We start from the raw sequence: 110,045 nt of genomic DNA, 5'->3' as shown, positions 1-110,045 counted from the left end.
CGGTGGTGAACAGTGATCCTCTGATCGCCGACCTGACCGCCATCGGCGACGAGTTCTCGAACCTCTCAGACGCACCGGTGCCGCGATGAAAAGACTGCTGGGCGTCGCCCTCGGCGTACTCACCGCCATCGGCGGGTTTCTCGACATCGGGGATATCGTCACCAATGCAGTCGTGGGCTCGCGGTTCGGGATGGCGCTGGTCTGGGTGATCCCGGTCGGCGTACTGGGCATCTGTCTTTTCGCCAATATGGCGGGCCGAGTCGCGGCGGTCAGCGGCCGGGCGACGTTCGAGATCATCCGCGAACGACTCGGGGCCCGCTGGGCGGTGGTCAATCTGGGCGCTTCGTTCTTCATCAATCTGATGACCCTCACCGCTGAGATCGGTGGTATCGCGCTCGCCTTGCAGCTCGCCAGCGGTATCGGCCCGCTCATGTGGGTACCGGTGGCGGCTTTTGCAGTGTGGCTGGTCATCTGGCGGGTCCGGTTCTCGATCATGGAGAACGTTGCCGGGGTCGTCGGCCTCTCCCTGATCGTCTTCGCGGTGGCGGTCTTCCTCCTCGAACCGGACTGGGGTGAACTCGCTCACGCCGCAGTTCTCCCGGAACTCCCGGATACCGAATCACTGCCCGTGTACTGGTATTACGCCATCGCGATCTTCGGCGCCGCCATGACGCCGTACGAGGTGTTCTTCTTCTCGTCGGGAGCAGTCGAGGAAGGGTGGACGGTCAAAGACCTCGCTCGCTCGCGAATGAACGTGCTCGTCGGGTTCCCGCTCGGCGGGATCCTGTCCGTCGCGATCGCGGCTCTGGCCACCATCACGCTGTTGCCGCAGCAGATCCAGGTCGAGAGTCTGTCTCAGGTGGCATTGCCGGTGGCCGAGGCGGGTGGAAAGCTGGCAGTCGCATTCCTCATCGTCGGACTGGTCGCCGCGACGTTCGGTGCGGCGCTGGAGACCACACTGTCCAGCGGCTACACGCTTGCGCAGTTCTTCGGCTGGTCCTGGGGCAAGTTCCGTCGCCCCGAGGCCGCCGCCCGATTCCATCTCGTCATGATCATCTCCTTGCTGGTCGGCATCATCATCCTCGCGACCGGAGTCGACCCCATTCTGGTGACCGAGTACTCGGTGGTGTTCTCGGCCATCGCGCTACCGCTGACCTACCTGCCCATCCTGATCGTGTCGAACGATCCCGAGTACATGGGAGACCGGGTGAACACCAAAAAAGTCAATGCCGTCGCCCAGATCTATCTGGTCATCATTCTCGCGGCGTCATTGTCAGCGATCCCGCTGATGATCGTCACAGGAGCAGGCCAATGACAACGCACCGTACGCAGAAGCCACTGTCAGACGCGCCCTACCCGGACACAGACTGCCTGATAGATGCGCGTCTCCACGCTCTCGATCGACAGATCGTGGACGTCGAGGGTCGACCGGTGGGCGTTGTCGACGACCTCGAACTCGACGACGTACTCGACGACCACGGCGTCCCTCCGGCGCAACCACCCCGCGTCGTCGCACTGCTGACCGGCAATACGTTGCCGGCCCGTATCTTCGGCGGGCGACCTCCCACCACTCGACTCACGCGAATCGATATGAGCGTCGTCCGCGATTTCGGGATCACCGTACGACTGACCCGCCGGCACGATGAACTGGACCGCACCTGGGCCGAACGATGGGTGCGCGATCAGATCATCCGACGCATCCCAGGGGGCTCCCGTGATCCTCGGTGATCTTCTGCGGTGTTCGGCATATGACTCGGACGCGACGTTCGTGGGGCACGTCATCGACGCTCGATTGCGCGCCACCGCCCTAGAGGCGGGCGGATGTCTGCCCACCGAGATCTACGGATTGATCATCGGTCCACACAGCAGTACCTCGTTCCTCGGCTACGAACGCGAGACAACGCGCGCGCCATGGATCGTCGACCGCCTCATGCGGTGGCACCACCGGGGAACCTTCCTGGTGGTGTGGGCGGACGTCGAAATGATCGTCGACCAGCGGGTGCACCTGCGCCCCGGCTACCGGCGTTACCGCGCGGTGCTGCCACCGGACCAACGGCGACGGGCCGGTGAGATGCGCACCGCAGACTCCTGATCAGGGCCCACGGGCCGTTTCTCGGGCCGCCGGATCGGGTAGCTCCACCTCATGCCGAGCCACCACACCAGCGTCACGGAGACCGCCCCGCAACTGACCGGACTCGCCGCCATCCGGGTCGCCACCCTTCTCGGCTTTCCCGCCGTGGCGGCCGGTGTCATAGCCCGACGACGAGCGATGATGGGCGTACTCGAAAGGATCAAAGCCGATCGGGCCCCACTCGACACCATCCGTGAATTACGACGGCAGTACGGCAGCGGCCCTCTGCGCCTGGTGCTCCCCGGTCGCACCTTGGTCGTGGTCCTCGACGCGAACGATGTAGCTCGAGTTCTCGATGAATCCCCCGACCCGTTCACCCCGGCGAACCGCGAGAAGGTAGGTGCGCTCTCGCCGTTTCAGCCGCACGGTGTGCTCATCTCCAAGGGTCCGATCAGAAACGCCCGCCGCAGGGTGAACGAAGAAGCACTCGACACCGATCGACCACTCCACCACCTCGCGTCACCGTTCGTCGACGTCATCACCGACGAGGTGACCACAGCGCTGCAGCAGGCGCGGCCCGGCGGCACACTGTCGGCTGCCGACTTCACGGTGATGTGGTGGCGGATTGCGCGCCGGGTCACCCTCGGAGATGCCGCCCGCGACGACGACAGCATCACGGACGCGCTGTGGACGTTGCGGTCGAACGGGAACTGGACGTACTTACACCCCAAGAGACGCAAGGTACGGGACCGGTTCTATGACAAGCTCTACGCCTACGTCGACAGCGCGCCCCCGAACACCCTGATCAGTGCGCTCGCGGCGACGCCGGCCGGGGGCGCCGTTGATCCTGTCGGCCAGATTCCGCACTGGCTCTTTGCCTTTGACGCCGCCGGAATCGCAGCCTCGCGCGCCATGGCCCTCTTGGCCACCCATCCGGATCAGCGGACAATGGCACTCGGAGAGATCGATGCCTCCACTGTCGCCGAGCCGCAGCAGTACTCGTATCTTCGAGCCTGCGTACTCGAATCAGTGAGGTTGTGGCCCACAACCCCGGCCGTGTTGCGAGATTCCACGGCAACGACCACCTGGTCGTCCGAAAGAGGCACCTACGAAATACCCGCCGGCGCCGCCTTTCTCATTCTCGCGAGTGCGTTTCATCGAGACGGCGAGGCATTTGACTTTGCCGACCGGTTCGCTCCGGAGATCTGGCTGGACGGCCGGGCCCAGCAAGCACCGGCGTTGATACCGTTCAGCGCCGGGCCGGTGGTGTGCCCGGGACAGAATCTGGTACTCCACCTGACGAGCACCACCCTGGCCGTCCTGCTCACGCTCACCGAATGCGAACTCGTCTCGTCGCCCACGCTGTCCCCCGCCGAGCCACTACCCATCACGTTGAACAATTTCGGCCTCGAGTTCGGCTTGCTACCCCGCCGGACCGGATCAGTACCGTCGCCTGAATCTTGATACCGTCACCACCATGAACAGGGAAGGTCGCAGGAGGCCGCGCTTCCCGACGCTCAAGGTGTCGCTGTGGCGACGACATCCGCGGGTCAGGGAGCAGCCGCGGCCGGTCTCATCGGTCGAGGTACTGGACAGCAAGCTCAGCGATCCGGCGGCTCCGGTCGAAGACGTCCTCACCACCTTCGTCCTCGCTGCGATCGATGATTTCGCGGCGGCCGAGGCCCGGTTGGTCGACTTCGAAATCGACTGACCGGTACCTCGGCCCGGTCACCGGCGAAAACGCGTGCGCTGTTTCGTGTTTCCGGGCCCTATGCCACGGGTAACCGCTGGCATGAACGAAGCCCAGGCCGGGAAGACGGAAGCGAACACCCCTGACCCCGACGACCCACGAAAGCCCGATTCACCGACGGATCTGACCAAGCCGTCGTTTTTTTATGTGCTACGCAAGGTCATTCGCGAATTCTCGCGCGATCAATGCACCGATCTGGCCGCCGCGCTGACCTACTACGCCGTGCTGTCACTCTTTCCTGCGCTACTCGCCCTCGTTTCATTACTGGGCATCTTCGGGCAGGGCGAGAAGACGGTCGACTCGGTTCTGCAAATGGTCGACGACCTCGGCCCGTCGTCTGCGGTGGACACCCTGCGAGGGCCTGTCGAGCAATTGGTGGACGCACCGTCGGCCGGCCTGACGCTGGTCATCGGTCTGCTCGGCGCGATCTGGTCGGCATCGGGGTACGTCGGCGCCTTCGGCCGCGCGATGAATCGAATGTACGAGGTCGACGAAGGCCGTCCGATCTGGAAGCTACGGCCGGTGGTGTTACTGGTGACGGTCATCGCGCTGGTGATGGCGGCAGCGGTGGCGCTGATGCTCGCCATCAGCGGACCCGTCGCACGGTCTATCGGTGACGTCATCGGCCTCGGTGACGGTGCGCTGCTCGTCTGGAACATCGCCCGCTGGCCGATCGTGCTCATCTTTGTGGTCCTGACGGTGGCGATCCTCTACTACGCCACGCCCAATGTGCAGCAGCCCAAGTTCAAGTGGATCAGCGTCGGTGCGGCGGTGGCGATCGTGACCTGGATCGTCGCCTCGGTCCTCTTCGCTCTGTACGTCTCCAACTTCGGTAGCTACAACAAGACCTACGGAGCCTTGGCCGGCGTCATCGTCTTCTTGCTGTGGCTGTGGATCACCAATTTGGCCCTTCTGTTCGGCGCCGAGGTCGACGCCGAACTGGAGCGCGGCCGGCAATTGCAGGCGGGGATTCCGGCCGAGAAATCGCTGCAGCTACCACCCCGCGACACCAAGGTGTCCGACAAGAACGCCGAGAAGGACGCCGACTTCGTCGAGCGTGGAAGGCAGCTACGCCGCACCCAGGGTGATCCGGCGCCAGAAGCATCCTCGGTCGCGCCACCGGACGGTACGACTCGACGGTAATCAGGTGTCGGCCGGGTGGTCCTGGCGCACGAGTTTGGCCGCGATGTCGGCGAGGCGTTCATTGGAGTCCTGAGAAAGCCTGCGCAACAGCTCGAACGCCTGTACGGCGCCGATGTCGAAACGCTCCATCAGCATGCCCTTCGCCTGGCCGATGATGTCGCGGCTCGCCAGCGCGCTGCGAAACTGTTCTCCCCGCCGCGCGGTGCCCCAGACGACGGCAGCATGCGATGCATAGACGTACCCGAGGTCACGTGCCTCCTCGTCGAAGGCGTGGGGTTTGTCGGCGTACAGGTTCAGGGTGCCCAGGCCGCCCCGTGCGATGTACAGCTGGAAGATCGCCATCGACCGCACCGGCGTTCGGGCGCACACGTCGGCGGCGAACTCAGGCCAACGCCCTTCCGACTCCAGATCAGCGATGTGGACGAACGCGGACTCCGACGCGGCCTCCATAAACGGGCCTGCGCCGTGTTCGACCTGAAGGGCATCGACGGTCCGGGCGTGCTCGTGCGTCGTCACCGCGGTTGCGGCTTCTTCGCGACCCACCATCGTGGTGATACTCGCGTGAGCGCATCCCGGGATATGTGCGACCGCGCTCTCGAGAAGTTCCTGCAGCACGTCGGCCGGATCGTCCGGCACCCTGGCACTCATGTCCCGCACAAGCTCGGCCATCTTGGTGTACACGTCGTCATCGCCGCGGGTACTCACGTCGCTTCCCTTCGCTTTCGTACCAGGTCAAAGAACGATTCTACTGAATTGTTCGACTTTCTCCACCCGCCGACCGGGCCTCCACCCGGCGCCTCGGACACCACTGCTGAAACCATCAGCTGCGCGGGCATGAAACAATGACATCCATCGGTGAAGACGACGCCGTCACACTCGCAGAGGTGACTCTGGCCGAGTGTTGATGAGACAGCTTGCCGAAAGGGAATCCAGCCGTGCACTCCGAAGATGCCGATGCAGTTGTTGCCGATGGTCAGACCTCTGTTGCAGGAAGCGCAGCATTGACGATCCTGACGGTCCAGCACAAGGAGCTGGTAATCCTCACCGTGCAGGGGAGCATCGACGTACTGACCGCCCCCCAGTTGTCCGACGCCGTCACCAGTGCGTTGAGCGGCGAGCCCCGCGGACTGATCATCGACCTCACAAGCACGGAGTTCCTGGCCTCCGCCGGTATGAGCGCGCTCGTCACCGCCTACGAGGCCATTGCACCCGGCGGCCTGTTCGGCGTCGTCGCCGACGGCCCGTCGACGTCGCGGCCGATCCAGCTGGTCGGTCTCGACCAAACTCTCACCCTCTATGCGACCCTCGAGCAGGCCATCGCCGCGATGGCGTGAGCGCTCACCGATCACGACGCATCCTCGTCGGCGAGCGTGCCGTGGCGGTGAACGATGTCGTGCGCCATCGATGAGATCGACCGCGACTCCGCGTATGCACGGGCACGCAACCGCAGGCCCGCATCGGCGATGGACGTCCCCCAACGAATGGACAGCATGCCAACCGCAGCGTGGACGTCCGCACGCGCGAACCGGTAACTTCCCTCCCACCGCGGATACTGCGACTCGTCGAGCGACCATCGGTAGCTCTCGAGTTCATCCAGCACCACCGCACCCAGACGCACCGTGAGTACGTGCGCGGCAGTGTTCTGCGCAGACGTCAGTGCGGAAGTCTGCCGACGGTACAGCTCGAGGACACCGAGCTGTGCGCCCCCGGCGAAAATCGGGTAGGCGAAGACTCCCCGGACGCCGACCTCGTCGAGGACTTCTGAGCTGAACGCCGGCCATTTCGCCGCGGCGGTCTCCTCACCGAGGTCAGCCGTCATGATCGACTCGCCACCGACGAATGCATCCATACATGGACCCTCACCGAGGGTGAACTGCAACTCATCGATGCGCGCTGCCACGGAGTCCGTCGCGCACAACAGGTCCCGGGACCGGGCGGCATCGGTCATGATCGCCACGGCCGCGCCGTCGACACCGACGTCATCAACACTCGTCGCCGCAAGTCTGTTTGTGTTGGGCATACACGCACTTCTCCCGTACGCGTCCTCCCGCCCCGAATCGTCCGACACGTTCACTACCCTTCGCTCTCCGAACTCCAGGGGTACTACCCGGATTCGGCGAATCTCATGCCTATGTTTTCGCCGGCGGCCAGCGGGGTAGTCGGTGAGAGACCGGCACCGTGCTCGCGTGGCGGGATGAGAGTCGCCCACCAGCTCGAGAAGAAGTCGGACATCTACGTCCGCGCGATCTTCCGGCCGTACCCGCCAGCAGGAAGATCACACCATGCGTGCTTTTGTCACCGGTTCGACCGGCTATATCGGATCACGACTGATCCCGGCGTTGCTCGAATCGGGCCACGATGTAGTTGCAGGAATGCGCGATCCGGACCGCGCCTCCGAGTTCGGGTGGGCCGACGCGGTGCAGGTCCGGCATTTCGATCTCGAAGAGCCCGACAGCATTTCCGCTGCGATCGCCAGCACAGACGTGGCGTACTTCCTGGTCCACTCCATGGATGACAAGGGGTTCGAGGAGAGAGACGCCGCCGGTGCGCACGCCTTCGCCGATGCGTGCGGGCGCTCGGATGTACGTCAGATCGTCTACCTCTCAGGACTCATCCCAGAAGGTGTCGAACTCTCTGACCACCTCGCCTCGCGTCAAGAGGTCGAGCGAATCTTCCTGGACGCCGACACCCCGGCGAACGTGCAGCGCGCGGCGCTGATCATCGGCGCCGGATCGACCTCGTTCGAACTCGTCCGGCGCCTCATCGAGCGTCTGCCCGTCCTGCCGATTCCGAAGTGGATGAACACCCGGGTACAGCCGATCGCGACCGACGATGTCATCACGGCCCTTGTCGATGCCGGGACCGGGGAGCCGACCAACGGTCATCACGATCTCGGCGGTCCCGACCGACTGAGCTATCCCCAACTCATCGGGCTCATCGCGGAGGAACTCGACGTGCGCAGGCCCCGACTCTCGATTCCCGGGATTCCGACCGGCCTCGTCGGCCGGGTCGCCGCGGCAGTCACCGGAATACCGAGGAACACGGTCGTCGAACTGGTCGACAGCCTGCGCCACGACATGGTCTGCGACCCAGACCCCCGCAGCGAGCAACGGCTGTCGACCCGAGAAGCGGTCAGGCGGTCGCTGAACCCGAACCGATCCGGGACCGACATCGGCGGCGATCACCAGACCGCCGATCAGGCCGACCCGGCCTGAGGCGACAGCAGCCGAGCGACGTGGCGCGCCTGAACCGCATAGCATTCGCCGAGCCTGCGTCGAACGCGGTGGCGCGGGGGCCCCGCGTAGGCCCCCGCGCCACCGGCCAGGTGTCACTCGGGCACTGTTCAGCGAATCGGGCCGAGCACTGCCACCGAGTTGTGCCCTCCCATTCCGAGCGATGACTTGACGGTGATCCCCGGTTTCATCCGGACGAGGCCATCGACCAGGCGAGCATCGCCTTCGGCGACCGACGGCGTGCCCGGCACCACCCCATCGGTGTAACTCATTGCAGCAGCAGCGATCTCAACGGACGCTGCCGCTGCCTGGCAATGCCCGGCCAGTGGTTTGACCGAGTAGATACCGATACCGCTCGGCAGCAGTGCGGTTGCCGCCGCCGCTTCTGCGGCATCACATTGCGCGGTTCCCGGACCATGGGCGTTGAGATACGACACCTGGTCGGCCTCGATACCCGAGTCGGTCAGAGCACCGGCAAAGCAACCCTTCACGTGCTCGAGCGATGGATCGACCGATGTGACATGGAAGCCGTCGTGACTCATGGCTCCACCCAGCAGGTCGAGATAACCGTCGGTGTCCTGCTTGGACAGGACCACACCGACAGCGGCCTCCCCGAATACGAAACCCCGGCTGCCGGTCTGGAACGGTCGGCAGGCGTCGAGTGGCTCGGCATCGGTGATGGCCACCCCGAGTCGCACGAACTGCGAGACCACCTCTGGGGTCGCGGACAGGTCCGTCGACAGCACGATCACGTCGTCGACGGTGTCGGTGTCGAGCCACATCTTCGCTGTCAGCATCGCGACGGTGCCGGACGTGCACATCGCGGACACGTTGACCGCAGGCCCGTGGAACCCGTAGTCGCGCATCAGGAGCGAGGCCGGGGTCGACGGCGCCATCCCCAGATATTGGCGGACAGAGAGCCCCTCACCCTGGCCGGGCTGGAACGCGCGGCCCAACTCGAGGTCGCCGAGGACCGTCGCATGAACGAGACCGACCCTTTTGCCGGGAGTCCATCCGTGCTCGAGGGCATCCTCGATGGCCTCCCTTGCGGCCCACCGCATGGCCCGCGCGAACCGCGTCGATCCGTCTTCGGGGTTGCCGCCCGAAGGGATCCGCGACACCCAACCGGACTCGCTCGGGCTACCGCCGAACCCCGCTGTGAGTTCGGCCGCGGGCTTGCCGGAGGCCAGGCCTGTCCACAATGCCTGCCGTCCCCAGCCGTAGCCTGTGACTGCGCCCAGCCCCGCGATCCGGGCGTTAGCAATAGAATTCATTCTCGTCTCTTTCCGTGGAAATGGTATGCGCACGAATGCGCGCTCCTATACCGTCCCTGACCTGCATGATCTGCGCGAACGACTATGGTTAATTTCATTCGTTAATTATCTGGAAATGATGCTGACCAGCAGAGCCCATCAGATGCAACACCGGCTGTGAACAGCGAAGGAGGTGTACGTGACCGAAAGCGACAACGCGTCGCTGCCCCCCTCCGACGGTGAAGAAAAACTCGTCGTACCCGTCGAGCCGGATTCCGCCGAAGCGCTGGCAAAGCGATACCGCCTGCTCGTAGAACTCAGCCCGGACGCAATCTGCGTCCACGAGGGTGGGCTCGTCGTATACGTGAACCCTGCCGGGCTCCGGTTGGCGCGGGCACAGTCCATCGACCAGATGGTCGGCCATTGGATCACCGAGTTCGTTCATCCCGATTCGATTCCGGGCATGCTCGAGAGGCTGGCGAGCCTGGGTGAGGAAGACACCGCCACCGAGCCCGCCGAGGCTCTCATGCTGTTGACCGACGGCACCACGAAACCCGCGGAAATCGTCTCGGTGCGCACCGAGTGGCAGGGCCGACCCGCGTTCCAGGTCATCATGCGCGACATCTCGACCAAGAAGGCAGCGGAAGACGCCTTGAAATACCAGGCCGCTCTGGTCGATCACGTGAGCGATGCCGTGATCGCGATCTCCGCGGAGGGAGTGATCCAGGCGTGGAATCCGGCCGCCGAGAAGGTGTACGGCACGCCTGCAACGCAGGCGCTCGGCCGCGACCTGGCCGACGTGATCGGTGCCGCCTTCGTTCCTCGTGAAGCCCTCGCGCTCGGCGGCACGATCGAGAGCGTTCACCGCCACCGTGACGGCGCCATCCGGAACGTCCGGGTATCGGTCACCTCGATGGGCGCAGGCTACGTGCTGCTGTGCGCCGACCTGACCGCTGCGCGCCGTGCCATCGAATTGTTCGGCACCGTGGTCTCGGAACTGACCGAGGCCGTCCTGGTTCTCAACCCGAGCGGGTTCATCGAGATGGCCAACCCGGCGTCGGCCGCCCTCCTCGGGCTCGATCCATCGACGGTCCCCGGCGCCCACCTCGGCAGCCTGCCTGTCATGTTCCCTAATGACGACATCCGCGCACTCGTCGAACACATGCGCCAGACCGGAGACGGATTCACCGGCAAACTGGCCACTCGTACCGATGGCGTCCATCGATGGTTCTCCGTGACCTGCAAGGCATTCGACGTCGATCTCGACGAGCCGAGGGCGATCGCCTCGTACACCGACATCACCCAGCAGGTCGTGGACGCCGAACAACAACGGCATCGCGCCAGCCACGACAGCCTCACCGGATTGCTCAATCACGACGGTTTACTGCAGCGACTCGACGCGCACTTGGCGTCGGACGTCGAACCGCACAGTCAGATCAATGTGCACTTTCTCGACCTCGACCGCTTCAAGATCATCAACGATTCGCTGGGCCACAGCTACGGGGACCAGGTACTGCGGGTGGTGGCCGGCCGCCTTGCTGATGCCGCGGGACCCCACTCGTCCGTAGGCCGGATCGGGGGCGACGAGTTCAGCATCGTCAGCCCCGGCGACGCCACCGGACCGGCCTCGGCCCGAATGCAGGCCGAACAGCTGCTGGCAGCGATCACCGAGTCCCCGATCGATACCGGCATCTCCAGCGTCCGGATGACGGCGAGCGTCGGCTCGGTGTCCACGACCGAGGGTGAGAAGCGCTCGGGGAGCGACCTTTTGCGCGACGCCGACATCGCGCTCTACTACGCAAAACAGTCTGGCCGCGCACGCGCGGCAGTCTTCGATGTGCGGTTGCGGCGCGAGTTCCAGTTCCGCCAGCAACTCGAACAGGACCTGCGCGCGGCCATCGCTGCTCCGGCCGACGGCCGGCTCGGCAATCGGTATGAGCTGATCCACGACACCGCGACCGGCAGGATCGTGGGTATGGAAGCCACACTCTGCTGGCACCACCCACTCCACGGCGAAATCGAGCCGAACACGTTCAATACGTTGGCCGATCACATCGGACTCGGAGCCGACCTCGGGCGCCTGAACCTCATCAGAGCACTACACGATCTGAACGACGTCTTCGGCTACCGTGCAGGCGAACTCACGCTCGCCATGACATTGTCGCCCCACCAGTTCTGCGACGACCGGCTCCCGCACAGTGTGGCCACAGCGCTCGCGGATTGCGGCGTCGACCCCGGCGACCTACGGCTCGACGTCACCGAAACAACGTTCGCTGCGGACGAGTTCTCCGAGGGCATCCGGCCGCTCGATCAGCTGCGGCGATTGCGTGACCTCGGGGTGAAGGTTGCCATCGACAACTTCGGGGCGGGCTATTCGTCACTGGTTCAGCTGCAGCAGGTCGACGCGATCAAGATTGCCCCGACGTTCATCCGAGATGTCACGACCTCCCACTTCGCGGACACGGTCATCCAGAGCATCGTCGCAATTGCCCGGTCCGCCGACATGACCGTGATCGCCACCGGTGTGGAGACGGCACCACAACTCGAGGCGGTCGCCGTGGCCGGTTGCCAACAAGCGCAGGGGCCGTACCTGCACTCCCCCGAATCCGCGGCCGCGGCAGCCGCGCGACTTCACTAGCAAAGTCAGATTGCCCTCCGCCCCGTAAAACCATGCGTTGCAGGCAAACCCAGGTGTCGCGCAACACCTGGGTTTGCCTGGAACGACTGGGTTTGTGTCGGGATGGTCAGTCGCGGGGCGGCGGCTCCACGTTGACGCCACCGGACTCGTGCTCGGGACCGGCGTCAGGATGGCTCGCCGGAACCCGCGACCGGAAGCGGGCGGCCTCGCTCACCCGTTCCGGGTCGGCCGCGCTGTGCGGGGGCCGATGGAAGGGGTCGGGCTTGGGCCGTGGCTTGCCACCCGGCAATGCCAGCCGGAATATCGTGCGATGAACCTGGCCCCACTGTTGAGCGAAAGGGCCTGTGTTGTACGGGAGTTCGTAGCGCTCGCAGATGTCCTTCACCTTCGGCGCCACCTGTGAGTACCGGGTGCTCGGCATGTCCGGATAGAGGTGGTGCTCCACCTGGTAGCCCAGATTACCGCTGATCACGTGGAACAGCGGGCTGCCCTCGATGTTGGCCGCGCCCAGCAACTGCCGGACGTACCAGCCGCCTCGCGTCTCGTTCTCCGTCTCGGCTTTGCTGAAGGTGTAGGTCTGGTCGGGGAAGTGGCCGCAGAAGATGATCGCGTGCGCCCATACATTCCGGATGATGTTGGCGGTGAAATCTGCCGCGAACGTCGCCAAGAACGTCTGTTCCACACCGGGAAGAGCGCGATCCATGACGGCGGCAACAGACTTCGTCCGCTTTCCCGCCTTGGGGGCGCGCCGCAGACGGCCGGCCAACCGGGAGGTCTTGGGCTGCCTGATGTTGCCGCCCGACGCCAGCTGCGTCAACGCGAAGGCGCCGGCGCTGATCACCGGCCAGCCGATGTAGTCCTTGATCACCTGCCGCCGCATCTTGACCCCGATCCCCTTGAGGTCGTGCCACAGCTCGGACGTCGACTTCTCACCCTTGCGGATGGCGTCGAGGTCGAGGTCGTGCAGCGCGACGCCCCATTCGAAGAATGCGGTGAGCAAGAAGTTGTAGAACGGCTGCGCCAGGTAGACGGGGTTCCACGGCTGATGCGGATCGATCCGCATGATCTCGTAGCCGAGGTCCTTGTCCTTGCCGCGGATGTTGGTGAACGTGTGGTGGATGTAGTTGTGCGAGTGCTTCCACGCTTCCGCGGTGGACGCGGTGTCCCAGTCCCACACCGAGGAGTGGATGTCCGGATCGTTCATCCAGTCCCACTGTCCGTGCATGACGTTGTGACCGATCTCCATGTTCTCGAGAATCTTGGCCATTCCCAGGCACGACGTGCCGGCCACCCAGGCCACCTTGGATCGTGACCCGAGGAGCAGGACCCGTCCTGCGACCGCGAGGTTGCGCTGGGTGGCGATCACCGTCTTGATGTATCGCCGGTCGGCGTCTCCGAGATCGCCGTACACCTCGTCGTGGATGGCGTCGAACTCCTTGCCCAGCTGCTCGATCGTCTCCTCGGACAAGTGGGCGAGCGGACTCCGCGGGTCCGGCTTGCTGGTCGTTCTTGTTTCTCGCTTCGCTTCGTGGATCGTCATGTTTCTCCTTCGATCTACAGGTCGATTTCGACGTCGCCTTCGGCGCTGTTCACGCATATCCGCACCGAGGCTCCGGCCGGCTCGCTGACTTCACCGGTGCGCAGGTCTCTGAGTTGTCCGGATTTGAGGGTTCCGACACAGGTGTGGCAGATCCCGATCCGGCAGCCGTACTTGAGTTCGAGTCCGGCATCTTCGCCCGCGGCGAGGATGGTCTGTCCGGGTTCGCATTTGGCGTCGGTCTTGCTCTTGACGAATCGGACCCCGCCGCCCTCACCATCGCCCGCTTTCCCGCCGATGACCGGCTGGAATCGTTCGAAGTGGATGTGCTCGGAGAGGTCGTTGCTCTCCCAGTGCTCGACGAGGGAGTCCAACAGTTCTTCAGGCCCTGAGCACAGGGCTTCGCGCTCCCGCCAGTCCGGGCACAGGTCATCGAGATCCTCGGGCTTGATGCGCCCGTCGTCACCGGTCAGCCGGAGGGTCAGCTGCATCCCGTCCTGCCGACTGTCCATCTCTTTCAGGTCCCTGTGGAACATGACCTGGTCCTCGGTGCGTGCAGAGTGGATCACCACCACATCATTCATGGCGTCGTTGTGGTCCAGACTTCGCAGCATGCTCATGATCGGCGTGATGCCACTGCCGGCGCTGATGAACAGCAACTTCTCCGGACGCGGATCCGGCAACGTGAAGACGCCCTCGATCTCACCGAGCCGGATGATCTCGCCGGGCCGGATCTTGCGGACCAGGTACGGCGACACCACACCGTTCTCGACGAGTTTCGGCGTGACCGCGATCAGCCCGTCGCGCGGCTCGGGATCTGACGTCAGTGAATATGCCCGCCAGTGGAAGACGCCATCGATCACCAGGCCGAGCCGGACATACTGCCCTGGCTTGTGACCTGGCCACTGATAGCCGGGCCGGATCCAGACCGTTGCGGCGTCGGCCCCTTCGGGCCGAACTTCCTCGATCCGGCCGCGGAGCTCCTTGGTCGTCCACAGCGGATTGATCATCTCGAGGTAGTCGTCGGGCTCCAGCGGGCTGAACAGGTGACTGATCGCCTTCAGAGCCTGACGTCGCAATGTCGGGACGTTGGGTTTCGCGCCGCGTTCAGCCATGACGGCACCAGACTGCGTTGTCACACCAGACGGGGCGGGACAGGGTCGTGCTCGGTGGAACGTTCACGTGGACAACTCCCGGGCCAAGTTCGCGCATCCAGGGGATACGAGTCATGTCGGTCACCTGCATCGGGGCTTGACAGGTGGCTGCAACTAACAATGTGCCCGCTTGTGGCAGGCTAGGTGTGACCTTACGTCGCACTAACATCAGCGTCAGTCGATTCGCCGAAACGCAGCGACATCGTCTGCACCGGGTTCGCAGACCGTCAACCCTGACTGCCAATCGCTTCGGTTATCAGCGCACCGACGCGCACGCCGGACACAGCGTGCGCTGGTCGGTGATGTCCCAACCATTCGCTGCGGCAACCAGTTCCGCATCGGCGCGGTGCCCGACTGCCACCACTCTGAATCGGTGTTCGCATCGCTCACACCGCACCGTCCAGGCTTCGTTACCGGTGTCGCTGTGCCTACTCGTCATTCCGGCGACAGTCATCGGCGACCCGCCCCGGGGTTCGTGGACGTACCGGACACCGTAGGTGCCACTCGACTCATATCCGGGCTTCGCCGTGCGGTATAGACCGTTTGGTCAGCAGACATCTCCACGCCTCTCCAGGGACTCGAATTCGACATTGCCGGCCCGCTTGTCTGGGGGCGTGGACAGCAGTGCGTGGCCCCGAACATTCACCCCCCACCACGCGTCGAAACCGCCAGGGGCGTCGACTGCTGGTTCAGTGTTCCCAGCCACGGGTGATGTCAAACACGCCTCGAAGTCTTCGAGTGGGTCGGCGGTTTGGGATCGGCGGCCCGGGGCACCCTGACACGGTGATGGACAGGCCGGCTGCGGCATCGGCGCCGACCGCCGCGCGCGTTCGAATCCTTGCCGAACTGCGCACCATCGCCGGTGATGCCTCACGCCGACTCTCCCGAGGAGACCTGGCCGGCACCGCCGCCACCCTGACGTATTACTCGGCGATCGCCATCGTGCCGTGGTTGCTGTTCGCCGTCTGGAGCATCAGCTGGTTCGACGACACCGACGAGGTCTACCAGCGATTGCTCTCCTTACGGGTGCTGATCCCGCCGGACATGGGTGCGCGATCGGCCTACGACGGTCTCGTCGATGCGGGTGTGCACGCCGGCCTGCTGACCGCGTTGGTGCTGATGTTCCCCGCGTCCTTTTACGGCGAGGGTCTTCGCCGGTCGGCTCTCCTGCTGTTGCCCGAGTCGAAGCCGCGCATTGCAGGAGACGAAGCGGAGCGGAGCTCGACCCTGGATGCCTGGCGGGCGCGCGGCACGGTTCTTGCCCTGTTCGTCGTGGTGCCGCCGCTGACGTGGATCTACTCGACGATCGGTGAGCAGCTGGTCGGCCTCACCCCAGAAGGTGGTGGTGGCGGTCTCGGCGACCTCGTGCTCCGCTACTACTTGGGCTTCCTGACGACCTGGCTCATGCTGTCGCTCGTGCTCACCTGGGTTTTCCGGTACGTCATGCCGGGGGGCCCGCGGTGGCGGGTTGCGCTCGTCGGGGCGCTCATCACGGCATCGATGCTGGCCGGCTTCCTCCAGGGTTTCGCCCTGTTCTTGTCGATCCCCATCGATGTCGGTCTCCCGTTCGCGGGGCTGACCGTGGTCGGCGGGGTCGTAGCGGTGGGCCTGTGGTTGTGGATACTGCATATGGTGCTGCTCGCGGGATGGTCGCTGACGCGCACGATCGACACCACGGTGGACAGTTGGGTCAGAACGCAGACCGGGAAAGGGAGCTCGTGAGCCAGATTGTCGTGATCGGTGCCGGCGTCGGAGGTTTGGCGGCAGCAGCCCGGCTGGCGGCACAGGGTCACTCCGTCACCCTGATCGAGCAGGCAACCGTGGTGGGTGGGAAGCTCGGCGTCGAGCACGTCGGCGGATTCGTCTTCGACACCGGTCCCTCGCTGTTGACCCTCCCTCAGGTGCTCGATGACCTGTTCGCAGGTATCGGCGGGCCCCCCACCGCCGACGAACTGCCACTGCGGCGGCTCGAGATCGCCTGCCGGTACACCTTCCCGGACGGCGTCGTCCTCGACCTCCCCGGTGAGGCCACCGCGATCCCGGGCGCGCTCGATGCCGCGCTCGGGCCGGGCCGCGGCGCGCAGTGGAGTGCTTTCTCCGAACGGGCCGAACGAATCTGGGACGCCACCTTGGAACCGTTCCTGGAATCGCCGATCGACGTCCGGACGATGCTCCGACTCTCGCGCCGGCTTCGCGACCTGACGACCATCGCACCATGGAAGTCCTTGCGCGGGCTCGGCACGTCCTACCTGTCGGACCCTCGGCTACGCATGCTGCTGGACCGCTACGCCACCTACACCGGGTCCGATCCGCGGCAGGCACCCGCCGCCTTGGCCAGCGTTCCGTACGCCGAACAGGCCTTTGGCTCCTGGTATATCGACGGCGGGCTCGGCCGCATAGCCACCGTGTTGCTGAGCCGGGCCCGAGAACTGGGTGTTCAGGTGCGCCTCGGCACCCAGGTCACAGAGATCCTCACCGATGCACGCGGGGTACGCGGAGTGCAGCTGTCCGACGGCTCTGTGGTCGACGCCGAGTTCGTGGTGGCCAACGCGGACGCCCAGCAGGTCTTCAACGACTTGCTCACCCCCGATCAACCCGGCGCGCGCAGAGCAGCTCGGCGACTTCGCCGCACCACACGTTCGCTGTCGGGGTTCGTTCTCTTGCTGGCGGTGGAGGATCCGCCGAGCGATCAACCACACCACCACGTGCTGTTCGCCGAAGACTACGACGAGGAGTTCGACGCGGTGTTCGGCCGCAAGGGCGCACCCCGTCCGGTCCCCCGCCCCACCATCTACGTGAGTGCACCGGCAGACCGCGCCCTGACGCCCGACGCTCGGACCGGAGCCTGGTTCGTCCTCGTCAACGCACCGCCGCATGACCCCGTGGGGGGCACTGACTGGGACGCGCCCGGCCTGCGTGAGGAATATGCCGATCAGATCCTGGACCTGATGGCCGCTCGCGGCCTGGACGTCTCCGACCGGATCCGGCACCGGGTGATGATCAGTCCGGCCGATCTCGAGCGGCGGACGCTGACCCCCGGCGGGTCGATCTACGGGACTTCGTCGAACGGCGCTCTGGCAGCGTTCTTGCGGCCTTCGAACAGGAGTCCGGTGCCGGGCCTGTACCTCGTGGGCGGATCGTCCCATCCCGGTGGTGGGCTGCCCCTGGTGATGATGTCCGCGGCGATCGTCGCGGACATGATCGGCGTGGCCGACTGACCCCCCGTCATCGGCGGAGCTGCAGGTGCACGGCAACCAGCAAATGCACCAGCCCGACGAGTGCCAGCAGCGCGGCGGCAATCGTGTACAACGTCGCCAGGCTCGCCCCATCGATCCAGGGCAAGACGCTGACCCCGAGTTGCCTTGCACACCACACGATTCCGCTACTCGCCGCGGCGAGCGAGGTGACGATCACCCGGGAGGGCCGTTCCCACCACGTCAATGCACCGGGGCCTTCCATCCCGGCAGCCTGAGCATTGGCGCGCACCGACTCGAGCATCAGCGTCGTCACGGCGAGGCCGACGCCCAGCCACACCGGGGCGCCGAGGATCACGAGGGTGAGGATCAGTAGCAGATCCGAGCAGCGGTCCGCGAACGGGTCGAGTACCCGACCCCATCGGGATGCTGTGCCGGTCCGCAAGGCGATTGCCCCGTCCACGCCATCGAGTACGGCTCCGACCAGCACGAAAACGAGAGCGAGCAACGGCCAGGCCGCACCGGCCAGCGCGATGAGGGGGACAGACACCGTCACCAGGACCCCGAGAACCGTCGCGGCACTCGGGCTGACACCTGCGCGGATGAGCGGGCTCGCGCACACGTGCGCCAGGCGCACCCAGCCCCTGATCCAGACCGAACTCGCCGGATCGATACCGCCGTGCAGACGCGACCATCCCGCAAGAGCATCCTCCCTGGAATACGTCGACGTCATGAACGATGAGTACCTTGTCTGTCCGAACCCCAAACCAGACAACATGATCCCTCATAGGGGCGTTGTCGCGGCCGCGATGTGACCACATCGCCGACACCCGACACCCGGGTCGTGGCAAGATGGGCGGTTGGTTGAGACGAAGCCACATCTTGACGTGCCATCGCTAGCACCGTTCTTTTGGAGTCCTATGCCTGACGACGAGCAGACCATCACCGATATCCATATCGCGATTGCCGATCTGGCACGTGGCCTGCACGGGAGCGATCAGCAAGCGCTGGACGAAGTACTCGGAGGCGTCGTCGCGGCTGCGGTCGAGAACGTGGCCGGTGCCGAACACGCCGGGATCACCGTCACCACCAACCGGGACTCGTTGAGCACTCAGGTCTCGACTGATCCTTTGGTCGACACCCACAACAAGATCCAGGTGACCCACCAGCAGGGACCGTGCCTGCAGGCCGCGTGGGAAGAACCCGTGGTGCGGGTGAATGATCTGACCACCGAGACCCGGTGGCCCAAGTACGCTGACGACGCCGTCGCGATGACTCCATTCCGCTCGATCCTCTCGTTTCGTCTCTACACCCATAGCGAGACTCTGGGATCGATGACGTTGTACTCGCTCACACCCAACTCGTTTCCGGAAGACGCCGAAGAGATCGGCCTGCTGTATGCGGCACACGCCGCTGTCGCGTGGGCGGCCACCGAGCGGGGCGCGCAGTTCCGCAGTGCGCTGGCCAGTCGCGACATCATCGGCCAAGCCAAGGGCATGATCATGGAACGTTTCGACATCAACGCGGTACAGGCTTTCAATCTGCTGCGAAAGCTGTCCCAGGACAGCAACATTCCGCTTGCGAAACTCGCCCAAGACCTCGTACACAAGGATCACCCGCCGGAGTGAAGCTCGTTGGGCCCCGTATGGGGCCCGATAATGTTGTCGCGCAACGACATGCACCGCGGTGAAGAAAGTTGTTGCGAAACGACATTTGTTTTGCAAGGATGAATTGAGGTTGAAAACCAGCCGCGCCCAGCGCTGGCCACCACTTCTGCGTAACCAGCGCCTCCCCGGTTCACAGTGAGGGGCGTTTGCAATGACGACGTCACAATTCGTTCTCGACCACTCGACAACCGATCATCCACGTTTCGCGATCACCTCGGCCGACAAAGATGGTGTCTGCGTCGTGAGCGTGCACGGGGACCTCGACCACGCGGCCGTGCGATGTGCGGTGGCAGCCGACGGGCCGGCGACTGCCCGACCGCTGCGTGCCGTCGGGTTGTCCACCGAGATCGCGATCTACCCGACCGTCGCGTGCGCGATGCGGGCCATGCGGGAAGCGACGTCAGAGAACCCGCCGACACCGGTGCTGACCGAGGCCGGGAGCGCACGATGAGCCTGGAGGTACCCCGAAAGCCCGCTGCCGAAGATCGAACGCACGAGTCATCCGATCACACGCGCTCGCGCGGCTCCCGGGTGGCACCCGACGTGCGCTGGCCGAGCCCGAGCCCTCTCGATTCGTGGTGGAAGCAGGTGATGACGGGCGGCGAGCCGAAGGACCCAGGGCGCTGACACGCCTGCCGCCTCGATCGATCTGCCGTGGAACTGCCGTCGGCTAGCATCGGCGACCAGCTACCACTGACCGCACGAGGGCCGGCAGACCGCCAGTTCTCGGCGTCACCCGAGGAGACAGTCTTGAAGCTTGCAGGCGTAGGTATCTGGAGTTCGCAGTTGCGTTACGGCGATCTCGCCCAGTCCGCGGAGGCGGCCGCAGAACTCGACGAGTTGGGGTTCTCGGCGTTGTGGATCCCCGACGTCGGCGGCCCGATCTTCGACTCCATCGCCAATCTCCTGCAAGCGACCACCAAGACGGTCATCGCGACCGGCATCCTCAACCTCTGGATGCACGAACCGGCTGACGTCGCGGCGCAGTACAACACCCTGACCGACGAACACGGGGAACGGCTGCTGCTCGGCATCGGTGTGTCTCACGCACCGTTGGTCGACTCGGGTAACCCGGGGCGGTACAAGAAGCCCCTCGCGGCCACCACAGCATTCCTCGAGGGCCTCGATGCCGCCGAGAAGACCGTGCCCGTCGAGTCACGTGTGTTGGCCGCCTTGGGCCCGAAGATGCTGCACCTGTCCGCAACTCGCGCCAACGGCTCGCATCCGTACTTGGTCACCCCGGAGTTCACCGCCACGGCCAGGCAGACCCTGGGCGAAGGTCCGTTGCTCCTCCCCGAGCAGACCGCGATCCTGACCACCGACGCCGACCACGCCCGCTCCATCGGCACCGAATGGCTCCGGAGCTACCTGCAGCTACCGAACTACGCGAACAATCTGCTGCGGTCGGGCTTCACCCAGGACGACATCGACACGGTGTCGGACCGATTGTTCGACGCGATCATCGCGTGGGGCGACGAGGCCGCCATCGCACACCGGGTGGAAGAACACCGTTCGGCGGGCGCCGATCACGTCTGTGTCCAGGTGCTCGACACCGATCCTCAGGCCTATCCGCGCGAGCAGTGGCGCCGGCTTGCAGCCGCCCTGACCTGACCCCCGATCCCGGTGGCTCCGGGGGACCTCCGAAACAGCCAGACCATACAGCTGCTTGCGCATGTATGGTCAAGTCATGGTTGCCTCCTTCACCGAGTTGGGCCGAGCAGACGGCGGCGGGCTGATCGCCGCCAATCCGGGTCCCGATCTCGCTGCGGCCGGATACGTCGAGACCGAGTTCGCGGTGCGCGGCGAGGCGAGGGCCTTCGAGGTCGTCGCACCACCCGGACGCGGCACTCACGTCGCAGTGACCGAGGTCGCCGACTTCTGCACCCGCGCGGTGGTCAGACAACCGGCCGAGGGCGTCCACTGCAGTGGCACCGTGATCGTGGAATGGCTCAATGTCAGCAGTGGATCCGATGCCGGACCCGGATACACCTATCTCGCAGAGGAACTGGTGCGCAGCGGAGACATCTGGGTGGGCATCTCCGCCCAGTACGTCGGTGTCGCCGGCGGACAGGGAACCGTCGGCACCCCGGGATCGACCCCGGCGTCCGGCCTGATCGGACAGCAGCGCTACCAGGCACTGTCCCATCCGGGAGATTCGTTCTGTTACGACATCTTCACCCAGGTCGCCGGGGCCCTGGGAGATTCGCAGGGGCCTCTCGGACACGTCGACATCAGCTGTCTGCTCGCAATCGGAGAATCTCAATCCGCTCTGGCGCTCACGACCTACGTCAACCAGGTGTCCCAGCTGGACAACGTCTTCGGCGGTTTTCTGATTCACAGCCGAGCTGCCGCAGGGCTACCGCTGCACACACCTGACCGCGCGATCGACCTGCTACCCGTCTTCCGGCAACCTGCGACGCCGATCCGTGACGACCTCACCGTCCCCGTCTTCGTCGTCCAGACCGAGACCGACATCCTGGGCGACTTCCGCTATCACGATGCGCGACAAGAGGATGGGCCGTTGTTCCGACTGTGGGAGATAGCCGGCAACGCTCATGCCGACCGCTACTTGGTCGGCCCGTTCGAGGAGTTCCTCGGATGTTCGGGTCCGGTGAACAGGGGCCAACAGCGGTTCGTGTTGCGTGCCGCGCTACGCGCACTGATCCGTTGGGTCACGACGGGCGAGGCTCCGGCACCGGCAGAGCGACTGCTCACCACCACGTCGTCCGAGGGTGAGATCCGTTTCGAGACAGACGATGTGGGCAACGTTCGCGGTGGTGTGCGCACTCCCTGCGTCGACGTCCCGGTGGCTGTCCTCAGCGGCCTGGGGCGACGAGACGAGTCCCGGATCTGCCGTCTGTTCGGCAGCACCGACCGAATCGAGCCGGCAGTGCTGGCCCAGCGATACCGCGATGTCGATGACTACCTGCGGCAGTACACCGCCGCCACCGACGCCGCGATCGCCGCCGGTGTCGTCCTCGAATCCGACCGCGACGAACTCCTGGCCGATGCCGAACCAGACGCCCTGACCTGAGGTCATCCCGTCGATCGACGTCAGGACACGGCTGACCCCGGGTGGAGGAAGTCGACGATCGCCGCTCGCACCTCCCCCGCCATGACGCCGCTGATGTGACCACCGGGATACCAGTGCACCGCGCCGCCCCAATGCGCATGCAGCCGTTGCGCGGCGGCAACGGAGGTGACGCGATCGTTGAGAGCCGCGACCACCAACCGCCGCTCCGGGGCTGCGAAAGGTGTGACAGCCAACGGGTCCACCGCGGATGCGACATCCCGTACCGCCTGCGACCGGAACAGTTTCGCGAGGGTCTGGCCCCGGTCTCCCCCGCGGACGAGATGATGAGCCATCGTCTCGTGCAGGTCCAGCATCGGCACCACCGCCAGCACGGATTCCACGCTGGGTTCGAGGCCGGCGATCAGTCCCGCAATCGGTCCGCCCAGCGAGATCCCGCCGACGGAGACCGGGGTGTCGTCCACTGTCGCCATCCACTGGATCAGCGCCCGCACCTCTGCGACAGCCCGCACCGTCAGTTCCACATTGGTCAAGACGTCGAAGCTGGGATAGACCCCGCCGCGCCGTCGACGCAGACCATGGCCTGGCAACACCGGGAAGACGACGTTGTATCCGAGTTCGTGCAACTGCGCAGCCCGCAACGACAGGAGATCGTCGATACGTCCCTGACCGGCGCCGTGCACCCACAACAGCCACGGGTGCCCCTTGTCCTGATGGACGAGCATGCGGGCCGTCGCAACCGCATCGGCTTCGGAGACCTCCGCACCCTCGCGCATCGAATACACGGGCGCACAGGTGAAGTCGATGCGATCGTAGGACATCCCCCCGAGATTCCTCCGGAGCTTGCGCGTGATCGACAATTGTGTCGGCGCGAGGTTCACCCCCACGCCCAGAGCTTTCACCGCGCCGGCCTCGCGGGCACATTCGTTCACATAGGCGCGCACCACATGCTCGTCGGGAACCGCCCGCACCATCGAGAACGCCGCGATGAAGAACTCATCGAGCGCCGACTCTCCCACTGTCCGGACTCCGAAGGACGACGGCGGAATCGAGCGGTGCGGTGGTCGGCGACTCGCCGTGCGGGCGCTGACGACAGCACGCGGCATCACCTCCGCGATCAAGCTGAGCCTCGTGAGAGAGGACTCGAAGCGATCGGTCCAACGACCTCGATCGTCGCTGCCGTCAGATGTGGTCACGGCGAGACGCTTTCGTGTCCATGAGGCCCTCCGCAGCCAAGGCTTCTATGAGTTCGTCGAGTGCTTCGCTCATCCGGGCGAGAAATCGGGCCGGGTCGGGCATCGACTCCGGGGTGGTGATCAAACCCAGTGACAGAACTCCCGCGTAGCTGTACGCGGTCAGGTTGACGTCGGCGGGCGCGATTGCCAGCGCGAACGACGTCCACGACTCGACTTCGATGTCGCCGACCCAGCGTGGCTGCCTCGGGCCCGGCATGTTGGCCGTGGTCACGTTGTTCATGACCCGGGGGGCGATCGGCGCTGCGATGGGTCGGGCGCGCGGTCCCAAACGTCCTGTGTAGGTGGCCAACTGATCGGTGAGTTCGAAGCCCGTCGCCCGGCGCAGAGCCACAGACGCGGAACAGCTCGCCGCCGTCAACCGCACCCGCTCGATCGGGTCGGCCACCTCGGTGTGGAGATACGCTGCAGCAGTGGCCAGATCGTTGCCCTCGGTCCTGCCGGACGTCAGGTCCCGGCACACCCCGAACATGGCCACCGCCGGCCTGGCGCTCACCTCGCCGCGAGCAATCATCTCCTGGCGGACGGCCGCCGCGACGATGCCATGGAAGACACCGTTGACGGTGGTACCGGTTGCAACTGCCGCACGCTGAACGTCGGCCAGGCGCAACACACTTCGCGCACATCGTCGGCGATGCGCACTGGGGGTGCTCAAACTGGTCCGCTGCGCACCCATGAAACGTGGCACCAGAGCACGACGATCGAACCGTTGTGCCGCGCGGGCCGTGCGGGCTGCACCGACGACCACCGACGGCAGAGCGGCGATCAGCCGAGGGGTGTCGCGGCGAGCCATCGCACGCATCTGCCGGTGATCGAGATCCCGTCCGTCGGCGATGAGTGAGCTGGGCTGCGGAAGTGGATGACGCTGCGGGAGTGGCCCACCGGCAGACTCACTGGTGGCATGTAGGAAACAGTTCAGCGCCGCCAACCCGTCGGCCACCGCGTGGTGAACCCGGACCACCACAGCCTGTCTACCGTCGGCGAGACCGTGCACCAGGGTCAGGGCCCACAGTGGCCGATCGCGTGGCAGCCGCCCGGTTGCGAGTTCGGCGAGCAGTTCGTCGAAATGCTCGTCGCCGGGACCTTTCAGGGTCACTTCCTCCAGGTGCCGGTCCAATCGAAAGTCGTTGTCGGTCACCCAGAAGGGCCTCGCCCGGTGTCCACGTATCGAGATCACGCGCTGAGTCGCTCGCGGGAAGGCACCGAGATGCATAGCCAACGCGGTGTGGATCTCGTCGAGACCCAGCGGACGTCCGCGACGCCCGGTGTCGAGGATTCCGAGCTTGAGCGTGTGCATCGGGGTCGTCGCGGTTTCCATGTTCAGCATCAGGGCGTCCGGCCCGGACATTCGCTCCATGATCCCTCCCCTCCTCCTCCGTGCAACGCGCGAGCTGCTGGGCTTCGTATTTATACGAAAGGTATTCGTATTGAAGCGACCATAACAAATCCGGCCTCGGTCGATGGGGTTCGTGGCTCACATCACCTCGGGACGTCGGGCGTCAGCCCCTACTCCGCGAGGGTCAGCCGACAACCGCCGCGGTGACCGCACCACGCAAGATCTGCTCGAACACGTCGTCCGCGTTGCCGAACACAGTGAAGAAGCCGGACAACTGCAGGGTGACGAAACCGCTGATCGCGGCGAACAGCGCGAGCTGGGTCTGCAGAACCCGTTCATCGGCGACCCCCGCCGTGCGGATCATGACAGCGAGCGCCTCACCCGCTTCTGCGCTCGCCGCCGAAAACGCCGCGGTGTCTGCCGGGACCCGGGTCAGCGACCTGCACCGATGTGGCCATTTCGCCGCGTAGTCGACGAACACCCGAGCGAGTACCCGTAGACCATCCACCCCCGTCCGGCCCATCGCGGCCCGCTTGGCCAGATCGCCCAGCTCCCGCATTGCGCGCAGCTGCAGTTCGTTCTTGATCTCGTCCAGGCTCTTGACGTGGTTGTACAGCGACGACACCCGCACGCCGAGAACCGAGGCGAGCGCTGTCATCGTCAGCGCGTCCGGACCGAGTTCGTCGACCATCTGTTGAGCGGCCGCGATGACAGCCTCGTGGTTCACCCGCCGACGACGTGCTGCAGGTGCAGTCGACTTTTGCTCAGACGCAGTCATCGGCCGACCTCCCGTACGAATGGTTTTCGTACGGAAACTTTACCTCTTCATTCCCCTGACGCTGCGGGACCCCACTTCGCCGTCACCACTCCCCATGGATCGGCAAACGTACCGGGATAACCGCGATACGGAGATCTGCGCGTGAGGATTGCGCGCGCCAATCGCGATGCCGGCCGGACCACATGGCGTCGCCACCCGGCGGCGCGCCTGGTGTCGGACATGAGATCGGCAAACGAATGCTGCTGAAACGCGAGCACTCGCTGCGACGTCGCCGTGTCCATCCAGTCGGTGGCGAACCAGCTCGGGTCGTTGTCCGGATCACCCGGCCTGCCCGCCGGAAACCCGCCTGACAGACCGATGGCCGCCGAGGTCGCCGAGGCGATGTCGGACTGCCGCAGCCGATGACTGTCATCGCCACCGATCAGATATACCGCCGGCTCCTCGTCTATGAAGCATGCGTTGACGAACGCGGTCGCCACATCGCGTACATCGACCGTCTGAATACGTCCGTCGGCCGGCAGCGACGCCTCGAAGAACACGGCGTCGGGATTGATGGTCGCACCGAGTTCCGCGGTCAGCACGCCGCCGAGTCGCAGGATCACCCAATCCAGCCCGGAGGCCCGGACAACGTCTTCGGCGGCTGCTTTCTGGGTGCCGTAGACATCCGTCGGGCGACGAGGCGTCTGCGCGGTCAGCACGTCCATCCCGCGGTGGGGGTTGCGCGGTCCGTATACGGCGACGCTCGACGCTTGGACGAATCGCGGCGGTACGGGCATCACCGAGGCGGCACGCACCAGATTCTCCGTAGCCCCGACATTGACCGCCCGGGCGATGTCGGGACGCGCGTAGCAGAGGGGAGGGATCACCGCCGCCAGATGAATGATCGCTTGTGGTGCGACTGGTGACCCCGGCTCACCAATTCGGCCACCACGGACGAGCCCACCAACCCGAAGGCACCCGTCACCAGAACGGTCTGAGCAGTGGTCATGGCGGGGCTCGCTTTCGTTGATCTGTCGACTGCGACCACACCATACAATGGCCAGAAAGTGTATGGTCTATTCGTGGACGTCGCACCGCTCGGAGAGCAGCGCGGGTCGCCGGGCGATCGGCGACACCGATTCAGGACCCGGCCATGAGGACCCACGGCTGGTCCGGCGCCACCCCGAAGTCCGACGACGAGGCCGTCGACCGAATACTCTCCGCCGCGCGTACCGTCGTCGACGAACGCGGCGACGACTTCAACATCGCGGAGGTCGCCCGCCTGCTCGGCGTCACCCGCCAGACGGTGTACCGATACTTCTCGCGCGCAGACGAACTCCTCGCGGCGACGGCCATTCGAGCGGCCGACGACTATCTCGCAGAACTCACCGAGCACCTCGCCGGTGAGGTCCGTCCCGCGCAGGCCGTCATCGAAGCAGTTGCATACACGCTGGAGACCCTGCCGCGGCAGCCCCACCTGAGCGTGCTTCTCGCCCCGTCCCAGCGGGGCAGGTATTCGGCGGGCATAACGTCGGACACCGCTCGCAGCTTCGGGCAGATGATGCTGAGCCGTCTCGACATCGACTGGCAGGCGGCGGGATTCGACGAACTGGCACTGGACGAACTGGTCGAGTTCGTCCTCCGGCTCATCCAGTCGTTCGTGATCGATCCCGGTGACCCGCCTCGCAACGCAAGCGATCTACGGCGCTACCTCGAACGATGGCTCGGGCCGGCGCTCATGAATCCGCCACGTGAGCGATGAATACGGCGAACGGGAACTCGTGGTGGAGGACATACGGATCGAACGTATCGAAGGCGTCCCAACCGACGCATCCCCCTTGGGTTCGCCAGGCGAACCAACTCCGTAACAATATGGGCAATAGCGGATGTCGCGCAAGCGAACACGCCGAAATATTTCACGGACGGCAGATCACGGTGGCAGCATGTGCCGCACCCGGGCTGCCTCTCGCGTGAGGTGGTCGCGTTCCCTGACGCTGGTCGCCAGCCGGGACGCTTCCGTGTACAGCGCAGCAGCCCGTCCGAATTCACCCGCTCGTTCATGCAGATAGGCCTGCACCGCGGTGTGGCGCGGTAGGTCCGGGCTCACGTCCGACAGCGCGGCCAACCCCGCTTGCGGACCGTCCGCTTCACCGACCGCGACCGCACGGTTCAGCCGGACCACCGGACTGTCGGTGAGGGCCAATAGTTCGTCGTACCACTCCACGATCTGGACCCAATCGGTCTCGGACGTGCTCGTGGCGTCGGCGTGCAGCGCCGCGATCGCTGCCTGCGCCTGATATTCACCGAGACGATCGCGCGCCAAGGCGGTTTGCAGGATCGTCACGCCCTCGGCGATCAGGCGCGAGTCCCACCGAGACCTGTCCTGCTCCGCCAGTGGAATGAGCCGTCCTCCCGCCCCCGTGCGGCTCTCGCGACGTGCGTGATGAAGGAGCATCAACGCCAGCAGGCCGGCCACCTCCGGCTCGTCGGTCAGCGCGGTGAGCTGGCGGGTGATCCGGATGGCCTCGGCCGCCAGGTCGACATCCCCGCCGTAACCCTCGTTGAACACGAGGTACAGGACCCGCAACACGGTGCCGAGGTCACCGGGCTCATCGAGCCGATTCCCGGCGATCCGCCGCTTGGCCCGGCTGATCCGTTGCGCCATCGTCGCTTCCGGGATCAGATACGCCAGCGCAATCTGCCGCGTCGTCAGACCACCGACCGCCCGCAGCGTCAAAGCCACGGCGGAAGCCGGTGACAGCGTCGGGTGCGCGCAGAGGAAGTAGAGCGCCAGCGTGTCGTCCACGGGTGACGCCTGTCCGGGTGGGGGCTCGAGGTCCACCGCGAACTCTCGACCGCGACGCGAGGAGTCGGAACGGGCGGCGTCGATGAACCGGCGCCACGCGACCGAGACCAGCCACGCCTTGGGATCCCGCGGCGGATCGCCCGGCCAGACGTCCAGCGCCTGGATCAAGGCCTCCTGCACGGCGTCCTCGGCCGACGCGAAGTCTGCTCCACGCCGGACGAGGACGCCGATCACTGCGGGAACGAGTTCCCGCAGCAGCGCAGGATTCACTCGGTGACAGTCGTCGGGGCCGTGAGGAAGGGCCGGACCTCCAGCCACTCGTGAATCGGCTCCCCGCCGGCGCCGGGTGCGGCGGAGAGCTCGCCCGCCAGCTCGTAGGCGCGTTCCTGCGACTCCACATCGATGACCATCCAGCCGGCGATGAGGTCCTTTGTCTCGGCGAACGGTCCATCGGTCACCGGCGGACGACCTTCGCCGTCGTATCGCACGAATGTGCCCTCCTGCGACAGCGCCTGCGAATCGACGAACTCGCCGGAATCCCGCAGTCGATCCGCGAAGTCGTTCATGTATTGCATGTGGGCATCGACCTCCTCCGGTGTCCACTCGTCCATCGGGGTGAAATTGATCTCCGGGCCACCGCGGTAGTGCTTCAGCATCAGATACTTCATGGTGATTCTCCTTCGTCATCGCGGCCCCTGTCGGCCGCTCGTACCACTGGGACGGAGCCGTCACCCCATTCTCGACATGGTCGCGGAAAAAAGTTTCCGGCAATCTGTACGACACACGGCCGCCGGACTTTCGCAGCCCTGATCGCCGACGGCTCGGCCTGCGCAGGTCTCATCCGCTACGGGTGACGACAGCGCTTTGACCAGGATGACAAGCTGGTCGCGCCGCCACGGTCTCAACACACCTCCGGTCAGGCCGCCCGGCCTGCGGGAATCAGCTTCTGGAGGTCTGATGACCACGCCCACCCCGGACATCGATCTGGTGACGGTCGTCCGCTCGAAGGCCTACGCGGTGGCGCTACTGCTGGCAGCGGCCCTGGGCATCCCGATCTCACTGATCGCCTACGGTTTCTTGGCCGCCGTCACCAAGATCCAGAAATATGTGTTCCGAGACCTGCCCGGCGACATCTTTTCCGGCGGTACGCCATCGTGGTGGCCCATCCCGTGGCTGGTGCTCTGCGGCGTGCTGACCGCGCTGACCATCCGTTACCTGCCCGGCAATGCGGGACACTCCCCCGCCTTCGGCTTCCACGCCGGGGGCACGCCGGTGGACAGGGAGCTTCCCGGCATCATCCTGGCCTCCCTGGCCACGCTCAGCCTGGGCGCAGTCCTGGGTCCGGAAGCCCCGCTGATCGCGATCGGAGGCGGCCTTGCCGTCCTGACGGTGCACCTGCTGAAGAAGGACGCACCACCGATGGCACTGGTCATCATGGCGTCAGCGGGAAGTTTCACCGCCATCAGCACCCTGTTCGGTTCCCCGATCCTCGCCGCGTTCTTGATCATGGAGGCGGCCGGGATCGGAGGCGCAACACTGAGTCTCGTGGCCGTACCGGGGCTCCTCGCGTCCGGTATCGGCGCGGTGGTCTTCATCGGGCTCGACAACCTGACCGGGCTCGGCACTTTCTCGCTGGCGCTGACATCGGTCCCGACTGCGGTGACACCGACCGTCGCGACCCTGTGCTGGGCCGTCGTCGTGGGAGCCGTCGCCGCCGCGCTGGGCTGGGTAATCCGCTGGGTCGGACTGGCACTGCGGCCCGTCGTGCATTCGAGCCGCGTCCTCGTCACGGCGGGCATCGGATTACTCATCGGCCTGACCGCGACCGTCTATCAACTGATCTCCGGACACACGTTCACGCAAGTGTTGTTCTCCGGGCAAGACGCCCTGCCCGATCTCGTCGCACACGCCGCCGACTACTCGGTGGGTGTGCTGCTCCTCCTGTGCCTGTGCAAGACCTTCGTCTACTCGATCTCGTTGAGCGCCTTTCGCGGTGGCCCCGTCTTCCCGGCGATCTTCGTCGGCGCCGCGCTCGGCATCGCCATGAGCGGGCTGCCGGGCATGAGCTCGGCGCCCGCGATCGCGATGGGTATCGGTGCCATGTGTGCCGTGATGCTGCGACTGCCGCTGACGTCTGCGCTGCTCGGCATTCTGCTGCTCGGCGCCGATGGGGTATCGGTCACCCCGCAGGTGGTGGTCGCCGTCGCCGTTGCGTTCGTCCTCGTCAACGTCCTGCCGGCCACCGGTACGAAGGAGTAGCTCGATCGGCGTCCGGAACGAATGCGGAGCGCGATGTGGATCGGCGCCGGACACTCATCGCCAGATGACCCCTATCCCGGCGGCCAGCAGCGACAGTCCGCCGACGGCGAAGAAGAGTGGGCGGGGCACGGCTTCCCCGGTGCGTCGCTGCCGGGCATTGCCCATCCCGAGCAGGCCGCCCAGGGCCACGAGGATGACCAGCTTGATGCCCACCTTGACGTAATTGACGTCAGTGTCGGCCGGCCACGGCGCGGCAAGGATCGCGCCACTGACGAGCGACACCAGCAGGCCGTAGTCCATGACCCGGGTGGTGCGCAGTCGGCGGGTGGCCGCTTCGGCGGTCCAGGCCCCGAAGGTCACCGCGAAACCGATCAGGTGGACCCAGATGACGACGTTCCGCAAGGTTTCCATTCGCTGTCTCTCTTCGACTCGGGACGTGACCTGCCAGTCCTCAGTTTCAGTTAGACTGCAACTTGTGAGGAAGCGTTGTCAACATGGCCGATGAGCGGCGTGACCCCGATCAGCGCGCATCGATCCCGACGCCGAGCGCGGCGTTTCTCCTGTCGGTCCTCGGCCGCCAGGTCCGCGCCCGGGTCGACGCCGCGCTGCAGAGCGAGGGCATCGCCGTCCGACACGTCTCAGCGCTCGGCCACCTGTCCCGGGATCCGGGACTGTCGTACAGCGAGCTCGGACGCAGAGCGGCCGTCACGCCGCAGAGCATGCAGGCGACGCTGAACAAGCTCGAGGAGATCGGCGCGGTCGAGAAAGTCGGAGGGGGTGGCCGAGGACGTAGCGCGAGGCTTTTCGTCACCCCAGAAGGACAACGCCTGATCAGCGTCGGGATGGCGTCCTATGACGAGCTCGATCGCGCCCTCGCGGAGCACCTCGGCCAGGACGCGCTACGTGCGCTGACCCCCTCGCTCCTGCGAGCGTTCCGGGCCTTCGCCGACGATTCTGAAGACCAGTGAGGGTTTCCCCGACACGCCTGTGGGTATCGTCGAGTAAGAATCATCTTCTCGTCAGGGAAGAAGATCAGTTTCACCTCCTGGTCGACCACCACGAAAGGTAGCTGCGACATGACATCAGAGAACTCACAACCCGAGGTCGAGGCGACGGACGACGTGCTCGTGCCCGCCACCCCCGGTGCGGAAAAGCTGGGATCGCCCGCGTCTGCACCCGTCACCGAGGACGACGACGCCGTCCTGGCACCGGCAACCCCCGGGGCAGAACATCTGGGTGATGCCACCGACGATGCGTAGGTGACTCCGACCTAGAACTGCTCGCCAACCGACCATCGCCGACCGTATCGACACGTGAGACGCACCGGCGGTGCGTCGGGTGGCCGGCCCCCCGACCGACCGTTCGTACGCACGATCTCGAGTCCGACGTGATACTGGTAGAGGCATGGCAGGAAGATCCCTGCCGCACGTGACGAATATGGAGACGAACGCGATTATGAACGCAAAGCAGCCGACGATCATCTACACACTGACAGACGAGGCGCCGATGCTTGCGACCCACGCATTCCTGCCTGTCATCCGTGCGTTTGCCGATGCTGCCGACATCAACGTCGAGTCCACCGACATCTCCGTGGCCGCCCGCATCCTCGCCGAGTTCAGCGATCTCCTGCCTGAAGACCAGCGGGTGCCGGACAACCTCGGCGAGCTGGGGCGACTGACGCAGCTGCCCGAGACCAACATCATCAAACTGCCCAACATCAGCGCCTCGGTGCCACAGCTACTGGCCGCGATCAAGGAACTCCAGGCGAAGGGTTACAAGCTTCCCGACTTCCCGGGCAACCCGAAGACGGACGAGGAAACGGAGATCCGGGACCGCTACACCAAGTGCCTCGGCAGTGCGGTGAACCCCGTTCTGCGAGAGGGCAACTCGGATCGTCGCGCACCCAAGGCCGTCAAAGAGTATGCGCGTAAGCATCCGCACAGCATGACCGAGTGGTCGCCCGCATCGCGGACCCACGTGGCGCACATGCGCAAAGGCGATTTCTACCACGGCGAGAAGTCGACCACCGTCGACGGCGACCGTGAAGTGAAGATGGAACTGCTCACCGACAGCGGCGAGACCATCGTCCTCAAGCCCAAGGTCTCGCTGACCGACGGCGACGTGATCGACAGCATGTTCATGAGCAAGAAAGCGCTCATCGAGTTCTACGAGGAGCAGATGGAGGACGCCTACAAGACCGGCGTCATGTTCTCCCTCCATGTCAAGGCGACGATGATGCGGGTCTCGCATCCCATCGTGTTCGGCCACGCCGTACGGGTGTTCTATAAGGACGCGTTCGCGAAGCACGGTGACCTGTTCGAAGAACTCGGCGTCAACGTCAACAACGGACTGTCGGACCTCTACGACAAGATCGAGTCGCTCCCCGCGTCACAGCGCGAAGAGATCATCGACGACCTGCACAAGTGCCACGAGCACCGTCCGGAATTGGCCATGGTCGATTCGGCCCGGGGCATCTCCAACTTCCACTCCCCCAGCGACGTGATCGTCGACGCCTCGATGCCCGCGATGATCCGCGCGGGCGGCAAGATGTGGGGCGCCGACGGCCGGCCCAAGGACACCAAGGCCGTCAACCCCGAGTCGACGTTCTCCCGCATCTATCAGGAGATGGTCAACTTCTGTAAGACCAACGGCGCATTCGATCCGACCACCATGGGCACCGTTCCCAATGTCGGCTTGATGGCACAGAAGGCCGAGGAGTACGGCTCACACGACAAGACCTTCGAGGTCCCCCAGGGTGGCACCGCCAACATCACCGACCTGGCCACCGGCGAGGTGCTGCTGACGCAGACCGTCGAGGCCGGGGACATCTGGCGGTTGTGCATCGTGAAGGACGCGCCCATCCAGGACTGGGTGAAGCTGGCTGTCACACGCACCCGCGACTCCGGGATCCCCGTGATCTTCTGGCTCGACCCGTACCGTCCGCACGAGAACGAGTTGATCAAAAAGGTCAACAAGTACCTCAAAGACCACGACACCGATGGTCTGGACATCCAGATCATGTCGCAGGTCCGCGCGATGCGCTACACCCTCGAGCGGGTTGTCCGCGGCCTGGACACCATCTCCGCCACCGGCAACATCCTCCGCGACTACCTCACAGACCTGTTCCCGATCCTCGAGCTCGGCACCAGTGCCAAGATGCTCTCGATCGTCCCCCTGATGGCAGGCGGCGGACTGTACGAGACGGGCGCAGGCGGTTCGGCACCCAAGCACGTCAAGCAGTTGCTGGAAGAAAACCACCTGCGCTGGGACTCGCTCGGTGAGTTCCTCGCACTCGCCGTCAGCCTGGAGGATCTGGGCAAGAAGACCGGCGACGCACGGGCGACCATCTTGGCGAAGACCCTCGATGCGGCAACCGGCAAACTGCTGGAGAACAACAAGGGACCCTCGCGCAAGGTCGGCGAGATCGACAACCGCGGCAGCCAGTTCTACCTCGCGCTGTACTGGGCGAAGGAGTTGGCCGAGCAGACCGACGACAAGGATCTGCAAAAGCATTTCGCCGCACTGGCAGAGACGTTGAGCACCAACGAGGACACCATCGTGAGAGAACTGAGCGACGCGCAGGGCGAGCCCGTGGACATCGGCGGCTACTACTTCCCCGATCCTGAGGTCACCGCTGCCGTCATGCGCCCGAGCAAGACCTTCAACGAGGCGCTGGGGTCTGCGCTGAAGTAGTCACTCACCCAGATCTGCTCCACTTATCGCAATCTGCTCCGCTTCCAGAGTGCTGGAAGCGGAGCAGATTCGTAGAAGTGGAGCAGATTTGTACAGGCACCCTCTCACGCCCACGTGACGTCGCTCGGCCACGTTCGGGGCAGTCTCTGGGACATCACGGTGCACTCCCCGGCCATGGGTGCCGACATCCCATTTCAGCTGATCCGGCCGCCCGGCGCCCCTCCCAACGCTCCAACCGTCTATTTGCTCAACGGAGCAGGCGGTGGCGAGGACGGGTCGGGGTGGCTGGAAGAGACCGACGCCCTGCACTTCTACGCCGACAAACGCGTGAACGTCCTGATACCGCAGCGTGGTTCGGGAACGCTCTACACGGATTGGATCGCTGACGACCCGCAGGTCGGTCGCCCGATGTGGCAAACCTTCCTCACCAAGGAGCTGCCGCCCGTCATCGACGCGGCGTTGAACACGAACGGACGCAACGCCATCGTCGGATTGTCGATGTCGGCAACATCTGTTCTCGACCTGGCCACCGCGGCTCCGGGCCTGTATCGATCGGTCACGTCGATCAGCGGGTGTGCGCAGACCAGCACCCCGGTGGGTCAGGCTGCGGTGCGCGGCATCGTCTACTCGAGTGGCGCCGATCCTGACAACATGTGGGGCCCGGCGGGTTCTCCGCTGTGGGCGCAGCATGACCCCCTTGTCAACGCCGAAAAGCTGCGTGGCACAGCCCTGTACCTGTCCAGCGGTGACGGTAGGGCCGGAAAGTACGACAACGAGCAATCGGCGCCACCGGGGGCGCCGCCGGTCGAGAACCGCATCGTCGTCGGCGGAGCCATCGAGGCAGGCGCCCGCTTCTGCACCGAAGCCATGGCGGAACGTCTGGCAGCACTGTCGATCCCGGCGACCATCCACCTCCCCGCCACCGGCACCCACTCCTGGCGGTATTTCCAGGACGAGTTGCACCGGTCCTGGCCGACAATTGACGCCGGACTGCACGCGGGGCGCTAGCGGACGCGGCCACCGACCTCCTGAGCCAGGATCCACCGGTGCGATGATGGCTCGGGTAACCCGAGCAGACGCACTTACGCGGCGCGTCCGCGGTGCGCGGACACCTGACGGGTAATGTCCTCAGAATCATGGACGGAGTCGATGTCATCGTGTCGCACTGGGCTGTTGCCCGGCCCGAGCTCGACGTGTCGGCCCTGAGGGTGTTCGGCCGTCTGCACCGGAGCTTCCTCATCTACCGCAGCGAGATCTCCGAGACGTTCGACAAGTTCGACATCACCGAATCCGGTTTCGATGTGCTCGCCTGCCTGCGGCGTTCGGTGCCCCATCATCGCCTGACAGCGGGTGAACTCGCAGAACAGACATTGGTCACCACCGGTGGACTGTCACTACGGGTGAAGCGCCTCGAAGATGCGGGACTCGTGACCCGGTCCAAAGACGCCGGCGACGCCCGTGTGGTCTATGTCGAACTCACCGCCACCGGTAGCGCACTCGTCGACCGGGTCGCCGACGAACATTTCGCCAAGTTACAGACCATGCTCGGAGAGCTCACCAAGGACGAGGCATCGACCCTGGCAAGCCTCCTCACCAAGCTCGAGACGTCGGTTCGTTCCGTGCTGGGCGACGACGTCGAAGCGGGCATTTCCGGCTGACGATCAGCTCGGCGGACGCTGTTCCCGAAAAAATATTCTCCGCGCAGTGACCACGGCCACATACGGTGTGACCTGCATCTCTCCTGTTTCGCGGGCGTAAAAGCGACGTTACAAACGTCTGTGCAGGGGTTTCTGGCGTTGACCTCTTAGCGCTAAGGCATTACAACTGTCTTAGCGCAAAGATAGTTTGCGACCGACGCCCAGAGCGTCGAAACCCATCTCGTCGGAACGGACACCGCATGACACTCGCCGTGAACGCACCAGTCGCCCCCGCCGCCGCGGGTGTCGACGCCGCGCACGATCTCCGAGACCGCATCTACGTGGCGGGTCGCTGGGAGGTCGGGAGTGGAGCAGTGATCGAATCCGTCGACCCGTCGACCGGGCGGATCTTCGCAACCCTGCATGCCGCGACCACCGAGACGGTCGACATCGCTGTGCGCGAGGGCTTGTCCGCCGCCCGCACGAGCGGATGGGCGACGATGCTGCCACACGAACGGGCCGCCGTGCTTCACCGAATCGGCAATGCGATCGACGCCGCACGCGACCGGATCGCGGCACTGCAAACGCTTGACACCGGCAAGACCCTCACCGAGACCCGCGCGCTGGCGACCAGCGCTGCCAACACCTTTCGCTACATGGCAGCGGCACTGGAGACAATGGACGGCGCACTCACCACGCCTCGGGGGCCATGGCTGACGATGTCGACTCACCGCCCGATGGGCGTGGTCGGTGCCATCACACCCTGGAACTCGCCGATCGCGTCCGACGCCCAGAAACTCGCCCCCGCGCTCGCCGCGGGCAACGCCGTCATCAGCAAGCCGCCGGTCTGGGCGCCCTGGGTGACCTTGCTGCTGGCCCGTCTGTGCGAGGACGCGGGCCTGCCACGCGGTGTGCTCTCCGTGCTTCCCGGCCCCGGTCGCACGGTAGGCGAGGCGATCGTCCGGCACCCCGACGTGGCCAAGGTGAGCTTCACCGGAGGCACCTCCACCGGCAGACACCTGGCGCACGTGGCCGCGGACAAACTCATGCCGATCACCCTGGAACTCGGCGGCAAGTCGCCGACCATCGTCTTCGAGGACGCCGACGTCGAGCGGGCCCTGCAGGGCGTCCTGTTCGGCATCTTTTCCTCGAGCGGCCAGAGCTGCATCGCCGGATCACGAGTATTCGTCCATCGCAGCATCTTCGAATCCTTCACCGATGAGCTGATCAGGCGGGCCGGTCGGCTACGCCTGGGCCCTGGTACCGATCCGCAGACCGCGGTCGCACCGATGATCTCACTGCAGCAGCGTGACTCGGTCGCAGCGATGGTCGAGGCAGCAGTGGCTGCCGGTGCGCGGGTGCGGCTCGGAGGCGCCATTCCCGACGATCCACGGCTCGCGGACGGCAGTTACTACCCGCCCACCATCCTCACCGGCGTCACCAACACCGACGAGATCTGCCGGCGGGAGATTTTCGGCCCGGTCGCCGTCGTGCTCCCGTTCGACGACGAGGCAGACGTCATCGACCAGTCCAACGACAACGATTTCGGCCTCGCCTGCGGGATCTGGACCGAGGACTACCGGCGCGCACTCCGCGTCGGCGACGCGATCGACGCGGGCACGGTCTGGGTCAACACCTACAAGCAGTTCTCGATCTCGACCCCGTTCACCGGTCTGCGGGACAGCGGGCTCGGCACCGAAAAGGGTCGCGATGCAGTCCGCCAGTACTCCGACCAGAAGAGCATCTACCTCGACCTGACCGAAGCGCCCCTGACCTGGGGCGCACCCACCGAAAGGACCCGTCCATGACCACCTCCACGCCTGCAGCCACCGGCTCCGCGCATCCTTACAGCCCGGCGTACGCCGTCGCAGGCTTCGGCTTCGTCTCCGGCGCACTGTCCGTCGACGAGAACGGCCAGGCGGTCGCAGGGGTCGAACCCGCCCTCGACGCCGCCGTCGCACGCCTCACCGAGCGGCTGGGGACAATCGACATGAAGCTCGCCGACGTCGTCAAGACCACATACTTCGTCACCGACGTAACCCTGCGCGACGCCGCAAACCGCCACTACGAGAGCATCTTTGCCGCGCCGCGCCCGGCTCGGTCCTTCGTCGAGGTCGCCGCGCTCCCCTACGGCGCCACCGTCGAGATCGAAGCCATCGCCCACCGGGCATGACACTCCTCACGTCACGAACACCCCACTCACCGAACGAAGGGACATCCGCAATGACCACCTCTGAGAAGACCACCCCCACCGAGTCCACCACCGACCTCGAGCAGCAGATCGACGCCTGCATCGCGAGCCGCGACACCCGTTACGAGGACTGGGACACCCTCGGTTTCCAGGCAGCCAAGGGCGGAGATCGCTTCAAGCGAGCGCAGATCCGCTACATCGGCTCGGGCGCCACCGGCAACCACGACGGCGACAACCGCACCCTGCCCTCCGAGCACTTCACGTTCTCCAACATGAGGCTGCCGGCAGGAGCCGTCGGTCCGGAGCACACCCACCACGACGTCGAAGAGGTCTTCTTCGTCCTCGAGGGTGAACTGGAGGTGGCGGTGCACGACGTCGAGGACGGCACCAAGAAGGCCGTCCGCCGCCTCGGATACCGCGACCTGATCCGCGTCCCCGCGGGTGTGCCCCGCAGCCTCGCCAACGTCGGCGAGGTCGATGCCCTGTTCTGCGTCATCATCGGAGCCCCGAAGCCGCAGCTGCCCACCTATCCCCCGAGCTCGGAGATGTTCGGCGTCACCCGCTGAACCATCCGCTCAGACAACGACACCGAGAGGAACAGCGATGCACGCGACCACGTCGAGAGTTCTCCGCGTCCACCAGAAAACCTGGGAAGCGGACGGCGTCACCAGCATCACCTTCGTCGACCCGACGGGTGCATCGCTGCCCTCCTGGGAACCAGGGGCCCACGTCGCCCTGCACCTCCCCGGCGGCCTCATCCGCGAGTACTCGCTGTGCTCGGACCCCGCTGACACCACCCAGTGGACCGTGGCGGTCTTGCGCGCCGAACAGTCAAGGGGCGGTAGTACACACGTCCACGACAAGCTCTCGGTCGGCGCAGAGATCGAGGTGGACGGGCCCCGTATCGCGTTCGCACTCGACCCCGATGCCACCGAGCACATCCTGGTGGCGGGCGGTGTCGGTATCACCCCGATCATCGCGATGATGCGGCGTCTTCACGCCGACGGTCAGGCATGGCGGATGCTCTATGCCGGCCGGTCCAGGACATCGATGGCGTTCGCCGACGAGGTCGCCGCACACAGCGGCCGGTCGATTGTGCACGCAGACGACGAATCAGGCGGGCTACCGGATCTGGCCGCGGTGGTCGGTTCCGCGACGCCCGGTGCAGTGGTCTACTGCTGTGGTCCCGCACCACTTCTCGACGCCGTCGCCGCGGTGGTTCCCAACGGCGTCGTGCTGCGGACCGAGCGGTTCGCGGCCCCGCCGGCAGCAGTTCCGGACGGTGACGAATCGGCCTTCGACGTGGTCCTCGAACGCAGCGGCACCCGGGTTGCCGTCGGCCCGGACATCTCCGTGCTCGACGCCCTGATCGGCGCGGGTGTCGATGTCCCCAGCTCATGCACCGAAGGCATTTGCGGCACCTGCGAAGTCGGTGTCGTCAAAGGCGACGTCGACCACCGCGACTTCTTGCTCAGCGACACCGAGCACGCCGCGAACACGACCATGTTCCCCTGCGTATCCCGGTGCCGCTCATCCGAACTCGTCCTCGATCTGTAGAAGGAATCATCGTGCTCTACTCCCAGTTCCCGACACTCACCGATCAGCCGGTGTGTGCCCTGCGCAGTCTGCGATCTGTCGCGCTCAGCGTTCCGGACCCCGCCGCTTCCCGCGACTTCTATCACGAGGTCTGGGGCCTGACGACCGTCGACGAGGACGGTGACCGATTCTGGCTGCGCGCCACAGGCACCGATCACCATGTCCTCGATCTCCGCCGCGGTGACGTGAACGCACTGGGCTGCATCAGCTTTGCGCTGGGCACACCGCGCGAGGTCGACGACGCCGCACGAGCTCTCGACCGCATCGGCGTGCCACTGCTGCGCTCCCCGGGGCCGCTCGACGACGCCGGAGGCGGGTACGGACTCCAGCTGGTCGACCCCGAAGGCCGCATCGTCGAACTGTCCGCAGACACCTTCGCGGTCTCGACGCAGGAACCGGCAGGGCGCCGGGCAATCCCCCGCAAGATCGCCCATGTCGTCCTCAACACCACCGACATCGAACGCACCGCGGCCTTCTACACGCAGGTGCTCGGCATGCGGATCTCCGACTGGTCCGAACGCCAGATGACGTTCCTGCGGTGCAACACCGATCACCACGTCATCGCCCTGAACCAGGCTCCCTGGCCGTCGCTCAATCACATCGCATACGAGATGCCGACCATCGATCACTTCATGCGCGGCATCGGAAGCCTGCGCTCTCATGGCATCTCACCGCAGTGGGGTCCGGGTCGGCATGGGCCGGGCGACAACACCTTCTCGTACTTCACCGATCCCGCCGGGCTCGTGTGTGAGTACACGTCCGAGGTTGCCCAAGTCGACGAGGACGCGTGGCTGTGCCGGACGTGGCGCCGTACCCCCGAACTGTCCGACCAGTGGGGAACCGCAGGTCCGCCCACCACTGCCGTCCGCTCCGCGATGGCAGGAATTCCGGACCAGGGGGCCCGCGAACTGGTGGTTCCCCGCGACGCCGGCTACTTCTACGGCGCACCCGACACCGTGGGTGTGTCATGACCATGGCCTCGACGGTTCTGGACCGCTTGCACTGGGTCGAACGAGTGGCGCGCGACGAAACGATGAAGTACCCACGGGTCCTTCTCCTGCACGGTATCGGCGGGTCTGCCCGCTCGTGTGGTCCCGTCGCCAACCGGCTCGCCGCCCGAGGGATCTCCTCGTGGTGCCTGGATGCACCCGGCTACGGCGAATCCGCCGATCCACGGCCGGGCGACGACATCGTCGCCGATGTGAACGAGCTGATCGGCGCCTTGTCGCCGGACCGTCCCGTCGTACTCCTGGGAACCTCGTGGGGCGGAGTGGTCGCGACCGCGGTCGCCCTCCGACGCCCGGAAATCATCGCGGGTCTGATCCTCGCCGACAGCACCCGCGGATCGGGCACGACGAGTGCAAAATCCGATGCGATGCTCTCGCGGATCGACGAACTGAACACCCTGGGGGCACCGGCTGTCGCTGCGCAGCGAGCACCCCGATTGACTGCGCCCGCCGCAGACCCTGCGGTCGTCGACGCGGTGCGACGTTCGATGGCGGATGTGCGTCCTGCCGGATTCCGGGCGGCCGCCGCGTTCATGGCGGACACCGATCACGGGCCAGAACTGTCCCGAATCGGTTGTCCCACCGCTGTGCTCGTCGGTGAGCACGATGTCGTCACCGGAGTGGAGGAGTCGCAGTTGCTGGCCGACGCGATCAGAGGGGCGCGTCTGCACGTCATCGCCGACGCCGGGCACGTGGCCGTTCAGGAACAACCCGATGCCGCCGCCGATCTCGTCGCCGACTTCGTCCGGGAGCTGACGTGAGCGCCGCAGGTACCGTCGTCGTCACCGGAGGCGGACGAGGACTCGGTCGTGCCATCGCCGAACGGCTCTGCCGTGAGGGCCATGCCGTCGTCATCGCAGAGCGCGACCCGGACACGGCGCATTCTGCGGCCGAGGACCTCGCCGCCGCGGGTCACGACGCCACCGCGATCGTCACCGACATCGCCGACGTCGACTCGGTACGTGCGCTGGCAGACCACCTGACCGGCAACGGGGTCCGACTGACCGGCCTGGTGAACAATGCCGCCATCGCCGACGGCGTCGGAGGCGCAACGTTCTTCGAGCTCGCCGACGACGAGTTCGGACGAATCACCGACGTCAACATCCGCGGCACCTGGTCGGTGACCAAGTACCTGTGGCCACATCTGTCGGCGTCGGGGGGCGCGATCGTGAACATCGCCTCTGACGTGGCGATGTACGGCTCTCCGCGGCTCGTGCACTACGTCTCCTCCAAGGCCGCGGTCGTCGGGATGACGAGGTCGATGGCCCGCGATGCCGGAACCTTCGGGGTCCGCGTGAACGCGGTGGCCCCGGGTCTGACCCGGGTCGAGGCAACCGAGGGTGTGCCCGATGAGCGCTATCGAACATACGCCGAGGGCCGTGCACTCACGCGCGAGCAGACACCCGAAGACGTCGCCGGTGTCGTGAAGTTCCTGCTGTCCGGCGATGCCGCGTTCGTCACCGGCCAGACCATCGTCGTCGACGGCGGATTCATCTTCCGCTGAGCACCCACAACCCGCAACCCGCCCCACCCACTCACGAGGAGAACCGATGGACCTGCAGTTGAAAGGTCGACGAATCCTGATCACCGGAGCCAGTTCCGGGATCGGACTCGCGACGGCGCGACTGCTCGCCGAGGAGGGCGCACACCTCGCATTGTGCGCTCGAGATGAGTCGCGATTGCGCGAGGCCACAGCCGATCTCGCCGCGATGACCGACGTCGTCACCGCCTCCTGCGACGTCACCGAGAGGGCGTCGGTCGAGGAGTTCGTCGGCCGGGCCGTGGACGAACTGGGTGGTCTCGATGGCGCCGTCTGCAATGCCGGGCGGTCTCTGATGCGAACTCTCGACCAGACCACGGACTCCGAGGTCCGAGACGAGTTCGACCTCAAGATCTTCGGGGCCCTCAATGTGGTCCGGGCAGCACGGAAGGCGCTGGCAGCGTCTGACGCGGGCTCGGTAGTGGTGGTCAACGCCATCCTGTCCCGGCAGCCGGAGCTGCAACTCGCGATCACCGCAGCAGCGCGTGCCGGACTGCTGAACCTGTCCCGTTCACTGGCGGGCGACCTCGCGGCCGATGGGATCAGGGTCAACTCGGTGCTCCTCGGCCTCGTCGACACCGGGCAGTGGCAGCGCCGCTTCGAAGACAGCGGTTCGGACGCCGATTTCCAGACGTGGAGCGCAGAGATCGCCCGCGACCGCGGAATCGCACTGGGCCGCTTCGGAACCGCTGACGAGCTGGCGTTTCCGATCACGACGTTGCTCTCACCCAGGAACAGCTACATGACGGGCGCAGCCCTCGACGTCGGTGGCGGAGTCCACCGCTACGTCTGACGCCCGATGACCTTCGACCAGGAGAACACCATGAACCCAGAACCCGAGACCCGTCGCCGAACCGGCGGCGACGTGCTGGTCGACGTGATGCGTAAACACGGCATCACCACCGCCTTCGGTGTGATCAGCATCCACAACCTGCCGCTCGTCGAGGCTGTTGATCGCGACCTCCAGTTCGTGGAGATGCGCCACGAAGCCGCGGCCGTCAACGCGGCTGACGCCTTCGCACGTGCCTCCGGCGGAATCGGAGTTGCGTTGACCAGCACCGGAACCGGAGCAGGCAACGCGGCCGGATCGATGGTGGAAGCACTCACCGCCGGCAGCCGGGTCCTGCACATCACCGGGCAGATCGAAAGCGAATACCTTGGCCCCGGACGTCCGGCATCGAGCCGCGGAGTGATCCACGAGTTCCCAGCCCAGCCCCAGTTGCTCGAAGCGATCTCGGCACATTCGGCCACCATCACCGACGCCAAAGAGGCTGCAGCAGAACTTGAGTCGGCGATCGCCCGCATTCAGTCCGCGCCGTCGGGACCCGCAAGCGTCGAGTGGCCGACCGATTTGCAGTATCTCGCATCGCCCACACACCAGCGTCCCACCGAATCGATACCGCGCGCGCTATCACCCGCCGACCCGGAGTCCGTGGCCCGAGCAGCCGAACTGCTGGCGGGCGCCGAGGCCCCCCTCATCTGGCTCGGTGGCGGTGCCGCCGGCGCGGGAGAGATCTTGTCGCGGCTGGCCCACCGCCTGGGTGCAGGCATTCTCACCAGCAACTCGGGCCGAGGGATCGTTCCCGAGGACGATCCGCTGGTCATCGGCAACTTCGCAACCACGCCGGCGGCCCGGGATCTCATCGCAGACGCCGATCTCGTCCTCGCCGTCGGAACGCACTTCCGCTCCAACGAGACTGCCACCTATTCACTCTCCCTGCCGTCGACACTGATCCAGATCGATGTCGAACCGAGCACCGTCGGACGGGTGTATCCGGCCGAGGTCGCACTCGTCGGGGACGCCCGGGCGACCCTCGCCGCGATCACCGCTGCACTCGGCGAGCCGACCAGATCCGACGCCTGGCCGGCGCGGATCACCGAGGTCCGCGACCGCGTCCGCCGCGACCTGACCGAATACATCGGCGGGTACGCCGAGATCTGTGATGCGGTCCGGACAGTACTTCCCCGACGGTCCGTCATCGCTCGCGACGTCACCATCCCGTCGAGCCAGTGGGGCAACCGGTTGCTGCCCATCTTCGACCGAGCCACCAACGTCTTCCCCCTCGGCGGAGGCATCGGCCAGGGCCTCGCCATGGGTATCGGCGCCGCACACGCGCGCCCCGATGTGCCGACGCTGGTCATGGTCGGAGATGGCGGCCTCGCGGTCCATCTCGGTGAGCTGGCGTCACTAGCCGGATCCGGTGCCCACGTCATCGTGCTCGTCTTCAACGACGGCGGATACGGGGTCCTGCGGAACATGCAGGAGAAGAACGGGTTCCGCCGGTCCGGAGTCGACCTGCACACGCCCCGCTTCGACCTCCTCGCGGCCTCGATGGACATCCCCTACCACCTCGTGCAGGGTGCAGGGAGTATTGCCGGCGCCCTGGCCTCGGCAGTCGACCGCACCGGTCCGACGATGATCGAAGTGGACGTCGCCGCGCTCGATCCGGTACCCGGCGCTTTCGTCCCTCCCGTACACGTCCCATCCGAGGCACGATCATGATCGCCACGACCCTGTGGTGGGACGACGGCGCGCAGGCTGCGGTCGAAGCGGGCGAACCCACGCATGTCTTCGCCGCGGGCGACGATGCGGCGCACGCCGTGCGGCTCGCCGTCGTGCATCCTGACACCGTGCTCAGTCTCGTACTGGCTGATCCGGCGGCCCCGCCGGCGGATGTGAGCGCCTCCCTCCCTTCGGTCACGGTTCCGACGCTCGTCGTCGCGTCTGCGAAGGACATCGAGTCCGATCTGACTGTCGCCCAACAGTTCGCCGGCGAGATCGACAACGCGGTCTTCGTCGTCGTGGACGGGTCCGCGCGCCCGGTCCACACCCAGAGCCGAGCCTCATTCACGGAGTGGAGCTCATCGTTTGTCGCCATCGCCGAAGGACTCGCGGCGCGTGACGGCAGATACCTCACCCCACCCACCCCACTTGTCGAAGGAGCCCTCCGATGACAACTCGCACAGCCCGCGAGCCATATCTCGAAGCACACCAGACCCACCCCGAACCGATCACGCCGTATGAGAAAAAGCTCGCCGGCTCGCTCAGCGAGGTGTTCAGCAGCGGGGCAACGTCTCTCGACGAAGTCGTCTCGGGACTCAATGCTCTGGGATTACACGGACCCGACGGCAAGTCGTGGTCCGGCGACACCTTCCGCGCCGAGATGCGCAGATTGGGGAAGTGACATGACCACCGAAACCACTACCAACGCAAAGCCGGCCACCCGCCCGCGCGGACCCCAGTTCGCCGTCGGCACCCGTCGGCACCTCGATGCGGAGGAGATCGCCGCCACCGGCCTCCGTGATCGGTGGTATCCGATTCTCCCGTCCCACATGGTCGAGCCCGGTGCGATGGTTCCGGTCCGCCGGCTCGAGGTGGACTGGGTGCTGTTCCGTGACGCGGAAGGCACCATTCGCATGCTCGAAGATCGTTGTCCCCATCGCAGCGCACCGCTGTCGGTCGGACAGCATCTCGGCGACAGGATCGCCTGCCTCTACCACGGGGTTCAGGTCGACGGCGGCGGCACGGTCGTCTCCGTTCCCGGCATGCCGGGTTGCGCTCTCGAGGGCCGCCGCGCGACCGTGTCGCTGGACGTCGTCGAGGCCGCCGACACGATCTTCGCGTTCATCCCCTTGACAGCGGACTCGGTGACGAAGCCGTTCGAGCTCCCGGACCGGCTCGCCGACCCCGAGGTGTCGTGGTTCCCGAACTATGCGGAGTGGGCCGGGCCCTGGCGGTTCTACATGGATAACGTCCTCGATCCCATGCATGGCGCGTTCCTGCACCGCAATTCGCATTCGATGTTCGGCGGCGACGTCTCCGCCCGGTTCCGTATCCGGGAAACCGACCGGGGGTTCTTTTTCGAGAAGACCGACCAGCGTGGCGTGAACTTCGACTGGGTCGAGTTCGTCCGCGGATCGATGGACTTCGTCGATCTGGAGATCCCGTATGGCCCCGCCGCCGGCCCCGGCGGCGTGTTCGGCATCGTCGGCATGAGTACACCGATCGACCGGGACACGTCGGCGATCTTCCACTGGCGCACGCGCAGGGTCAGCGGCTGGGAACGCGAAACCTGGCGATTCCTGTACCGGACCCAGCTGGAGGCAAAGCACTGGGAGGTCCTCGAACAGGACCGTGCGGTCCTCGAGGTGCTGGCCGGCGACGCCGACCGGGAGGAGCACCTCTACCAGCACGACCTGGGCGTCTCGCGGATCCGGCGGCTGTACCGTGCCGACGCCACCGCGCAGGCGAACATCCTCGCGGCCGCGAACACATGACCGCCGCCGACACCATGATGCTGACCATCTTCCTGCGGCATGACCAGAGCCAGAACCTGGAGCAGCTGCAGGGCCGGCTCGACGACAGCGACTGGTGGCACGGCTTCCCACCCGAGGGTTGCGAGGTCGTCTCCTGGGTGGTCGCGATGGGCATCGGTCAGATCGTCACGCTGCGCCTGCCCGCCGATCGGCTGGCGGCGGTGAATGTCGAGCTCGAGCGACGAGCGTGGGGCACATTCCAAACGGAGTTCTACCCCACGTATGACTTCTCGGACGTGCACGAACGCCTCACCCGTGAGTCCGATGCCCGCAGAGCAGCGGGCACCCGATGACCGGGGTCGATGACCCGTCCGTCCCGGCACCCCCGCGACCGGACATGTTCAGCAACGCCCGGGTCGTCGGCGACCAGTTCTTCCTCTCAGGAATGCACGCGGGTTCACCTTCTGGCCCGATCGGCGGCAGCAGCACCTATGCGCAGGCCGTCGAAGCCTTCCGCCGGACGCAGGCGCTCGCCCAGGCCTGCGGGGCACACGTCGACGACATCGTCGTTCTGCGTATCTACCTCACCGACATCGCCGACAAGCAAGCAGTCTCCCGGGCTCGCAGCGCCGTCTTCACCGAACCATTTCCGTGCTCGACCCTCGTCGAGGTGTCTGCCCTGGTCAACCCAGGCCTCACCGTCGAGGTCGAAGCTCAGGGATTCCTACCGAAAGTCCGTTCCGCGGGCGACTAAAATCAACCCAACCGGTGCTCACGCATCGACAACCACAAGGACGCCATCATGAGCGGACCGACCATGACCCAGCAGACCAGTACCGGCGAGATCACCCGGCCGAACTGGCCCGTGCTCGCCCTCGCCTTCATCGCCGTTGTGCTCGACGGTTACGACACCATCGCCCTCGGTCTGTCCGTGCCGGCTTTGTCCAAGGACTGGGACGTGTCGGCTTCCCACTTCACCCCGGCGCTCTCTCTGACCAGCCTCGGCGTCGCACTCGGCTATATCGCGGTGGGACGCCTGACGGCCCGTTTCGGGTGCCGCCACGTCATCCTCGCCGCCGTGGTCGCCTTCACCATCGGATCACTGCTCACGGCGTGGGCCGGTTCCATCATCGAACTCAGCGCACTCCGCTTCATCACCGGTTTCGGGCTCGGTGCCGTGATGCCCGCGGCCGTGGCACAGGCCACCGCACTCAACCCGACTCGTTACCGCCAATCGATAGCAGTGTTCGTGACCATGGGCATCTCCCTCGGTGCGCTCATCGCCGGCCTCGCCGGATCGCAGATCGTCTCGGCATTCGGATGGGAGTGGGTGTTCATCCTCGGCGCGATGGCCTCCGCGGTGCTCCTTCCCTTCCTGTGGCGGTGGCTTCCCGACGAGCGCACGATCACCGGTGTGGTCGCCTCGTCGCCCAGGGCCAAGCACGACGCATCGGTGGCCCGGCTGTTCGAACCACAGGTGCGGTCCCGCACGATCCTGCTGTGGGCCTTTGCCTTTCTGGTGTTCTCGGTCTTCTACATCTTCTCGTCCTGGCTTCCGACCCTGCTGACGAGCTACGGATTCACCACGGGGCTGGCGCCACTCGGTTCGGCAGCTCTCGGGATCGGCAGCATCATCGGCGCCGGCGTGCTGATGGTGGGAGCGTTGCGGTTTCGAATGACCTCGGTGCTGGCAGGCACCACTGCGGTGGCGATCGTCTTCCTCGTACTGTCGGCCTTCCTCGGCGCCGACAAAGCCCTGCTGCTGGTGGTGTTCGCCGGAGTGGGCCTGGGTCTTCAGGCCGGGATGATCGGGCAGGCTGCCGTCTCGGTGTCCCTGTATCCGCAGGCCACCGCGGCAACGGGGGTCGGCTGGACCTCGTCGATGGGCCGTCTCGGATCGGTGGTCGGACCGATCGTCGGCGGTGCCCTCATCGGGCTCGGGGTCGCCACCAGCACGATTGTTCTGCTCGCCTGTATCCCGGTAGCCGTGGCCCTGATCCTCATTCTTGTTCTGGGGCAGCTGAAATCCGGCGATGTCGAGGGCTCCGCGGTCAACTGAGGTTCACCACAGCAGCCCGAGACCGAGCGCCCATCCGGGCCGTTTGTTCTCGGGCTGCTGTCTTGAGGTTGGCCGGTTGGAGCGTTGCTGCTCGGCCGTCTTCTTTTCGATGGCCGGTCGACGCCGGAGCTGGAAACCCGTACGACGTCAACGCCGACATCGGTCAGATCGTCAGTCGGGTCGCACCGAAGGGCGACGAGCCGGTGATCGTGAAGAACTACGTTGCTGCTACACAGGGCTGACACTGCTGCCCCGAGACGTGCTCACACTGTGAAGTTGTCAATGTTCCAGCCGCACCGGAGTCATCCGGTGCTGCGGTAGTAACTTGGGACTGCGTCGTCGTGTGTAGTTTCTCGGAAGTCTGTGGCGGCCTCGGTGGCCGTCTGGGTTGAGGCAGTTGGGTTCAGGCGGCGAGTGGTTCGTTGCCCCGCGCGATCAGTGCTTTGCGGATGGCGGGTGTGACCGTGCGGAACTCGCGTCCCACCTCGAGTGGTACGGCGTTGTTGTCGAGCAGGATCTTGGTGATCACCGAATCGCACACCGTCATCTGCGCGGTGGGCAACGACACCGGTCCGGTCCACTCGAACGTCGCGGCCGCGGTGGGTACTTTCGCGCCGGGGATGCCGTTCATCTGTAAGGCCAGGAGGTGCTCGGCGGAGACGGTCATCGTCACCCGCGGTTTCACCCCACCTTCGGACAGACGTTGCGGTGTGCTGCGCGGATCAGGCGCCCGCAGTGCGTGAACCGTTTCCTCTGACAACGCTACGTCGTCGAGCGGTGCGAGCAGAAGTGTATCTGCCGCCATCATTGATAGGTGTTCGAACAATCCCCCGAAGTTCATGAAATGAAGGTACCGCGGATTTCGGGTTAGCACAAGTGTTCGATAAGACTTTTCCGTCTGTGCTGCAACGCCTTTCGACATATCGGACGCCGGCCGCAACTAGGATATCAAAGGGGTCTGACATCGTCGGATTCGAGCAACAAGCGCACGCTCGACGACCGCAAGGGCACGGTCGGCGCGAGTTTCGGCACGGTCGGTGTATGGGAGAACGTCAACGAACCATTCCCCGATGCATCACGCGGTCGCCGATCACACCGCTGTGGTCGGCGCGGTGCATGACAACCCGGTTGTCCCACATCACGACATCACCGGCGGACCAGGCGTGCCGAAAGACGTTGTCCTCTCGCGTCGAGTGGCCGATCAGATAGGCGACGATCTCCTCTGTCTCTTGCGACGTCTTGCCGCTGATCGCCGAACACCTCGCCGCTGCCGAAAGATAGAGCGCGGTCTTCCCGGTCAACGGGTGGGTCAGAAAGATCGGATGGGCAGCAGAGGTTTCCTGCTCATCGCCCGGATCCACCCCGGTGACCACATGGGTCACGAGGCGGCCGGCCAGGTCGTCCCGAATCTCATCGGGGAGCGTGTCGTATGCCGCGTACTGATTGCTGAACTGGGTGTGACCACCCTCGTGGGGCACGTGCACCGCACGTAATGCTGTGTACCGTGGCGGCTGCGACACATACGTCGTGTCGACGTGAAAGGTGGACTTCGGCGGTGTCGTCCGGCCGACATTGCTGATGACGTTGAGGTCAGGGTAGCCCGCGAGCGGCATCTCGCCCGTGGTGAACATCAGCTCACCGAACCGCTTCAGGAACGCGAGAAACGCCCTGTCGTCGATGTTCTGGTCTGGAATGACCACGACACCGGACTCGGCCAGCAGCTTCTCGAGCCGGGCCACGTCACCGGCGTCCACCTCGTCCAATGACAGTTCGGCGACGCGGGCACCGATCGGATCGAAGACCTGACACTGCATCAGCGAGCCTTCTCGTGGGCGATCTCCCGCACGCCGATGGCGAACAACTCATCGACGGTGATACCGGCGGCGGCGGCCATCACCGCGATCACGCTGCTCGGTGAGTACGAGCAGTACAGTCCGGCCTCGAGAAACCAGGGCACGCCGCCCGGATCGACCCGGAAGTCGAACAGACTGTAGTGCCGGCAACCGAGAGCGATGTGAGCGCGTCGGGCGGCGGCCCATACCGCCTCGGTCACCGGGTCGTCCACGTCGACGATCCACGCCTTGGTGGACTCTTTCGCCACCAGGTACAGCTGACCCTCGGAGGTCCGGTCCAGCTTGTCGGCGCGAGCACGGATGGGGTGGGTCTGTTCGTCGACTGCGTACTCCTCGAGTGGCAGGCACACCAACTCTCCATCGCGAACGATGATGCCGCACCGCACCTCTCGGCCCAGTGGCACGTAGGTCTCGACCAGTGCCGAATCCGAGTACAGCAGCGCGTCGGCGATCGCGAGGTCCATGTCCGAGTCTTCTCGCACCAATGCCACGCCCATGGAGTTGTCGGAGTCCGCGGGTTTGACGACCACAGGCAATTCCCCGGTGTACTTCTCACCAGCCCGGAGCACCTCGCCGGCGGGAACCGCGACCCCCGCCGCGGCGGCAACAAGGCGGGTCAAGTGCTTGTCGGCCGTCAGCGCCATGACATCGGCACGGTTACCCAGGTACGGGACACCGATCACGTCGAACAGCGACCGGTACGCCGTCATACCCGGGAGACAGAACATCTCGGGAACGATCACGTCATAGCGTCGCGCCTGGATGTAGCCGACGGCATCCGAAAGGGACACCTCCTGCGCTGCAGCGATCTCGTCCTCGTGCAGCCCACTCAGAAACCGCCAACTGCCATCAGGCGATACGTAGGCCACCTCGACCTGGTAACCGGTCAGACCCCTGAAGGCATCCACGAAACCCGTTGCGTACACCCGGGACAGGTCGGCGCCGAAGTGGTCGACGGGCGAGCCTGCCAAGGCCAGAACCTTGAGGTTTTGCATCAGTCGCCTCCCGACTCGACGAGCTTGCCGATGTTGAAATCGATACGCGTCCACGTTTTTCCGGCGATCAAGCTCCTCACAAGCAACGACGGGATCTGCAGGTGATGAACGAGGAGGTATGGGAGCGGATCCCATGCTGCGAAGATGGCGTCGCGTCCTCGTCGGATGACCCGCATGCGATCGCGGCGACCCGGTTCAGTCAGCAACCGCCACAGCTCGTGGTAAATCCAGTACGTCGGCAGGGAATCCGCTTCCGGGACGATCATCGGGTGCCGGTCCTCGAGATAAGCAGAAGCCAGGTGGGGATGGCCCTCGAACATCGTGATGGCCGAGTGCGTCCGCGGATTGCACTCGATTGCGTAGGCATGTCCGTCTGCACCCTCGATGAAATCGAACGAGTACTGGCCGCTGACGCCGAGCCGACCCACGAATGTCTGCACCCACGAGAGGATTTCCGGCTTGTCCACCATCTCGTAGTTGACCTGGAAGGCCGACGACTCACAGCACGCGTACACCTGCAGATCCCCTGCACGCGCGGTACCGTGCGTGCAATACTCCTGGCCTGCAACGTATTCCTGCAAGATCCACGGATCCTCTTCAGAGATCGGCAGGGTCGCTGCGAACTGCAGATTACGCTCGGGCGTCGCGCGTGAGAGCTTCGTGAGGTCCATGCGACCGACGGGGTTGTACGAAATTCGCTTCAGGATGTACTCGCGACCGGGAGGGAAATCGAACTCCGAGATCTGGACCGGATCGGTGATGCGCCGCGAATCAGGAACCCGGACACCGACCGACCGCGCGAACTCCGAGAATTGATCCTTGTCATCGACCATGCGCACCGTGCGCAGATTTCCGTGGACGACGTTACAGAAGTCTCCGAGGATTTCGCCCGCATCCGCCTCGTAGACGCTGGACGCGGGACTCGAGACCGGCACGAAGACATCGACTTCTTCGCGCTTGACGACGTCGAGCAGTGCGTCGGCATAGTGCGGTGACGTCGGTTCCGGGAGGCAGACAAACCTGTCGACGGCGTTGGAGAAACGATGGCCGGTGAGCCGATACTTCGTGGATTCTGCCAGGATCACCCGGTGGCCGGCCAGATGGAACGCGCGGGCGAGCGACAACGCTTTGGTCATCTTGCCGCCCGTGATGAGAACCGTCCGGCGCCTGCTCGTTTGGTCCACCTCCGGCTTCGGCACGCGACGGACCGCGGCGATCGCGGTAACCGCGAGATCGACCGGCAATGTGGCGAGAAGTCCCACCAGCGCACCGATGGTCTTGCCAGACGACGCTGCGGTCATGACGCGTCCGTGCTCGTTCGCCGGATGAGGGTCACCCCGTCCCGCAACGGCAGCAGCACCTGCTCCACCCTGGCGTCCGCGGCGACGACCCGGTTGAAGTCGGCGATCGCTTGCCCGTTGGTGGAACGGGCACCGTTGTTCGCGTACGGCTCCCCCTGCAGGAGCGTGTTGTCGACGACGATCACGCCATGCGGTGCGAGCAGGTCACTGCCGATGAGGTAGTGGAAGTAGTCGAGGTACCCGGTTTTGTCGGCGTCGATGAACACCACGTCGAACGGACCGTCGAGCCGGAGGACCGTGTTCAGGGCTGGACCGACTTCCACTCGAATCCTTTTGCCGGCGGGTGATTCGGCAAAACACTGACGGGCGAGGTCGGCGACGTACGGATCGACCTCACAGGCCACCACCTCCCCATCGTCCGGGAGCGCCTCGGCCATCGCGAGCGCCGAGTACCCGGTGAACATCCCGATGTCGAGGACCCGACGAGCACGGGTCATGTGCACCAGGAACTTCAGCGTCTGCCCTTCCACATGGCCCGACAGCATCTCCTGTTCCAACGGACCCGATCCGGCGACGAGCGACCGCTCTGACCACCGCTCCGCCCGGGTACGCGCTGCCAGGGCGGCGAGTGCCGGAGACTCCGGCGTCGAGCACTCCTCCAGGTACGGATCGAGACCGCGCGCCAGGTCGCGCGCTCGGCGCAATCGCTCCTTGAGCCCCGGGTCGAGCTCGGGCGCGGCGTCCACCAACGCCACGAGTTCGGCCAACTCCACCGCAAGGATTGTCGAAGGCGTGACCGGATGCGACGGGATCGACACCGTGTCAGCCATCGACGGAGGCCAAGGACGCAGATGTGAACATGTCGATCCCTGCACCCTCGCGCTCGAAGTCGAGACAGATCTTCTTGTGCACGGTGAGCGTGTCGGCGAGTTCGTCGACGGTGATGTCATTGAGGAACTGACACTGCCCGATCGGATTGGGTACCGCGGCCCGCAGCAGTCCATCTCGCGTCCTGAGGATGGACTGCGTCGCCTCGGCGAGCAGCTCGGGCGTGAGATGGTCGCTGTCGAGGGCGAGGCCCAGGCGGTTCATCACCCCCAGGATCCGGTCGCGGTCATCGACGGAGATCAACCCGCGCTTTTCGGCCAGCGTCGTCGACAGTGCCATGTCGATGTTGATCGCATGACCGTGGAAGAACGGTTCCGGCGGTGAGAGTTCGAGTGTGGGACTCCAGGTGTGCCCGAATGCGATGACTCGGTCGAGCATGAGCTCATGAAGATTCGGCGCCTCCAGTTCGAGCATGGTCTCGATGGCCTGATAGGTCAGCTTGTCCGCCACCGCGCGTAGTTCGGTGGTCCCGTCCAGGTGCCCGAATCGGGTGCGCAGCAACTCAGGGCCGTACTCGTCGAGCATGTCGAAGATTGCCGCGTTGCCGACTGTCGCGATCTTGATGAGTTCGGCCATTCCGTTACGCACCTGGTCAGCAGGCAGGGTTCGGAGGAACGCAAAGTCCAGCAACACTTTCTCGGAGGCGTGATATGCCCCCAGCCGGTTCTTGTGCTTGCCGTGATTGACCGCCACCTTGATCGACACACTGGCATCGATCAGCCCGATCAGGGTGGTCGGAATCCGAATGTACGGCGTATTTCGTCGATAGCTGGCACACGCGAAACCGGCCACATCTGTTGTGAGCCCTCCGCCGACCACCAGGACGGGTTCGGTCCGGACGAGACCGAACTTGTCGAACTCGCCGACTATGTCCTCGTAGGTGCGGAGCGATTTAGCGGTTTCGGCAATCCCGACGGGGACAACCGTGAGCTGCAGGTCGTGGTGATCGAAGTACCGATGGATCTGCGTACCGTAGAGCGCGTACACACTTTCGTCGATCACCATCAGGCACCGGCCGTAGCCGCGATAGGTATCGGCCAATTGTGGCTGGTCGATGGAGAAGACACCGTCGACGTACAGCAGGTCGTACTCGATCTTCTCGTAGCCTTCGACGTGAAAAGCGCGTTCGGTGGCGGTGACGCGGGCTTGGATGTCGCTCATCTGAATCCTCTCTGACTGCTGGTGAGCGCTAGTGATCGTGTTCGGCCAAGGCGCGCAGACGATCGGCATCGAGCTGCCCGACGACCTCGACGGCTTCAGAGAAGTCGCCGCTCACGGTGTTCTGATTGGGGAACGCAACGCAGATCACCGAGGCGGCGGTGGCCGCGTGCACCCCGCCGACGTTGTCCTCGATCGCAACGCACGAGGCGGCGTCTTCCCCTAGCTGATCCAACGCGTACTTGTAGGACGCCGGGTCCGGCTTTCCCGTTTCGACAGCGGCCGAATCGACCACCACGTCAAATGTTTCGCGCGACACGTCCGGAAGTCCGGCGAGCAGCGCGGTGACGTTCTCGGGTGATGTGGTCGTGACCAGTCCGAGTTTGACGTTGTGGGTCTTCGCTGCCGCCACCGCGTCCAGGACGCCTGCGCGGGGCTCGATACCCAGCATCGCCACCAATTCCTGAAAGATCGACGATTTGGTCGCGTGTATCGCAGCGGCATCGACGGTCTCGCCACGAGACTCGGCGTAGTCAGCAATACGTTGCGCGCCACCGTTACTCGTCAACATGGCAATGTAGTCGTCGCGACCCCACTTCCAGTCCAATCCGTGGGCTTCGAACGCTTCGTTGAACGCACGACGCTGAATCTCGGAGGTGTCTGCGAGGGTACTGATTGATCCAAACAAGATGGCAGCCATCATGTTCCTTCCTGGAATCCGTTGATGTTCAATGCCATTGCTCGACCCCTTCGAGTGTGAACAGACCAGGTGTCGGCGAGGTCGCACCAAATATCACGAAAAGGTCACGAAAAGTCACGGAACGGTAACGGGCGCCGCGCGCGAATTGCCCACTCCCTCGCGCCGGAGCGGTAATCTTGCCTCGCACCTGATGAAGGGAGACCCGATGGCGATCACACCGGACACCAAGAACTGGACATGGGTCCTCGACCGACCGTGCCCGGACTGCGGATTCGATCCCGCGATCGTCGACTACCGGGACATACCCCGGCTGGTCATGGAGAACGCATCGGCATGGCCGACTGCGCTCGCGGGCGGTGATGCTCGCCTGCGGCCCGACGATGACACCTGGTCACCGCTGGAGTACGCGGCCCACGTTCGCGACGTGTTCACCAAGTTCACCGAACGCGTCGAGCAGATGCTGTCCCAGGATGTCCCCGAGTTCGACAATTGGGATCAGGACGCCACCGCGATCGCCGAGCGCTATTTAGATCAGGATCCCGGTGACGTGGCGACAGAACTGACGGCTGCCGCCACCCGAGTCGCCGACGCGTTCGCCGAGGTTCCGGACGACGCACTCGGTCGGCGTGGCCTGCGGAGCGACGGCAGCGAGTTCACCGTCGAAACTCTGGCGCTCTACTTCATCCACGACCCCGTTCACCATCTCTACGACGTGACCGGGGAACGCTTCGAAAAGAATTGAACGGGCCACAGGACACGGGACGCGATGAGTTCTCCGTCCGGTACCGGTCTAACGGAGTATGGGAGCCACATTGTCCGAGGTATGGCCGGTCGTTCACGCAGAGCGAGCCACGCTGGTAGAAGATCTCGGTCGAATATCGGACGACGCGTGGACCACGCCCTCACTCTGCCCTGGATGGACGGTCCATGACGTCCTGGCACACCTGGTCGACTCCGCGAGGACCACCAGACTCGGCTTCCTTCGGCGGATGGTCGTGGCGCGTTTCGATTTCGACCGCGACAACGACTCCGGGATCGCCCGGGCGAAATGCGACAACCCCCGCGACACCCTGGAAGCGATGCGCGCGGTCGTCTCCTCGACGCGTACGCCGCCCGCCAACCCGGCAACGCGATTGGTGGAGGCGTTCGTCCATGGAGAAGACATCCGTCGGCCGTTGCAGATCAACGCGAGTTATCCCACGGCGTCCGTCGTGACAGCGCTGGATTACCAGTGCAGAACCACGGTTAGCTTCGGCGGCGGTCGCGAGCGCATCGAGGGTTTACGGCTGATCGCCACCGACGCCGATCTGGCTACCGGGCCCGAGAAGGGTGAAGCTGTGTACGGCCGGGCCATCGATCTGCTGCTCGTGGTGTCGGGCCGGGCGGTGACTGAAGATGCGTTGACCGGGCCGGGCGCAGCGCTGCTCGCCCCTCGTTGACACCATTCCGAATCCGTTGTCGCGGGCCAATTATGAGTAGCATCCGACCTGTTGGGGCTGAACCCGAATACCTGGCCAAAACCATCGCCGCGGCAACCGTATCGACTTACTTGACAACTGTACGGGAAATCATTCCTGAATTGAACAGGTTCGCCAGCCCTGCAAGAGACTCCTAGAGCCGCAGCCGCGTCGACAGCAGGTGAGCCGCATCCAACAGCGTTGTCCCCAAGGTCGGCAGCCTTTCGGGCCCGAACCGCGTCTGCACCCCGGTCAGGCTCAGCGCCCAGGCCGGACGGCCCGATCGATCGAACACTGCCGCGCCGATACCGAAACTCCCTTCGACGAGCAGTCCAGGGTTGATGGCGTAACCGCTCTGCAGCGTCGCTGCGATCCGCCGCCGGACCGCTGCCTCCGAATGCGCCTCACCCCAGCTGCTGTCGAGGTCGGTGCGCGAGAAGAACTCGTCGACGTCCCGCCCGGGCAGATGGGCGAGGATCACCAATCCCGCCGAAGCGACCCCCAGCGGGAAGCGGATGCCCTCGTGCAGGACGTGCGAACGCAGCGGAAAACTGCCCTCCTGACTGAGCACGCACACGGTCTCGTCGCCACGGCGCGCGGAGAGAAACGCGCTTTCCCCGGTGTCACGGGCGAGGCGATCGAGGATGTCGCGGGCCTGGCCGGTGATGTCGTAGCGATTCGCGGCGCTCGCACCGAGTAGGTACAACTCCGGTCCGAGCGCCCAGCGTCCGGTCTTCGTGTCCCGATCGATCAGGCCTTCATCCGACATCGATGACAGCAACCGATGGGCGGTCGGTCGGGCGATCCGGGCGGCCTTCGCCACGTCAGTGGTCGATGCCCCGGCGGGCTCCGCAGCACCGACGGCTCGCAACAGCGAACCGACACGGGCCACCACACTCGGGTTGTCCACATCAGTCATGCGCCCAGTCTTACGCGTTCACTCAGTGAACGCAATGATTTCGAGTGTCCATACCCCGATCAATCGGGATCAATCACCACCCGAGCCGTTGACCTTCGAACTGGGTAAACGGTTGACTGAGGGCCGCGAGCAGATCGTCTGACCAGTGAACAAGCAGGAGCAAAGATGGCATCGAAAGTAGTGGATTCCGCCGCCGAGGCGGTTGCGGACATCCGAGACGCCGCGACCTTGGCGGTCGGGGGATTCGGATTGTGCGGCATTCCCGATGCTCTGATCGGCGCCATCGCCGATGCCGGAGCAGGCGACCTCGAGGTGTACTCCAACAATTGCGGCGTCGACGACCACGGTCTCGGCATCCTGCTCTCGCTGGGCCGCATCCGACGCGTCACGGCGTCGTATGTCGGAGAGAACAAGGAGTTCGCGCGGCAGTACCTCGCCGGTGAACTCGAGGTCGAACTCACCCCGCAGGGCACCCTCGCCGAGCGCCTACGTGCCGGTGGCACCGGGATACCTGCGTTCTTCACCCCAGCCGGTGTCGGCAGCCCGATCTCCGAAGGCGGGATGCCCTGGCGCTACGCCGCCGACGGCTCGATCGCCATCGCCTCGCCGCCCAAAGAGACCCGGACGTTCGGCGAGAAGCGCTATGTCCTGGAGGAGTCGATCAACGCCGACTTCGCGCTGGTTCATGCCGCAGTCGGGGACACCGAGGGCAACCTCGTCTTCGAGAAGACGGCGATGAACTTCAATCCCCTGGCGGCCATGGCGGGCCGCATCACCATCGCGCAGGTCGAGAAGCTGGTGCAACCAGGCGAAATCGACCCCGCAGCGGTGCATCTACCCGGCGTCTTCGTCCAGCGGATCGTGCACACCGGACCTCAGGACAAGCGCATCGAAAAACGCACAGTCACAGCGACCGCAGGAGCAACCCGATGAGCGCACCCACCACAGCGACAGGCTGGACACGGGACCAGATGGCCGCACGCGCCGCCGCCGACATGATCGACGGCGAATACGTCAACCTCGGAATCGGCCTGCCCACACTGATTCCGGGCTTTCTGACCTCCGACGTCCAGGTCACCCTGCACTCGGAGAACGGCATCCTCGGCACCGGCCCGTATCCGGCCGACGATGCGGTCGACGCTGATCTGATCAACGCGGGCAAAGAAACCGTCACCGTCAATCCGGGTGCGGCATTCTTCGATTCATCGTTGTCCTTCGGCATGATTCGCGGCGGGCACATCGACACCGCGGTCCTCGGGGGCATGCAGGTCTCCCGCCACGGTGACCTCGCCAACTGGATGGTCCCCGGCAAGATGGTCAAAGGTATGGGCGGGGCGATGGATCTCGTCCATGGCGCGGCCCGGGTCATCGTCCTCATGGAGCACACCGACCGAAGCGGCAGCCCGAAGATCCTCACCGATTGCACTCTGCCGCTGACCGGCGAGCGTGTGGTCGACCGGATCATCACCAATCTCGCGGTCATCGACGTCGTCGGCGATGGCACCCTGGTCCTGCGGGAGCTTGCACCCGGCGTCAGCGCCGACGACGTCATCGCCGCCACCGGGGCCACCCTCGAGGTCGAGATCCCATGAGCGAGCGCACAACTTCGGTCATCGTCGCCGGAGCACGAACACCCGTCGGACGACTCATGGGTTCTTTGTCAGAGTTCTCCGGTTCCGACCTCGGCGGTATCGCGATCAAGGCGGCGCTCGACAAAGCGGGGATCACGGGCGATCAGGTGCAGTACGTGATCATGGGCCAGGTACTCACCGCAGGGGCAGGGCAGATCCCCGCCCGGCAAGCCGCGGTGGCCGGAGGCATCCCGATGTCGGTGCCCGCCTTGACCATCAACAAGGTGTGTCTGTCCGGGGTCGATGCGATCGCGCTCGCCGATCAGATCATCCGGGCAGGTGCCGTCGACGTCGTGGTCGCCGGTGGGCAAGAATCCATGACCCGGGCCCCGCACATGCTCGAGAAGTCTCGTGCGGGTTTCAAATACGGCGACGTCACGATGCGTGACCACCTCGCCTACGACGGGCTCCACGACATTTTCACCGATCAGGCCATGGGCGCACTCACCGACAGCGTCAACCCGCTGGCCCGCGCAGACCAGGATGAGTTCGCCGCCGCGTCGCACCAGCGCGCGGCCACCGCCTGGAAGAACGGACTGTTCGCGGACGAGGTTGTGCCCGTGCCCATTCCGCAGCGCAAAGGTGAGCCGGTCATCTTCGCTCACGATGAGGGCATTCGCGCCGACACGACACCGGCCACCCTCGCGCGCCTGCGGCCCGCCTTCTCCCCGGAGGGCACCATCACCGCAGGCAACGCATCCACCATCAACGACGGTGCCGCCGCGGTCGTCGTGATGAGCAAGGCCAAGGCGCACGAACTCGGCCTCACCCCGCTCGCCGAGATCGGAGCCCACGGGATGGTCGCGGGCCCCGATTCGACGCTCCAACTGCAACCCGCGCGCGCCATCGCCGCCGCCTGTGCCACCGAGGGCATCGACCCCACCGCGCTCGATCTCATCGAGATCAACGAGGCCTTCGCGGCTGTCGGCATCGCGTCGACGCGTGAGCTCGCACTCGACCCCGCGCGGGTCAACGTCAACGGTGGTGCCATTGCCATCGGCCACCCCCTCGGGATGTCCGGTGCCAGAATCGCTTTGCACCTGGCCCTGGAGCTGGGGCGTCGCGGCGGTGGTGTCGGGGCCGCGGCCCTGTGCGGCGGTGGCGGGCAGGGATCGGCACTGATACTGCGCGTACCGACGTAGCCGTTCCGACGTCCGGCAGCACGCGATCGACCGCCGACAGCCCGCGGCGCTGTCGTACTCTCATCGCATGCCATCGCCGCCTCGTGAACCGACGGGTGTCGGATCATGGCCACGTGAGCGGGGCACCGTGGTTCGCCGGGCCAGCACGGTCACCGACAGCACTCCGCTGTCCTTCGTCATCCTCGCCGAGTCGGAGACCGCCGAGGTTCCCCTGGAGTACGAGCCGCACGCGCATCCGACTCACGAATTGGTGTGGGTTCGCGATGGAACACTGACGGCGCTGATCGACAAGCGGGTGTTCACCGTGTCGGCCGGCAGCGCGCTCTGGCTGCCCGCGGGAACGGTGCACGCCGGCCGGCTGACGGCGAACGCGCAGTTCCACGGCGCGTACTTCGCACCTCACCACACCCTCGATGCCTTCGACGGTCCCACGACGATCTCGATGACGCCCGTTCTGGGGTCGTTGCTGACCCACCTCGCGCGCACCGATCTCGACGACGATGCCAGGGCGCGAGCGGAACTCGTCGTCTTCGACGTGCTCGAGCCGACCGAGCGGCAACTGACCCTGCACCTCCCCGGCGATCCACGGATCGACGCAATCGCCACGGCACTGCTCGCCGACCCGGCCGACAATCGTGCGCTCGACGATTGGGCGAGGACCCTGGGGATCAGCGAACGCACGATCACCCGCCTGTTCCGCCGCACCACCGGACTGTCGTTCGCGCAGTGGCGGCAGGTGCTGCGCGTCCACCAGGCACTGACCCTGTTGTCCGAGGGATACGAGGTGCAGACGATCTCCGAGCAACTGGGATATGCGCAGCCCAGCACCTTCATCGAAGCCTTCCGACGGGTCATGGGAACCACGCCGGGAGCTTTCTGCGCAGCACCTCACACCACTCGGTCGCTGTCCTGAATCCCGTATCGGCGGTCCCGATGTACGGATTGCAGACATAAGGGTCATAGCCTTATAGTCCAGTTGCAAGGGTTGCCTAACCTTCTGCTGAACTCGTGCGGTGACGCCGGGGGTGGTTCACACCCGCGGTCGACGGTGCCGGGTGACCACGTCGACTCAGAGCTGATCCCATGACCTCCTCGCCCGCTCCGCGCCCTGACGCGCGGGCCCACCCACCGGCATTGGTGGGTGCGAACCTGACCCTGCGATACGGCAGGCACGCAGTGGTTCATGGTGTATCGGTGGAGCTCCGGCCCGGCCACGTCACGGCGCTGGTGGGACCGAACGGCAGCGGGAAGTCGACACTGCTCAGATCACTGGCCCGCCTGCACAAGATCGACGCCGGCGAGCTACTTCTCGGCGGGCGCGAGCGTGCGGCCTCACTGCTGAGTTCGCGCGAGTTCGCACGCGAAGTCACCTTGTTCACGCAGTCCCGCTCAGCGCCACAGGGACTTTCGGTGCGCGAAGTGGTCGCGTTCGGGCGCCACCCCTACCGGCGCGGCTTTGCGGGTCTGTCCGATGACGATCGGCAAGCCATCGACAGCGCGATGACCGCCACCGGAGTGCACGGGTTCTCCGAGCGGTCTGTCGGCGAATTGTCCGGCGGCGAGGTGCAGCGGGTCTGGCTTGCCGCGTGCGTCGCCCAGGACACCGGGGTGATCCTGCTGGATGAGCCGACGAACCACCTCGACCTGCGCTATCAGATCGAAACCCTCGATCTCGTCAGGGACCTCGCTGACGACCACGGCGCGGCAGTCGGCATCGTCCTGCACGATCTCCATCACGCCGCGCAGGTCGCCGACACCCTGATCCTCATGTCCGCGGGCACAATTCACGCCGCCGGTGCGCCGCTCGATGTCCTCACCGCCGAGAACATCGAGACCGTCTACGACATCGGCGTCGAAGTCCACCTCGACCATCGCACGAACCGCCTGCGCATCGACCCCATCGGGCGGCACTACGCCGGCGCTTCGGTCGATGCCCCGAACAACTCCACCAACCCCACTCGAGAGGATTTTTCGTGACCCGCACCAAGAGTTTCGTGACGGCCTCGGCGGCCGTCGCCGCGCTGGCCCTGGCCGTGGCCGGCTGTGGTTCCACCAGCGTCGACGAGGCCGACAGCAGCAGCGTCGCACCGCCGACCTCGCAGGCCTGCACCGATGACACGACCGAAACATCAACAGGCCCGGTCTCGTTGACCGACGGCGTCGGCCGCAACGTTGAACTCGACCAACCCGCCAAGCGCGTTGCGGTGCTGGAGTGGCAGCAGATCGAGGACGCACTCACCTTGTGCGTCTCGCCGGTGGCGGTGTCCGACGCAGAGGGCTATTCCACGTATGTCAGCGCCGAGAAGCTCCCCGAGGGCGTCGCAGACGTCGGCACCCGAGGTGAACCCGATCTCGACACCCTCTACGCCGCAAACCCAGATCTCATCATCGTCGAGGCATTCAGCGCCGACGACGAGATCATCGGTCAGCTCGAAGCCCGTGGGGTCCCCGTGCTCGCCACACTAGGGGCCGACGGCGCCGACCCCATCGGCAACATGAAGAACGTCTTCTCGCAGATAGGTGAGGCCACCGGTCGCACCGAACGTGCAGACCAGGTACTCCAAGAGTTCGACGAGCACCTCGCCCAGGCGAAAGAGAAAGTCGCGACCGTCGAGCTCCCCAACCGGGATTTCCTGTTCTTCGACGGCTGGATCGAAGGTGGCAACGTCATCATCCGCCCCTACGGTCAGGGCGCCCTGTTCACCGCGCTGGGCGAGCAGCTCGGTATGACGTCGGCCTGGACGAACGAGATCAACGAGCAATACGGCAGCGGCGGAGTCGATCCCGCCTACGGACTGGCTCAGACCGACATCGAGGGTCTCACCGCCGTCGGAAACGCCAACCTCTTCTACTCGACCGACGACGAGGCCGAGAGCTACGTCACCGAGATGGAAAAGAACCCGATCTGGACGTCGTTGCCAGCAGTGCAACAGGGCCGCGCGCACGCGTTCCCTCCGGGCGTCTGGGGTGCCGGCGGTCCGCTCTCCTGCCAGCAGGCTGTCGACGCCTACGTCGACGTCCTCACCACCGCTTGACCGCGACGCGTTCCGCCGACGTCGAGCAGCGTCAGTCGCTGCCCGACATCGGCGTTCGGGGCGGTGTCGGCGGCGCGACCGTGTTGGTCACGCTGCTCATCGGCGTTGTCCTGATCGGGATGTGGCACCTCACCCAGGGCACCTCGGGGGTCGGGATGTGGGACCTGCTGCGCATGCTCGGCGGCGCGGACGAGACCGTCGGCGGGGTCCCGGTCGGTGAGATACTGACCGGATCCCGTCTGCCGCGCCTGTTGGCCGGTGTAGCAGTGGGTTTCGCGCTCGGCGTCGCCGGAATACTGCTGCAGTCGATCACCCGGAACATCCTCGCCTCTCCCGACACCCTGGCCGTCACCGCCGGTTCGTACTTCGCGCTCACCCTGGCGGCCGCGTTCGGACTGGCTGTGCCGCTGTGGGCGTCGGGCGGCGTCGCGTTTCTCGGAGGCCTGGTTGCCGCGGCCATCGTGCTGGGGTTGTCCGGCCGCGCGGCCGGCACCGCAACCACCCGGCTCATCCTCGCCGGTGCCGCCATCGCAATGGCTCTCGACGCGGCGACGGCAATGCTCCTCATCGTCTTCAAGGAGAACACCACCGGCCTGTTCGCCTGGGGCAACGGTTCTCTCGCGCAGCTGAACATCGACGCGTTCGTACGCGCGGCCCCGGTCATCATCGTGATGGTGTGCGTGGCCCTGCTGCTCTCCCGACGGCTCGACGTGCTCGGTCTGGGCGACGACGCCGCGGCCGCGGTCGGTGTGCCGATTCAGTCCACCCGGATCTTCTCGGTGCTCTGTGCCGTACTGCTGACCGCCATCTCGGTCACCTTGGCCGGGCCTATTGCCTTCCTCGGGCTCGCGGCACCCGTACTCGCCCGTTTACTCGCCGGACGCATCCACACCCTGAACCGGCATGTCTTCCTGATCCCCGTCTCAGGCCTGATCGGGGCGCTACTGATCCTCCTCGCAGACGTTGCGCTCCGCGCGATCCTCGGCGCGCAGGGCGCCGCGTCGATCCCGACCGGTGTGCCCACCGCTCTGCTGGGTGCGGTGGTCATCGTGGCTCTCGCCATGCGGCTTCGTGATTCAGGGTCCACCCGACAGCCACCGTCGCAGCGCATCCGCATTCGATCGCGGCGCACCTTCCTCACGACCCTGGTGATCGCAACCGTGTTGCTGGTCGCATCGATCATCGTCGATCTACTCGCCGGGACCCTGTGGCTACGGACCGGCGACATCGCACTCTGGCTGCAGGGCACCGCTCCGGACCTCGTCGGACGCGCACTCGACGAACGCCTCCCACGGGTGGCCGCCGCCGTCCTCGCGGGTGCGGCGCTCGCTCTCGCCGGGTGCGTCGTGCAGGGCACGGTTCGTAACCCATTGGCCGAGCCCGGCATCCTCGGCATCTCGGCAGGCGCGGGACTCGGCGCGGTGATCGTCGTGACGTCCACCTCCGGCGGCGGGCGTGGGTTGATCATTCTGATGGCAGTTGTCCTGGGGCTTGCCACCTTTGCGCTGATCGCATTGCTCGCCTGGCGCGGCGGGCTACTGCCCGACCGATTCGTGTTGATCGGAATCGGCTGCGGTTACGGCTTGAGCGCAGTGACCACCTTCCTGCTGCTGCGGGCCAATCCCTATGACACTCCGCGCATCTTCACGTGGCTCTCGGGTACCACGTACGGGCGTACTCTCCCGGACGTGGCGCCGGTCGCCGTCGCGCTGGTGCTTGCGGTACCCGTGCTCATCGGCATGCGGCACCGCCTCGACATCATTGCTGTCGACGAGGACACCCCGCGGGTCTTGGGAATCCGGCTCGAGCGCACCCGGCTCATCCTGTTGACGATCGCCGCGATCCTGGCCGCCGTGAGCGTAATCGCGGTCGGCGTAGTCGGATTCGTCGGACTGGTTGCCCCACATCTGGCCCGCGGGCTGGTCGGCGCCCGCCACGGACGCGTGATCCCGGTGTCGATGGTGCTCGGTGGTTTGCTGGTCTGTATCGCCGATACTCTGGGCAGGATCCTTATCGCGCCCGCTCAGCTTCCCGCGGGACTGATGATCGCGCTCGTCGGCGCGCCCTATTTCGTGTGGCTGCTCAGCCGGTCGAACAGGTAGCTGACCAACGCCTCAACGATCCCACCGCTCTCACCGATCCCACTGCTGCAGAAACTCTTTGATCAGCACCCTGATGAGGGCGGGTCGTTCGGCGATGAGGTTGTGCGTCGTACCCGGCACGATCGCCAGCTGGGCGCCCGGGATCGACGAAGCGATCAGCAGACTGTGATCAGGCCGGATGGTGTCCCGATCCCCGGACATCACGAGGGTGGGCGCGGTGATCGCGCCCAGGTCCGCGGCTGCGATTCGCGGCTCGGTGGTCCAAAGACGAAACAACTTCTCCAGCACCACATCTGCATGACCCGGTCCATCCGGGGAGAGTCGTTCGTAGTGCATCCGTTCGACATCCGGTTCGGCCGCGCCCTCTGCCGCAACCGGCGTATCCAGGACGAGCGCGCCGGCACCTCCGTCCGAGTGCGTGAACGCCGACGGGTCGAGGTTGGCGCTGATCGCCACCAGCGAACGGATCCGATCGGGATGGCTCATCGCCAACTGCAATCCGATGATCGCGCCGTCGCTGTAGCCGATCACATCCACCGTCGTCAGTTCCTGTGCATCCAGGTACGCCAGGGTGTCGGCCACCCCGCGTGCGTAATCGTAGTCGTCGTCGATGTCCGCCGAACGTCCATGGCCGGGGCGCTCATACGCGAACACCTGATGGTGGGGCACCAGGGCATCGGACAACACGCGCAGGGATTCGAGCGAGCAGTAACCACCGTGGAGCAGGAGAACGGGAGGGCCGGTGCCGTCGACTTCCGAGTACAGGTCCGTGCCGTTGATCCGGAGATGAGGCATCTCCCCATCCTATCGATGCGGCGCGCCCACGATGGTGCTCGAGCGAGGCCGAACACCGCTGGTAGGGATCAGGACGTCTACCGGTCTACCGCCGGGCGGTATTACGAATCTATGACGTCATCGCTGCGACTCATCGGTGCGGTGGTTCAGTAAGGCAGGCTGAAATCATGAGCGCTGCCACACAACCTCGCATCGGAATCATCGGCGGATCCGGCTTCTACTCGTTCTTCGATCCAGGTGCCGAGCAGATCGAGGTCAGAACTCCTTACGGCGACCCCAGTGCCGCTGTCACCATCGGCGATGTCGGCGGGGTACCGGTCGCGTTCCTGCCCCGCCATGGCCTCTCGCATGAGTACGCACCGCACACCGTTCCGTATCGGGCCAACGCATGGGCGTTGCGGTCGGTGGGTGTTCGGCAGGTGTTCGCGCCCTGCGCCGTGGGAGGACTCAGTACCGACCTGCCGCCAGGGACGATGGTCATTCCCGATCAGCTCGTCGACCGGACGACGAGTCGCGCGCAGACCTTCTTCGACGGCCCCGCCGTTCACGTCGGATTCGCCGATCCCTATTGCCCGACGCTACGTCGCGCAGCTGCCACAGCCGCCCCGGACGCCGTCCACGACGGGACGATGGTGGTCGTCGAAGGTCCACGCTTCTCGACGAGGGCCGAAAGCCAGTGGTACGCCCGGCAAGGGTGGACCTTGGTGAACATGACCGGGCACCCCGAAGCAGTCCTGGCTCGCGAACTCGAGATGTGCTACGCGGCCATCGCTTTGGTCACTGACACCGACGCGGGCCTGGTGGCCGGTGAGGGGGTCACCGCATCGGAGGTGTTCGCGGTCTTCGAGCGCGGGCTCCAACATGTTCGCGAGGTGCTCATCAGAGCAATCGGGGTGGCTGCGAAGGAACCCGAATGCCTTTGCGCGCGCGGCGAACACGACATCACTACCGTCATGGAAGCAGAGCTGTGACTCGGGTGCTGCTGACCGGCGCCGCCGGATTCATCGGATCCCACCTCAGATCGGCGTTGACGGAACGGGGCCACGACGTCGTCGCGGTGGACGGCATGATCCCCGCCGCACACGGATCGGACGCCATCGCACCCGACGGGGTACTGGTCACCGATCTCCGGCAGGCGTCACTGGTCGAACTGCTCGATGGCGTGGACGTCGTCTGCCACCAGGCGGCTCGGGTAGGTGCCGGTGTCGATGCCCGTGATGCCCCTGACTACGCAGCTGACAATGACCTCGTCACCGCACGATTGCTGGCGGCCATGTTCGAAACACGGTGCCAACGAATGGTGCTCGCATCATCGATGGTCGTCTACGGCGACGGCACCTATCGCGATGGCTTCGGGACGATCGTGGACCCGCCTGCGCGCAGCACTGCCGATCTCGAAGCCGGCAGATTCGAGAGGTACCTGCCCAGCGGCGAGCCCGCAGTCTGGGCCCTGACACCCGAGGATGCCCCCCTGGCACCGCGCAGCTACTACGCGGCGAGCAAGGCGGCGCAGGAATCGTATTGCCGCGCTTGGTCGTTGGAGACCAGAGGGGCGGTGACAGCATTGCGCTACCACAATGTGTACGGCCCGCACATGCCCCGGGACACCCCATATGCCGGCGTGGCGGCCATCTTCCGGTCACAGCTCGAGGCCCGTCAGGCGCCGACGGTGTTCGAGGACGGCGGACAGATGCGAGATTTCGTCCATGTCAGCGACATCGCCGCCGCCAACGTCGCGGCAATAGAGAGGCTCGCTTCCGAAACAGGCAGCGGCCGGTTCGAGGCGTTCAACGTGTGCTCTGGACAACCGATATCGATCAAACAGGTGGCCGAATCGCTCACCACCGGCATCAGCGGGCCCGCTCCCGTGACCACTGGGCGTTATCGACCGGGGGACGTCCGCCACATCGTCGCCGACCCTGCCCTGGCTGCCGCCGAGCTCGGCTTCCGCGCCTCGATCATGCCGGAGCGCGGCCTCCGCGAGTTCGCGACGGCGCCTCTGCGCTGACCTCGGAACCCTTCGGAACCGGAGGGCCGCCGGGCACGGGCAGTCGCACCTCGAACCGGCTGCCCGGGTCCCGATTCGATACCGAGATCCTGCCGCCGTGGGCGGAGACCAGACCCTCCGCGATCGCCAGTCCCATTCCGGAGCCGACCGGTAACCCCTTGTCGTCTGTGGGCGTCCGCGCCGACGTACCGCGATAGGCGATCTCGAATATCCGGGCCATCTCGTGCTCGGCGATCCCCGGACCCGCGTCGTCGACGCGGAGGAAGGCATGCGAATCCCGGAGCCCCACCTCGATCTCCACCGGACAACCGTTCGGGGTGTGTGCGATGGCGTTGATGACGAGGTTGGTGAGCACCCGGGACACTGCTCGACCGTCGGCGTCGACCATGACCGCGGCGTCCGGCATGACAGGCCGCAGTTCGATATCGGCACGGTCGGCAGCGGCAGCGCACCCCGCGACGACCTCGTCGACCACTTCACGAAGATCGAGGTTTTCGCGCTCGAGCCGGAGAGCGCCTGCGTTGATCTTGGACATCTCGAACAGGTCGTCGACCATCCCCGACAGCCGCACGGCGTCTCGATCGATCTGACGTGCGAAGGTCGATACCTCCTCTGTATCGGAGACGACGCCGTCGGCCAGCGCCTCGGCCATGGCCCTGATGTCGGCGAGTGGGGTGCGCAGGTCGTGGCTCACCCAGGCGATCAGCTCGCGGCGAGATTGCTCGGCCGCCCGCTCCTGCTCTCTGGCATGCCGTTCCCAGACTGTTCGGCGCGCCTGGAACCGGGCCAACAGAACTGCTGCCGGGATGACGATGATCGCCACCGACGCGAGAACGGTCGCGGTGCGCTTGAGGTCGTCGGTGAACATGAACCCACTGACGCCGATCACGCCCATCAGGATCGCGACCGGTGGGATCAGGACCAGAACCACCGTGCTCGACACCAACGACAACCGACGCAGTCCCAGTAGCAAGCATGTGCCGACCAGCACCACCGGCGCGGACCACAGGAGCGACAGTCCGACGATCTGCGGAATGTTCGTGGGCATCAGATCACCGCTCGCCGGCCGGTGCGGAAACCCACCGATAGCCCTGGCCCCACACTGTCTCCAAAGAATCGCAGTCGCCGAGCTTGGCACGTAACCGCTTGACGTGCACGGTCACGGTCGACAGGTCACCGAACGACCAGCCCCAGACCTGCGCGAGCAGTTGCTCTCGGCTGAACACCGCATCTCGATGAGACAGGAAGAAACGCAGCAGATCGAACTCGCGCTTGGTCGTGCTCACGGGTCTGCCGGCCACGGTGACGCTGCGTGCTTCGGCATCCATCACGACCTCGCCGTCGGTCAGGCTGTCGGCCGCAGCGGTACCCGACCAGTTCGCGACGCTGCGCCGCAACACCGATTGCACCCGCAGCGCCAGCTCGCGCGGGCTGAACGGCTTGATGACGTAGTCATCGGCACCCGCTGTCAATCCGATCAGGCGGTCTTCTTCTTGACCGGACGCGGTCAGCAGAATGACGGGCATGGCGGCACGAGGTCCGCTCCTGATCTCGGTCAGCACCTCGATGCCGGTACGACCGGGCATCATCACGTCGAGAATCACGAGGTCGACCTGATGGTTCTGCAGATGTTCGAGCGCGGCGTCCCCGGCGTCGACCAGCGCCACCTGCAGTCCATCGCGCTCGAGATATCGACGCACCACATCGCTGACGATCGGATCGTCGTCGGCCATCAGAACTCGCACCACACCAGCAAACATGTCTTCTACCAATAGGTCCACACGAGGTGGTTGATCAGCAGGGCCGCGAGCGCCTGACCCGCCAGCCAGAACCGGTGGGATGGTCGGGGCAACAGAGCCGTCGCGACGAGTAGCCACACGCTGAACGGCAGCCAGATCCGCTCGACCTCGGCCTTGCTGAGCGCGCTGACGTCGGCGACGATCATCGCCAGCAGACCGGCCAGCGCCAACAGCACCACGGCTTCTCGACGGCGGATCAGTCCCGGTCGCAGGGCGCGGCCGACACCGACCGCGGCGGCCGGACCGACCGCGCACAGTGCCGAGGCGAAGTTCGCCCAGCCCCAGTACGAGAACGGCCGCTGGGTCGCGACACCTTGGTAATAACGCTCGACCACCAGGTGGTAGCCGTCCAGCCACCAGAAACCGAATGCGGCGAAAATTCCTACGACAGCCAGCGCGGCCGGTACGGCGTACACAATCGGTCGCCACTCCCGGGCGATGACGAGAACCGCGATGGCGACAAGACCCATCAGCACGAGCCCGTAATTCAGGAAGATCGCGAACCCCAGGACCAATCCACTCCCGACGGCTGCGGACACCGCGCGTGTGCCGGACGTGGTCGCGGCGATGGCAAGCAGCGCGATTCCCCAGGCTGCCACTCCCATGTAGTAGCCATCAGCTGACACACCCATCCAGACCGCGCCGGGGGTCAGCGCGACGAAGGGTGCGATCCGCCGCGCCGTCGCCTCGTCGCTCAAGCGCGCGGTCGTGATCAGCAGTGCACCGGCCGCACTGCACCCGACGAGCACGACCCAGATCGCGGCCCAGGCGCCGCCGCCGAGACCGATCCGGTCGAGCAGGACGAAAGTCAGCAGGGATCCGGGAGGATGACCGGACACATGGGTGGTCCACGAGTCCGGCTGGAAGTCCAGGATCCTGCCGGAGAATTCGTCGAGCATGCCAGTGACACTCGAGACACCGGGCACTTCGGCGAGGTACTCGTCCGGCCTGATCAACCGGCCGGCGAACCCGCGGTCCCAGCCGTCGATCATCGCCAACGAGAAGGTCCACGCCAGGCACGTCGCCATTGCGGCGAGGACGACCGATCTCCACGACAATCGAGTCGCGAGCGTCGGCCCGTACGCGATGACGGCAATCGCAACGAGAACCGCTGCCACCGTGCCGTACCCGAAATGCGGTCCGTATTCACCGAACAGCGGTGGTGCGAGCGCAAAGATGTTGATGCGCCACTCGGTGTCGCCGACGATGGGTGCGACGATCGCGGTGGTCAGCAAAGCTGTTGCGACCAGGAGGGATAACAGATCTCCTCGGCTGATCCAGCGCTCGCGTCCTGACGTGTCTGAATCCGTGAGGGTGTTCAAGGTTCCGGTCACCCTTACAACCTAGGCTTCGTTTCCGAATCGCCTGAGCCTTCGGCACAGACGTCACTTTTCCGTCACCGAATTCTGCTGGCTATGTGCACCAGCCGCCCCTAGCGTCGAAGACATGGGACACCAGAGCACGCCACGGATCAGTGCCACAGTCGTGATCCCCTGCCGCGACGAAGCCGAATCTCTGCCTGCGATCATTCGCGCCCTCCCGGCCCACATCGATGCACTCGTCGTGGACAACGGCAGTGTCGACGGCACCGCCGATGTCGCTGCTGCGCTGGGCTGCACCGTTGTCCACCAACCGCTTCCCGGATACGGATCGGCTGTGCACGCCGGTGTCGAAGCCTGCACCACGGAGATCGTCTGCACCATCGACGGTGACGGTTCGATGGATCCCGCCGACCTCAGCCAACTGGTTTGCGCCGTGGCGGCCGGCGCCGATCTCGCCGTCGGGCGACGTCGGCCCGTCGACCGCCGTACGTGGCCGCTGCATTCACGAATCGGGACCAAATGGATAGCTCGCCGCCTCCGAAACCGCTACCGCATACCGATTCACGACATCGGGCCGATGCGGGCGGTTCGGCGCGACGATCTCCTGGCGCTGGGAATCACCGACCGCCGTTTCGGGTACCCGGTCGAACTCCTTGCGCGAGCAGGTGCCGCACGTTGGCAGATAGCAGAATTGGACATCACCTATCGGTCGCGGTCGGGCGGCAGATCGAAAGTGTCGGGATCACTGAAGGGAACGTTGCGGGCCACCCGCGACTTCCTGACCGTTCTTCATCAGATGGAGGAGAGAGTTGTTCACTGACACGCCCTGTGGAATCCTGATCGTCGCCAAGGCGCCGGTACCAGGACAGGTCAAAACCCGACTCACCGAGAAGTACTCGGAGGTCGAAGCGGCCGAGCTCGCCGCTGCTGCACTTCTCGACACTCTCGACACCGCGTTGTCGGTGGGAACTGCACCGGTCGTCGTCGCGATGACGGGCGCTCTCAGTGATGCCGTCGCGGTTGAGGAGATCGGCTGGCGACTTCGGCACACCACGGTGATCGCCCAGCACGGCAACACCTTTGGTGAACGGCTTCAGAACGCCCACCGAGACACCGACGATGTGGTCCATGGTGCGGTCTTCCAGGTCGGGATGGATACACCCCAGATCACAGCCGGCCAGTTCCGGGCGGCATTGGCAGCGTTGGACGAGACGGACTGTGTCCTCGGCCCCGCCACCGATGGGGGCTGGTGGGGGCTGGGACTCCACGACGCCCGGGGCGCGCACACCCTCACCGGCGTACCGATGTCATCGGCGGAAACGGGCGCTGCGACGCGATCGGCACTCGAGACAGACGGGCTCCGGGTGACCGAGCTTCCCGAACTGTGCGATGTCGACCACCCCGAGGACATCGACGGCGTCGCGCGTAGGTGTGCGCCAGGCAGCAGGTTCGCATCCACCGCAGCGACTCTGATGGAGCGATCATCGTGACCCTCGCAGACGAATCCGCGGATACGCAATATTTCGACAGCGCGCTCTCGCAAGGCCTTGCCGGTGAACGCACCTGGTTGCGGCAAGCCGACGGCACACGCGATCTGTTGCCGGTCGATCGGTGGCTCGGCACGAGCCAGGTCGGTTCGGACTCGGACTTCGATCGCCTCGTTGCCGACAAATGCTCCGGACCCACGGTCGATCTCGGATGCGGGCCGGGTCGGCTCGTGCATCGGTTGAGCGACAGGGGAATCGCGGCACTGGGTGTTGACCACAGCGATCAGGCAGTGAGCATGACTCGCGCGCAGGGCGGAGTTGCCATCCGGCGCAGCCTGTTCGACCGACTTCCCGGCGAAGGCCGTTGGCGGCACGTCCTGTTGCTGGACGGAAACATCGGCATCGGCGGGGATCCCGACCGGGTGGCGAGACGATCGTCCGAACTCGTCGCGGCGGGCGGGTCGATCATCATCGAACTCGACTCCGGCCTGGCGGGACTTTGGCGGGGCGCCGCTCGCGTCGAGACCGAGAGCTCATGTGGAGAATGGTTTCCCTGGGCGCGGGTTGGCATCGACTACGCCCGCGAACTCGCCGAGACGGTCGGGTTGCGGTACCGCTGTGAAACCATCGGTGGTCGCGGCCTGATGGAACTCACCGGGTAGTGGTCACCGATGTCGAGCAGGGGACCTGACAGCGGCGACGGTGCGTTCTTCCACTTCTTGAGATCCACCACTTTCCACGTCGAGCCCTCCGGAGCAAGGGACCAGTTGTCATGTATCTGTCGAGTACCGGGTATTCGCGGCCCGCTCCCGTCCGGATGGGATCTCGAACCCATCGCCCGAGGTCGATGAGCCGATGAGCCCCCTCGACGCAGACCCAGCCGCAGATCGCGATACCGGACTGCGTAGTCCGCGGCTGGTTGCGCGGGTCGGGATGCTGCTCGGGATCTGTATCACCGTATGTTTCGTGACCGGGCTACTCAGCCACTGGATACAGCACCCTCCCGCGTGGTTCTACTGGCCGTCGCGACCGGTGTGGCTCTACCAGACCACGCAGGGACTGCATGTGATCACCGGCGTCGTGGCCATCCCGCTGCTGCTGATCAAACTTCAACTCGTCTACCCGAAGCTCTTCGCCAGACCCGTGATCGGGACACCCGCACGAGCTGTGGAGCGCGCCTCGATTGCAGTCCTGGTGAGCTCCACGATCTTCCAACTCCTGACCGGATTGCTCAACACCGCCCAGTGGTATCCATGGAAGTTCTTTTTCACCACCACCCACTACGCCATGTCGTTCGTGGTGGTGGCGTCGATCTTGGTGCATATAGCGGTCAAACTGCCGATCATCCAGCGCGCTCTGGGCAGTCCAGTCGAGTCGACCGCCCCGATCGGCACGATTGACTCGACGGCCGACACGCAAAGGACCGCGAGCGAATCGGCACCGGGGCCCGGGGTGGTGTCACGGCGCACGGTTCTTCGCGGCACCGTCGCAGTCGGATCCCTCGCTGCGCTGGCGTTTGCCGGTCAAACAGTTCCTTTCCTGCGCTGGTTCGCGTTTCTCGCGCCGCGTTCAGGCGAAGGACCACAAGGCATACCGATCAACCGAACGGCATTGGCGGCGGGAGTACAAGAGTCGGCCCGCAATCCGGACTACCGGCTGACCATCAGCAACGGAAACTTTACGAGAGAACTGACCCTCGAACAGCTACGGGCCATGCCGCAACACGACAGCGCCCTTCCGATCGCGTGCGTGGAAGGGTGGAGCGCGACCGGTACGTGGAGTGGAGTTCAGGTACGCGACCTCGTGGCACTTGTCGACGGCGACCGTGAGCATGATGTCCGGTTCATCTCGCTCGAAGCAGGCCTCTACGGGGTGAGTACACTGCCCGCGAACATCGCCGACGACCCGCTCTCGCTCGTCGCCCTCAAGTTGCACGGGGAGCAGCTGATCGTCGACCACGGCTACCCGTGCCGGCTGATTGCACCGAACCGGCCCGGCGTACTGCAGACGAAGTGGCTGACCCGAATCGAGATCCTGTGAAATTGCGCATCATTCGGGCACTCCTGATCCTCGCCGCGCTGGCGCTGGGCTGGTACGGACTCTCCCAGCTCTGGACCATGCCGCGTGCAGATCAACTCTCCATTGTCTTCTGGCTCGCTGGTGGACTCATCGTCCACGACGCACTGTTCGCACCGGCGTGCATCGCTCTCGGCTACGGCGCGAAAAGACTGCTACCGCAACAGTGGTGGGCACCCGCACTGCTCGCCGTCTCCGCGAGCCTGGTCGTGCTCGTCCTCTCTCTGCCCGTACTGCTCCCACGTTCTCCGGGAAAGACACCTGACAATGCCACCATCCTCGACCGTCCCTACGGCGTCAGTGTTGTCATCGCCCTCGCCGTCATCTGGCTGCTGGCGATCGCTGTCATCCTGGTCCGACGACGTGGCCCGGCCGCGGTTCATCGGACGCCTTAGGTGCGAACACTCGTCGAAGGCCCAAGAAGCGCACCACTGTGGCCACGAGATTCGCCGCCACCAGCACAGCGACCTCCTGCACTCGCGACGGATCGGCTGTCCAGATGTGCAGCAGCCACAACGCCCCGCCCGTCAGCGCGAGCCCCAGGGCGAAGACAGCAAGGCCCTGCAGGTAGTGCCGCATGATCTCGTCGGTGCCGCGAATCCCGAAAGTGAATCGTCGATTGACCGCGGTGTTCGCGATCGCAGAGATCAGGAGCGCCAACACATTCGCGACCTGTGACGGCATGACGAATCGCAGTAGGACGAACAACGCCACATATGCGAACGCGCTGGCACCGCCTACGAGGTAGAAACGGAACAGCACACTGCGGTACCACTTGCCGGACACTTCTTCGATGATGCCATCCTCGCCTCCGGGCGCGAGACAACGTCCGCTCACAGAACTTCGTCCCGCTCGTGAAAGAACGCGAGCGGGACGAAGTTTTGTGAGCGAAACCGGTCGATTCAGCGTGCCGGCGCGGTGGTGGTCGTCGACGTCGTGGTGCTCGTTGCCGAGGTATCGGTGGACGTCAGGGCGGGTTCGGTCGAAACCGCATCCGCCGCAGGGGCTTCGGCGGGAGTCGACGAGGCCGACACTGGCGATTCCGAAGTCGACGAGGATTTGGTGGTCGACGGTACAGAGCTGGACGGATCGGTCGACGCAGGTACGTCGGCCGGGAGCACCGAAGGCTCGTCTGCAACGAGAAGTGCAGCCTTGGTGGCCTTGGCTGTGCCGCCGTCGACCTCGGCGCCGGTGGCGTTGACGACCTGGGTCTTCGCGGTGACGGGCGGGGTGTTGCGCAGCGTCTCGGTCACCTCGTCACGCCCGTCGCGCAGGGCGCGGCCCCAGTTCTCCCACGTGTGTCCGCCATAATTCGGCAACACGACGACGTTCGCCCCGCTTTGCGCGGCCTGGATCTGCATCAGGATGGTCGACACGGCCGACAGCATCTCGAGGGCGATCGCGCTGATCTGGTCCTGGGGCGCCAGCTGTGCCAGCTCGCCCGGAGTCAGGAAACCGTTGCCGGACGAGATGATGAGCACCTGGCCGTTGTCTTTGAGCTTGCTGACGTTCTTCGACGGATCGTTCTCGGTCCACCGGTTGCTCCCCGGGGCACCCCACATGTTGAGGATGCCGTTCGTGTAGTTCGATACGAGCGTCTGGGACGCGAAAACACCAAGCGCACCAACGGGATTGTCTGTTTGGTAGTAGCCCGACATCGCCTGCACCACCTTGAACTGCTCGGGGTGGCGTTCAGCCAGGGTGACGGCCGGCCCCGCCGACATCGACAGACCGATGATCGCGTTGTTGGACGGGCTGACGCCGAAGTTCTCGGCGAGGTAGGCAGGCAGTTCGTCGGTCAGGAACGTTTCCTGCTTGATGGTGGCGTTCTTGTCACCGGCGCCGGCGTCCCAGTCCGTGTAGAACGACGATGCCCCGCCGACCGGCATGACGAGTGTGGTGTCGGTGCTGCGGTCATAGACCTGGGCGGCCTTGACGTCTGTCGTCCAGGCAGAGCGGTCTTCGCGAGCCCGCATCCCGTCGAGCAGGTACACACCCTGATTGCTGCCCTCCGATGCGCGGATCTGCACCATGACGTTCTTGTTCTGGGACTTCGACCAGACCTGGCAGTTCTGCACGAAGTAGGCCGAGGAATCCCAGGTGCACCCGGGCCGGAGTTTGTCCGGCTGACCGGCAACTGCACCTGCGGTTCCGAAAGAGAACAGCAGTGAACTGAGGGCGGTCAGTGCGATGCTCAGCACGGCCACCATCGCGCCGAGCACAAGGACACGAGGTCCTCGGCGACGCTTGGGCGCCTCGGGCTGCGCATGCCGGGCCTCGCCGACGACTTTCCATGCGGGGACGGAGTGATCGAACTGGTTGAACGAACTGGGCATGCGGTGGAACTCCTGCTGTCGGTCCCCGACCGAAACAAGTGCTGCAAGAAATGTCGCGACATATCGACAATCCGTTACCGCCCGATGTCACCGCCCTCGATTGTCTCGATTCGGTTCCGGTTCGCCGTGTCGGTGTTTAAATGAACGCCATGCCCAATGTTCGCGCCTTCGCCCTGCGCCTCTTGGCCGTTGCCGCCATCGTCACCGGGTCGCTGGCGTTCGTGGCCGCTCCAGCGCAGGCCGATCCCGGCCCGGGTTCGCCGTTGCCCTCGGCAGATCCCTTCTACAGCTACGACGGACCACTGGACGGGATCGCGCCCGGGACGGTGCTGCGCTCGCGGCCGATGAACTTCCGGACGCCGGACGTGAACACCCCCATCACCGGCAACCAGGTGCTGTACCGGACGACCGATCAGCAAGGCCGCGGCGCCGTCACGGTCGCGACGGTCCTGCGGCCGCTGGTACCCGGCCCGACCAAGATCGTCTCGTACCAGATGGCTTACGACGCACTCGGTTCGCAGTGCGACCCCTCGTACACCCTGAGTGGCGGGTCGACGAACCTCATCGCCTTCGGCGAGCAGAATCTGATCGCCGGATACCTCGCCGCCGGGTACACCGTCGTTGCGCCCGACTACGAGGGCGAAGAGCTCGAATGGACCATCGGGCGGCAGTCGGGTTACGCGATGCTCGACGGGATCCGCGCGACCGAGGCATTTCTCGACGCCCCGTCCTCCACACCGGTCGGCCTCGTGGGCTACTCCGGCGGCTCGGTTCCGACTCAGTGGGGTGCAGAGGTGGCACCGCAGTACTCCCCTGAACTGAACATCGTCGGTGCCGCTGCGGGCGGCCTGCCGGTCGACCTGGCGCACAACCTGCCCTACGTCAGTGGCAGCAAGCAATGGGCAGGCGTCATCCCCGCACTTGTCGTCGCCTACCAGCGGACGTACGACCTCGATACGAGCACGTTCCTCTCCCCATACGGCCAGCAGGTGACCCAGCAGGTCAGCTCCGAATGCATCGTCAACTTCGCCTCGAAGTACCCGACCCTGACCGACGCGTCGATGGTCAAGGCGCCGTACACCTCACTGCTCGACGTCCCCGAGGTCGTCGCGGCAATCGACGACAACATCATGGGTAGCCAGGGCACCCCGCGCACTCCGCTGCTGCTGGGAGTCGGCAAGGCGAACGCGCTCGGCGACACCATCATGATCACCGACGATGTCGTCGGCCTGGCGCACGAGTACTGCGGTCGTGGCGTCGACGTGACCTACTCCCAGTTCAACGGACTCACCCACGCCGAAGCCTTCGCTCCGTTCGAAGCTCAGGGGCTGCAGTTCCTGACCGAGCGATTCGCCGGGCTGCCGACCCGTAGCAACTGCGCGACCATCCCTCCCGGTAACAGCCTGGCACCGACCCCCATCCCCTGACCCGGCAACTGCCGCCACTGGTTGGCATCCGCGGGATCGGGTACTCATCCTGCATGCCCAACCGAGACTCTGAAGACTTCGCGTACGAACCGCAGAACCCCCCACCCGGCGACACTGCGGGGCTGGAAGACGGTGGCGGCGTGACACCAGGTGACACTCCTCCGGCAGAGACCGGCGTCGGCGGCCCGAACCATGAGCCGCCACAACGTGGCAAGACCGTGCCGATCGTCATCATCAGCCTCGCCGTGCTGCTGGTCCTCATCATTGCCATCGGGCTGTTCAGCCGCATCTTCGGCTTCATGTGACCGATCGACCCGCCCGTACCGAACGCGATGGTGGTTAACCTCGAATCATGGCAACAACTCACGACTCCGCTGCATCGACGACTCCGGCGATCGTCGGCCTCGAAAGTACCTACGCGGACACGCTCAGTGCACTTGCCGTGCCGTGGCAGGGTGCCGACGCGCCGAACCCGAGGTTGCTGATCCTCAATGAGGAGTTGGCGGAGTCGCTGGGACTGGATGTGAAGGCCCTGCGGAGCGACGACGGCGTCCGTGTGTTGTCGGGTGCGTCGGCGCCCGTCGGGTCAACACCCGTCGCAATGGCCTACGCCGGCCACCAATTCGGCGGGTATACACCGTTACTCGGAGACGGGCGAGCGTTGCTGCTGGGCGAGATCGTCAGTGACAACCGTCGGCTTGATCTACACCTCAAGGGTTCGGGGCCGACGCCCTTCTCTCGGGGCGGCGACGGGTTCGCCGCTGTCGGCCCGATGCTGCGTGAGTACCTGGTCAGCGAGGCCATGCACGCCCTCGGCATCCCGACCACACGGTCACTGTCGGTGGTCGCGACGGGCCGGGACATACGTCGAACCGGCGCGGAGCCCGGGGCGGTGCTCGCCAGGGTCGCAGCCAGCCACCTGCGGGTGGGCACGTTCGAGTTCGCGGTCCGGCAGGGCGAGGTCCTGCAACCTCTGGCCGACTACGCGATCGCGCGCCACTACCCGGCGTTGACCGAACTGCCGACCGATCAGCGGTACCTGGCGTTCTTCGAAGCCGTGGTCGAGGCGCAGGCCGCTCTGGTGGCGCAGTGGATGCTCGCCGGATTTGTGCACGGCGTCATGAACACCGACAACACCACCATCTCCGGGCAGACCATCGACTACGGACCGTGCGCGTTCATCGACGCCTTCGACCCGGCCGCGGTGTTCAGTTCCATCGACCAGGGTGCCCGTTACGCGTTCGGCAATCAGCCCGCCGTCCTGAAGTGGAACCTGGCGCGCCTGGCAGAAACGCTTCTGACACTGATCGATTCGACGCCCGACGACGCGATCTCCGCGGTCTCGGCGGTGCTCGACTCCTTCGACGCGCGATTCCAGAGCCACTATTCGGCCGGCATGTCGGCAAAGCTCGGCGTGGCCGGTGAAACCATCGACCCGGCGTTGATCGACGACCTGCTGGCATTGATGAAAACTCACGGTGCCGACTGGACCGGTACGTTCCGAGCTCTTGCGAGCGAGCTCCGTGGGGAAACAACCGCTCTGGATGCCCTCATCCCGCGCGAACAGATCGGTTCCTGGCTCACCAGTTGGCGTTCCGAACTGGCCAGGTACGACCGCGACGACGCCGCGGATGCGATGGACGCGGTCAACCCGCTGTACATCCCGCGCAACCATCAGCTTGATGCCGCGCTGAAAGCTGCCACCGACGGCGATCTCGCTCCGTTCGAGAAGTTGCTCGAGATCGTCACCCATCCGTTCGATCGCCGTGACGACTGGGCCGATTACGCGGCACCCGCTCCCCCGGTGTTCAGCGAATCGTTCCAAACCTTCTGCGGCACCTGACCTGTTCGAGATCTGTGCTTGGATCTGAAGATGGCCGAGAACACAGAAATGCGGGTGGTGAGCGCGTCCCGCGACATCGCCGCCGGCGCCGAGCAGATCTTCGAACTGATAGCTGACCCGTCACGGCAGCCGAGCTGGGACGGCAATGACAACCTGACGTCGGCGTCGGCTGATCAACGTGTCCGCGCGGTGGGTGATGTGTTCACGATGACTCTCACCACGGGCGCCGAGCGAGAGAACCACATTGTGGAGTTCGATGAAGGACGCCTCATCGCGTGGCTCCCCTCAGAAGCGGGTCACGAGCCGCCGGGTCACCTCTGGCGCTGGGAGCTCGAACCGCTCGACGACAGCCGTACGCGCGTGACCCACACCTACGACTGGTCGGATCTCAGCGAGGAGAAACGCCTGGGGCGGGCTCGCGCGACGACAGCCGACAACCTGCGCGCGTCGCTCGAAAGGCTGGCTGCGCTGGCCGAGTAACGGTCGTCAGCTGCGGGGAGCGGCAAGCGCCTGGCCGTGCTTCGTGGCGAGCGCATCGGCATCGGCTCGCAGACCGGCTGCGACATCCTTGAACTCGTCGAGCGCAGGGTTCACACCGACCAGGGTGAACGGGGCTTCGACGACGTCGAGGTCCAAGTTCCACACGTCGGCGAGAATGCGCTGCATCCATCCTGTTGCGTGGTCCCAGCCCTCACGCGGCGTGCCCGCCGAGTAGTTACCACCCTGAACGGTCACCAGCACGGCGGGTCGACCGGCGATCGGCGACGGGCCGGTGGGCCCGAACCGCGGATCGGTGAGGACCGTATCGACCCAGGTCTTGAAGTGCTGCGAGACCCCGAAGTTGTACAGCGGCACCGCAAACAGATAAGCGTCGGCCGCGATCAACTCGTCGGCGAGGGTCGCGGCCAGCCTCAGCGCTTCGCGCTGCTCATTCGTGCGCTGATCTTCTGGCGTGTAGCCGGCGAAGGCAGCGGTCCCCCAGGTCGTGGCGGCGATGGGTTCGGTTCCGACGTGGCGTCGGACGATGGCGTCGCCCGGATGGCCGACCCGCCACTCCTGTTCGACGATGTCGGCAATCGCGCGACTATGTGAACCCTCGATACGGATGCTGGCGTCGAGACGAAACAGGGTCATGAGCTCTCCTCAGTGAATCCGGATCAGCGATGGACGACGATCCGTGAACTTGAACGCGCAAGTTGAACCATACCGACAATTGTTGAATGTTCAAGTTCGCTACGATGGGACCGTGACCGACGACCACGACGAGGTATGGCTCAGCCACGCTCAGCAGCGCGATTGGGCGTCACTGGTCGCGCTGATCATGACCTTGCCCGGCAAGCTCGACGCACAGCTCAAGCACGAGGCAGGGATCAATTTCTTCGAATACAACATCCTGGTGTCGCTGTCTGACGCCCCCGACCATGTGCGGGTGATGAGCGACCTCGCCGGGCTGGCGCGAGGATCGCTGTCCCGGCTGTCGCACGCGGTGTCACGACTGGAGAGTGTGGGGTGGGTCGAGCGGCGCTCCTGCGGTGGCGCCGGTCGGCGCACCGAGGCGATTCTGACAGAAACGGGATGGCAAGAGCTACAACGTATTGCGCCCTCACACGTCCGTGAGGTCCGGCGACTCGTCGTCGATGCCATGGGGGCAGATCAACTCGAACACCTCGGTTCGGCCGCTCGCCTCATCGTCACCGCCGCAGACCCGGCACTGGCCGAGACCCTCGCCTCCGCCATCGATCACCGACCGGCGGGGTGAAGCGAGGCCTCACGCGCCTTCGACGAACCGCCCGTCGGGGAACATCTGACCGTATCGGGAGACTGATTTACGGAAGAACGAACGCTTCTCGACCTCGCTGACGCGCACCGCCATCGTGTAGACGTTCGCCCCCTGCTCGCGGTACACCGTCGACTCGATGGTGTAGTCGACACCATCTTCCGACACCTGCCGCCTGGTGGTCGATTCGTTGTTGTCGGCCCAGACGAGCTCGTCATAGCTCACTGCTCGAGCCCACTCCTCGAGTCGGCCTTGCGCCAGACGCCCAGCCACCTCTTTGTTCATGGCGGGATCGTAGCCGCGCGCGCGAAAACTAGCAGCAGATCCAGGGTGCGTGCGGGGCCGCCCGGCAGGTTTGCGATGTCACGGGGTCACGATCCGGAACCCCGGGTCGGCCTCATCGGTCAATCCCACGATGGTCCCGATGACCGAGGGGTCACCGCTCAGATCGAGGTCGGCTGCTCCGGCACCGGCCAGCAGACCGAGCAACTGAGACTTGGTCAGGGTGACCACCAGGTCGGCCGGATCGGTCCGCTGGGTCGGATAGTGGATCAGGACCCCGTTCGACAGCTCCATCCGATAGGTCTCGTCGAGATCTGTGAAATGCCAACGGATGGAGGCGGAGGTGTCCCAGGCCCGTGGCCCGTCGATTCGGATGGCGATGCTGTCGAAGACCTGCGTGATCGTCAGCGCGGCTGCCATGCCGGCGGCACTGACCTCGGCAGGATTCGTGGGGCCGTTCACCTCGTTCGCGCCGACGAGATAGTTGTTCCGCCAGGTCGCGCACTCGGACCCGTAGCCCAGCCGGGTCAGAGCATCGGTCAACACTTCCTTCGCGCCGGCGTGATCCGGTTCGGCGAATACGGCATGGCTCGCGAGTTCCGCGGCGAAGCGGAGATCACCCTCGTCCGCAAACTCTTTCGCCTTCGCAACGGCCGCATCGATGCCGCCGATGGCGCGCACGTACCGAGCACCGTTGGCCTCGGGCGGGTGCTGCCACAGGTGCGCCGGATTGCCGTCATACCAGCCGAGATAGCGCTGATAGATCGCCTTGACGTTGTGGCTGACCGAGCCGTAGTAGCCGTGCGTATGCCACGCCGCATCCAGGGCAGGTGGCATCACGAAGTCCTCGGCGATCTCCGTGCCGACGTACCCCTTGTTGAGCCGTCGCAAGGTCTGATCATGCAGAAACGCATAGAGGTCGCGCTGCTGGGTGAGGTACTCGATCAATTCGTCGGTACCCCAGGTGGGCCAGTGATGCGAGGCGAACGCGACGTCGGAGTCGTAAGCGAACATCTCGATCGCCTCCGCGAGGTACCGCGACCAGTTGCGGGCGTCCCGCACTTCCGCCCCACGGAGCGTGAGCAGATTGTGCAGGTTGTGAGTTGCGTTCTCCGCCAGGCACAGTGCCCGATGATCGGGGAAGTAGAAGTTCATCTCAGACGGCGCTTCAGTGCCCGGTGTGACCTGAAAGATCATTCGCACACCGTCGAACGTCTCTTCCTGCCCGGTGTGGGTGATGTCCAGAGTGGGAGCGATGAGTCCGACGGTGCCTTTCGACGTACTCGGCCCGAGGCCGGCGCCGAGAGTGCCCGTCGCGCTGACCTCGAGCACCATCCCTGTGTGGTACATCCCGCGTCGCAGCATCGCTCCACCGGCATAGACGTTCTCGGACACCGCGTGCTCGAGGAAGTGCTCCGGCGCGACGATCGGCACCGTGGTGTCCGCATCGACAACACCCAGTACGCCGCCGAAATGGTCGATGTGCGAGTGCGTGTAGATGACGGCGACAACCGGGCGGTCGCCACGGTTCTCGCGGTAGAGGGCAAGCCCCGCCGCCGCACATTCCTCGGACACCAACGGGTCGATGACCACGACACCGGTCTCGCCCTCGACCAGCGTCATGTTCGACAGGTCGTAGCCCCGGATCTGGTAGATACCGGCCGTCACCTCGAAAAGACCGTGGATTCCGGTGAGCTGCGCCTGACGCCACAGACTCGGGTTCACGGTGTCCGGGCATTCGCCGGTGGTAGCCGCCGAGAACGCCTCGGCGTCGTACACCATCCGGCCGTCCCCGGCTTTGATCTGAGCAGGCTCCAATACGGCGATCAGGCCGCGCTGCGCATTGTCGAAATCGGTGCGATCAGAAAAATCAGCGGCCATCTGCACTCCCTGGGTAGGTGCGGCCCAGGCTATCTCGCGTCGAACGCCTCGAAACCCGAATTATGCAAAATTAACCGCTACCAGCATTCGCCAATGCACGATCGCCCTGGCAAGGGTTTCGGCTATCTGCTCAACTCACGAGCCACAGGCGCTTACGCGCAACACCTTTCATCCTGTCGACGACAGACGGATGCACATGCGACGGCGGATCAGACTCCAAATGAGTCGCCAGTGCGGTGAAATACTCCTGCGCAGTCATCGAGAATCGCGTGTAGATCTCCGCGGCCGGACCCCCTCCGTGGTCGATCCAACGCAACGCGTACGCGATCAAGTCCTGGTGGGATGCCACCGACGCGGTCTGGGACGACGAAATCTGGTCATGCCCCGTTTGCAGGCGGTGAGGCGTCTCGATGGTCATGCGTCATCACCTTCTTCCACCACAGGTCGAGCGGGCTGGGATCGGGCCACTCCACGTCTGGGCGTACGCGGGCCGAGTGCTCCTGTGGCACAAACGGATCGGGTCTTCGTCCGTTTTCGGGACGCTGCGGCGCCTTCTGGACGGACGTCATGGACGCGCTCCCGCCCTCTGCGGCTCCTTCTCGGGCGGGCTCTGCCATGCCGCGCTGAACAGCCGCTCGGCGCCGTGCCCGATCGCGGTGTCGACAGTCTCGACGACCTCGAGTGTGTCGGTGACACCCGCCAGTCGGAGTTGCCTGGCAGTGGCCGATCCACTGGCGACCACGATCATCTTTCCGCCCATCGCCTGCAAGGACTCGTGCGCGGCAATCAACGCCGACATTCCGGATGTACTGAGAAACGTGGTGGCGGTGAGGTCGATCAGCAGAACTTCGATCCTGTCGAAGAGAACCAAAGCGGTGGCCTGCTCGAGGTCATTGACCGCCAGGTCATCCAGATCGCCGGATACGGTCACGACGCCGGATTCACCACACAACATCGTCGAAACGACGAACGGTGGCACCTGCCGACTCAATGTAGACGGAGATAATTCAGGCATGAAACAACCCCTCAAACTTATTGCGGGGACGCTGGTCGATGCGAAAAAACACCACCAGCGCGTGGGCGTGGCTTGTGTTCAACCTGCCACTGATATTGCCATCTGGCCACATGGCGTGCAACCCATTTGCAACCAAAACCATGCGGTCGCAAAGATCTCGACAAATCGACCATCCATTACTTGACGACGAAAACTGAAGCCCCATGAACGTTTGACGACCGATTAGATAAAGATCGGCGTCAACCAGGGACGATCACGTCATTCGAGACCCATCAACCCGTGAGCAACGCCGCCATCTTGAAGGAGGTTGTTTCGATGCCGGATCTCGTTGTGTCGCAGTGAGTCCGTTCGGCCGCGCGGTCTATGGCTGGGGCACGAGAATACAGCGACGAACAACAACGGCAGAGCGAGTTCATCGCGGTCGCGGCGATCGTCGGAATCTCGGTGTTCTTCCGGCAGCGGTCGTCAGCAGAATCCAAGCCGGTGGCCGATCCACACCTCGAGACCGGTACCTGACTCCCACATCGTCGCCCTCCATGGCGGTAGGGTTATGAGGCTGGAATGATCCCGGCCGAAGACCTGATCCTTTCGGTGGGGCCGCCCGTTCAGAGGACGCCGCGGAAGGCCTTTGTCACACCGTGCACGCCCGCACCAAGGTGGCGACCTCACTTTGTGGCCGGTCGCTGACCGGCTCAGGCGAGCAGAGAGACGGTGATTCGGATGTCCGAGCAAGGTGACACTCACGTTTTCAAGGTGCTGGCCGACCACGCACGCAGCATGCACGCCAAGACCCGACTCGGTTCGGACGCAGTGTTGGCGGAGATCACCGCGTCAGCTGTCCAGTTGATCGACGGCGCGGTATCGGCAGGGATCACCGTCACCAAGAAGCGCAAGGTGGTCGACACCCTGGCTCCCACCGACGACGACGCCCGCGAGTTCGACCTGATCCAACAACAAGCCGGGCAGGGCCCATGCCTGGATGCTGCGTGGCAGCATCGCACGGTTCGGGTCCCCAACCTGCTCAACGATGGCCGCTGGCCGGCTCTCGCTGCCGAGATTCGCGACAGGTCTCCGATCCGTGCGTCGGTGTCTTACGAACTGTTCACCCACACCGAAGGTATGGGCGCGCTGAATGTGTACGCCACAAAGGCGCACGCGATCACCGACAGCGAGGTGGAGAAGGGTTACGCGCTGGCCGCGCACGCCGCCCTGGTGTTCGATGCGGCTCGTAAGTACGACCAGTTCCAGAGCGCGCTGGCCTCCCGCGACATCATCGGCCAGGCCAAGGGCATGCTCATGGAGCGTTTCACATCGGCGCCGACGCGGCATTCGAGCTACTGACGAAGCTGTCTCAGGACTCCAATGTGACCGTTGCCGAGATCTCCCGACAACTCGCCGGGAGTAAGCCCGAGACCGAGTGATCGGCCGCTGATGTGCGGCCGGGAGTCTTCGGCCTCGATCAGTGAGGGATGTGCGGCGGGTTGGGTAGGTCAGGTGGGTCGAAAACCCCGGCTTTGCCCGGATCGCTCGGATATCGTCGCTGCGCCGCCAGGATCGCTTTCGCGTGGCCCGTGGCCGTGACACCGTGCGCTCGGGCCAGCCTGGTCAAGGTCAGACGCGCCTCCTCGAGGTCGAGCCCGCGAGCTTCGGCCAGCATCCCGACCGCGGTCGCGATGATCGTGGTGCCCTCGAGCACCGAGTCGATGGTTTCGTCCAGCGCGGCAACTCGGTCGGTGCCGGATCCCGCCGACAGTGCCAGCGCGGTCAGGTCCGCGAACACCTGCCCGGCCTGACTGGGGTGGTCAGAGTTCCACGGCTGCTCTGTGTGGATCACGATCGAACCGATCCCGGCCGATACCCCGAAAACCGGGAACGCTCGCACACCCCGTAATCCGGCGTCGAGCGCCCGTCGACGATACAACGGCCAACGAATGTCGTCGTCCGACATCAAGTCGGCGACCAATGCCACCGCGCCCGTGCGCGCACTGTCGAGGGCAGGCCCGACAGTATTGATCAAGGGGCTCGGATCGAGAGTGTGCCGGGACGACTCGGCCACGATGTGCAGCGCCGCGCTGCCGGCGACCTGCCGTGGGTCGAGCAGCACGACCACCGCCGAGTAGGCACCGAAGCAACTACATGCGTGATCGGCCACGGACTGCAAGACCGTCGGTAGATCGAACTCACGCACCATGCTCCTCGTCACGGCAGCTATCGCGGTGCTCACCTGCTCGGGATCAGTCGCCGCTCCCGTATCCCGGCTCTGTTCGCTCACTGCTGCCTCCCATCATCGAGGTCGTGGTGTGTCAACCGCCGTCCGATGACGTCGAACGCCACGTCACCGATAGACCGGCCGGTTCGAAAGGCGCACGCGCGCAGACGGTCGAGGGCATCTTCGGGCGAGACTCCCATCTGCACGGCCAGCATCCCCGAGGCCGTGAACACATGCGTTCGCGAGAAGCCCGTCTCGGTGTCAGGATCGGTGAGATCGAGCGCCAGCGCATCGGCCGCCACAGTTGGACTGGTCGAACGGGCAACATACTCCGCCCAACTGGCTGCGACTGTCTCCCCTGCCCGCGCCGCGCACGCGAGTCCGGCGTCGAGTTCGATTTCGGATAGAGGGCCCGCCGTCGCCCGGTACAGTTCCAGCACACCGAGGGGATGTCCCGCGTCGACGATCGGCAGAGCGAACACGGCTTCCACCCCCACTCCTCTGGCCGCCTCGACGAACCCCGGCCACCGCTCGGACGGCTCCGGCTGCCGAAGATCATCCACGAGCTGCACTCGGTCCTGCACGTAGGCGTCCAGACAGGGGCCCTCACCGAGGGTGAACTGCAACTCGTCGATGCGCTGGGCCAAGGGATCCGTGGCATACACCAGGTCACGAAGTTTGGACCGAGGAGTCAGCAACGCAGCTGCGGCACCGTCGACCCCGGTCATGCGCACGGCCGTCTCGCACAACGCTCCGACCCCCGTGAACACCGCGCGGCCCCGGGGACCACTGACGCCTGCCTCATGCCGCGCGGGTTCGTCCCCCATGTCCCCCGTCACCTCGGCTCCATGCTGTCAAGGTTACCGCGCACCCGTTGAGGGGACGGAGAACGCGTAGGCTGGGATTCTCCGGGGAACACCTTCTTCGCTGAACAGCAAAGAAGAACTCGTGGGTTTTCCGCAAGAACGCGACATCGACGTCGAGCACGATGAGCAGCACATCATCGCGATGGCCGTGGGCATGCTCATGGAACGCGAGCAGATCCCGCACAGCGAGGCCATCCACCTGCTGCTCGACCTCGCCGAGTCGGGCCAATTCGATTTGGTCGACGCCGCGAATATAGTCATCAACACCAAAATTTGAACGTCGCCGCAAGTATGTAGCTGCCTACTCGAAGACGTTGTTCGAGGCCCCATTCCGCCCGCCGTGGGACATCATTGCGCCGGACCTTCTTCGTGAGCTAGCACGATCGAGTTTCCGGACGGATCAGGCAGCATGGCGAGCCGAAACTGCCCGGACGGCACAGTGAAGGCCTCTCCGTCGATCCCGCGTGAACTCAATTCGGCGAGCGCTTCGTCGAGATCGGCGACACCGATGATCATGTCGTGGTCCCCGGCGTGATCAGGATCGAGGTACACCTGTACGCCGCGACCGGAGCCGAGGTCCCACTCTGCCGACGGCGGCATCGGGCGTCGATCCGGCGCCCGCCCGAAAAGGGCCGTGTACCAAGCAACCGCCGCATCGTGGTCGCGAACCTTCATGACCGACAGCGTGTGCGTGATCTGCATGATTCCTCCTTCATCGAATGCGAACACCAATGCTGACTCGGGCGGCGGCGCGAAGTCATCGGAGTCCGGGGACCCGTCGTTGTGGCAAGTGAGCCCATGCGCCCCCCACCTGCGCTGGCTGGAGTCCGCCATGGCCGGAGCATTGACTCGCGTCGGTTCTGTTGACAGTCTCGGACGCATGGGCCGAACAGTTCCTGCCGAGGCGCTATGCGGCAAGGTTGCCGTCGTGGCCGGCGCCACCCGAGGCGCCGGGCGCGGTATTGCGGCCGGTCTCGGGGAAGCCGGCGCGACTGTCATCTGCACCGGTCGCAGCAGCCGCAGCGGGGGAATCGACTCTGACTACGACCGTCCCGAGACCATCGAAGAGACCGCGGAACTGGTCAGCCAACTCGGCGGTACGGGGGTAGCGGTGCAGGTCGACCATCTTGATCCGCCGCAAGTGCACAAGCTCGCTGAGAAGCTGCGACGCGACTACGGTCGTATCGATGTCCTCGTCAACGACATCTGGGGCGCGGAGATACTGAAAGGAGCTCCGCCGGAGTGGAATACCCCGATCTGGGAGCACAACCTGGACCGTGGTCTCCGCATTCTGCGGCTCGGCATCGATACCCATCTGATCACCTCGCATCACCTGCTACCCCTACTTGTCGAAGAGCCCGGCGGCCTGCTGGTGGAAATCACTGATGGCACAGCTGAATACAACGCCGACCGCTACCGGATATCGGTGTTCTACGACTTGGCAAAGGTGGCGGTCAACCGGCTCGCCTACTCGCAAGGCCACGAATTGGCCGAGCGTGGCGCCACCGCCGTGGCAATCACTCCCGGCTGGTTGCGCTCGGAGATGATGCTCGACAATTGGCAGGTCACCGAAGCCACCTGGCGCGACGCCCTGCAGGACAACCGGGGTCATGGGTTGCCGACCGCGCCACCGGCGTTCGCGTCCTCCGAATCACCGCGCTACGTCGGTCGCGCGGTCGCCGCCATCGCCGCAGACCCGAAGCGAGCGCGATGGAATCAGAAGTCCGTCAGCTCGGCAGAGTTGGCTCGTGAATACGGCTTCACCGACGTCGACGGGACCAAACCCGACAGCTGGGATGTCTGACGACGATCAGCCGATGCGCTCTCCGTAGACGTGGTCGACGTGGATCGTCACCAGAACCCGTCGGTCAGCCACCATCACCGACCGATACTCGTCCCAGTCAGGATGCTCGTCCCAGTCAGGATGCTCGCCTGCCGCGGCGCGGTAGTACCCGACGAGCGCCTCCACCTCAGGACCGTGAGGATCGGTGCCCGGCCCGATGATGGTCACGCTCCCCTCTGCGGTTGCCCAGGACCGACCGTCGGAACTGGTGACCTCGAGGACGCCACGCGGATCGCGGCGCAGGTTTCGGGTCTTGGCGCGACCTTCCGTGGCAGAGATGTAGATGGCCTCGTCCGCCCGGTCGTAGAACGGCGTGACGGGAGACAGCTGTGGACGGCCATCGGACTTGATTGTCGCCAGCACCCCCAACGTGCTGTTCGCCAGCAGTTCTCGCGGATCGAATGCTTCGGTAGTCATTGCTCGATTATGCGTTCATGACGTCACTGACGCCCTGAGGCTCGACCTCGATGGCGGAATCTATCGATTTGCGATAGATTTATGTTGTTCCTCGACCGAGACAGGTGGAGGCCGGATTGAGGGGTTACGGATGGGTAAGTGGGCTGTACTCGCATTGCGTGCCGTCATCGCGATTGCACTCGCCGGTTCTGTGGTGGTGCAGATAGCCATTGCGCCAGTGCTGTGGTTCGACATGGACGACGCCCCCGCAGGTATCCGCGTGTCCCTTGCGATCATCGGCGTCGCGGGCGTTGCTTGTCTGCAGGTGATCGCGATCTGTATTTGGCGACTGCTGACCATGATTCGCCGTGGAACCGTGTTCTCGCACGCATCCTTCCGCTATGTCGACGGCGTCATCGGCGCGGTCGCCGCAGGAGGAATCCTGATCTTCGCGATTGCAGTGGTGGCACGGTTCGCAAACCACGGTTCCCCCGGCGATGAGGTGGCTCCGGGTCTGGTGGGGCTGATCTGCGGCGCGGCTCTCGTCGCGGGCGGCGTCGCCCTCGTGGTCTACGTTCTACGGACACTGTTGGCCCAAGCGGTCGCTCTCGACCGAGAAGCCAAGCATCTGCAATCTGAGCTCGACGAGGTCATCTGATGCCGATCATCGTCGACATCGACGTCATGCTCGCTCGGCGCAAGATGCCGGTCGGCGTTCTCGCCGAACTGATCGGCATCACCCCGGCCAATCTCGCCGTACTCAAGAACGGACGCGCCAAGGCGGTTCGTTTTACGACTCTGGCCGCGATCTGTGACGTACTCGACTGTCAGCCAGGCGATTTGTTGCGCTGGGAGCCCGATGACGTGCACGGGCCGACCGAATCCACGGCAACAGCACGATCGGCGCTTGACGGGTGATCGCCCAGTTCACCGAATTTGTGCCGGGTCGCCCTGATCCAGGAATCGCGCACGCACATCCGGTGACGGAATGGGGCAGGAGTCGAGCTTGCCGAACACGCGGTATCGGATGGCGGCGAAACCGTCGTAGAGCCGGTCTCGCACGGGACGAGGGATGACCGCGGCGATCCGCAACCACCGCCATGGCCGACCGGCGTGCGCGAGGACACGTAGCGCACCGTCAGACCGCACGGCCACGTACTCTTCGGCGGTCCCGGGATTGCCCACATAGACAAGGGAATCCATGGATGCCAGTTCGGGATGCCGAGCAATGACGCCGCCGGCGAAGTCACTCTGCAGTGCAGCGAAGCGCAGTTCACCACGACGGTCGATCCGCAGCAGGAATTGCACCGCATGGTTGCAGAAGCCACACACTCCGTCGTATAGGACGACCGGACCATCGGACATCGGCTCTCCCCTTCACTCACGCACCGCGGCGCCCCATCCCGGGTACCAACACTAGCCTACACTCACTACAAGAACGATCGAGAGATGTTGCAGTGCAGTAGTTTCAGACAGATAGGGGTAGGCGCGCCTGCGACCTCACAGACTCCGCGCCGCCACCGCGATTTCTGCCAGGATCTCCGTTTTTCGGCCATCTTCCGCGAAGGATGCCGTGACAGAGTTCCGCGCCAACGCCACAAGGTCGCCGGCACCGAGATCCAGCGCGTCGCGCACCCCGGTGAGGTTGTCGTCGACATAGCCGCCGAAGTAGGAAGGATCATCGGAGTTGACCGACACGTTCAGGCCTTTGTGGAGCATGGCCGCCAGCGGATGGTTCGACAGGTGATCAACGGCCTTCAGGCTGACGTTGGACAAAGGACATACGGTCAAAGGGACTCGCTCGGTCACCAGTCGGTCGACGAGCCGTTCATCCTCGAGACACCTGATCCCGTGGTCGATCCTTTCGACACCGAGCAGGTCCAGCGCCTCCCAGATGTACTCCGGCGGGCCCTCTTCCCCAGCATGTGCGACGAGATGTAGACCCTCTGCGCGAGCCTTCGCGTAGACGTCCACGAACTTCGATGGTGGGTGCCCGACTTCAGCCGAATCGAGTCCGATTCCGAGGATCGGGGTTCCCAGCGCGATCACGGCATCGAGGACCTCCATCGCCGACTCTGCGCTCTGGTCGCGCAACATCGAGACGATGAGTCCGGTGCTGACACCATGGACGGCGACGGAAGCATCGAGCGATGAGGTGATTCCCTCCATCACCTCTTCCAATGCGATACCGCGCAGGAGGTGAGCCTGCGGGTCGACGAAGACCTCGGCATGACGGACACCTGCACGCGCCGCACGCGCCAGATACGCGTTGGTCATCTCGGCGAAATCGGCGGCGGTCTGCAGCGTGGACATGTTGGCGTAGTAGAGATCGAGAAACGACTGCAGGTCGGCGAAGTCGAACCGTGCCCTCAGTTCATCGACGTCCGCGTACGGCAGCGCGATCTTGTTCCGGTCGGCAAGGCTGAAAATCGTCTCGGGCTCGAGCGTTCCCTCGAGGTGGAGGTGCAGTTCGGCGACTGGGAGGATCGTCATTAGTGGTCCAATCTGTATGTCCTGGTGTCGAATCACCTGCCTGCGGTCCCCTTCGACAAGGCAATCGCCGAGCCTCACGCCTACAAGTATCGTCACGACAACTTACGCTGACCACCAGATTCGGTCCCGTACCGGCCGACGAAGGGCATATTCCCCTCGGCACCCCGATTCGGGGACGAATGTGGTGTGACGCGTCCACAAGGGTCTCGGCGGAGCGCCGAAACTATGAACTTCCCGCCGCTGGTGAGGCGGGCTCCGCGATCGACCAACCCGGGCCGCTGGCGACCACATTGCGGTTCGCGGCCACCAACCCATGGGGTGCAGGTTCTGAATCCAGCAGCGTGAGATCGATCGTCAGAATGAGTTCCTCGCCGCTACTCCTGGAGATCAGAGTCGCTGACCGATTACTCAGGTCGCGCACCTCTGTACGCGCACTGTGCAGCCACGAATGACGGCGCCGCACGCCGATCAGCGCCTGGTGTAGCTCAAACAGACCGCGTCCGTACGGTGCGAGTTCATCTGGGCCAGCAGGAAAGACGGGACGTATGGCGTCGTCACCACCGACTCGCTCTTCCTTGACCCCGCGAAAGCCTTGCTCGTCGCCGTAGTAGACACTCGGGACGCCGGCGAGAAAGAACAACAGCGCCACCGCGATCGGGATCATCCGCTCGTCCGACAGTGTGCTCGCTATGCGTGTCACGTCATGGTTGCCGACAAACGTCGCCGGGACGAAGGCCTCCAGCATGCCGTTGTTGCGCTCGATGGCATGGCCCAGTTCGAAGAGGTTCTCGTCGTTCAGCGAGCTCCACATCGCTTTCCAGAGCTCGTATTGAGTCACCGAGTCGAGACCCGATGCGGCGACATAACCCTCGTAGTCGCCGTGGATCATCTCCCCGACGAACCAGGCCGCCGGCGCCCGTTCACGCACCGGAGGCAGCACCGTCCGGAATAGCGACGGGTCTATGGCGTAGGCGGCGTCGAGGCGCCAGGCGTCGATCCCGCGGTCGAGCCAATGCGTCATCACGTCGCCGATGTACTGCTGCACCGCCGGGTTGTCGTGGTTGAGCGTGACCAGGATATCGTGGCCCTCGAAGGCAAAAGGCTTGTCGCCATCCCATCGAAACCATTGTCCTGCTTCCGAAGTCGACCCGTCGCGCAGCGCGTCGCGGAACTTCGGGTGGTCGCGGCCGACGTGGTTGAAGACCCCGTCGAGCATCACCTTGATGCCGCGGTCGTGCGCTGCGGCAATCAGGCGTTCGAGATCCTCGGTTTCGCCCAGCCGAGAATCGATTCGGAAGTGATCAATCGTGTCGTAGCCGTGCGTCGACGACGCAAAGACCGGGCCCAGCGACAGGCCGTTGCATCCGAGCTCGAGCAGATAGTCGAACCAATCGACAATCCGGTCCAGCCGGTGCTCCGTTCCTTCGATCGACGTCGCCTCGGCTCCCACGAACCCCAGCGGGTACACCTGCCACCAGATGACATGCTCCATGTCCACAGCCTAGGGGCAGCCGCAGTCGATGCACCCGGACCTCGGGTACCGCGCCGGTTCGCATGGTCAGCCGGCGCCGAGGAGTTCGCGCATCTGCGTGTAGAACGCGGCAGGGTCTCCGGCAAGTGACGCCTTCACCATCGCGGTCCACTCATCGACGATGACCTCGATCGACCCGTCAACGAGGCCGTCGAGGGAGCGGCGCGGTACCTCGCGAGGATCGATCTTGGGCCCGTCGTATCCCGCTGCGATATCGGTGTCGGCCGCGCCGAGCAGTACACCCTGCACGAATGTGCCCTGAGATGAAAGTTCCAATCGCACACCGTTCGTCATGTTCCACTCGGCAGCCTTGGCGGCGGAGTACGAACCCGAACTCGGCGCTGCGAACCACGACAGGGCGGACAGTACGTTCACGATCGCGCCGCCACCGTTCACGGCCAGTGTGGGGGTGAACTCGCGGATCACGTCCAACGTGCCCCAGAAGTGCGTGTCCATCTCGCGACGGATCTCGGTCAGGTCACCGGTGATGAGCGACGCACCGGTTGAGATACCGGCATTGTTGACGACCAGGGTGACATCCGATGCGGTGGCTGCCGCAGTGACGACGGACTCGTGGTCGAGAAGGTCGAGCCGCACCGGCACCACCCGGTTGTCGTCGAAGTCCAGTGTCTCCGTACGGCGCGCCGTTGCGTACACCCTGCTCACACCACGGTCGAGCAACTCGAGGACGAATTGGCGGCCGATGCCGCGGTTGGCTCCGGTGACGAGCGCGATCTGGTTGTTGATGTCCATGGGGACCTTGCTTTCTGAGAGAGTTCCTGTGCATGTCCGGCCGTATGCGGCCCGACATCGGCTAATCTAGAACTTCACGTTGACGTCAAGGGCAAGTCCAACCGTGGATTGCCTGGTAACAGGAGGTTGCTCGGATGCGGATAGGCGACGTCGCACACCGCGCGGGGGTCAGCACCCGCGCGCTGCGCTACTACGAAGAGCAGGGACTGCTTCATTCTGAGCGCACCCTCAGCGGCCAGCGGACCTACCCCGAATCAGCCATCGAGCGCGTGAAGCTGATCCAGCAGTTCTTCACCGCCGGCCTGTCGAGCCGGACCGTCCTGCAGCTGCTGCCCTGCGTCGACACCGGCCAGGCCTCCCCTGAGGCCTTCGAAATACTGCAGACCGAACGCGACCGGATCACCACCGCGATGGCCGACCTCGCCGCCGCACGCGACGCCCTCGACCAGATGATCCACATCGCGCACCACCCCACCCCTGAACACTGTCCTGCACTCCGCGAAACACCCTGGGCGCCATACGAAGCGCGCGCCACCACCTAGGTCTCCAACGACCTTCCAGCGGTGTCAGGCGAAGTCATCGGGGACGATGTGCAGTTTCTGCGCGATGCGGGCGAGAGCCTTCTGGTCCGTCGCATCGAGCTGATCGAGAATCATGCCGCGCACGGCGCGCATATGTGTCGGCGCTGCCAGCTCCACGATCTCGAAACCGTCGTCAGTGAGCTCGGCGAGGGTGTATCTGCCGTCGACAGGATCAGGGGCCCGCACCACCCAGCCGCGTTGCTCACAGCGTTTGATCACATTCGACAGCCGTGACAGCGATCCGCTGGCGAGGAAGGCGAGTTCCCCCATCCGCAGCGTGCGCTGCGGTGCCTCGGAGAGATGACTGAGCGCGAGGTACTCGAACAGAGTGAGGCCGTGCTCCTTCCGGAGCGGCGGCTCGAGCTTTCCGGGTAGCAGTAACACCAGCGAGATCAACCCCGTCCAGGCGGCTTTTTCCTGGTCATCGAGCCAGCGCACGTCTGCGCCACTCTCGTGTTCCCCATCATCGCTCGCGGCCTCTTCAGTGCTGCTCATGATCGTTCAAACCCTCCTACTCAGTGCTGTTACTTTACGCGTGAAGTCAATCGAGCTAGCATGACTTCAAGCGTGAACTCAATCCGAGATGCGCTGACATTGATCAAAGGACACACCCATGAGCACCGTCACCTTCGGCATCACCCCAGGCCTCGGCGAAAAGCTGCACGAAGCCCGCGGCTACAGCGGAGCCGTCCGCGTCGACGACCGCGTCGAAATCTCCGGCCAGGCAGGGGTCGACGATGACCTCGCCATTCCTTCCTCACTCGAAGACGAGATCATTCAGGCCTTCGACAACGTAGAGCGCACGCTCGCAACCGTGGGCGCGACTTGGAAGGACGTCATCCATGTCAACTCGTACCATAAGGTCGCGCCAGGAGATGACGCCATCGGTGAGGACCACAACCGCGTGATGTCCGAACAGTTTCGCCGCCGCCTCGACGGCCGCGCGCCGATCTGGACCGAAACCGGGGTCACGGTCCTCGGTCTCGCCGACATGCGTGTGGAAATACGCGTGACCGCGATCGTCGGGTCTTCGAGCTGAAACGCCTCATCGGGTTAGCAATCCGAATCAGGTTGCAGACCAAAACTTTAGCGCCGCAGGGCCCACACTGCCGCAGGAGGATCTATGCCGGATCGCCGCGAAAGGTCAATGATCACCGCGTTGACGACCCACCCTGATTCCGATGCGGGGCTAACCAACGTGGAAGGAAGCAATGTTGTTCGACTGAACTGGATCGGCCGTGGTTGACAGCACGCCAATACCTGGAAAATTGCCTGACGCACTGATCGATCAGGTTCGTTGCGTATAACTTTCCGACCGCGCGGGCTGAACGATGTGCTGCGCTGAGGCGGCCAGCAATCCGATTGCGAACATGGGAACAGCAAAACCCAACGAGACCCAAAAAGACGACCAATTCGCTACTGCGATGAACGTCAGCACAACGAAGGTGACGACAACCAACCACGATACCCAGCGCTTCATGACCAAGGCCGCGACGGCAGGCGGGATCGCGAGCAATTGCCCAAGCTGAACCAGTGGCCATACGCCCACCACGCGCAGAACCGAATCATCACACTGCAGCGCGGCTCGGCTTCCTTCGAGATCCAGCTGGCCCGACTTCGAACACGACAGAGACACTCCCCCTGCAGGCGACATCGCAGTCCAGACCGTGAACACCACTGCTGCCGCAGCCAAACCCCACCAGACAATTCTCAGAGCCGACACAACCGGAGCCTCGCCCTCAACGTTCGAAACATGGTGCGCGCGCTTGGCGCAAGGACTATCTGCCACGCCGCCGCAGCTGACTCGAAATGGTAATTCAAGGGTGCTGGTCGGATGTTCTGTGGGCACTTCAACCCGGCCGCCGCAATAGATCGCGTCGCCTTTTGTTCGCAGTTAAATGATCTCAGCGCTCTATAGTGACACGGGTGGGGTGGATTCTTCTGATCGTGATGGCGATAGCGGTGGCAGTCCTTGCGGTCGTCGTGTGCGCGCTCTGGCTACGGATCGACATCGACGACGCAATGGGCTCGGGTCGCAATCTGGAGCTGATCATCGACCCTGCCCCGCATCCGATATTCCCGCCAGGAGCAACTGAGGCGGTCCGCGACATCACCGTCGCTGTCACCGCACTGGGACCCGGCCTTTGGTTCGATCTGGAAGGTTCTCTGACGCAGTACGACGGCACCATCGTGGCTGACCTATGGCCGGGCCAGACACTCACCGCCACCGGCCAACCCATCACAGTCACGCGTCGCGTCGATGACGCCCAGATTGCTGCGCTGTTTGTGGTCATCACGTGGAAACAACCGACCCGTACTGGACCCCGTCCGCAGGCCCTACGGGCTCCGCTGAACCCCATCATCGACTACCAGCCGCTCACCACCGCTATCGATGCGAGACCCGAGGCCGCACCAGCGATCCCCATCCGGCAGTACCCCATCGACGAGTTCTACTGGCACCCTGCGCATCACCTGCGCAGCCGCTACCAGCAGCTCTCCCCCCGCTGGTGGCTGCCCGGTGCCGGTGTAAGCAAACCTCTCGGCGCCTGGAGACCCCGACCCCAGGCCACCTACAACAACACCCAGACCCCCGGCCTACCCCATTAGCATCTGGCGGCCGCCACCAGCCGAGTCAACCCCGGTCCGTTGTTCAGACCATCACTCGGCGGCGCCGCCTTGTTGCCGACGGCGTTCGAGTTCCCCTTGGCGGCGTTGCTCTTGCGCCCGCGCGCGGACCTGCCGCAAGAATTCCGCGTCGACGGCCGGGTCCTGCGGTTCGAAACGGCCCGGCTCGTCATATTCCGGAAATCCCAACGCAGTCGCACGCCCCGACCCCGCCCGCCGCCCATGGCCACCACCGCCGAGGGGTCGTCCAGCCACGAACCACACGATTGAACCCACCAACGGCAACACGATCACCAACAACAACCACCCCCACCGCGGCAACCCCCGTACCCCTACCTCGCTGCCGATGATGTCGATCAACGCCGCCACCATCACCACCAACACAATCAATCCCAAATACGGCACTTGCCAACCCCTCCCTCACCTACCGCAGTGCTGTCCACTTGTCATCGCCAGACGAGACAGCATCTCCCCGAAACCCGAAAATTGCCTCCGCGCATGGTTTCACACCTGAAGCTAACGCGACAGAATCTGTTCGATGGACAAGCTCGCGTGATCCTGGGCAGCGGCGCGGTGGCGGATCACATTCGTAATCAGCGGGTTTCGTTACGATGCAGCGTTTGCTGACGGGTTTCGTCGGACCTGTTCGGTCGCGAAATCTCCCGGCACGCCACATATACGCAATTGCGGGGACTAGCATCTTGCCATGGCAGTGGTCGTAAAGTCGATGCGTTCGATGTCTGACTCAGAGGTGGCCACGGCGACCCGCTGGGCGTTCGGAGCATGGCTGGCCGCGACGGTACAGATGCTGCGCCTCGAGCGGGTTATGCATGCCACAGGCGGCCCGGGCATCGTCGCGTTCGAGTTGGCGGGTAGCGAGCAGCAGGCCACCGCGATTCTCGACAGGTGGGGCCCGGAAGGGACTGCAGCTGCCCGTAAGTCGCTGCAGCTCGACTTCGCCTACATGTGCAGCTACGGAACGTTCACGGCGTTGCTCTCGGAAGGTGCCGGCCGTCGAATCGAGCAGCGGTCCGGCATTCGGTTCGGCCCGGTGGCCCAACTATTCTGCGCGGCTGCAGTCGCCGCTGACGCCTGCGAGGGCGTCGCGTTGCTGAGCATCCTGCGGGGCGGCGACCGGCAGGTGCATGCAGCACGCGCCCGCAAAGCCGCCCTGACGAAGTTCGCGATGCTGTCGATTCCTCTTACTTTGTGGGCAGTCTCGCGTCTCACCGAGCGGCGCTGACGCCGCGTCCGTCAACCCACGGTTGACGCACTGGGCTCCGTCAACCTAGGGTTGACGGCATGACTACTCCCACACCCGTCAAACATGTCCGCCTCGACGATCTGATCGAAGCCATCACCTCAGTGCACAACGACGCCCTGGAGCAACTGTCCACCGCCGTACTGACTGCCGATCACCTCGGTGATATCGCGGACCACCTGATCGGCCACTTCGTCGATCAAGCGCGACGATCCGGCGCTTCCTGGACCGACATCGGCGCCAGCATGGGCGTCACCAAACAGGCCGCGCAAAAACGGTTCGTTTCCAAGCCCGCATCGACACCCGACCTCGACCCCAGCCAGGGCTTCAATCGATTCACCACACGTGCGCGGAATGTCGTGGTGGCATCACAGGAGGAAGCACGCAAGGCCGGTCACGCCGAGATCACCACTGGCCACCTGGCTTTGGGCCTCGTCGGCGATTCCGAATCGACGGCGGCGAAAACCATCATCGGGGTAAGAGTTTCGCTGGATGCCGTTCGCAGCGCGGTTGCCGGAACGCTCCCCGAGCAGTCATCCGACCTTCCGGCACTCATACCCTTCGACGCATCGGCCAAGAAGGTTCTGGAGCTCGGTTTCCGCGAAGCGCTGCGTCTGGGCGCGGCCGACGTCGGAACCGAGCACATACTGCTCGCGTTGCTCGAGCACGAAAACGGTGACGGACCCTTGTCCGGAATCGCGCTGACCAAGGTCGTCGTCGAGGCGCAGTTGGCAACCCTCTCGCCGGAGACCAAGTAACGATCAATACCGTCCGGCCAGCCTCCAACCCGCCGTGGCCTGGAATCTTTGTTATAGTTATTTTTAACTTTAGGAAGGGGAGACCATGAGCCGTCATGTCAAGAGCGCTACCGCTGCTGCGCTCACGACGATCGCACTGAGCGGCGCCCTGATAGTGGGTGCAGGGCCCGCGTCGGCCGCGAAGGTGTACCCGACTGCCGACAATCAGGTGTTGATCGTGGAATTGACGCACGAGGAGACGGTGGCGGCATCGCAGGTCGGAGCAGGCAATGTGATCAATGCGGTTCTGGGCAACGATCATTGGGGCGTCATCTTGGAGACCGACTCCAGGTACCAGGGTGACAGTTACTTCCGCCCCGAGAAAGCTCGCACCTGGAGCAATGTCACTGGCCAGCAGGTTGTCTCCGAGGCTGCCGCCCACCGAGGTGGACGCGTGGTGTTCGGGGTGTACCCGCAGACCCCGGACGTGCCGCTCTGGGTCATGCAGGATTGGTGATCAACGGTTGATGCTGCACATGCGTATGTGAACCGCACGAAGGGGCCCACTCCCGCTGAGGAGTTGGGCCCCTTTCGTTTCGGGAGCTGACCCGACAACTGCTTGCACCCGCCACACCTTGACCAATATGTATTATGGCAGAATGCATATTCTGCGGACGTTCGTATGACCGAAACAACTGATGATGCCGCCCCCTCACCGGCCGCCGATTCTTGGCAGAAGACCGCGTGCATCCTGTGCGAGTGCAACTGCGGCCTGGAGGTGCAGGTCACAGACGGAATCCTCTCGAAGATCCGCGGGGACAAGGAGCATCCCGGATCGCAGGGCTACAGCTGCGAGAAACCCCTGCGTTTGGATCGGTATCAAAACGGCGTCCACCGCCTCGACACGCCGTTGCGGCGACGCCCCGACGGCACGTACGAGGAGATCGACTGGGACACCGCTCTCGACGAGATCGCTGAGCGCCTCGCAGCGGTCAAAGCTGAGCACGGCGGCGAACGGATCTTCTTTTATGGCGGCGGCGGCCAAGGCAATCACCTCGGCGGCGCGTACGGGCGGGGGCTTTTCCACGCGGTAGGCGCCAAGTACATGTCCAACGCGCTGGCGCAGGAGAAGACAAGTGAAGGATTTGTTGACCTCCAGCTCTACGGCAGCCACACTTCTGGCGACTTCGAGAACTCCGAAGTTGTTGTGTTCGTGGGCAAGAACCCCTGGCAATCGCATGGCATGTCCCGCGCACGACCAGTCCTCAAGGAAATCGCACGCGACCCCCAACGATCGATCATCGTGATCGATCCCCGCAAGAGTGAGACCGCCGCAATGGCTGATCACCATTTGCAGATCAAACCGGGTACCGACGCGTGGTGTCTGGCGGCGCTCGACGCGACCCTCGTCCAAGAGAAACTCATTGCCGAAGATTGGCTCTCCGCTCACACCGTGGACGTGGCAGAAGTATTGACCCTGTTCCGTTCGATCGACATCGCCGACTATGCCCGCCGGTGCGGGGTACCCGAAGATGCGCTGCGCGCCGCCGCGCGACGTATCGGCAACGCCGGCAGCGTCGCCACCTACGAAGACTTGGGCGTTCAGCAGTCACCCAACAGCACCGTCAGCGCATACCTGCAGAAGATGCTGTGGATACTCACCGGAAACTTCGCCAAACCAGGTGGTATGCACATCCATTCGTGGATGTTCCCCTTGGCCGGTAAATGGTTTCCGCTCGAGCGGGACACCACACCGCGCTTCGAAACTGCCCGCCGCACAACAGGGTTGCAGGCGATGCGACGAGGTGCGGGCGGCCTGCGCTGGATTCTGTCGCACCTCGACGGTAGGGGCCCACTCACCGCGCTTGCAGAGAGGGCCGCCACGCTGGCCATGAAGTCGTCGTTCGACGCTGTCGCAGTGGCAGTGGCCGGTCCCATCGCCGACCGGACCTCGAACTCGACGCAATTCGGAACCACCCCGGTCACGGGTGCACGCATCCTGTGGGGCCTGATCCCGTGCAACTCGATTGCCGACGAGATCCTGACCGATCACCCAGACCGACTGCGGGCGATGTGGATCGAGTCCTCCAACCCGCTACATTCCCTCGCTGACTCCGAACGATTCCGACGCGCCATGCGAAGCCTGGACCTGACCGTCGTCGTCGACGTCGCGCTCACCGAGACCGCACGTGAAGCCGACTACGTGCTGCCTGCGTCCAGTCAGTTCGAAAAGTATGAGGCTTCCCTGTTCACCCTGCATTTTCCCCACAACAGTTTCCAGCTCCGGACACCCCTGATGGCACCGCTGCCCGGCACTCGACCAGAACCTGAAATCCATGCTGCGATCATCGATCGGTTAGGTGTCGTCGACCCGGATGTCGTTGCGTCCCTGGCGGCTACCGCGCGTGTCGGTCGGTCCGCCTTCGCCTTGTCGCTGTTCTCGACTGTCGAGCAAAAACCTGAGCTCGCCGGACTGTTGCCCTACCTGCTCTATCGCACTCTGGGCACCACTTTCGAACCCGGCGGCGAAGCCAAGGCCATGATCTGGGGGTTCGCCCAGCTTGCGTGTATCGCCCAGCCCGATTCTGTCAGCAGAGCCGGATTCACCGCCCGCGGCGCCGAGCAGGGCGAGCAACTGTTCGACGCCATCATCAGCCGTCGCCAAGGGGTCCGGTTCACTGACGACAACTACGAAGACGCCTGGCGATACATCCGTCACGCCGACCGCAAGATCCACACCGCGATCCCCGAACTGATCGAGGAGATCAAACTCCTCGACCACGTGGAGCCTTGCTATACCAGCGCTGAGTTCCCCTTCATTCTGTCGGCAGGAGAGCGGCGTTCATTCACGGCCAATGTGATCATCCGAGACCCCGACTGGCGGCGCCGCGACCGCGAGGGCTCACTCCGCATGTGTTCGCACGACGCCGACGCCATGGCGGTCGCCACCGGCGACCTCGTGAGCCTGACCACCGAGACCGGCACCGCAACCGCGGTGGTCGAGGTGAATGACATGATGCAGCCGGGACACGTCTCGCTTCCCAACGGAATGGGCGTGTCTTACCCCACCGACGACGGTGATGTCGTTGTCGGCGTGGCACTCAACACCCTGACTTCGGTACGCCGTCGTGACAAGTTCTTCGGAAACCCGTGGCACAAGACCCTGCCCGTACGGATCGAACCTGTGGCAGCCGACGGCCAAGGAAGACTGGGTAATATGACATAACACATACCAAGGTCCTCGGATGCGCAAGCCTCGAGGCGATGTGAAGGGACGACGACGTGGGAGCGCGGATCAGTACCAAGCAGCGAATGCTGGTGAGCGCGGTCGAGCTGCTTCAGGAACGCGGAGCCGCGGGTGTGACAATCGATGCCGTTCTGAGCCGTAGCAATGCCCCAAGAGGGTCGGTGTACTACCACTTTCCGGGCGGACGCGATCAGATCATGACCGAGGCAGTCGATCTCGCGGGACTTGCGATCGGGTCGATCCTTGACCGTTCTGTCGGCGATGGCCCTGTCGCAATCCTGCATCGCATCGCGGCGTTCTGGACAAAGTCGTTGGAGAATTCCGGCTACCGCGCCGGATGCCCGGTGGCGTCGGTAGCGATCTCGGGCGGGCCTGATGAAGAACATCTGCATTCAGCGGTCGCGCAGATCTTCCAGAACTGGCACGTCGCGATCACCAACGCAATGGTCCGGGAGGGTATTGCCGACGAGCGGGCCGCTCGGCTTGCTTCCATGTTCGTGGCAGCGATAGAGGGTGCTGTAATCCTCTGCCGCGCACGGCGATCTGCCTCCCCACTTGACGATGTCGTTGTTGAGCTAGAGGACATGTATGTGGCTGCAGCAGGAGCTGCCGGCACGACGTGAGGTGCGCAGGAGCCGCGCTGCGAGCTGCCTTCAACCCCCAGGTCGCGATAGTCTCTATGTTCTACAGCATAAGCCATACCAAGATAATGCGGCTTCTGCAATGTGGGATTCAGCACCGTCGATTTCCCTTTGCCTGTCGGCCGAGTTTGCTGTACTAAATAGACACTATGTTGAAGCGAAATGCTGCGGCACCCGACCAGGGGCCTCCCGAGCCAGCACCTCCCACCGCGGCCGAAGCGACCGACACGAAGCAACCCGGCACCCCCGCTATCGGAGACAGGGTGGTGGTCACCGCCGGCGAGCACGACGGACTGGAGGGGGCGATTGTCGAAGACTTCGGACCTCTGCCCACGGCCCCTGTCCACCTCGGAGACGGCAGTTCAGTAAGCGCCCGGCAGTTCGCCATTCACCTCGACAACGGACTGCTTGCCTTTCTCAACCTCGACAGCCTTCAACCCGCAGCACAGTGAGAAACCTGCGGTTGCTCGTCTCGGCACAGACGGGCGAGTGCGGTAGCCGAGAGGGCCGGCAGCGAAAAGGAAGATATACGTGCATCACCGAGAGATCGAACATCCCGTACCCCTGACCCCTGTCCTGTGGCGCTCAGAGCACGAGCGGCAGTTCTACTTTGAGACCGTCGCCCACAACGCGGCCCAAGCAGCCGGCGAAGAGTTTGCAGACGTCGTAGCCATTCAAGACGGACAACAAGGCAGCGTCGCAAAGGTGACGTACAGGGTCTTGTCCTGATCACCCACCACGCTTCGCCGATTGCGACCCCTTAGGCATCCGCCAGACGGCCGGCGCCACCATCCGACGGACAGGGACCCTTCAGATGTTCAGTTCCCGTAACAGATCGAGCAGAGACCAGGGCAGCGACGAGGTGCGCTCCGCAGTAGACATTCTGAACTTCGCCTCCCGGTGGATTCCGTACGGCGGTGCCGACAGCTACGAAATCTTCACGACGTTCGGACTCTCACCGGTGCAGTTCGCCCGCAAATTGCGTCGCGCCGCCGACTCCGCCGAAGCGCGTCGTCGAGCCGATTTCTCCCACGACGACCACGCGCGCGTACTTGAGCAGGCCGATCGGCTCGATGCGATGGGCTGGCCGGGCGAGACCACGCTCAGTGATGGCGCAACCGCCAATCCCCAAGGGACACCGCCTGTTACCTCAGCGCAGGCCGGGCCGGAGGATGACAGGCGACGGTAGGCACGGACGGGCGTGCGCACGACCCACTTGGGCACCAGACAACTTTTCTGCTGTCACGTTGGCGACTTCTTGCCGCGTCGCGTGGAAGCGCCGGCCTTTCCATCGGCAGGGGGAGCGATGACGGCAGCGTTGACCAGGCGGAGTACGTCCTCTATCTCCCCTTCGACGGGGAATCCGCCGGGGAGTTCGCCCTCGAGGGCGGCCAGTCCGTGAGCCATGGCAAAAGTGGCGATGGCAATCAGGTCGGCCGGCACCGCCCCACCCCAGCCTTGCTGCACCGCCGCCGTGACCGTGTCGTGGTGCAGATCCCACAACCGCAGACGTGCTTCAACCAGGTCGGGATCACGAACATCGAGTAGGCGTGAGCCGAACATGAGCATCAAGGTGGACCTGTTGGTCCGCGCATAACGCACGTAGGTCTCGCCGAGCGCGGCCACAGATTCCCCCAGGGGCGCTGCGGCGGGCAACTCCTGCAGTGCGCTCACGCTCTTCGCGTACAGGTCGTCAATTCCCTGGATGGCTACCGCAGTGAACAGAGCGCTGCGGTCGGCAAAATGGTGCGCCACCGACTGATGCGTGATTCCCACTCGCCGGGCGATGGAGCGCAAACTCGCCCCCTCGGGGCCCACGGCATCAAGTTCGGCCACAGCCGCTTGCATCAGTTCACCGCGTATCTGCGCGGCGGACCGGCGGGGCTTGGGCTTAGTCACCTTGCACATGCGACCAGTATCCCGGTCGAGGCACCGGGTCGGCGGCGCTACCTGGCTTTCCGACGCCGGTGCACGGCTTTCTCAAATAAAGCTTGCCAATGGGCGTTGTTACATCTACTGTAACTGCCATTGGCAGTCTGCGTTAGACCAAACACGGGGCGTGTGAATAGGGTGGACGCAGAACAAGATACGGACTCCAGTCATCCGAACCAGGTTGAGGCAGTGCTCGGCACATCGGGCCAGTTGGCTGGTGAATCGACGGCCTCAGCCGCGCGTTCACGCGCGAACCGTCAGTCGATCTGGGCGGCAGCTCGCCAACTGGTTCAACCCGCCGCCTGAGCCCTCACTCTGACCCTCAAAAGGGTTGATGCCACGTGAAAAGTCTCCGATATCAGTCCGCGAAGTATCCGAGTGGCACTCGCCCCGGTCTACATAACAACGAAAGAGGTAGCCGGTGTTTCGGATGCTTGCCCGGGCCTGGATTCCCATCAGCATTGTCTGCGTCCTGCTGGCTGCGGGTACGTCTATCGGGGCTCTGCGAATCAGGGAGATCCCCGATCGCGCGATCGGACACTCACCTCCGCTGAACGCGGTTGCGGCCCCGCGGGAGAAAGCCATCACCTACACGGTCGGCGGGGAGACCGACACGATCGCGACCATTTCCCAGCTGCTGCCCGGTGGGCATGTCGAAGAGCATCAGGTCCGATTGCCGTGGACCCGAACAGTGAGAACACGAGAACTCACCACCTCCGTCGGCGTCACCGCCCAAACCGCCGGTAGCCAGGTGACGTGCGCCATCGACGTCAACGGGATCGAACGCGACAACAAGACCGCAACCGGTTCCGCAGCGACCATCCAATGCACCGTCCCCGTGGCCTGAACGCAAGAAGGATCCATGACCACCACCGCACGACCAACCCTGGCCCAGGTCACTTCGGCACTACTCGCCGAAGTACGACGTCCTTTGCGCGTGAGGTACTTTCGCGCAAACAAAGCGAGGCGACCCCTTGTCGCGCGGGCGCTTTACTCCTTCTCTGTGCCGGTGATCATCGCCTGGCTCCTCGTTGCCGGTGGCCTCAATGTCGTGTTCCCCCAACTAGAGACCGTCATCAACCGGCACGCACAGTCGTTCATGCCCGACGAAGCGTCAGCCGTGCAGGCGTTGGTGAAAATGGGTGGTCACTTCGGCGGCGGGGGCAGTAACAACTTCGTCTACGTCCTCATCGAAGGGGACGATGTGCTCGGCGACGACGCCCGTCAGTACTACGCCACCGTTCTCGACAAGCTCACCGCCGACACCGCGATGGTCAACTCGGCGATGGACTTGTGGTCGAACCCGGACCTGGCGCCCGCCGCAGAAAGCGCCGACGGGCAGGTTGCGTATGCACTGGTCAACCTGGCCGGGAACATGGGCACAGCCAAGGCCATGGAGTCCACTCAGGCAGCACGCGACATCGTCGACAGTGTTGCCGCTCCCCCAGGGGTGCAGGCCCACGTCACCGGACCCTCAGCGGTGGTCAACGACGAGTTGGTCGCCATCGACGAATCGATGATCTTGCTGATCGCGATCTGTTCGATCTTGGTCACCGTCGTACTACTGCTCGTCTACCGATCGATAGTCACCGCATTGGTACCGCTACTGACCGTGGGCATCGGGTTGGCCGTTGCCCGTTCAGTCGTCGCCATCTGCGGGGAACTACAGATGATCAGCGTCTCCATCTTCGCCTCCGCCCTGTCAGCGGTGGTGGTCCTGGGCGCGGGCACCAACTACGGGATCTTTCTCGTCGGCCGGTACCAGGAGGGCCGTCGGAACGGACTCACCCGGGAGGACTCCTACTACGCCGCACTCGCGGGCGTGCAACACATCATCATCGCCTCCGGCCTCACGGTCGCAGGCGCCATGGCCTGCTTGGCGCTGACCCGGCTGGCCATCTTCAGCACCTCCGGACTGCCCTGCACCATCGCCATCACCGTCACCCTCGGTGCCGCACTGACTTTGGGTCCGGCGTTGCTCGCAGTGACCAGTCGACTCGGCTTCCTCGAACCACGAACCTCCCAACGCTCGCAGCGACGCTGGCGGCGCATCGCCGTCACGGTGGCACGGTGGCCGGGCCCCGTACTGGCTGCCACTCTGGCGGTGCTGTTCCTGGCCGTGCTGCTCGTGCCCACCTACCAACCCAGCTTCAACGAGCGCATCGCTCAACCCGCAGACTCCCGCGCCAACCTCGGCTTCGCTGCTGCCGACCGGCATCTGCCCCCTAATGTCATGGCCCCCAGCGTGTTCCTCGTCGAAGCCGATCATGACATGCGCAACGCCGCTGACCTGATCGCGCTCGCCAAACTCACCGATTCGATCGCGAACCTGCCCGGGATCAATGCTGTCCAGGGAATCACCCGGCCGCTGGCCACCCCGATCGCGCAAGGCACATTGACCAGCCAGGCGTCATACATCGGAGACCGCTTCACCCAGATGACCACGCTGCTCAACAAACGTCTCGCCGACCTCGGCGTCGTGGTCGAGTCGATCAACGGCATCGAGACATCCGTGGACCAGTTCGCCGCCGCACTCGCCCAAGGCCAACAGGGCCTGCAACAACTCGCCACCGCGACCGCCAACCTCAAGACAGTCACCGACTCGGCCACTGCGAAACTCGCCACCCTCCAAGAAGTTA

Annotated in this window: 125 protein-coding genes (2 of these 125 cut by a window edge); 80 read left to right on the top strand and 45 right to left on the bottom strand. The window is 64.8% G+C overall.

Translation table 11 applies throughout. The features are described 5' to 3' along the window. The 7 genes from BH683_RS18415 to BH683_RS18385 form a co-directional block, all read left to right on the top strand. Positions 1 to 89: the final stretch of a hypothetical protein gene (locus tag BH683_RS18415; RefSeq protein WP_143696088.1), read on the top strand. The gene continues 376 nt to the left of window position 1, outside the view; only the last 89 of its 465 coding nucleotides appear in the window; the start codon falls outside the window, past its left edge; the stop codon is at positions 87 to 89. After that, positions 86 to 1,315 carry an Nramp family divalent metal transporter gene (locus BH683_RS18410; protein ID WP_084837713.1) on the top strand — a complete coding sequence of 410 codons (1,230 nt, stop codon included), beginning with the start codon at positions 86 to 88 and terminating at the stop codon, positions 1,313 to 1,315. Before BH683_RS18415 ends, BH683_RS18410 begins: the two co-directional genes overlap by 4 nt. Continuing rightward, on the top strand, positions 1,312 to 1,728 hold the full coding sequence (locus BH683_RS18405) for a hypothetical protein (RefSeq protein WP_084837712.1): 417 nt from the start codon (positions 1,312 to 1,314) through the stop codon (positions 1,726 to 1,728). The genes BH683_RS18410 and BH683_RS18405 overlap by 4 nt, the downstream gene beginning before the upstream one ends. Next, a complete protein-coding gene (locus BH683_RS18400; protein WP_084837711.1) occupies positions 1,715 to 2,092 on the top strand; it encodes a hypothetical protein in 378 nt (125 codons plus the stop codon). Before BH683_RS18405 ends, BH683_RS18400 begins: the two co-directional genes overlap by 14 nt. A gap of 51 nt (positions 2,093 to 2,143) precedes the next feature. Further along, a complete protein-coding gene (locus BH683_RS18395; RefSeq protein ID WP_084837710.1) occupies positions 2,144 to 3,535 on the top strand; it encodes a cytochrome P450 in 1,392 nt (463 codons plus the stop codon). Positions 3,536 to 3,548: 13 nt separating this feature from the next. Continuing rightward, positions 3,549 to 3,782, top strand: a complete 234-nt coding sequence (locus tag BH683_RS18390) for a hypothetical protein (protein ID WP_084837709.1) — start codon at positions 3,549 to 3,551, stop codon at positions 3,780 to 3,782. Between the two features lie 81 nt (positions 3,783 to 3,863). Next, entirely contained in the window at positions 3,864 to 4,964 is a 1,101-nt protein-coding gene (locus BH683_RS18385; protein WP_084837708.1) for a YihY/virulence factor BrkB family protein, read from the top strand. Here BH683_RS18385 and BH683_RS18380 read toward each other — a convergent pair whose 3' ends face one another. Then, positions 4,965 to 5,669, bottom strand: coding sequence for a GAF and ANTAR domain-containing protein (locus BH683_RS18380; protein ID WP_084837707.1), 705 nt, complete (start codon positions 5,667 to 5,669; stop codon positions 4,965 to 4,967). It lies immediately after the preceding gene. Positions 5,670 to 5,899: 230 nt separating this feature from the next. Here BH683_RS18380 and BH683_RS18375 point away from each other — a divergent pair, with 230 nt between their 5' ends. Further along, positions 5,900 to 6,298, top strand: a complete 399-nt coding sequence (locus BH683_RS18375) for an STAS domain-containing protein (RefSeq protein ID WP_084837706.1) — start codon at positions 5,900 to 5,902, stop codon at positions 6,296 to 6,298. An 11-nt stretch (positions 6,299 to 6,309) separates the two neighbouring features. Here BH683_RS18375 and BH683_RS18370 read toward each other — a convergent pair whose 3' ends face one another. Next, positions 6,310 to 6,984 (bottom strand): GAF domain-containing protein, encoded by a 675-nt coding sequence (locus tag BH683_RS18370; RefSeq protein ID WP_084837705.1) that lies wholly within the window; start codon positions 6,982 to 6,984, stop codon positions 6,310 to 6,312. A gap of 262 nt (positions 6,985 to 7,246) precedes the next feature. On the opposite strand from BH683_RS18370, the gene BH683_RS18365 reads away from it, so the two are divergent. Then, on the top strand, positions 7,247 to 8,179 hold the full coding sequence (locus BH683_RS18365; RefSeq protein ID WP_084837704.1) for an NAD(P)H-binding protein: 933 nt from the start codon (positions 7,247 to 7,249) through the stop codon (positions 8,177 to 8,179). Positions 8,180 to 8,307: 128 nt separating this feature from the next. Here the strand turns inward: BH683_RS18365 and BH683_RS18360 are convergent, their stop codons facing one another. After that, on the bottom strand, positions 8,308 to 9,471 hold the full coding sequence (locus tag BH683_RS18360) for a beta-ketoacyl synthase N-terminal-like domain-containing protein (protein ID WP_084837703.1): 1,164 nt from the start codon (positions 9,469 to 9,471) through the stop codon (positions 8,308 to 8,310). Between the two features lie 178 nt (positions 9,472 to 9,649). Between BH683_RS18360 and BH683_RS18355 the strand changes: the two genes are divergently transcribed. Continuing rightward, complete coding sequence (locus BH683_RS18355; protein ID WP_168187075.1) at positions 9,650 to 12,088, top strand: EAL domain-containing protein; 2,439 nt, start codon at positions 9,650 to 9,652, stop codon at positions 12,086 to 12,088. A 106-nt stretch (positions 12,089 to 12,194) separates the two neighbouring features. On the opposite strand, the gene BH683_RS18350 is transcribed toward BH683_RS18355, so the two are convergent. The 3 genes from BH683_RS18350 to BH683_RS18340 form a co-directional block, all read right to left on the bottom strand. Continuing rightward, positions 12,195 to 13,628 (bottom strand): acyl-CoA desaturase, encoded by a 1,434-nt coding sequence (locus tag BH683_RS18350; RefSeq protein WP_084837701.1) that lies wholly within the window; start codon positions 13,626 to 13,628, stop codon positions 12,195 to 12,197. A gap of 14 nt (positions 13,629 to 13,642) precedes the next feature. Next, a complete protein-coding gene (locus BH683_RS18345; RefSeq protein ID WP_084837700.1) occupies positions 13,643 to 14,740 on the bottom strand; it encodes a ferredoxin reductase in 1,098 nt (365 codons plus the stop codon). Positions 14,741 to 15,035: 295 nt separating this feature from the next. Further along, a complete protein-coding gene (locus BH683_RS18340) occupies positions 15,036 to 15,233 on the bottom strand; it encodes a hypothetical protein (protein WP_143696087.1) in 198 nt (65 codons plus the stop codon). 332 nt (positions 15,234 to 15,565) lie between these two features. On the opposite strand from BH683_RS18340, the gene BH683_RS18335 reads away from it, so the two are divergent. Both BH683_RS18335 and crtI read left to right on the top strand, forming a co-directional pair. Beyond that, positions 15,566 to 16,501, top strand: a complete 936-nt coding sequence (locus BH683_RS18335) for a YhjD/YihY/BrkB family envelope integrity protein (RefSeq protein WP_084837698.1) — start codon at positions 15,566 to 15,568, stop codon at positions 16,499 to 16,501. Continuing rightward, positions 16,498 to 17,997 carry a phytoene desaturase family protein gene (gene crtI, locus BH683_RS18330; RefSeq protein ID WP_084837751.1) on the top strand — a complete coding sequence of 500 codons (1,500 nt, stop codon included), beginning with the start codon at positions 16,498 to 16,500 and terminating at the stop codon, positions 17,995 to 17,997. Before BH683_RS18335 ends, crtI begins: the two co-directional genes overlap by 4 nt. A 7-nt stretch (positions 17,998 to 18,004) precedes the next feature. Here crtI and BH683_RS18325 read toward each other — a convergent pair whose 3' ends face one another. Beyond that, entirely contained in the window at positions 18,005 to 18,706 is a 702-nt protein-coding gene (locus BH683_RS18325) for a CDP-alcohol phosphatidyltransferase family protein (RefSeq protein ID WP_084837697.1), read from the bottom strand. 187 nt (positions 18,707 to 18,893) lie between these two features. On the opposite strand from BH683_RS18325, the gene BH683_RS18320 reads away from it, so the two are divergent. From BH683_RS18320 to BH683_RS18305, 4 genes are all read left to right on the top strand, one after another. After that, complete coding sequence (locus BH683_RS18320) at positions 18,894 to 19,601, top strand: ANTAR domain-containing protein (RefSeq protein ID WP_084837696.1); 708 nt, start codon at positions 18,894 to 18,896, stop codon at positions 19,599 to 19,601. Positions 19,602 to 19,791: 190 nt separating this feature from the next. Further along, the gene (locus BH683_RS18315) at positions 19,792 to 20,091 is read left to right on the top strand and encodes a hypothetical protein (protein ID WP_084837695.1); all 300 of its coding nucleotides are present in this window, start codon (positions 19,792 to 19,794) and stop codon (positions 20,089 to 20,091) included. Positions 20,092 to 20,390: 299 nt separating this feature from the next. Then, on the top strand, positions 20,391 to 21,251 hold the full coding sequence (locus BH683_RS18310) for an LLM class F420-dependent oxidoreductase (RefSeq protein WP_084837750.1): 861 nt from the start codon (positions 20,391 to 20,393) through the stop codon (positions 21,249 to 21,251). A 76-nt stretch (positions 21,252 to 21,327) separates the two neighbouring features. Beyond that, positions 21,328 to 22,674, top strand: a complete 1,347-nt coding sequence (locus BH683_RS18305; protein ID WP_094647571.1) for an alpha/beta hydrolase domain-containing protein — start codon at positions 21,328 to 21,330, stop codon at positions 22,672 to 22,674. Between the two features lie 20 nt (positions 22,675 to 22,694). On the opposite strand, the gene BH683_RS18300 is transcribed toward BH683_RS18305, so the two are convergent. The 5 genes from BH683_RS18300 to BH683_RS29215 form a co-directional block, all read right to left on the bottom strand. Then, positions 22,695 to 23,867 (bottom strand): abhydrolase domain-containing 18, encoded by a 1,173-nt coding sequence (locus BH683_RS18300; protein WP_246833452.1) that lies wholly within the window; start codon positions 23,865 to 23,867, stop codon positions 22,695 to 22,697. Next, positions 23,854 to 25,281, bottom strand: coding sequence for a wax ester/triacylglycerol synthase domain-containing protein (locus tag BH683_RS18295; RefSeq protein ID WP_084837693.1), 1,428 nt, complete (start codon positions 25,279 to 25,281; stop codon positions 23,854 to 23,856). The genes BH683_RS18300 and BH683_RS18295 overlap by 14 nt, the downstream gene beginning before the upstream one ends. A 163-nt stretch (positions 25,282 to 25,444) precedes the next feature. Beyond that, positions 25,445 to 26,038, bottom strand: a complete 594-nt coding sequence (locus BH683_RS18290; RefSeq protein ID WP_143696086.1) for a TetR-like C-terminal domain-containing protein — start codon at positions 26,036 to 26,038, stop codon at positions 25,445 to 25,447. Between the two features lie 47 nt (positions 26,039 to 26,085). After that, a complete protein-coding gene (locus BH683_RS18285) occupies positions 26,086 to 26,904 on the bottom strand; it encodes an NAD(P)-dependent oxidoreductase (protein ID WP_348639227.1) in 819 nt (272 codons plus the stop codon). Next, positions 26,901 to 27,026 carry a hypothetical protein gene (locus BH683_RS29215; RefSeq protein WP_348639226.1) on the bottom strand — a complete coding sequence of 42 codons (126 nt, stop codon included), beginning with the start codon at positions 27,024 to 27,026 and terminating at the stop codon, positions 26,901 to 26,903. Before BH683_RS29215 ends, BH683_RS18285 begins: the two co-directional genes overlap by 4 nt. Before the next feature lie 144 nt (positions 27,027 to 27,170). Between BH683_RS29215 and BH683_RS18280 the strand changes: the two genes are divergently transcribed. After that, on the top strand, positions 27,171 to 27,779 hold the full coding sequence (locus tag BH683_RS18280; RefSeq protein ID WP_084837691.1) for a TetR/AcrR family transcriptional regulator: 609 nt from the start codon (positions 27,171 to 27,173) through the stop codon (positions 27,777 to 27,779). A 168-nt stretch (positions 27,780 to 27,947) separates the two neighbouring features. Here BH683_RS18280 and BH683_RS18275 read toward each other — a convergent pair whose 3' ends face one another. After that, positions 27,948 to 29,093 (bottom strand): DUF6596 domain-containing protein, encoded by a 1,146-nt coding sequence (locus BH683_RS18275; protein WP_084837690.1) that lies wholly within the window; start codon positions 29,091 to 29,093, stop codon positions 27,948 to 27,950. After that, positions 29,090 to 29,491: a YciI family protein gene (locus BH683_RS18270; protein WP_084837689.1), complete on the bottom strand. Its 402-nt coding sequence runs from the start codon at positions 29,489 to 29,491 to the stop codon at positions 29,090 to 29,092. The genes BH683_RS18275 and BH683_RS18270 overlap by 4 nt, the downstream gene beginning before the upstream one ends. A 289-nt stretch (positions 29,492 to 29,780) precedes the next feature. Between BH683_RS18270 and BH683_RS18265 the strand changes: the two genes are divergently transcribed. Beyond that, on the top strand, positions 29,781 to 31,082 hold the full coding sequence (locus tag BH683_RS18265) for a chloride channel protein (protein WP_084837688.1): 1,302 nt from the start codon (positions 29,781 to 29,783) through the stop codon (positions 31,080 to 31,082). A gap of 54 nt (positions 31,083 to 31,136) precedes the next feature. Here the strand turns inward: BH683_RS18265 and BH683_RS18260 are convergent, their stop codons facing one another. Then, entirely contained in the window at positions 31,137 to 31,493 is a 357-nt protein-coding gene (locus BH683_RS18260) for a Fe-S protein (RefSeq protein WP_084837687.1), read from the bottom strand. Positions 31,494 to 31,576: 83 nt separating this feature from the next. On the opposite strand from BH683_RS18260, the gene BH683_RS18255 reads away from it, so the two are divergent. The 20 genes from BH683_RS18255 (at position 31,577) to BH683_RS18160 (ending at position 49,062) form a co-directional block, all read left to right on the top strand. After that, entirely contained in the window at positions 31,577 to 32,050 is a 474-nt protein-coding gene (locus BH683_RS18255; RefSeq protein ID WP_084837686.1) for a MarR family winged helix-turn-helix transcriptional regulator, read from the top strand. Between the two features lie 108 nt (positions 32,051 to 32,158). After that, positions 32,159 to 32,341: a hypothetical protein gene (locus BH683_RS18250; protein WP_084837685.1), complete on the top strand. Its 183-nt coding sequence runs from the start codon at positions 32,159 to 32,161 to the stop codon at positions 32,339 to 32,341. A gap of 196 nt (positions 32,342 to 32,537) precedes the next feature. Further along, the gene (locus tag BH683_RS18245) at positions 32,538 to 34,775 is read left to right on the top strand and encodes an NADP-dependent isocitrate dehydrogenase (RefSeq protein ID WP_084837684.1); all 2,238 of its coding nucleotides are present in this window, start codon (positions 32,538 to 32,540) and stop codon (positions 34,773 to 34,775) included. A gap of 114 nt (positions 34,776 to 34,889) precedes the next feature. Further along, complete coding sequence (locus tag BH683_RS18240) at positions 34,890 to 35,783, top strand: alpha/beta hydrolase family protein (RefSeq protein ID WP_246833451.1); 894 nt, start codon at positions 34,890 to 34,892, stop codon at positions 35,781 to 35,783. Positions 35,784 to 35,911: 128 nt separating this feature from the next. Further along, complete coding sequence (locus BH683_RS18235) at positions 35,912 to 36,433, top strand: MarR family transcriptional regulator (RefSeq protein WP_084837683.1); 522 nt, start codon at positions 35,912 to 35,914, stop codon at positions 36,431 to 36,433. Positions 36,434 to 36,672: 239 nt separating this feature from the next. Then, positions 36,673 to 38,220, top strand: coding sequence for an aldehyde dehydrogenase family protein (locus BH683_RS18230; protein WP_084837682.1), 1,548 nt, complete (start codon positions 36,673 to 36,675; stop codon positions 38,218 to 38,220). Next, positions 38,217 to 38,585: a RidA family protein gene (locus BH683_RS18225; RefSeq protein WP_084837681.1), complete on the top strand. Its 369-nt coding sequence runs from the start codon at positions 38,217 to 38,219 to the stop codon at positions 38,583 to 38,585. Before BH683_RS18230 ends, BH683_RS18225 begins: the two co-directional genes overlap by 4 nt. Positions 38,586 to 38,635: 50 nt before the next feature. Next, positions 38,636 to 39,169 (top strand): cupin domain-containing protein, encoded by a 534-nt coding sequence (locus tag BH683_RS18220; protein WP_084837680.1) that lies wholly within the window; start codon positions 38,636 to 38,638, stop codon positions 39,167 to 39,169. A gap of 37 nt (positions 39,170 to 39,206) precedes the next feature. Further along, positions 39,207 to 40,160, top strand: coding sequence for a PDR/VanB family oxidoreductase (locus BH683_RS18215; protein WP_084837679.1), 954 nt, complete (start codon positions 39,207 to 39,209; stop codon positions 40,158 to 40,160). A gap of 11 nt (positions 40,161 to 40,171) precedes the next feature. Next, positions 40,172 to 41,170: a VOC family protein gene (locus tag BH683_RS18210; RefSeq protein ID WP_084837678.1), complete on the top strand. Its 999-nt coding sequence runs from the start codon at positions 40,172 to 40,174 to the stop codon at positions 41,168 to 41,170. Then, positions 41,167 to 41,967: an alpha/beta fold hydrolase gene (locus BH683_RS18205; protein WP_084837677.1), complete on the top strand. Its 801-nt coding sequence runs from the start codon at positions 41,167 to 41,169 to the stop codon at positions 41,965 to 41,967. Before BH683_RS18210 ends, BH683_RS18205 begins: the two co-directional genes overlap by 4 nt. Further along, positions 41,964 to 42,710 carry an SDR family oxidoreductase gene (locus BH683_RS18200; RefSeq protein WP_084837676.1) on the top strand — a complete coding sequence of 249 codons (747 nt, stop codon included), beginning with the start codon at positions 41,964 to 41,966 and terminating at the stop codon, positions 42,708 to 42,710. The genes BH683_RS18205 and BH683_RS18200 overlap by 4 nt, the downstream gene beginning before the upstream one ends. Before the next feature lie 46 nt (positions 42,711 to 42,756). Beyond that, positions 42,757 to 43,539 carry an SDR family oxidoreductase gene (locus BH683_RS18195; RefSeq protein WP_084837675.1) on the top strand — a complete coding sequence of 261 codons (783 nt, stop codon included), beginning with the start codon at positions 42,757 to 42,759 and terminating at the stop codon, positions 43,537 to 43,539. Positions 43,540 to 43,569: 30 nt separating this feature from the next. Then, positions 43,570 to 45,249: a thiamine pyrophosphate-binding protein gene (locus BH683_RS18190; protein WP_084837747.1), complete on the top strand. Its 1,680-nt coding sequence runs from the start codon at positions 43,570 to 43,572 to the stop codon at positions 45,247 to 45,249. Beyond that, a complete protein-coding gene (locus BH683_RS18185) occupies positions 45,246 to 45,701 on the top strand; it encodes a hydrolase (protein ID WP_084837674.1) in 456 nt (151 codons plus the stop codon). Before BH683_RS18190 ends, BH683_RS18185 begins: the two co-directional genes overlap by 4 nt. Next, complete coding sequence (locus tag BH683_RS18180; protein WP_084837673.1) at positions 45,698 to 45,931, top strand: recombinase-like helix-turn-helix domain-containing protein; 234 nt, start codon at positions 45,698 to 45,700, stop codon at positions 45,929 to 45,931. The genes BH683_RS18185 and BH683_RS18180 overlap by 4 nt, the downstream gene beginning before the upstream one ends. A 1-nt stretch (position 45,932) precedes the next feature. After that, positions 45,933 to 47,024, top strand: coding sequence for a Rieske 2Fe-2S domain-containing protein (locus BH683_RS18175; protein WP_084837672.1), 1,092 nt, complete (start codon positions 45,933 to 45,935; stop codon positions 47,022 to 47,024). Further along, positions 47,021 to 47,356, top strand: coding sequence for a hypothetical protein (locus BH683_RS18170; RefSeq protein WP_084837671.1), 336 nt, complete (start codon positions 47,021 to 47,023; stop codon positions 47,354 to 47,356). Before BH683_RS18175 ends, BH683_RS18170 begins: the two co-directional genes overlap by 4 nt. Further along, a complete protein-coding gene (locus BH683_RS18165; protein WP_246833450.1) occupies positions 47,353 to 47,757 on the top strand; it encodes a RidA family protein in 405 nt (134 codons plus the stop codon). Before BH683_RS18170 ends, BH683_RS18165 begins: the two co-directional genes overlap by 4 nt. Before the next feature lie 48 nt (positions 47,758 to 47,805). Next, the gene (locus BH683_RS18160) at positions 47,806 to 49,062 is read left to right on the top strand and encodes an MFS transporter (RefSeq protein WP_084837670.1); all 1,257 of its coding nucleotides are present in this window, start codon (positions 47,806 to 47,808) and stop codon (positions 49,060 to 49,062) included. A gap of 403 nt (positions 49,063 to 49,465) precedes the next feature. Here the strand turns inward: BH683_RS18160 and BH683_RS18150 are convergent, their stop codons facing one another. The 7 genes from BH683_RS18150 to BH683_RS18120 all read right to left on the bottom strand — a co-directional run bounded on the left by BH683_RS18150 (position 49,466) and on the right by BH683_RS18120 (position 55,957). Further along, positions 49,466 to 49,903, bottom strand: coding sequence for a hypothetical protein (locus BH683_RS18150; protein WP_246833449.1), 438 nt, complete (start codon positions 49,901 to 49,903; stop codon positions 49,466 to 49,468). Between the two features lie 211 nt (positions 49,904 to 50,114). Beyond that, positions 50,115 to 50,876: a TauD/TfdA family dioxygenase gene (locus BH683_RS18145; protein ID WP_084837668.1), complete on the bottom strand. Its 762-nt coding sequence runs from the start codon at positions 50,874 to 50,876 to the stop codon at positions 50,115 to 50,117. Then, the gene (locus BH683_RS18140; RefSeq protein ID WP_084837667.1) at positions 50,876 to 51,910 is read right to left on the bottom strand and encodes a D-alanine--D-alanine ligase; all 1,035 of its coding nucleotides are present in this window, start codon (positions 51,908 to 51,910) and stop codon (positions 50,876 to 50,878) included. Before BH683_RS18140 ends, BH683_RS18145 begins: the two co-directional genes overlap by 1 nt. Continuing rightward, complete coding sequence (locus tag BH683_RS18135; protein WP_084837666.1) at positions 51,910 to 53,211, bottom strand: ATP-grasp enzyme; 1,302 nt, start codon at positions 53,209 to 53,211, stop codon at positions 51,910 to 51,912. Before BH683_RS18135 ends, BH683_RS18140 begins: the two co-directional genes overlap by 1 nt. Continuing rightward, a complete protein-coding gene (locus tag BH683_RS18130) occupies positions 53,208 to 54,041 on the bottom strand; it encodes a class I SAM-dependent methyltransferase (protein WP_084837665.1) in 834 nt (277 codons plus the stop codon). Before BH683_RS18130 ends, BH683_RS18135 begins: the two co-directional genes overlap by 4 nt. Further along, positions 54,034 to 55,260, bottom strand: coding sequence for a sedoheptulose 7-phosphate cyclase (locus BH683_RS18125; RefSeq protein ID WP_084837664.1), 1,227 nt, complete (start codon positions 55,258 to 55,260; stop codon positions 54,034 to 54,036). The genes BH683_RS18130 and BH683_RS18125 overlap by 8 nt, the downstream gene beginning before the upstream one ends. Before the next feature lie 28 nt (positions 55,261 to 55,288). After that, positions 55,289 to 55,957, bottom strand: a complete 669-nt coding sequence (locus BH683_RS18120) for an HAD-IA family hydrolase (RefSeq protein WP_084837745.1) — start codon at positions 55,955 to 55,957, stop codon at positions 55,289 to 55,291. Between the two features lie 205 nt (positions 55,958 to 56,162). On the opposite strand from BH683_RS18120, the gene BH683_RS18115 reads away from it, so the two are divergent. Both BH683_RS18115 and BH683_RS18110 read left to right on the top strand, forming a co-directional pair. Further along, positions 56,163 to 56,699, top strand: a complete 537-nt coding sequence (locus tag BH683_RS18115) for a DinB family protein (protein WP_084837663.1) — start codon at positions 56,163 to 56,165, stop codon at positions 56,697 to 56,699. A gap of 58 nt (positions 56,700 to 56,757) precedes the next feature. Further along, positions 56,758 to 57,396, top strand: coding sequence for a maleylpyruvate isomerase family mycothiol-dependent enzyme (locus BH683_RS18110; RefSeq protein WP_084837662.1), 639 nt, complete (start codon positions 56,758 to 56,760; stop codon positions 57,394 to 57,396). Between the two features lie 172 nt (positions 57,397 to 57,568). Here BH683_RS18110 and BH683_RS18105 read toward each other — a convergent pair whose 3' ends face one another. Further along, positions 57,569 to 58,333, bottom strand: coding sequence for an IclR family transcriptional regulator (locus tag BH683_RS18105; RefSeq protein WP_084837661.1), 765 nt, complete (start codon positions 58,331 to 58,333; stop codon positions 57,569 to 57,571). A gap of 165 nt (positions 58,334 to 58,498) precedes the next feature. Here BH683_RS18105 and BH683_RS18100 point away from each other — a divergent pair, with 165 nt between their 5' ends. From BH683_RS18100 to BH683_RS18070, 7 genes are all read left to right on the top strand, one after another. Beyond that, entirely contained in the window at positions 58,499 to 59,266 is a 768-nt protein-coding gene (locus BH683_RS18100) for a CoA transferase subunit A (protein WP_084837660.1), read from the top strand. After that, a complete protein-coding gene (locus BH683_RS18095) occupies positions 59,263 to 59,925 on the top strand; it encodes a 3-oxoacid CoA-transferase subunit B (RefSeq protein WP_084837659.1) in 663 nt (220 codons plus the stop codon). The genes BH683_RS18100 and BH683_RS18095 overlap by 4 nt, the downstream gene beginning before the upstream one ends. Further along, a complete protein-coding gene (locus BH683_RS18090; RefSeq protein WP_084837658.1) occupies positions 59,922 to 61,106 on the top strand; it encodes an acetyl-CoA C-acetyltransferase in 1,185 nt (394 codons plus the stop codon). Before BH683_RS18095 ends, BH683_RS18090 begins: the two co-directional genes overlap by 4 nt. A gap of 67 nt (positions 61,107 to 61,173) precedes the next feature. Continuing rightward, on the top strand, positions 61,174 to 62,019 hold the full coding sequence (locus BH683_RS18085) for an AraC family transcriptional regulator (RefSeq protein WP_084837657.1): 846 nt from the start codon (positions 61,174 to 61,176) through the stop codon (positions 62,017 to 62,019). A gap of 170 nt (positions 62,020 to 62,189) precedes the next feature. Next, positions 62,190 to 63,083, top strand: coding sequence for an ABC transporter ATP-binding protein (locus BH683_RS18080; RefSeq protein ID WP_084837656.1), 894 nt, complete (start codon positions 62,190 to 62,192; stop codon positions 63,081 to 63,083). Beyond that, the gene (locus BH683_RS18075; protein ID WP_084837655.1) at positions 63,080 to 64,141 is read left to right on the top strand and encodes an iron-siderophore ABC transporter substrate-binding protein; all 1,062 of its coding nucleotides are present in this window, start codon (positions 63,080 to 63,082) and stop codon (positions 64,139 to 64,141) included. Before BH683_RS18080 ends, BH683_RS18075 begins: the two co-directional genes overlap by 4 nt. After that, positions 64,138 to 66,243, top strand: a complete 2,106-nt coding sequence (locus BH683_RS18070; protein ID WP_084837654.1) for an iron ABC transporter permease — start codon at positions 64,138 to 64,140, stop codon at positions 66,241 to 66,243. Before BH683_RS18075 ends, BH683_RS18070 begins: the two co-directional genes overlap by 4 nt. 30 nt (positions 66,244 to 66,273) lie before the next feature. Here the strand turns inward: BH683_RS18070 and BH683_RS18065 are convergent, their stop codons facing one another. Further along, on the bottom strand, positions 66,274 to 67,038 hold the full coding sequence (locus tag BH683_RS18065) for an alpha/beta hydrolase (RefSeq protein ID WP_084837653.1): 765 nt from the start codon (positions 67,036 to 67,038) through the stop codon (positions 66,274 to 66,276). A 167-nt stretch (positions 67,039 to 67,205) separates the two neighbouring features. On the opposite strand from BH683_RS18065, the gene BH683_RS18060 reads away from it, so the two are divergent. Then, positions 67,206 to 68,009, top strand: coding sequence for an S-methyl-5'-thioadenosine phosphorylase (locus BH683_RS18060; protein WP_084837652.1), 804 nt, complete (start codon positions 67,206 to 67,208; stop codon positions 68,007 to 68,009). Continuing rightward, a complete protein-coding gene (locus BH683_RS18055; protein ID WP_084837651.1) occupies positions 67,952 to 69,046 on the top strand; it encodes an NAD-dependent epimerase/dehydratase family protein in 1,095 nt (364 codons plus the stop codon). The genes BH683_RS18060 and BH683_RS18055 overlap by 58 nt, the downstream gene beginning before the upstream one ends. Here the strand turns inward: BH683_RS18055 and BH683_RS18050 are convergent. From BH683_RS18050 to BH683_RS18040, 3 genes are read right to left on the bottom strand one after another with little or no spacing between them, the layout of a single operon-like run. Next, positions 68,997 to 70,094, bottom strand: a complete 1,098-nt coding sequence (locus BH683_RS18050) for a HAMP domain-containing sensor histidine kinase (RefSeq protein ID WP_084837650.1) — start codon at positions 70,092 to 70,094, stop codon at positions 68,997 to 68,999. The genes BH683_RS18055 and BH683_RS18050 overlap by 50 nt on opposite strands. A gap of 4 nt (positions 70,095 to 70,098) precedes the next feature. Next, positions 70,099 to 70,806: a response regulator transcription factor gene (locus BH683_RS18045; protein WP_246833448.1), complete on the bottom strand. Its 708-nt coding sequence runs from the start codon at positions 70,804 to 70,806 to the stop codon at positions 70,099 to 70,101. A gap of 5 nt (positions 70,807 to 70,811) precedes the next feature. Next, on the bottom strand, positions 70,812 to 72,179 hold the full coding sequence (locus BH683_RS18040; protein WP_084837649.1) for a hypothetical protein: 1,368 nt from the start codon (positions 72,177 to 72,179) through the stop codon (positions 70,812 to 70,814). Between the two features lie 112 nt (positions 72,180 to 72,291). Between BH683_RS18040 and BH683_RS18035 the strand changes: the two genes are divergently transcribed. From BH683_RS18035 to BH683_RS18015, 5 genes are all read left to right on the top strand, one after another. Next, a complete protein-coding gene (locus BH683_RS18035) occupies positions 72,292 to 72,987 on the top strand; it encodes a glycosyltransferase family 2 protein (protein WP_084837648.1) in 696 nt (231 codons plus the stop codon). Further along, complete coding sequence (locus BH683_RS18030; RefSeq protein WP_094647559.1) at positions 72,977 to 73,657, top strand: TIGR04282 family arsenosugar biosynthesis glycosyltransferase; 681 nt, start codon at positions 72,977 to 72,979, stop codon at positions 73,655 to 73,657. The genes BH683_RS18035 and BH683_RS18030 overlap by 11 nt, the downstream gene beginning before the upstream one ends. Further along, a complete protein-coding gene (locus BH683_RS18025; protein WP_084837647.1) occupies positions 73,654 to 74,316 on the top strand; it encodes a class I SAM-dependent methyltransferase in 663 nt (220 codons plus the stop codon). Before BH683_RS18030 ends, BH683_RS18025 begins: the two co-directional genes overlap by 4 nt. A 193-nt stretch (positions 74,317 to 74,509) precedes the next feature. Beyond that, positions 74,510 to 75,694 (top strand): molybdopterin-dependent oxidoreductase, encoded by a 1,185-nt coding sequence (locus tag BH683_RS18020; protein WP_084837646.1) that lies wholly within the window; start codon positions 74,510 to 74,512, stop codon positions 75,692 to 75,694. Then, positions 75,691 to 76,125, top strand: a complete 435-nt coding sequence (locus BH683_RS18015; protein WP_084837645.1) for a hypothetical protein — start codon at positions 75,691 to 75,693, stop codon at positions 76,123 to 76,125. Before BH683_RS18020 ends, BH683_RS18015 begins: the two co-directional genes overlap by 4 nt. Here BH683_RS18015 and BH683_RS18010 read toward each other — a convergent pair. Then, positions 76,076 to 76,567: a GtrA family protein gene (locus tag BH683_RS18010; protein WP_210405236.1), complete on the bottom strand. Its 492-nt coding sequence runs from the start codon at positions 76,565 to 76,567 to the stop codon at positions 76,076 to 76,078. The two genes, BH683_RS18015 and BH683_RS18010, sit on opposite strands and share 50 nt — an antisense overlap. A gap of 65 nt (positions 76,568 to 76,632) precedes the next feature. After that, a complete protein-coding gene (locus tag BH683_RS18005; RefSeq protein WP_246833454.1) occupies positions 76,633 to 77,940 on the bottom strand; it encodes an alpha/beta hydrolase family protein in 1,308 nt (435 codons plus the stop codon). A gap of 275 nt (positions 77,941 to 78,215) precedes the next feature. Here BH683_RS18005 and BH683_RS18000 point away from each other — a divergent pair, with 275 nt between their 5' ends. Genes BH683_RS18000 through BH683_RS17985 form a run of 4 tightly spaced genes read left to right on the top strand, consistent with a single transcriptional unit; the run spans position 78,216 to position 81,816 of the window. After that, positions 78,216 to 79,493 carry a lipase family protein gene (locus BH683_RS18000; RefSeq protein ID WP_084837742.1) on the top strand — a complete coding sequence of 426 codons (1,278 nt, stop codon included), beginning with the start codon at positions 78,216 to 78,218 and terminating at the stop codon, positions 79,491 to 79,493. A gap of 53 nt (positions 79,494 to 79,546) precedes the next feature. Next, the gene (locus BH683_RS17995) at positions 79,547 to 79,798 is read left to right on the top strand and encodes a DUF6480 family protein (RefSeq protein WP_084837642.1); all 252 of its coding nucleotides are present in this window, start codon (positions 79,547 to 79,549) and stop codon (positions 79,796 to 79,798) included. Positions 79,799 to 79,845: 47 nt separating this feature from the next. Further along, the gene (locus BH683_RS17990; RefSeq protein WP_084837641.1) at positions 79,846 to 81,336 is read left to right on the top strand and encodes a protein adenylyltransferase SelO; all 1,491 of its coding nucleotides are present in this window, start codon (positions 79,846 to 79,848) and stop codon (positions 81,334 to 81,336) included. A 30-nt stretch (positions 81,337 to 81,366) separates the two neighbouring features. Beyond that, a complete protein-coding gene (locus BH683_RS17985) occupies positions 81,367 to 81,816 on the top strand; it encodes an SRPBCC family protein (protein WP_084837741.1) in 450 nt (149 codons plus the stop codon). Between the two features lie 6 nt (positions 81,817 to 81,822). On the opposite strand, the gene BH683_RS17980 is transcribed toward BH683_RS17985, so the two are convergent. Then, a complete protein-coding gene (locus tag BH683_RS17980) occupies positions 81,823 to 82,470 on the bottom strand; it encodes an NAD(P)H-dependent oxidoreductase (protein WP_084837640.1) in 648 nt (215 codons plus the stop codon). Positions 82,471 to 82,582: 112 nt separating this feature from the next. Between BH683_RS17980 and BH683_RS17975 the strand changes: the two genes are divergently transcribed. Then, entirely contained in the window at positions 82,583 to 83,095 is a 513-nt protein-coding gene (locus BH683_RS17975; RefSeq protein WP_084837639.1) for a MarR family winged helix-turn-helix transcriptional regulator, read from the top strand. A 9-nt stretch (positions 83,096 to 83,104) separates the two neighbouring features. Here the strand turns inward: BH683_RS17975 and BH683_RS17970 are convergent, their stop codons facing one another. The 4 genes from BH683_RS17970 to BH683_RS17955 all read right to left on the bottom strand — a co-directional run bounded on the left by BH683_RS17970 (position 83,105) and on the right by BH683_RS17955 (position 86,255). Continuing rightward, the gene (locus tag BH683_RS17970; RefSeq protein ID WP_084837638.1) at positions 83,105 to 83,398 is read right to left on the bottom strand and encodes a hypothetical protein; all 294 of its coding nucleotides are present in this window, start codon (positions 83,396 to 83,398) and stop codon (positions 83,105 to 83,107) included. 78 nt (positions 83,399 to 83,476) lie between these two features. Continuing rightward, positions 83,477 to 85,276: an alkyl sulfatase dimerization domain-containing protein gene (locus BH683_RS17965; protein WP_084837740.1), complete on the bottom strand. Its 1,800-nt coding sequence runs from the start codon at positions 85,274 to 85,276 to the stop codon at positions 83,477 to 83,479. 130 nt (positions 85,277 to 85,406) lie between these two features. Then, entirely contained in the window at positions 85,407 to 85,694 is a 288-nt protein-coding gene (locus BH683_RS17960; RefSeq protein WP_143696085.1) for a DUF3263 domain-containing protein, read from the bottom strand. Between the two features lie 147 nt (positions 85,695 to 85,841). Then, positions 85,842 to 86,255: an STAS domain-containing protein gene (locus BH683_RS17955; RefSeq protein ID WP_168187074.1), complete on the bottom strand. Its 414-nt coding sequence runs from the start codon at positions 86,253 to 86,255 to the stop codon at positions 85,842 to 85,844. A gap of 34 nt (positions 86,256 to 86,289) precedes the next feature. Here BH683_RS17955 and BH683_RS28455 point away from each other — a divergent pair, with 34 nt between their 5' ends. From BH683_RS28455 to BH683_RS17945, 3 genes are all read left to right on the top strand, one after another. Beyond that, positions 86,290 to 86,475: a hypothetical protein gene (locus BH683_RS28455; protein ID WP_143696083.1), complete on the top strand. Its 186-nt coding sequence runs from the start codon at positions 86,290 to 86,292 to the stop codon at positions 86,473 to 86,475. Positions 86,476 to 86,654: 179 nt separating this feature from the next. Next, a complete protein-coding gene (locus BH683_RS28735; RefSeq protein ID WP_168187065.1) occupies positions 86,655 to 86,807 on the top strand; it encodes a DUF6766 family protein in 153 nt (50 codons plus the stop codon). A gap of 204 nt (positions 86,808 to 87,011) precedes the next feature. Beyond that, positions 87,012 to 87,632 carry a GAF and ANTAR domain-containing protein gene (locus tag BH683_RS17945; RefSeq protein ID WP_084837636.1) on the top strand — a complete coding sequence of 207 codons (621 nt, stop codon included), beginning with the start codon at positions 87,012 to 87,014 and terminating at the stop codon, positions 87,630 to 87,632. A gap of 118 nt (positions 87,633 to 87,750) precedes the next feature. On the opposite strand, the gene BH683_RS17940 is transcribed toward BH683_RS17945, so the two are convergent. Beyond that, positions 87,751 to 88,563, bottom strand: a complete 813-nt coding sequence (locus BH683_RS17940) for an ANTAR domain-containing protein (protein WP_084837635.1) — start codon at positions 88,561 to 88,563, stop codon at positions 87,751 to 87,753. Beyond that, on the bottom strand, positions 88,560 to 89,327 hold the full coding sequence (locus BH683_RS17935) for a GAF and ANTAR domain-containing protein (RefSeq protein ID WP_084837634.1): 768 nt from the start codon (positions 89,325 to 89,327) through the stop codon (positions 88,560 to 88,562). Before BH683_RS17935 ends, BH683_RS17940 begins: the two co-directional genes overlap by 4 nt. A gap of 121 nt (positions 89,328 to 89,448) precedes the next feature. Here BH683_RS17935 and BH683_RS17930 point away from each other — a divergent pair, with 121 nt between their 5' ends. Continuing rightward, positions 89,449 to 89,643: an ANTAR domain-containing protein gene (locus BH683_RS17930; protein ID WP_084837633.1), complete on the top strand. Its 195-nt coding sequence runs from the start codon at positions 89,449 to 89,451 to the stop codon at positions 89,641 to 89,643. 71 nt (positions 89,644 to 89,714) lie between these two features. Here BH683_RS17930 and BH683_RS17925 read toward each other — a convergent pair whose 3' ends face one another. Continuing rightward, positions 89,715 to 90,068: a VOC family protein gene (locus BH683_RS17925; protein ID WP_143696082.1), complete on the bottom strand. Its 354-nt coding sequence runs from the start codon at positions 90,066 to 90,068 to the stop codon at positions 89,715 to 89,717. Between the two features lie 178 nt (positions 90,069 to 90,246). Here BH683_RS17925 and BH683_RS17920 point away from each other — a divergent pair, with 178 nt between their 5' ends. Then, positions 90,247 to 91,170, top strand: a complete 924-nt coding sequence (locus BH683_RS17920; RefSeq protein ID WP_084837631.1) for an SDR family oxidoreductase — start codon at positions 90,247 to 90,249, stop codon at positions 91,168 to 91,170. 6 nt (positions 91,171 to 91,176) lie between these two features. On the opposite strand, the gene BH683_RS17915 is transcribed toward BH683_RS17920, so the two are convergent. Beyond that, a complete protein-coding gene (locus BH683_RS17915; protein WP_084837630.1) occupies positions 91,177 to 91,626 on the bottom strand; it encodes a PPOX class F420-dependent oxidoreductase in 450 nt (149 codons plus the stop codon). 130 nt (positions 91,627 to 91,756) lie between these two features. Here BH683_RS17915 and BH683_RS17910 point away from each other — a divergent pair, with 130 nt between their 5' ends. Together BH683_RS17910 and BH683_RS17905 are read left to right on the top strand one after the other, a co-directional pair. After that, positions 91,757 to 92,263, top strand: a complete 507-nt coding sequence (locus BH683_RS17910) for a DUF2975 domain-containing protein (protein ID WP_084837629.1) — start codon at positions 91,757 to 91,759, stop codon at positions 92,261 to 92,263. Further along, on the top strand, positions 92,263 to 92,523 hold the full coding sequence (locus BH683_RS17905) for a helix-turn-helix transcriptional regulator (RefSeq protein WP_084837628.1): 261 nt from the start codon (positions 92,263 to 92,265) through the stop codon (positions 92,521 to 92,523). Before BH683_RS17910 ends, BH683_RS17905 begins: the two co-directional genes overlap by 1 nt. A gap of 9 nt (positions 92,524 to 92,532) precedes the next feature. Here BH683_RS17905 and BH683_RS17900 read toward each other — a convergent pair whose 3' ends face one another. The 4 genes from BH683_RS17900 to BH683_RS17885 form a co-directional block, all read right to left on the bottom strand. Beyond that, complete coding sequence (locus BH683_RS17900) at positions 92,533 to 92,970, bottom strand: DCC1-like thiol-disulfide oxidoreductase family protein (protein ID WP_084837627.1); 438 nt, start codon at positions 92,968 to 92,970, stop codon at positions 92,533 to 92,535. A 135-nt stretch (positions 92,971 to 93,105) separates the two neighbouring features. Continuing rightward, a complete protein-coding gene (locus BH683_RS17895) occupies positions 93,106 to 94,098 on the bottom strand; it encodes an adenosine deaminase (protein ID WP_084837626.1) in 993 nt (330 codons plus the stop codon). A gap of 223 nt (positions 94,099 to 94,321) precedes the next feature. Then, positions 94,322 to 95,590, bottom strand: a complete 1,269-nt coding sequence (locus BH683_RS17890; protein WP_084837625.1) for an alpha-amylase family protein — start codon at positions 95,588 to 95,590, stop codon at positions 94,322 to 94,324. Positions 95,591 to 95,656: 66 nt separating this feature from the next. Continuing rightward, positions 95,657 to 96,382 carry an SDR family oxidoreductase gene (locus BH683_RS17885; protein WP_084837624.1) on the bottom strand — a complete coding sequence of 242 codons (726 nt, stop codon included), beginning with the start codon at positions 96,380 to 96,382 and terminating at the stop codon, positions 95,657 to 95,659. Between the two features lie 134 nt (positions 96,383 to 96,516). Here BH683_RS17885 and BH683_RS17880 point away from each other — a divergent pair, with 134 nt between their 5' ends. Next, positions 96,517 to 96,924 carry a MerR family transcriptional regulator gene (locus BH683_RS17880; protein ID WP_084837623.1) on the top strand — a complete coding sequence of 136 codons (408 nt, stop codon included), beginning with the start codon at positions 96,517 to 96,519 and terminating at the stop codon, positions 96,922 to 96,924. Positions 96,925 to 96,948: 24 nt separating this feature from the next. On the opposite strand, the gene BH683_RS17875 is transcribed toward BH683_RS17880, so the two are convergent. Further along, positions 96,949 to 97,458, bottom strand: coding sequence for a MarR family transcriptional regulator (locus tag BH683_RS17875; protein WP_084837622.1), 510 nt, complete (start codon positions 97,456 to 97,458; stop codon positions 96,949 to 96,951). Between the two features lie 118 nt (positions 97,459 to 97,576). On the opposite strand from BH683_RS17875, the gene BH683_RS17870 reads away from it, so the two are divergent. The 3 genes from BH683_RS17870 (at position 97,577) to BH683_RS17860 (ending at position 99,570) form a co-directional block, all read left to right on the top strand. After that, entirely contained in the window at positions 97,577 to 98,002 is a 426-nt protein-coding gene (locus BH683_RS17870) for a Rid family hydrolase (protein ID WP_084837621.1), read from the top strand. Between the two features lie 331 nt (positions 98,003 to 98,333). Continuing rightward, positions 98,334 to 98,492 (top strand): hypothetical protein, encoded by a 159-nt coding sequence (locus tag BH683_RS28730; protein WP_168187073.1) that lies wholly within the window; start codon positions 98,334 to 98,336, stop codon positions 98,490 to 98,492. 397 nt (positions 98,493 to 98,889) lie between these two features. Further along, positions 98,890 to 99,570: a hypothetical protein gene (locus BH683_RS17860; RefSeq protein WP_084837619.1), complete on the top strand. Its 681-nt coding sequence runs from the start codon at positions 98,890 to 98,892 to the stop codon at positions 99,568 to 99,570. 51 nt (positions 99,571 to 99,621) lie between these two features. Here BH683_RS17860 and BH683_RS17855 read toward each other — a convergent pair whose 3' ends face one another. Further along, positions 99,622 to 99,993, bottom strand: a complete 372-nt coding sequence (locus BH683_RS17855; protein ID WP_084837618.1) for a PLDc N-terminal domain-containing protein — start codon at positions 99,991 to 99,993, stop codon at positions 99,622 to 99,624. A 301-nt stretch (positions 99,994 to 100,294) separates the two neighbouring features. On the opposite strand from BH683_RS17855, the gene BH683_RS17850 reads away from it, so the two are divergent. From BH683_RS17850 to BH683_RS17815, 8 genes are all read left to right on the top strand, one after another. Beyond that, the gene (locus BH683_RS17850) at positions 100,295 to 100,831 is read left to right on the top strand and encodes a hypothetical protein (RefSeq protein ID WP_143696081.1); all 537 of its coding nucleotides are present in this window, start codon (positions 100,295 to 100,297) and stop codon (positions 100,829 to 100,831) included. A 59-nt stretch (positions 100,832 to 100,890) separates the two neighbouring features. Next, on the top strand, positions 100,891 to 101,607 hold the full coding sequence (locus BH683_RS17845) for a Clp protease N-terminal domain-containing protein (RefSeq protein ID WP_084837616.1): 717 nt from the start codon (positions 100,891 to 100,893) through the stop codon (positions 101,605 to 101,607). Positions 101,608 to 101,692: 85 nt separating this feature from the next. Beyond that, a complete protein-coding gene (locus BH683_RS17840) occupies positions 101,693 to 102,103 on the top strand; it encodes a hypothetical protein (RefSeq protein WP_084837615.1) in 411 nt (136 codons plus the stop codon). Positions 102,104 to 102,268: 165 nt separating this feature from the next. Further along, positions 102,269 to 104,812: a molybdopterin-dependent oxidoreductase gene (locus BH683_RS17835; RefSeq protein WP_084837614.1), complete on the top strand. Its 2,544-nt coding sequence runs from the start codon at positions 102,269 to 102,271 to the stop codon at positions 104,810 to 104,812. Positions 104,813 to 104,868: 56 nt separating this feature from the next. Beyond that, complete coding sequence (locus BH683_RS17830) at positions 104,869 to 105,456, top strand: TetR/AcrR family transcriptional regulator (protein ID WP_246833447.1); 588 nt, start codon at positions 104,869 to 104,871, stop codon at positions 105,454 to 105,456. A 167-nt stretch (positions 105,457 to 105,623) separates the two neighbouring features. Continuing rightward, positions 105,624 to 105,926, top strand: coding sequence for a hypothetical protein (locus BH683_RS17825; protein ID WP_246833446.1), 303 nt, complete (start codon positions 105,624 to 105,626; stop codon positions 105,924 to 105,926). Between the two features lie 79 nt (positions 105,927 to 106,005). Further along, positions 106,006 to 106,203 carry a hypothetical protein gene (locus tag BH683_RS17820; RefSeq protein WP_084837612.1) on the top strand — a complete coding sequence of 66 codons (198 nt, stop codon included), beginning with the start codon at positions 106,006 to 106,008 and terminating at the stop codon, positions 106,201 to 106,203. Between the two features lie 85 nt (positions 106,204 to 106,288). Beyond that, a complete protein-coding gene (locus BH683_RS17815; RefSeq protein ID WP_084837611.1) occupies positions 106,289 to 106,663 on the top strand; it encodes a DUF3263 domain-containing protein in 375 nt (124 codons plus the stop codon). Positions 106,664 to 106,716: 53 nt separating this feature from the next. Here the strand turns inward: BH683_RS17815 and BH683_RS17810 are convergent, their stop codons facing one another. Then, positions 106,717 to 107,382 (bottom strand): TetR/AcrR family transcriptional regulator, encoded by a 666-nt coding sequence (locus tag BH683_RS17810; RefSeq protein ID WP_084837610.1) that lies wholly within the window; start codon positions 107,380 to 107,382, stop codon positions 106,717 to 106,719. 454 nt (positions 107,383 to 107,836) lie between these two features. Between BH683_RS17810 and BH683_RS17805 the strand changes: the two genes are divergently transcribed. After that, entirely contained in the window at positions 107,837 to 108,253 is a 417-nt protein-coding gene (locus BH683_RS17805) for an MmpS family transport accessory protein (RefSeq protein ID WP_084837609.1), read from the top strand. A gap of 15 nt (positions 108,254 to 108,268) precedes the next feature. Continuing rightward, positions 108,269 to 110,045, top strand: the 5' portion of a protein-coding gene (locus tag BH683_RS17800; protein WP_084837608.1) for an RND family transporter. 1,133 nt of this gene lie beyond the right edge of the window; the window shows 1,777 of its 2,910 coding nt (coding positions 1-1,777); its start codon is at positions 108,269 to 108,271; its stop codon lies off the right edge, out of view.

This window comes from Williamsia sp. 1138 (assembly GCF_002095435.2).
Lineage (GTDB): Bacteria > Actinomycetota > Actinomycetes > Mycobacteriales > Mycobacteriaceae > Williamsia.
Note: the sequence above shows the minus strand (reverse complement) of the source record. Positions and strands in the feature narration are given on the sequence as shown.

What these genes read in the sequence shown, in the direction of transcription:
- BH683_RS18410 (WP_084837713.1), top strand. Translation starts at nt 86, where the DNA reads ATGAAAAGACTGCTGGGCGTCGCCCTCGGCGTACTCACCGCCATCGGC.
- BH683_RS18405 (WP_084837712.1), top strand. Translation starts at nt 1,312, where the DNA reads ATGACAACGCACCGTACGCAGAAGCCACTGTCAGACGCGCCCTACCCG.
- BH683_RS18395 (WP_084837710.1), top strand. Translation starts at nt 2,144, where the DNA reads ATGCCGAGCCACCACACCAGCGTCACGGAGACCGCCCCGCAACTGACC.
- BH683_RS18390 (WP_084837709.1), top strand. Translation starts at nt 3,549, where the DNA reads ATGAACAGGGAAGGTCGCAGGAGGCCGCGCTTCCCGACGCTCAAGGTG.
- BH683_RS18385 (WP_084837708.1), top strand. Translation starts at nt 3,864, where the DNA reads ATGAACGAAGCCCAGGCCGGGAAGACGGAAGCGAACACCCCTGACCCC.
- BH683_RS18370 (WP_084837705.1), bottom strand. Translation starts at nt 6,984, where the DNA reads ATGCCCAACACAAACAGACTTGCGGCGACGAGTGTTGATGACGTCGGT.
- BH683_RS18365 (WP_084837704.1), top strand. Translation starts at nt 7,247, where the DNA reads ATGCGTGCTTTTGTCACCGGTTCGACCGGCTATATCGGATCACGACTG.
- BH683_RS18360 (WP_084837703.1), bottom strand. Translation starts at nt 9,471, where the DNA reads ATGAATTCTATTGCTAACGCCCGGATCGCGGGGCTGGGCGCAGTCACA.
- BH683_RS18350 (WP_084837701.1), bottom strand. Translation starts at nt 13,628, where the DNA reads ATGACGATCCACGAAGCGAAGCGAGAAACAAGAACGACCAGCAAGCCG.
- BH683_RS18345 (WP_084837700.1), bottom strand. Translation starts at nt 14,740, where the DNA reads ATGGCTGAACGCGGCGCGAAACCCAACGTCCCGACATTGCGACGTCAG.
- BH683_RS18340 (WP_143696087.1), bottom strand. Translation starts at nt 15,233, where the DNA reads ATGACTGTCGCCGGAATGACGAGTAGGCACAGCGACACCGGTAACGAA.
- BH683_RS18335 (WP_084837698.1), top strand. Translation starts at nt 15,566, where the DNA reads ATGGACAGGCCGGCTGCGGCATCGGCGCCGACCGCCGCGCGCGTTCGA.
- BH683_RS18325 (WP_084837697.1), bottom strand. Translation starts at nt 18,706, where the DNA reads ATGACGTCGACGTATTCCAGGGAGGATGCTCTTGCGGGATGGTCGCGT.
- BH683_RS18320 (WP_084837696.1), top strand. Translation starts at nt 18,894, where the DNA reads ATGCCTGACGACGAGCAGACCATCACCGATATCCATATCGCGATTGCC.
- BH683_RS18315 (WP_084837695.1), top strand. Translation starts at nt 19,792, where the DNA reads ATGACGACGTCACAATTCGTTCTCGACCACTCGACAACCGATCATCCA.
- BH683_RS18305 (WP_094647571.1), top strand. Translation starts at nt 21,328, where the DNA reads ATGGTTGCCTCCTTCACCGAGTTGGGCCGAGCAGACGGCGGCGGGCTG.
- BH683_RS18295 (WP_084837693.1), bottom strand. Translation starts at nt 25,281, where the DNA reads ATGGAGCGAATGTCCGGGCCGGACGCCCTGATGCTGAACATGGAAACC.
- BH683_RS18290 (WP_143696086.1), bottom strand. Translation starts at nt 26,038, where the DNA reads ATGACTGCGTCTGAGCAAAAGTCGACTGCACCTGCAGCACGTCGTCGG.
- BH683_RS29215 (WP_348639226.1), bottom strand. Translation starts at nt 27,026, where the DNA reads ATGACCACTGCTCAGACCGTTCTGGTGACGGGTGCCTTCGGGTTGGTG.
- BH683_RS18280 (WP_084837691.1), top strand. Translation starts at nt 27,171, where the DNA reads ATGAGGACCCACGGCTGGTCCGGCGCCACCCCGAAGTCCGACGACGAG.
- BH683_RS18270 (WP_084837689.1), bottom strand. Translation starts at nt 29,491, where the DNA reads ATGAAGTATCTGATGCTGAAGCACTACCGCGGTGGCCCGGAGATCAAT.
- BH683_RS18265 (WP_084837688.1), top strand. Translation starts at nt 29,781, where the DNA reads ATGACCACGCCCACCCCGGACATCGATCTGGTGACGGTCGTCCGCTCG.
- BH683_RS18260 (WP_084837687.1), bottom strand. Translation starts at nt 31,493, where the DNA reads ATGGAAACCTTGCGGAACGTCGTCATCTGGGTCCACCTGATCGGTTTC.
- BH683_RS18255 (WP_084837686.1), top strand. Translation starts at nt 31,577, where the DNA reads ATGGCCGATGAGCGGCGTGACCCCGATCAGCGCGCATCGATCCCGACG.
- BH683_RS18250 (WP_084837685.1), top strand. Translation starts at nt 32,159, where the DNA reads ATGACATCAGAGAACTCACAACCCGAGGTCGAGGCGACGGACGACGTG.
- BH683_RS18245 (WP_084837684.1), top strand. Translation starts at nt 32,538, where the DNA reads ATGAACGCAAAGCAGCCGACGATCATCTACACACTGACAGACGAGGCG.
- BH683_RS18235 (WP_084837683.1), top strand. Translation starts at nt 35,912, where the DNA reads ATGGACGGAGTCGATGTCATCGTGTCGCACTGGGCTGTTGCCCGGCCC.
- BH683_RS18230 (WP_084837682.1), top strand. Translation starts at nt 36,673, where the DNA reads ATGACACTCGCCGTGAACGCACCAGTCGCCCCCGCCGCCGCGGGTGTC.
- BH683_RS18225 (WP_084837681.1), top strand. Translation starts at nt 38,217, where the DNA reads ATGACCACCTCCACGCCTGCAGCCACCGGCTCCGCGCATCCTTACAGC.
- BH683_RS18220 (WP_084837680.1), top strand. Translation starts at nt 38,636, where the DNA reads ATGACCACCTCTGAGAAGACCACCCCCACCGAGTCCACCACCGACCTC.
- BH683_RS18215 (WP_084837679.1), top strand. Translation starts at nt 39,207, where the DNA reads ATGCACGCGACCACGTCGAGAGTTCTCCGCGTCCACCAGAAAACCTGG.
- BH683_RS18205 (WP_084837677.1), top strand. Translation starts at nt 41,167, where the DNA reads ATGACCATGGCCTCGACGGTTCTGGACCGCTTGCACTGGGTCGAACGA.
- BH683_RS18195 (WP_084837675.1), top strand. Translation starts at nt 42,757, where the DNA reads ATGGACCTGCAGTTGAAAGGTCGACGAATCCTGATCACCGGAGCCAGT.
- BH683_RS18190 (WP_084837747.1), top strand. Translation starts at nt 43,570, where the DNA reads ATGAACCCAGAACCCGAGACCCGTCGCCGAACCGGCGGCGACGTGCTG.
- BH683_RS18185 (WP_084837674.1), top strand. Translation starts at nt 45,246, where the DNA reads ATGATCGCCACGACCCTGTGGTGGGACGACGGCGCGCAGGCTGCGGTC.
- BH683_RS18180 (WP_084837673.1), top strand. Translation starts at nt 45,698, where the DNA reads ATGACAACTCGCACAGCCCGCGAGCCATATCTCGAAGCACACCAGACC.
- BH683_RS18175 (WP_084837672.1), top strand. Translation starts at nt 45,933, where the DNA reads ATGACCACCGAAACCACTACCAACGCAAAGCCGGCCACCCGCCCGCGC.
- BH683_RS18170 (WP_084837671.1), top strand. Translation starts at nt 47,021, where the DNA reads ATGACCGCCGCCGACACCATGATGCTGACCATCTTCCTGCGGCATGAC.
- BH683_RS18165 (WP_246833450.1), top strand. Translation starts at nt 47,353, where the DNA reads ATGACCGGGGTCGATGACCCGTCCGTCCCGGCACCCCCGCGACCGGAC.
- BH683_RS18160 (WP_084837670.1), top strand. Translation starts at nt 47,806, where the DNA reads ATGAGCGGACCGACCATGACCCAGCAGACCAGTACCGGCGAGATCACC.
- BH683_RS18150 (WP_246833449.1), bottom strand. Translation starts at nt 49,903, where the DNA reads ATGAACTTCGGGGGATTGTTCGAACACCTATCAATGATGGCGGCAGAT.
- BH683_RS18145 (WP_084837668.1), bottom strand. Translation starts at nt 50,876, where the DNA reads ATGCAGTGTCAGGTCTTCGATCCGATCGGTGCCCGCGTCGCCGAACTG.
- BH683_RS18140 (WP_084837667.1), bottom strand. Translation starts at nt 51,910, where the DNA reads ATGCAAAACCTCAAGGTTCTGGCCTTGGCAGGCTCGCCCGTCGACCAC.
- BH683_RS18135 (WP_084837666.1), bottom strand. Translation starts at nt 53,211, where the DNA reads ATGACCGCAGCGTCGTCTGGCAAGACCATCGGTGCGCTGGTGGGACTT.
- BH683_RS18130 (WP_084837665.1), bottom strand. Translation starts at nt 54,041, where the DNA reads ATGGCTGACACGGTGTCGATCCCGTCGCATCCGGTCACGCCTTCGACA.
- BH683_RS18125 (WP_084837664.1), bottom strand. Translation starts at nt 55,260, where the DNA reads ATGAGCGACATCCAAGCCCGCGTCACCGCCACCGAACGCGCTTTTCAC.
- BH683_RS18120 (WP_084837745.1), bottom strand. Translation starts at nt 55,957, where the DNA reads ATGGCTGCCATCTTGTTTGGATCAATCAGTACCCTCGCAGACACCTCC.
- BH683_RS18115 (WP_084837663.1), top strand. Translation starts at nt 56,163, where the DNA reads ATGGCGATCACACCGGACACCAAGAACTGGACATGGGTCCTCGACCGA.
- BH683_RS18110 (WP_084837662.1), top strand. Translation starts at nt 56,758, where the DNA reads ATGGGAGCCACATTGTCCGAGGTATGGCCGGTCGTTCACGCAGAGCGA.
- BH683_RS18105 (WP_084837661.1), bottom strand. Translation starts at nt 58,333, where the DNA reads ATGACTGATGTGGACAACCCGAGTGTGGTGGCCCGTGTCGGTTCGCTG.
- BH683_RS18100 (WP_084837660.1), top strand. Translation starts at nt 58,499, where the DNA reads ATGGCATCGAAAGTAGTGGATTCCGCCGCCGAGGCGGTTGCGGACATC.
- BH683_RS18095 (WP_084837659.1), top strand. Translation starts at nt 59,263, where the DNA reads ATGAGCGCACCCACCACAGCGACAGGCTGGACACGGGACCAGATGGCC.
- BH683_RS18090 (WP_084837658.1), top strand. Translation starts at nt 59,922, where the DNA reads ATGAGCGAGCGCACAACTTCGGTCATCGTCGCCGGAGCACGAACACCC.
- BH683_RS18085 (WP_084837657.1), top strand. Translation starts at nt 61,174, where the DNA reads ATGCCATCGCCGCCTCGTGAACCGACGGGTGTCGGATCATGGCCACGT.
- BH683_RS18080 (WP_084837656.1), top strand. Translation starts at nt 62,190, where the DNA reads ATGACCTCCTCGCCCGCTCCGCGCCCTGACGCGCGGGCCCACCCACCG.
- BH683_RS18065 (WP_084837653.1), bottom strand. Translation starts at nt 67,038, where the DNA reads ATGCCTCATCTCCGGATCAACGGCACGGACCTGTACTCGGAAGTCGAC.
- BH683_RS18060 (WP_084837652.1), top strand. Translation starts at nt 67,206, where the DNA reads ATGAGCGCTGCCACACAACCTCGCATCGGAATCATCGGCGGATCCGGC.
- BH683_RS18055 (WP_084837651.1), top strand. Translation starts at nt 67,952, where the DNA reads ATGCCTTTGCGCGCGCGGCGAACACGACATCACTACCGTCATGGAAGC.
- BH683_RS18050 (WP_084837650.1), bottom strand. Translation starts at nt 70,094, where the DNA reads ATGCCCACGAACATTCCGCAGATCGTCGGACTGTCGCTCCTGTGGTCC.
- BH683_RS18045 (WP_246833448.1), bottom strand. Translation starts at nt 70,806, where the DNA reads ATGTTTGCTGGTGTGGTGCGAGTTCTGATGGCCGACGACGATCCGATC.
- BH683_RS18035 (WP_084837648.1), top strand. Translation starts at nt 72,292, where the DNA reads ATGGGACACCAGAGCACGCCACGGATCAGTGCCACAGTCGTGATCCCC.
- BH683_RS18020 (WP_084837646.1), top strand. Translation starts at nt 74,510, where the DNA reads ATGAGCCCCCTCGACGCAGACCCAGCCGCAGATCGCGATACCGGACTG.
- BH683_RS18005 (WP_246833454.1), bottom strand. Translation starts at nt 77,940, where the DNA reads ATGGTGGCCGTGCTGAGCATCGCACTGACCGCCCTCAGTTCACTGCTG.
- BH683_RS18000 (WP_084837742.1), top strand. Translation starts at nt 78,216, where the DNA reads ATGCCCAATGTTCGCGCCTTCGCCCTGCGCCTCTTGGCCGTTGCCGCC.
- BH683_RS17995 (WP_084837642.1), top strand. Translation starts at nt 79,547, where the DNA reads ATGCCCAACCGAGACTCTGAAGACTTCGCGTACGAACCGCAGAACCCC.
- BH683_RS17990 (WP_084837641.1), top strand. Translation starts at nt 79,846, where the DNA reads ATGGCAACAACTCACGACTCCGCTGCATCGACGACTCCGGCGATCGTC.
- BH683_RS17985 (WP_084837741.1), top strand. Translation starts at nt 81,367, where the DNA reads ATGGCCGAGAACACAGAAATGCGGGTGGTGAGCGCGTCCCGCGACATC.
- BH683_RS17980 (WP_084837640.1), bottom strand. Translation starts at nt 82,470, where the DNA reads ATGACCCTGTTTCGTCTCGACGCCAGCATCCGTATCGAGGGTTCACAT.
- BH683_RS17970 (WP_084837638.1), bottom strand. Translation starts at nt 83,398, where the DNA reads ATGAACAAAGAGGTGGCTGGGCGTCTGGCGCAAGGCCGACTCGAGGAG.
- BH683_RS17965 (WP_084837740.1), bottom strand. Translation starts at nt 85,276, where the DNA reads ATGGCCGCTGATTTTTCTGATCGCACCGATTTCGACAATGCGCAGCGC.
- BH683_RS17960 (WP_143696085.1), bottom strand. Translation starts at nt 85,694, where the DNA reads ATGACCATCGAGACGCCTCACCGCCTGCAAACGGGGCATGACCAGATT.
- BH683_RS28455 (WP_143696083.1), top strand. Translation starts at nt 86,290, where the DNA reads ATGAAACAACCCCTCAAACTTATTGCGGGGACGCTGGTCGATGCGAAA.
- BH683_RS28735 (WP_168187065.1), top strand. Translation starts at nt 86,655, where the DNA reads ATGGCTGGGGCACGAGAATACAGCGACGAACAACAACGGCAGAGCGAG.
- BH683_RS17945 (WP_084837636.1), top strand. Translation starts at nt 87,012, where the DNA reads ATGTCCGAGCAAGGTGACACTCACGTTTTCAAGGTGCTGGCCGACCAC.
- BH683_RS17935 (WP_084837634.1), bottom strand. Translation starts at nt 89,327, where the DNA reads ATGGGGGACGAACCCGCGCGGCATGAGGCAGGCGTCAGTGGTCCCCGG.
- BH683_RS17925 (WP_143696082.1), bottom strand. Translation starts at nt 90,068, where the DNA reads ATGCAGATCACGCACACGCTGTCGGTCATGAAGGTTCGCGACCACGAT.
- BH683_RS17920 (WP_084837631.1), top strand. Translation starts at nt 90,247, where the DNA reads ATGGGCCGAACAGTTCCTGCCGAGGCGCTATGCGGCAAGGTTGCCGTC.
- BH683_RS17915 (WP_084837630.1), bottom strand. Translation starts at nt 91,626, where the DNA reads ATGACTACCGAAGCATTCGATCCGCGAGAACTGCTGGCGAACAGCACG.
- BH683_RS17910 (WP_084837629.1), top strand. Translation starts at nt 91,757, where the DNA reads ATGGGTAAGTGGGCTGTACTCGCATTGCGTGCCGTCATCGCGATTGCA.
- BH683_RS17905 (WP_084837628.1), top strand. Translation starts at nt 92,263, where the DNA reads ATGCCGATCATCGTCGACATCGACGTCATGCTCGCTCGGCGCAAGATG.
- BH683_RS17900 (WP_084837627.1), bottom strand. Translation starts at nt 92,970, where the DNA reads ATGTCCGATGGTCCGGTCGTCCTATACGACGGAGTGTGTGGCTTCTGC.
- BH683_RS17895 (WP_084837626.1), bottom strand. Translation starts at nt 94,098, where the DNA reads ATGACGATCCTCCCAGTCGCCGAACTGCACCTCCACCTCGAGGGAACG.
- BH683_RS17890 (WP_084837625.1), bottom strand. Translation starts at nt 95,590, where the DNA reads ATGGAGCATGTCATCTGGTGGCAGGTGTACCCGCTGGGGTTCGTGGGA.
- BH683_RS17885 (WP_084837624.1), bottom strand. Translation starts at nt 96,382, where the DNA reads ATGGACATCAACAACCAGATCGCGCTCGTCACCGGAGCCAACCGCGGC.
- BH683_RS17880 (WP_084837623.1), top strand. Translation starts at nt 96,517, where the DNA reads ATGCGGATAGGCGACGTCGCACACCGCGCGGGGGTCAGCACCCGCGCG.
- BH683_RS17875 (WP_084837622.1), bottom strand. Translation starts at nt 97,458, where the DNA reads ATGAGCAGCACTGAAGAGGCCGCGAGCGATGATGGGGAACACGAGAGT.
- BH683_RS17870 (WP_084837621.1), top strand. Translation starts at nt 97,577, where the DNA reads ATGAGCACCGTCACCTTCGGCATCACCCCAGGCCTCGGCGAAAAGCTG.
- BH683_RS28730 (WP_168187073.1), top strand. Translation starts at nt 98,334, where the DNA reads ATGGGAACAGCAAAACCCAACGAGACCCAAAAAGACGACCAATTCGCT.
- BH683_RS17850 (WP_143696081.1), top strand. Translation starts at nt 100,295, where the DNA reads ATGGCAGTGGTCGTAAAGTCGATGCGTTCGATGTCTGACTCAGAGGTG.
- BH683_RS17845 (WP_084837616.1), top strand. Translation starts at nt 100,891, where the DNA reads ATGACTACTCCCACACCCGTCAAACATGTCCGCCTCGACGATCTGATC.
- BH683_RS17840 (WP_084837615.1), top strand. Translation starts at nt 101,693, where the DNA reads ATGAGCCGTCATGTCAAGAGCGCTACCGCTGCTGCGCTCACGACGATC.
- BH683_RS17835 (WP_084837614.1), top strand. Translation starts at nt 102,269, where the DNA reads ATGACCGAAACAACTGATGATGCCGCCCCCTCACCGGCCGCCGATTCT.
- BH683_RS17825 (WP_246833446.1), top strand. Translation starts at nt 105,624, where the DNA reads ATGTTGAAGCGAAATGCTGCGGCACCCGACCAGGGGCCTCCCGAGCCA.
- BH683_RS17815 (WP_084837611.1), top strand. Translation starts at nt 106,289, where the DNA reads ATGTTCAGTTCCCGTAACAGATCGAGCAGAGACCAGGGCAGCGACGAG.
- BH683_RS17810 (WP_084837610.1), bottom strand. Translation starts at nt 107,382, where the DNA reads ATGTGCAAGGTGACTAAGCCCAAGCCCCGCCGGTCCGCCGCGCAGATA.
- BH683_RS17805 (WP_084837609.1), top strand. Translation starts at nt 107,837, where the DNA reads ATGCTTGCCCGGGCCTGGATTCCCATCAGCATTGTCTGCGTCCTGCTG.